We start from the raw sequence: 113,957 nt of genomic DNA on the forward strand, positions 1-113,957 counted from the left end.
CCCGGCTTCTTGATGCCGAACATGATGCGGCGCGCCTCGTCGTCCATCGGCACCTTCTCGGTCTCCTTGCCGACCGCGAGCCCCTTCTGCACCTCGGGCCGTGCGCGCACCTCCGCATACCAGCGCTTGATATTCGGATAGTCGTCGAGAGTTATTCCCTGCGCCTTGTGGGTCATGGTCCAGGGAAAGCACGCCATGTCGGCGATGGTGTAGTCATCGCCAGCAACGAAGCGGCCGGTGCGGCCGAGCTGGCCGTCGAGCACGCCATAGAGCCGCGCCGCCTCGCGCGCGTAGCGATCGATGGCATACGGGATCTTCTCCGGCGCGTAGAGCTTGAAGTGACCGTTCTGGCCGAGCATCGGCCCGAGCCCGCCCATCTGCCACATCAGCCATTGCGTCACCTTGTAGCGCTCACGCAACGCCTGCGGCATGAACTTGCCAGTCTTCTCGGCGAGATACAGCAGGATGGCGCCGGTCTCGAAGATCGCCACCGGCTCGCCGCCATCGGCCGGATCGCGATCGACGATCGCCGGAATCCGGTTGTTGGGACTGATGGCCAGGAATTCGGGTTTGAACTGCTCGCCACGCCGGAGCGACACCGGGATAACGGTGTACGGCAGGCGGCACTCCTCCAGCATGATGGAGATTTTCCAGCCGTTCGGGGTCGGCGCGTAGTGCAGATCGATCATGGAAGGCCTGACAACGGAAGGTAATGCGCGACGGCCGACCATAACGGCTGCCGCTGCCCGGTGCTACCGCACAAACTCCTGCGGCCCCGCGCATTTACGCAACCCTCGTGGCTGTGCTGTCATGGAGATTGTCGCCGTCATTCCAGAACGATGTCGTCTTGACTCTCCCCGTCTTGACGGGGAGAGGTCGGATTGCACACGGCCAAGTTTACGCTGGCTGCATAGACCTCGCTGTGTGCACTCCGGGTGAAGGGCAAAGACACCGCGTCAATTGTGAGTTGCCGATTGCCACATCCGTGGATGTGGGAGATCCGAAAAGCTACGCCCCACCCTCGCGGATCGGCGGCTGGAACGCCAATCCTGTGTCCCAGGGAAAGAAGATCCAGGTGTCCTGCGACACCTCCGTAATAAAGGTGTCCACCAGCGGCTTGCCCTGCGGCTTGGCGTAGACGGTGGCGAAGTGCGCGTCGGGCAGCAAGTCGCGGACGATGCGCGCGGTCTTGCCGGTGTCCACCAGATCATCGACGATCAGCAGGCCCTTGCCGGTGCCGCCGCCGAGCGCCAGTGTCTCCGGCGACACGGATTTCAGCACCCGAAGGTCGCCCTGGGTCTGATGCTCGTAGCTGACGACGCAGACCGTATCGATGATCCGCACGTTGAGCTCGCGCGCGACGATCGTCGCCGGCACCAGGCCGCCGCGGGTGATGCCGACGACCGCGGCGAACGGGCCGAGTCCGCTCAGCCGCCAGGTCAGCGCCCGGCAGTCGCGGTGGAACTGGTCCCACGAGACGGGGAAGATCTTGTCGGGCGACGGGATCGCACTCTCGCTCACCGCGCGACCTTCAGCGTCGCCAGCATCGCCTGCACCGCGTCCATCGCCGCGCGCAGCTTCTCCGGGTCGCGCGAACGCACCACCAGGTTGGTGTTCGGCTTCTTCTCCTCGTCGAGGAACGGATAGCTGCCGATCACCGTATCCGGATGCGCCTCTTGAATCTCCCGCAGCGGCGTGCCGATGTCGCCCTCGCGCGCATTGGCCTTGACACTTTCCGACAGCATGCGCGGGCCCGAGCGCAGCTTCGGCGCGACGATGTCCATCATCGCCTGCATGATCGAGGGCACGCCCGCCATGGTGATGACGTTGCCGATCCAGAAGCCCGGCGCCATGATGGTGGCGCTTTCCACCAGCGCCGCGCCGTCCGGTACCCGTGCCATCCGCAACCGCGCCTCGTTCAGGTCAGCGCCGAAGCGCTTCTTGAAGCGCTCCACCACATCCGGGTGATAGTTGATGCCAACGCCGAACGCCTTCGCCACGCTGTCGGCGGTGATGTCGTCGTGGGTCGGACCGATGCCGCCGGTGGTGAACACGTAATCGAAGCGCTTGCGCAGCGCATTCAGCGCATCGACGATCTCCTGCTCCTCGTCGGGGACGACGCGGACTTCCTTCAGGTCGATGCCGATATTGGTCAGATACTCGGCGATGAAGCCGATGTTCTTGTCTTTGGTCCGGCCGGACAGGATCTCGTCGCCGATCACCAGAATGCCCGCCGTGACGATCTCGCTCATCGAACCTGCTCCTTGAACGTCCATTCAACCTTTGCGCCGCAGCAAGCGCAATGCCCGGCTTGCGGCGATATGCCTGTGCAAACGGCAGCCCGCCGCCCATTCATGCGGCATTGCCGTCGGCATCATAGACCAATAGCCTTCAAACCATGCATATCGCGCTGGCCCATCCCTTGCTACCATTGCCTTGCGGCCATCCACGCTCAAGATGACTTGAGGGGCGCGATGACTGAAGGGGGACGTGTCTGACGGCTTATGGTAGTAGCGTACGATGAGATGAATAAGCCTGATGGCGCTTTGCGTCAGGCCTATGAAGAACTCTCGCTCTGGCTCAAGGAGACGCCGCCGGACGCTTTGGAATATCGCCGCAAGGAGGCGGAACTGCTGTTCCGGCGGATCGGCATCACCTTCGCGGTTTACGGAGAGGCAGAGGCACAGGAACGGCTGATCCCCTTCGACGTGATCCCGCGGATCATCTCGGCGAAGGAATGGGCGATTCTGGATCGCGGCCTGAAGCAGCGCGTCAAGGCGCTGAACATGTTCCTGAGCGACATCTACCATGGCCGCGACATCCTGCGTGCCGGGCTGATCCCCGAGGACCTGATCTACCAGAACCCGGTGTTCCGGCCCGAAATGAACGGCCAGGACGTGCCGCACGATATCTATGTCCACATTGCCGGGATCGACATCGTCCGCGTCGATCCCGAGAAGTTCTACGTGCTGGAGGACAACGCCCGCACCCCGTCCGGGGTCTCCTACATGCTGGAGAACCGCGAGATCATGATGCGGCTGTTCCCGGACCTGTTCGCCCGGCACAGGGTGGCGCCGGTGGAGAACTACACCGACGAGCTGCTGTCGGCGCTGCGCTCGGTCGCGCCTGCGACCGCCACCGCCGAGCCCACCGTCGCGCTGCTCACGCCCGGCATCTACAACTCCGCCTATTACGAACACTCGTTCCTCGCCGACAAGCTCGGCATCGAGCTGGTCGAGGGGCGCGACCTGCTCGTCAAGGACGAGGAGGTGTTCATGCGCACGACCGAAGGGCTGAAGCGCGTGGACGTGATCTACCGCCGCCTCGATGACGACTTCCTCGATCCCCTCGCCTTCCGCCCCGACTCGATGCTCGGCGTGCCCGGATTGATGACCGCCTATGCGGCCGGCAACGTCACGCTGGCCAATGCGGTCGGCACCGGCATCGCCGACGACAAGGCGGTCTACAGCTACATGCCGGAGATCGTGAAGTTCTATCTCGGCGAGCAGCCGATCCTGAACAACGTGCCGACCTGGCGCTGCCGGCATCAGGACGATTTGCAATACGTGCTCGACAACCTGCACGAGTTGGTGGTCAAGGAGGTGCACGGCTCCGGCGGCTACGGCATGCTGATCGGCCCGGCCGCCACCAAGGAGGCGATCGCCGCTTTCCGTGACAAGCTGAAGAACCAGCCGGACAACTTCATCGCCCAGCCGACGCTTGCGCTCTCCACCTGCCCGATCGCGACCGACAAGGGCCTGGCGCCGCGCCATGTCGATCTGCGGCCGTTCGTGCTGACCGGGCGCGAGCACACCGCGATCGTGCCCGGCGGGCTGACGCGGGTGGCGCTCAAGGAAGGTTCGCTCGTCGTCAATTCCAGTCAGGGCGGCGGCACCAAGGATACCTGGGTGCTGGACGAATGAGCATGATCGCGACAAGTGGATACCGGTTCTCGGACCAGACCATGCTCGAGCAAAGATAACCGCATGCTCTCACGCACCGCCGAAAACCTGTACTGGCTCGCCCGCTACGTCGAACGGGCCGAATACCTCGCCCGCACCCTCGACGCGACACTGCGCGCCACCGCGCTGCCGAGCGCCTATGGCGGCAAGAGCAACGAATGGGAATCGGCGCTGGCCACCGCCGGTGTCGACCACGAATTCCATGCGCTGTTCGAGGAGGCGAACGAAAGAACCGTGGTCGAGTATCTGGCCTTCTCGCCCGACAACCCGTCCTCGATCCGCAACTGCATCGAGATCGCGCGGCTGAACTCGCGCTCGGTCCGCACCGCGCTGACCGGCGAGATGTGGGACACCATCAATGGCGCCTGGATCGAGCTGCAGCAGGTCTGGACCAATGCGCCGCGCACGCGCGACAACCTCTCCCGCTTCCTGCGCTTCGTGCAGGAGACCTCGCTGCGGTTCGATGGCTCCGCCTATCGCACCATGCTGCGCAACGACGCCTACTGGTTCTCGCGGCTCGGCCTGCATCTGGAGCGCGCCGACAACACCGCGCGCATTCTCGATGTGAAATACCACATGCTGCTGCCGGAGAAGGAGCATGTCGGCGGCCCGCTCGACTACTATCAGTGGACCTCGATCCTGCGCTCGGTGTCGGCGCTCACCGCGTATCACTGGGTCTATCGCGAGACGCTGAAGCCGTGGCTGATCGCGGACCTGCTGATCCTCAACAACTCGCTGCCGCGCTCGCTGGCAAGCTGCTACGAGAACCTCGTCCGCAACCTCGACCAGATCGGCGTCGCCTATGGCCGTCAGGGCCCGGCGCAGCGGCATGCGCGCGGCATCCGCAACCGGCTCGAACGCAGCGACATGGACACCGTCTTCCAGCACGGGCTGCACGAATTCATCGAGGAGTTCATCGGCGACAATGCCCGGCTCGGCGATATCATCTCCAAGCAGTATCTGACCTGAAGATCGTTCATGCGCCTGCGGATCTCCCACGAAACCACCTTCGCCTACGATCCGCCCGCCCCCGGCGTCATCCAGGTGCTGCGGCTGACGCCCGGCAACCACGACGGCCAGTATGTCGCCGACTGGAACATCGATCTGTCGGTCGATACCAAGCTCGATATGCAGCACGATGCCTTCGGCAACGTTACCCATGTCTTCACCCACATGCCGGGTGGCACTCCGCTGGAAAGCCTCACCGTGCAGGTGTCGGGGCTGGTGGAGACGCAGGACACCGGCGGTGTGCTGAAGGGCACTGTCGAGCGCTTTCCGCCCGGCTTCTTCCTGCGCACCACGCCGCTCACCGAAGCCAGCGCCGAGATGCGGACGTTCACCCGCGACCTTCAGACGAAAGCCGACAGCGACACGCTGCGTTTCCTGCACACGCTGCTGACGCAACTCGGCGCACGCATGACGTTGACGACGGATCCAACGAGCCCAGGAACCACCGCCATCGACGCGTTCGAGGCGCGGCGCGGCGTCTATCAGGACTACGCGCATGTGTTTGCAGCCTGCGCGCGCGCCGTCCACATTCCGACCCGTTACGTTTCGGGACATCTGTACCGGCCGAACGGCGGCACCGGGCCAAACGCCGGCCACGGCTGGACCGAAGCTTATGTGCCGGACCTCGGCTGGGTCGGTTTCGATCCCGTAAACGGCATCTGCACGACGGATGCCCACGCGCGGATTGCGATCGGCCTCGACTATCTGGGCGCAGCCCCCGTGCGTGGCACGCGCTACGGCGGCGGCAGCGAAACGGCGTCGGTGGCGGTAACCGTCGCCCAGGCCGGGCGGCACAGCCAGTAGCCTCGCGATGCCTGGCACGCCGGTTCTGATTCCATCGGCGGCGGAAATGCTCTAGAACCCCCGGGCAACGACAGGGGTTTGGAATGACTTATTGCTGCGGCATTCTGGTGCGCGAAGGGCTGGTGATGATCGCCGACACCCGCACCAATGCCGGCCTCGACAACATCTCGACCTTCCGCAAGCTGCACATCTTCGAGAATCCCGGCGAGCGGATCATGGCGGTCGCGACCGCCGGCAACCTCGCCATCAGCCAGTCGGTGCTCTCGACCCTGAGCGAAGGCGTGGAAAATCCGGAGACCGGTGAGCTCGAAACGCTGATGAACGCGCCGACCATGTTCAAGGCGGCACAGCGGATCGGCGCAGCGATCCGCCAGATCAGCGCCACCGAAGGCAAGGCGCTGCAAAGCGAGGACATCAACTTCGACGTGTCGTTCCTGTTCGGCGGCCAGATCATGGGCGGCCGCATGCGCCTGTTCATGGTGTACCCGGCCGGCAACTTCATCGAATGCACCACCGACACGCCCTACCTGCAGATCGGCGAGCACAAGTACGGCAAGCCGGTGCTCGACCGCGCCATCTCCTACGACGTCGATGTCTACGACGCGCTGAAGATCGGCTTGATCTCGATGGACTCGACCATGCGCTCGAACCTCGGCGTCGGCATGCCGATCGACGTGCTGGTGGTGCGCCCCGATACGGGCCGCGCCGATCTCAATCATCGCATCGAAGCGGGCGAGCCGTATTTCCACGACCTGCGCTCGCGCTGGTCGGCGGCGTTGCGCGCCGCGCATCAGAACATCCCGCGCCCGCCCTACAAGGGCACGACGTCCTGACGGAAGAAACGACACCTTCGGAGGTCCTCATGGCTCAGCACGACACGGCTCTGCAGAAAGTCGCCCTCGTCACCGGCGCGGGTTCAGGCATCGGCCGCGCCTCCTCGCTCGCGCTGATGAAGGCCGGCTTCCATGTGGTGCTCGCCGGCCGCCGCAAGGACAAGCTGGACGAGACCGCAAAGGCCGGACCGGAGGGCATGAGCCTCGCGGTCACCGCCGACATGACCGAGCCGGCCTCGATCGCCGCGCTGTTCGCCAAGACCATGGAGGTCTATGGGCGGCTCGATCTTCTGTTCAACAACGCCGGTGTCGGCACGCCGCCGGTGCCGCTGGAAGACCTCACCGTCGAGCAGTGGAAGACGACGGTCGATACCAACCTCACCGCGCCGTTCCTGTGCACCCAGCACGCCTTCCGAATCATGAAGAACCAGACGCCGCGCGGCGGCCGCATTATCAACAACGGCTCGATCTCGGCTTACGCGCCGCGGCCGTTCTCGGCGCCCTACACCGCGACCAAGCACGGCGTCTCCGGCCTGACCCGCGCCACCGCCCTCGACGGCCGCGCCTATGACATCGCCTGCGGCCAGATCGACGTCGGCAACGCCGCCACCGAAATGACCGAGCGCATGGCGGGCGGCATCCTGCAGCCGCGCGGCGACAAGATGGTGGAGCCGCGCATGGACGTGCAGAATGTCGCCGACGCCATCGTCTTCATGGCGACGCGCCCGCTCGACGCCAACGCGCTGTTCTTGAACATCATGGCAACGCAGATGCCATTCGTCGGCCGGGGGTGAGGCAGCGCTCTCTCCAATCGGAAAGCGTCCTTAACCTCTCCCCGCATGCGGGGAGAGGGTGCATGGCATCTGCTGGGATGACGCAGGGCTATGATCGCGCAGACATTGCACCTCCCCACGCGTTGCTGCGATACTCTCGGCAACATCTGGGGCCTCATGCTGCACCTTCAATCCGCGTTCGGTTGTCTCGCACTGCTTGCCATTGCCTTTGCGATCAGCGAGCGCCACCGCGCCGTCTCGTGGCGGCAGATTGCGCTCGGCCTCCTCGTCACCGTCGCCACCGCCGTCGTCCTTCTGAAAATCCCGTATGCCGCCAAGGCATTCGCCGTCATCAACGATGCGGTCGGCGCGATCGCCAACGCCACCCGCGCGGGCACGGCGTTCGTGTTCGGCTATGTCGGCGGCGGACCGCTGCCCTATGAGTTGAAGACGCCCGGCGCGGAATTCGTGCTGGCGTTCCAGGCGCTGCCGCTAGTGCTGGTGATGAGCGTGCTGACCACCCTGCTGTTCTACTGGGGCATCCTGCCGCCGGTCGTGCGCGGCTTCTCCTGGATGCTGGAACGCACGCTCAAGGTCGGCGGCGCGGTTGGCCTCTCGGCCGCTGCCAACATCTTCCTCGGCATGGTGGAAGCGCCGCTGTTCATCCGGCCGTATCTGAAGACACTCACGCGCAGCGAGCTGTTCCTCGTCATGACCGGCGGCATGGCCGGCATCGCCGGCACCGTGCTCGTGCTGTACGCAGTGATGCTGGCGCCGCACATTCCCGACGCGTCGGCGCATTTCGTCATCGCCTCGGTGCTCGGCGCACCGGCGGCGATCGTGATCGCGCTTCTGATGGTGCCCGAAATGGAGACCGCGCAGACCGCCGCCGATCTCGTCACGCCGCCGCCGGAGGCCGCCTCGACCATGGACGCCATCGTCCAGGGCACGTCGTCCGGGCTGCAGTTGCTGCTGAACATCGTCGCGATGCTGCTGGTGCTGGTGGCGCTGGTGCATCTCGCCAACGCGATGCTCGGTCTGCTGCCGGAGATCGGCGGCGCGCCGGTCTCGCTGCAACGCATGCTCGGTGCGATCATGGCGCCGGTCTGCTGGCTGATGGGGATTCCCTGGGATCAGGCGCTGACCGCGGGCAGCCTGATGGGCACCAAGACCATCCTCAACGAGCTGATCGCCTACATCGACCTGTCGAAACTGCCCGCCGACGCGCTCGATCCGCGTTCGCGGCTGATCATGCTCTATGCGATGTGCGGCTTCGCCAATTTCGGCAGCCTCGGCATCATGATCGGCGGCCTGACCGTGATGGCGCCGGAGCGGCGTGCGGATATCGTGTCGCTCGGCATGAAGTCGATCATCTCCGGCACGCTCGCCACTTGTCTTATGGGTGCGATCGTCGGCATGCTGAGTTAGACTGCCGTCACTGCGAACCTTTGGCTCCCTCGCAGTGATTGAGAGAAAAAACTCAGGCGATACGCAAGAACAACAACAGGAGAAGATGCCAATGGCACGGTTCGACGGCAAAGTGATTCTGATCAGCGGCGGAGCCCGCGGACAGGGTGCGGCGGAAGCACGGCTGCTCGTTGCGGAAGGCGCGAAGGTGGTGATCGGCGACGTGTTGGAGAAGGAAGGCACTGCGCTTGCCAAGGAACTCGGAATCGCCGCGACGTTCGTGCACCACGACGTGACCAGCGAGGCCGCCTGGACCAACGCCGTCAAGGCGGCCGAGAACTTCGGCGGGCTGCATGGCCTCGTCAACAACGCCGGCGTCTATCAACCGAAGAGCCTGATGGAGACCGACACGGCGCTTTGGGATCGCCACATCCGCATCAACCAGTATGGCTGCTTCCTCGGCATGAAGGCGGTCGTGCCGGCGATGGAGCGGACAGGCGGTGGCTCGATCGTCAACATCTCGTCGGGCGCGGGACTGCGCGGCTCGCCGCAGGCTTTCGCCTACAGCGCGACGAAATGGGCGCTGCGCGGCATGACGAAGTCGGCGGCGATCGACCTTGCGCGACACAAGATTCGGGTCAACTCCGTGCATCCGGGACCGATCGACACCGAGATGTTGAACGTACGCACGCCGGAGCAGAACGCCGCGCGGGTGAAGGCGGTGCCGATGAAGCGCCAAGGCACGGCCGACGAGGTCGCGCACCTCGTGCTGTTCCTATTGTCGGACGAGAGCGGCTATATCACCGGCGCGGAGGTCGCCATCGACGGCGGCATCACCGCTTAGCTTGCTGTTGCGAACGCTGGCCGAACGGCTCGTCGCTTTCGGCCAGCACCAGCACGTTCGTCGACGTTGACGGCGCGGTCTCCTGGCCCGTCTTGGGCGAGAGCGGCTCCAGATACGGGTGCAGCGGCTCGCGCGGCGCGGCGCTGATGTCATAGTTCAGGAACGCCATCAGCATCTGGAAACCGATCAAGAGCGTCAGCGCAGCGATCATGATCGTGCCGGTCGGCACGAACTCGTGCTCGGCCGCGGCGAGCCAATGATACAGGCCGAAGACGAAGCCGAACGCGAACAAGGCGAGGCCGAACACGAGCTGCAGCGACGCCAGCGAGACGTCGCGGAAGAAGTAGCGGTAGAGGATGCGCCGCAGTGTGTTGCGCAGATGCCCACCGAGAAACGGCAGCAGCACGCGCCCGGCATTGAGGTTGGAAACCTCGTCGCCGTAATGCGCGCGCATCGGAAACTCGACCACCTTGGCGCGCAGCAGGCCAAGATGATGCAACAGATCGGTCTCGAAGAAGAAACGCTTGGCGATCCGCTCTGCCGGCAGCAGCTCGGCGACGCGGCCATGGATCGCGAAGAAGCCGTTGGTCGGGTCCATCACCGTCCAGTAGCCGCTGGAGAGCTTCGCCATGAACGACAGCGCGAGGTTGCCGATCATCCGCACCGCCGGCATCGCCGCGGCGTTGGTGAGGAAGAAGAAGCGATCACCCTTCACATAGTCCGCCGTGCCGCTGGCGATCGCCTGGATCAGCGCCGGAATCTGCGCCGGGTCCATCTGTCCGTCGGCATCGAGCTTGACGATGATGTCGGCACCGCGACCGAGCGCATAACGCATGCCGGTCAGGAACGCGCCACCGACGCCCTGGTTCTCGTCGTGCATCAGCACGACGACGCGCGGGTCGGCGCATTGCGCGGACACCGCAAGGCCGGTGCCCTGCGGACAGGCGTCGTCGACCACGACGATGAGATCGATCTCATCGCCGATCGCCGCGATCACCGGCAGCACCGAGGCGGCTGCGCGATAGGCCGGAATGACAACGCAGTTCATCACCGCACATCTTGAAATTCGAAGGCTGCGTCCGCCGCAAATCCCAGCGCGGCACAGGCCCCAACCATTTCACGGCAGCCTTAAATTAAACCTTAAGTCGAAGGTCCTAGTTTGAGGCAAGCCCTGATAAAACGGGCGTTTTTCACGCTCTATTTGACGCCCTTGGAGTCTTTCACCCCTCCCGGGCTGAACGGTCCCAGGCTGAACGATCCCATGCCGGATACCCTAGATACGACCGCACGCGGCGAAGTGTCGCCTTCGGCCTTCAGGCGGAGCCTCGATGCGTGGCTTCCCGCAACGGCCGATCCGCGCGATCGCGAATTCCTGCGCGACCTGCTCGCGATGGGCGGCATCCTGTTCGTGCTCACGGCGATCGCCTATCTCGCCACCTGCGCCTGGACGCTGCCGTTTCCGCGCGACAAGACCGGCCTCGTGGTCGGCCGCGACTTCCTGAACCTATGGATGTATGGCCGCGCGGTCGCCGATGCCGATCCCGCCCGCTTCTATGACATCGCCGTCTACAACGCCGAGCTGACGAAGCTGCTTGGCGACGGCTATCCAGGACAGAACTGGCCGAACCCGCCGACCGCGCTGCTGGTGATGGCGCCGTTCGGTTTGCTCGGTTTCTTCCCTGCGCTGTTCGCCTGGCTCGCCATTGGCATCACCGCGCTCGCCCTCACCATGCGGCGCGTCCTGGCTGACGCCCGCGTGCTGCCGGTGCTGTTGGTGTCACCAGCGGCGCTGCTTTGCCTGATGTCGGGCCAGAGTTCATTCCTGACCACGGCGGCCCTGATCGGCGCGGTGGTCTGCTGGGATCGGCGGCCGCTGCTCGCGGGCGTCTTGCTCGGCCTGCTCACCGTCAAGCCGCAGCTCGGCATTCTCATTCCGGTGGCGCTGCTCGCCTCGCAGCGCTGGACGGTGTTCGCAACCGCCGCCCTCACCGCGCTCGCGCTGGCAGGGTTCGCCGCCGCACTGTTCGGGCCGGAGATCTGGATCGCCTACATCACCAAGGCGCTGCCGCTGCAGCGCGAGGTGCTGGCCGATCCCTCCGGCATCGCCATGCCATTCCATGCGACGATCTTCATGAACCTGCGCGGGCTGCTCGGCAACGACGTTGCGATGATCGTGCAGGCTGCGAGCAGCGTGGCTGCGGTTGCGGCCGTCGCATGGGCGTTCTGGTTCAAGCGCGATGCGGATGTCGCGGTGCTGTGCGCGCTGCTGCTCGCCTGCACCCAGGCCGCCTCGCCCTACATGTCCAGCTACGACCTGTTGCCGCTGACGCTGATGGCGCTGGTGCTGCTCGCCCGCGGCGAATGCGATGCCGCCGGGCGGCGGTTGGCGCAGCTCGTGTTCTGGATGCCGGCGCTGCAACTGCTGTTCGGCAGCATCCAGATGCCCGGCCCCGGCTTCATCGCGCCGGCACTGGCGATCTATCTCGTGCTGCGGCTGCGCGATAACACGCAGCCCGTCATTGCAGGGCGCGAGCAGAGCGAGCGAGCTCGGAATCCATAACCACCAGCGGGTGTCTGGAGTCCCGGCCGCGCGACCTCAAGACCGCTGTGCCCGCTTGAGCATTCGAGAGCGCTGAACGCGTTTGAACCCGAGTTCAGTCGCATATCCCGGAGCGACAACGTCCGTTGCGCCTCAGTCCCCTTCCATCACTGCAAACGGAACACGCCGTCCACCGCCTTGAAGTCCGCCGGCTTGATCAGCCGCGAATGGGCGACCGTCACCGAGAACAGCGGCCCATCCAGCTTCGCCTGCCAGAAGGCGAGAAACTCCTGCAGTTTCGGGAATTTCGGAAACAGGTCGTAATTCTGCCAGAGGTAGCTCTGCAGCAGCCATTTGCGGTCCGGCCGCCGATACAGGATCTCGGCCGTGGTCAGCCCGTAACCCTGCATCTGCAGGGTGAACTCTTCCGACGCGACGCCACCGGAACCGCTGTCGGGACGCGCGTGATGTGAACTCAGCTTGCATGAACCAACGTCATTCTCAGACATGCCAACCTCCATCTTCGGCATGAAAATTCTGACGCAGCACCAGGGTTCATCTCAAGCCCGAAAATTGAATAAAGTGTTGAAATACAAGACGTTGGCAGCATTGATCGCTGGCTGCTAGCAGCGGGGCACGGTAAGTTTGCCCGCCCGCTCGCGCAGCGATCGGGGCACGTTAGGGGGCCGCGCATGAGCCGTTTCACCGGCGAACTGACGATTACGCAACTCGATGCGGACTACCGCACCTGGCGGCTCGAACAGGATCTCGTCTACGAGGTCGGCGCCGAAGGCTCGGGCCGCGAAATCCGCGTGCCGATGCGATTCGAGACCGACGGCGCATCGATCCCGCGCCTGCTGCAATCCTTCCTGCCGACCTGGGGCCGCTACAGCCGTGCCGCCGTCGTGCATGACTACCTCTATAACGAACTGCGGCCAGGCACCGAGCCGCACCCGCAAGCGCCGACCCGCCAGGCCGCCGACGCTGTGTTCCGCGAGGCAATGGCCGTGCTTGGCGTCGGCTTCCTCACGCGCTGGGTGATGTGGGCGGCGGTGCGCGCCTTCGGCTTCCTCGCATTGCAAAAGGCGCGCTTCGTTGCCAAGGCCCAAGGCAAGCCGATGCCGGAGGAAGTCGCGCCCCGTCCCGAACTCGACATCGTCAGGAAGCGGAAGAGCGAGGGCTGAATCCTAGCCCGACGGCATGTCTCCCCTGCGATCCATTAACCACGCCTGCCGGATTTGGCAGCCTCGGCCTTCGAGTGCCAAAAAATTCTGCTATCGCCTTGATCGTCGCGACAGATCGGCCTATGTCAGCGGGGCTACGCGTAGCACTCACTCGTAGCGACTGCTAATATCAGGTAAAAACCCAGCAATCACAGTATTTTAGGAGAACAGCGATGAAGTTTCGTCCGCTTCACGATCGCGTTGTCGTCAAGCGCATCGATGCCGAGGAGAAAACCGCTGGCGGCATCATCATCCCCGACTCGGCCAAGGAAAAGCCCTCCCAGGGCGAAGTTGTCGCCGTTGGTCCGGGCGGCCGTGATGAGGCCGGCAAGCTGATCCCGATCGACCTCAAGGTCGGTGACCGGGTGCTGTTCGGCAAGTGGTCTGGCACCGAGGTCAAGATCGACGGCCAGGAGCTCCTGATCATGAAGGAGAGCGACATCCTCGGCGTCCTCGAAGGCGAGGCCAGCAAGAAGAAGGCCGCCTAAGCCGCTTCCTCATCCGCGAGGAGCCGGCGGCGCCGGCGTCTTCGCAAGGATGAGGTACAGAACCACCCCTCATCCTCGCGAAGATGCAGCCACACGCTGCACTCCTCCGGATGAGGCCTGAGACATCCGCTTCAAACAGATCTAGAGGAACGGAAAATATGTCAGCCAAAGAAGTCAAATTCTCGGTCGACGCGCGCGACAAGATGCTGCGCGGTGTCGACATCCTTGCCAACGCAGTGCGCGTGACGCTCGGCCCGAAGGGCCGTAACGTCGTGCTCGACAAGTCGTTCGGCGCTCCGCGTATCACCAAGGACGGCGTCACCGTCGCCAAGGAGATCGAGCTCGAGGACAAGTTCGAGAACATGGGCGCGCAGATGGTGCGCGAGGTCGCCTCGAAGTCGGCCGACGCGGCCGGTGACGGCACCACCACCGCGACCGTGCTGGCGCAGGCGATCGTCCGCGAGGGCGCCAAGTCGGTTGCCGCCGGCATGAACCCGATGGACCTCAAGCGCGGCATCGACCTCGCGGTCGAAGCCGTGGTCGAGCACCTGAAGGCCAACTCCAAGAAGGTCACCTCGAACGACGAGATCGCCCAGGTCGGCACCATCTCGGCGAACGGCGACAAGGAAATCGGCGACTTCCTCGCCAAGGCGATGGCCAAGGTCGGCAACGAGGGCGTCATCACCGTCGAGGAAGCCAAGTCGCTCGACACCGAGCTCGACGTCGTCGAGGGCATGCAGTTCGACCGCGGCTACATCTCGCCCTACTTCGTCACCAACGCCGACAAGATGCGCGTTGAGTTCGAGGACGCCTACATCCTCATCAACGAGAAGAAGCTCTCGTCGCTGAACGAGCTGCTGCCGCTGCTCGAAGCGGTGGTGCAGACCGGCAAGCCGCTGGTGATCGTCGCCGAAGACGTCGAAGGCGAAGCGCTGGCGACCCTGGTCGTCAACCGCCTGCGCGGCGGCCTCAAGGTTGCTGCCGTCAAGGCGCCGGGCTTCGGCGATCGCCGCAAGGCGATGCTGCAGGACATCGCGATCCTGACCGGCGGCACCGCGATCTCCGAGGACCTCGGCATCAAGCTCGAGAACGTCACGCTGAACATGCTCGGCCGTGCGAAGAAGGTGATGATCGACAAGGAGAACACCACGATCGTCAACGGCGCCGGCAAGAAGAAGGACATCGAGGACCGCGTGGCGCAGATCAAGGCGCAGATCGAGGAGACCACCTCGGACTACGACCGTGAGAAGCTGCAGGAGCGTCTCGCCAAGCTCGCAGGCGGCGTCGCGGTGATCCGCGTCGGCGGTGCGACCGAGGTCGAGGTGAAGGAGCGCAAGGATCGCGTTGATGACGCGATGCATGCGACCCGCGCGGCGGTCGAGGAAGGCATCGTTCCGGGCGGCGGCGTCGCCCTGCTGCGTGCTTCGGAGACCCTGAAGAAGATCCGCACCCAGAACGACGACCAGAAGACCGGCGTCGAGATCGTCCGCAAGGCGCTCTCCGCTCCGGCTCGCCAGATCGCCATCAACGCCGGCGAAGACGGCTCGGTGATCGTCGGCAAGGTGCTGGAGAAGGAACAGTATTCGTACGGCTTCGACTCGCAGACCGGCGAATACGGCAACATGGTCTCCAAGGGCATCATCGACCCGACCAAGGTCGTGCGCACCGCGATCCAGAACGCCGCGTCGGTTGCCGGCCTGCTCATCACCACCGAGGCGATGATCGCCGAGCTGCCGAAGAAGAACCCGCCGCCGGCGATGCCGCCGGGCGGTGGCATGGGCGGCATGGACTTCTAACGCGCAAGCGTTAGAAATCGCCGCCCCTTTCATGGAGATGCTCGAAGCCGGACAAGCCCGGCTTCGAGTGGCGGCATGGACTTCTAACGCGCAAGCGTTAGGCTCTATCGCTCAAGCGATCCCCAGCGATGTGAAAACCCCGGCAGCGATGCCGGGGTTTTTGTTTGTCTGAAAGTTCAGCCGCCCAAGCGGATGATCCCTCCAAAGCTTTTGCGGCGCGCCGCAGGACAGGTCTGATGCGAGCCCTCCGCCGCACGCGGGGCTGGGTTCGAACGTAGCGTTTGTGCTGCGGCGATTCGCCGCTAAAGTTAGCAATGCGGTTTGGGCCACCGCACTTTCCGGAACAGGACAGTTCCTAATCCGAAACTGGGGACGAAAGGAGCGTTGCACAGGATGTTTGGTGACGATCAGGTCGGCGCGCCGTTGCGGCAGAGCCTGTTCCGCCGCGTGTGGCTCGCAAGTCTCCTGTCGAATTTCGGTTCGCTGATCCAGGGCGTCGGCGCTGCCTGGGCGATGACCCAGATGACCACCTCGGCCGACATGGTCGCGCTGGTGCAGACCGCCTCGATGCTGCCGATCATGCTGTTGTCGGTGCCCGCAGGCGCCATCGCCGACATGTACGACCGCCGCAAGGTCGGCCTCGTCTCGCTTTTGCTGACACTCGCCTTTTCGATCATGCTCTCGGTCCAGGCCTGGTTCGGCTATCTTTCGCCCTACACGCTGCTGGCGTTCTGCTTCCTGATCGGCAGCAGCATGGCGCTGTTCGGCCCGGCTTGGCAGTCGTCGGTCAACGAGCAGGTGCCGCCGCCGATGCTGCCGGCCGCGATCACCTTGAACAGCATCAGCTACAACATCGCCCGCAGCTTCGGCCCGGCGATCGGCGGCGTGATCGTCGCGGCCGCGGGCGCGGTGGCCGCCTTCGTCGCCAACGCCATCGCCTATGTGCCGCTGCTGATCGTGCTCTACCTGTGGCGGCGCAAGCAGGAGCCGTCGCGGCTGCCGCCCGAAAAGCTGACGCGGGCGATCATCTCCGGCGTGCGCTACGTCACCAACTCGCCACCGATGCGCACGCTGATGCTCCGCGCGATGCTGACCGGCGCGGTCGGCGGCTCGATCTTCGCGCTCCTGCCGCTGCTCGTGCGCGATCACCTGCACGGCGACGCGCAGACCTACGGCGTCATGCTCGGCGCCTTCGGCATCGGCGCGATCCTCGGCGCGTTCTATGTCGGCCCGGTGCGCAAGCGGTTCGGCGGCGAGCTTGCCGTCTCCACCTGCCTGGTGATGATGGGCGTCGGCACGCTGGTCGCCGCCTTGAGCCCTTGGCCGGCGCTGACGGCGGCAGCCCTGGCGCTCACCGGCGGCGGCTGGATGATGTCGATGGCGCTGTTCAACATCTCGATCCAGCTCTCCGCCCCGCGCTGGGTTTCGGGCCGGGCGCTGGCCGGCTTCCGCAGTTCGAACTCCGCCGGCCTCGCCATCGGCAGCTGGGCCTGGGGCTATGCGGCCGATCACATCGGCGTCGACAAGGCGCTGATCCTGTCGGCCGCCGCCATGTGCCTGTCGCCGCTGATCGGCCTGTGGCTGCGCATGCCCGACGTCGTGGACGGCAGCAACCAGGACGCCGAAGCCGTCGCCGACCCGGAAGTGCGGATGCTGCTGTCGCCGCGCTCGGGACCGATCGTCATCGAAATCGAGTACCGCATCGATCCGAAGAACGCGCGCACCTTCTACGGGCTGATGCTGCAGGTGCAGTTGAACCGGCAGCGCAACGGCGCCTATGGCTGGTCGATCGCCCGCGACGTCGCCGACCCGGAGCTGTGGACCGAGCGCTATCATTGCCCGACCTGGCACGACTACCTGCGCCAGCGCAGCCGCCCGACCCAGGCCGAGCGCGCGCTGCAACGAAGCGCGACGGAGTTGCACATCGGCCCCGAGCCGGTGCGGATCCGGCGCATGCTGGAGCGGCCGTTCGGCTCGGTGCGGTGGAAGGACGACACGCCGGACAACGCGGCAACGACCGAGGTGATCCCGATCCCCTCGCAATCGAGCAGCAGCGCGTGAATCCATGCATGCGCTGAAGGGCTAAGGTCACGCAATCCGTTTCAAATCGACGAACCCGTCTGGACGTCGCCGAACGCCGTTTGGACCGATGATGTGCTAAAGCATGATCCGGAAAAGCGTGAAGCGGTTTCCGAAGAGATCACGTTTAAACAATAAAGCGCGGCCATGCTTCATCCAATTTCATCGCTCTAGCCGGCGTCGATCGCCTCGCGGATGGCTCGCTTCAGCGTCTCGTTGCTGTAGGGCTTCACCAGCAGCGGCTCCCCGGTCGGCAGCCGGCCGGCCGATCCGCCGTCATGATCGCCTGAGGTGGCGATCACCTTCAGCGCCGGCCAGCGCTGTTTGATGGCGGCGGCAAGCGTCAGACCGTCCATCGATCCCGGCAACTGCAAATCCGTGAAGACCAGCGCGATGTCGTTGCCGCCCTCGATCAGGGCGATGGCCGCATCCGCATCGGCGGCCTCGACGACGGCAAAGCCTGCTTCGCGAATTGTGTCCACGGCATCCATCCGCAGCAACGCTTCATCCTCGACCACCAGAACCACGGTCTTCGGATCACTTCCATTCAACATCGCTGACGCTCCCTGATACGAGTGACAAGCAACAGCGGCACCATTTGGTTCCTTACACGATCAGCATCTGCCATGCGCGACAGCGGCACGCTCGACGTGGTCTCGATACGCAGGAAACGCGCGCTATCAGGATGCCAATGCCGAACAAATCGGCTCTTGAAGGACCTCTCCTTATACACATGCGCGCCCCAAGACTGCATTCTTCCCTGAAGACATTCACAGCGCCGCTTGACAATCTTTCTACTAAGTTTATATTCCTAGTTGTCCTGCCCCGATGAGAGGGGCGTTCGCGATCGTCACGACCGCGGGGCGGGATGCGGTGGCCCCGCGCGGTGTTCGATCCGCGGTTGTTCGGCATGGCGGGTCCATGCGCGACAACAGGCGGTGACGACCACGCCGCGTCGGAGGACGGCCCAAGTTGCATGGTCCTGGCGCGGCGGCCCGCGCCTTCGACTGACGGTGGTGCCAGCATCGGACACCGGGGGTCATGCAAAGCAAGCCGTAAAACCATCGCGTGCGGAACGCCGGACGCATCCGGCGTGACCGTGGTGGCTAACTCGTGTGCTTGTTTTCATTTGCACGCGAGGCTGCGGACGCGTCGCGCGTCCGGCGTTCCGCGCGCCCTCTTGAAAGGGAGGGCGGGAATGTTCACCGCAAAACTCGGGCGCATTGCGCCGCGAGATCGCGAAGCCGTGTGTGAAGCGAGAAGTCATATGTGAAGCGACGAAAGAGGTTTTGAAGGCGGGTTGGACCGCTTTGCAAATTGGCGACGAGGACAACGCTATTCATGGTGAGGAGCGGCGCAAGCATGATCCCCGAAAAGTTCGAAGCGGTTTTCGGACGGGATCATGCTCGAACTCGAACAAGGCGCGTCGCGTCTCGAACCATCAGGCCGCAATGGAGCCGCCTTGGCCTCACCCTTCGAGACGCGCGCCCGCGCGTCAGGATGAGAACCAAACCGACACATTCAGCCGTCATCCAAGCCACGCCCGCGCCGGCGTATGACCGCAGGATGACAGCAGTGAACAAGACCGAGCCTAAAACGGGTAGACGACAGCGCGGCGGATCGCAAAATAGCCGCAAGCCACGCCCTGAAATGAGTCAGGTCCAAAAATGCCAACGACCACGGCGGGACCCACATATTGCGCGTACATCCGGCGCAGAAGGTCTCAGCGTGGTCGTCCCGGCGACGGAGCCTGTGAAGGCATCGACATCGCCGTTGCAAGGCATATGGTGATGGGAAAACGGTTTACAAGGGGTTAATGATGGCAAAATCCACCGCCGCGAGGGCCGGAAAGATCTACACGGGGATCGGCGGCTGGACCTTCGAGCCCTGGCGCGGCGTGTTTTACCCCGAGGGCCTGCCGCATGCGAAGGAACTCGAATACGCCGCGAGCCATCTGACCTCGATCGAGATCAACGGCACCTTCTATCGCACCCAGACGCCGGCGACCTTCCGCAAATGGGCATCCGAGGTGCCGCCGGGCTTCGTCTTCTCCGTCAAGGGCGTCCGCTACGTCACCAATCGCCGCGTGCTGGCGGAGGCCGGCGACTCGCTGAAGAAGTTTCTCGACTCCGGCGTGCTCGAGCTCGGCGACAAGCTCGGCCCCCTGCTCTGGCAGTTCAACCCGACCAAGAAATTCGACGAGGCCGACTTCGGCAAGTTCCTCGAGCTGCTGCCGCAGACGCTGGCCGGCCGCAAGCTGCGCCATGTGATCGAGGTGCGGCACGACAGCTTCAAGACGCCGGCCTTCATCGCGCTGCTGCGTCAGTTCAACGCCGGCATCGTCTATTCCGAGCACGAGACCTACACCGAGATCGCGGACGTGACCTCCGACTTCGTTTATGCGCGGCTGCAGAAGGGCCAGGACACCATCAAGACCTGCTATCCGCCGAAGCAACTCGACGCCTGGGCCGCGCGGCTGAAGACGTGGGCGCAGGGCGGCCAGCCCGACGATCTGCCGCGCATCGACAAGAAGGATGCGCCGAAGCAGCCGCGCGACGTGTTCGCCTACGTCATCCACGAGGGCAAGGTGCGTGCCCCGGCCGGCGCGATGGAATTGATCAAGCGGCTGTCGTGATCCCGGAGCCGAGTTCAGATCAGAGCGCCATTGGCTGGCAAGCGAGGAGAACGACGGAGATGCCGAGGAAGCCCAAGCTGTTCACCATCGGTTACGAGCAGACGCCCCCGAAAGCCGTGCTCGACGAACTCGAACAGGCGGGCGTCAAACTGCTGGTCGATGTGCGCGCCGTCACGTCGTCGCGGCGGCCGGGTTTCTCGAAGAACCAGCTCGCGGCGGGCTTGCAGGAGCGTGGTATCGCCTATCTGCACCTGAAAGGACTCGGCACCCCGAAGGAAGGCCGCCTCGCCGCCCGCTCCGGCGACATCAAGACGCTGCAACGCATCTACGCCAAACACCTGAAGACACCACAGGCGAAGGAGGAGATGGACGAACTTGCGACGCTCGTCAGCAAGGCCGGGCCGGTCTGCCTGCTCTGCTACGAGCGCGACCACAAGAACTGCCACCGCACCTTCATCGCCGAGATCATCGAGGATAAACAGGGCGTGGCGGTCGAGAACCTGGTCGCGCCGCAGCTATGAGATGCGGCTCAATCCAGCGTCCGGCGAAACCGCGTCACCGCGATCGTCATCGCGAACAGCGTCAAAACCAGCAGTGCCACGGCGTCATATTGCAGGTTCTCCAGCGACGCCCCTTTCAGCATGATCGCACGCACGATCCGCAAGTAGTGCGTCAGCGGCAGCGCCTCGCCGATCCACTGCGCCCATTCCGGCATGCCGGCAAACGGAAACATGAAGCCCGACAGGAGGATGTTCGGCAGGAAGAACATCATCGACATCTGCATCGCCTGCAATTGGTTCTGGGCGATGGTGGAGAACGTGTAGCCGATCGACAGGTTGGCGGTGATGAACAGCGTCGAGAGCAAGGCCAGCATCGTCAGGCTGCCGAGGATTGGCACGCCGAACAGCAGCACGCCGAGCGATATGATCAGCGCCGCCTGCAGGAAGCCGACCAGCACATAAGGAATGATCTTGCCGAGCATCACCTCCACCGGCTTGATCGGCATCGACAGCAGGCTTTCCATCGTGCCGCGCTCGACCTCGCGCGTTACCGACAGCGCGGTGAAGATCAGCATCGTCATGGTCAGGATCGTACCGGTCAATCCCGGCACGATGTTCAGCCGCGAGGCGCCCGCCGGATTGTAGCGGGCATGGGCGCGCACCTCGAATGGCGGCTGTTCTGTCGTGCCGGCCACGCGGTCGTGCGCCAGCGCGGTCGATGTGATCCGGCCGAGCGTTCCGAGCGCCGCGCTCGCGGCCACCGGATCGGTGGCATCGGCCGCGACCAGCAGCGCCGGTTGATCACCGCGGCGCACGGCCCGCTCGAAGCCACGGGGAATCTCGATGCCGAACAGCACGGTTCCGGATTCGAGCAGCCGATCGAACTCCTGCTCCGTGCGCACCTGATGGGTGAAGCGGAAGTACGCGGTGTTCTCCAGCGCCTTCAGCACCGAGCGGGCGAGATCGCTGTCTTCCTGCAGCAGCACCGCGGTCGGCAGGTGGCGCGGCGTAGTGTTGATGGCGTAGCCGAACAGCAGGAGCTGCATCACCGGAATCATGATGATCATCGCGAACGACACGCGGTCGCGCTTGAGCTGGATGAACTCCTTCAGCAGCATCGCCCAGGTTCGCCGCAACGCGGCAAAGCGCGGCTCGGGGCGGTCCTCTGGACGGTACGTCATCGTCATTGGAAATTGTCCTTCGCGCGGTTCATCAGCTCGATGAACACGTCTTCGAGCGACGGCTCGCCGCGCTGCCAGGTGATCCCTTGACGCGAACGGTATGGCGCGATCGCAGTCTCCAGCGCCTCTGCATCGCGTCCCGACACATGCAGGCTGTTGCCGAACGGCGCGACCATATCGATGCCCGGCTTGCCAGTCAGCTCCCCCTGCAAGCCGTTCAGGTCCGCGCCGCTCACCGTGTATGTGATCAACGCCGAATTGGCGATCACCTCCTCCACCGTGCCGCGCACCAGCAGCTGGCCATAGGCGATGTAGGCGATCTCATGACAGCGCTCGGCCTCGTCCATGTAGTGGGTCGACACCAGCACGGTCAGCCCTTCGGCCGCGAGCGCATGGATCTCGTTCCAGAACTCGCGCCGCGCCTTCGGATCGACGCCGGCGGTCGGCTCGTCCAGCAGCAGCAGTTGCGGGCTCGGCAGCGTGCAGGCGCCGAGCGCGAGTCGTTGTTTCCAGCCGCCGGACAGTTCGCCGGCAAGCTGCTCCTCGCGGCCCTGAAGGCCGAGCCGGCCGATCATGTCACGCGCCGCCGCGCGCGGATCAGGAAGCCCATAGAGGCGGGCGACGAACTCCAGGTTCTCGCGCACCGACAGATCCTGATAGAGGCTGAAGCGCTGTGTCATATAGCCGACGTGACGGCGGATCGTGTCAGCCTCGGTGCGGATATCATAGCCGAGACAGGTGCCGTCGCCGCTGTCGGGAGTGAGCAGGCCGCAGAGCATGCGGATGGTGGTGGTCTTGCCCGACCCGTTCGGACCGAGGAAGCCGTAGATCGCCCCGCGCTTGACCTGCATCGACAGGTCGCTGACCACCTTGCGGCCGCCGAACGATTTCGACAGACCGCGCACGTCGATGGCGATATCGGCGGCGACAGCAGGCTCTGCGGGTTTGACGTCGCTCTGCATGGCAGCCTCGCATTATGGCCGTCCGGCGGTTTTCCCGGCGCCGGACGTATCACTGCCCACGTTGCTCGCGCTGGCGACTGTAGCGCGTTCGACGATCGTCACCGGTTGGCCGACACGCAGCAACTCGGGCCGGTTGGGGCGCGCCTGCACGAGATAGACCAGCTTGTTGCGCTCCTCGAGGCTGTAGATCACCGGCGGCGTGTATTCCGCCGAGGTGGCGATGTAATAGACCTTCGCCGTCAGATCGTTCGCACAGTTGTCGCAGGTGACGCGCACATCCTGTCCCACGGAGAGCTTGGGCAGTTCGGTTTCGGAGACGAAGAAGCGCACCTTCATGTTGCCGGGCGGCAGGATCGACAACACCGGCCGCTGCTGCGGCACCATCTCACCTTCGCGGAAGTAAATCTGCTGGATCCTTCCGGCCACCGGCGCGAAGGCGCTGCGTCGCGCAAGCCGGGTCTGCGAGGTGTTCACGCGCGCTTCGGCGATCCGCAACGCGGACACAGCCGAGTCGAGATTGGCTTGCGTGCCCGAACCCGTACGACTCAGACTCTGCGCTCGGTCGAACGTCTGCTTCGCATTGGCAAGTGCCGCGGTCTGCTGGTTGAGATCGGCCTTCTGCAAATCGTCATCGAGGGCGTAAAGCGGCTCGCCGACCGTGACCTGATCGCCCTCGCGCACCGACAGCTGGATCACCCGCCCGGCCTCGTCCGGGCTGACGAAGATCAGATCGGCCTCGACCCAGCCCTGGTAGCCGGGGTCGCTCTGACCGCTGCAGGCCGCGAGCAAGACCACTATGGCGATCGTTGCAATGTGTCTCGCGCGGATCATGCTGGCCTCCCGGGGCCGAAAATTAGATCGATGTGCGCCTTCAGCATCGCCTTGACGTCGAGCGCATCATATTTGCCGAACAGCCCTTCCCAGATCACCGCCACCATCGCGGGCGCGATCAGGAGCTGCGGAAATTGCACCAGCGCCGGATGCGTGATCTCGCCGCGGGCGATGCCATATTCGACAAGCGTCCTCATGCCGGCCATCCCGCGTGAGATCACCTCGCGATGGTAAAACTCCGACAGCGACGGAAAGCGTGCGCCCTCGGCGATGATCAGGCGAACGATGTCGCCGCGTTGCGTGTGCAACACTTCACGCTCGAACGTCGTGGCGAACATCTCGAAAATCGCCCGCGCCGACATCTGTCCCGTCGCGGGTGGCGTCAGCCGCCCGAGCAGCGGCACAATGGAGGTGCGGACCAACTCCTGAAACAGCGCCTCCTTATCGAAGAAGTGGAGATAGATCGTGCCCTTGCCGACCTTCGCCCGCTTGGCGATGTCTTCGAGGCGCGAGGCTGCAAACCCCTTCGCCGAAAACTCCACCAGCGCCGCATCGATGATCGCCTGCCGCCGCTCGGCGACGCCGGCCTCCCGCTTGCTCGAACGGGCGCGATTGCGCACAGCGGCTGCGCCAGCCGGCCCGGGAGGATTCGACTGGATCGCCATATGCGTCTGAGGCGGCCGCACGACGCCCCGTTGTTTTGGATCGGTTTCAGTCATGCCAATAATATGACTGACTGGTCAGTCATATTCAAGGGAAATTGGCCTATGCGTCCCCATGGTGCGTAAGGGACGCGCAAGGACGCTGAGTCGGGGGACCGTTATGCACGTGCCGCCTTGAAGCCGATGTTTGACGCGGAATAACCGCTTGTTCTGATAAGACTTCTCAGCTTTGTCGCACAGATCGCCCCCGCATTCAGCCTGGTGACGGAAGCATCGCCACCTGCTTCACGACGCAAATCTCGGTCGTGGTGCGCGCCAGCTCTGGCGGAAACGCAGAGCTATGAAGGGAACCGGCCGCCATTTTTCCCGCTTAGATTGATTGAAAGAACACGGCCATCATGGAGGCCGCCATGAAGAAGCTTGTGCTGGTCGCTGTCGCCACAACGACAATCATGATGGCCGACGGGAGAGCACTGGCGCAGGTCCCGTCACCACCCGCGCCCGCTGCACAGACAGGCTCCGTGGACCCTCCATCGTCCGCGACCAGCGGACCGCTCGGCACCAATCCGGGTGCATACCGAGGCGACGGCAGCGCACCAAGCGAGCCTGCTTTCCCGCCAGGAATGACCACCGGCTCCAGTCCATCCAGAGTGATGAGTGACTCCGATCGGCCCCTCGGCACCGGCGATCCGGACATCGATCGACAGGATCGCGAGCTGGACCGTAAGATCAGATCGATCTGCAGAAAATGCTGAATGCGACGTCATCGTCAGCTAACCGCGCGCGTCGCAGGCCCAGGTGCGGATGACGCACTCCTTGCCGCCGAACTTGTAGCAGTTGCGCATGGCGGCATTTTGCGCCGATGAAATGCGCGCGGCGACTGCGTATCCATGCGCGCCGCAGGGATTGGCCATATCAACCGAGAACGCCGCGCAGGCGCGCTTCATGGTGACAGTGGTACACTGGCCTTTGCATTGCCGCTTGGCCGCATCCATCGCCGAGCGGGCATCACCATAATCGAATGCATGTCCGTAAGCGCCGCATTGGCCGATCGCCAAGGCGCCGGCAGCTTTCGCCGACATGCTCGAGCCGACAATAAGCCATGAAACGACAAGACCGGCGATGACGCGCGCCGCAATTCCCAACACGAATGCCCCTCCCCCGAGTCGACGCAACGAGGTTAGGCGGCAGCCGTTTCAACTTGGTGAAGATAGGACCGATGCGGCAGAGCGCCGCGCGCGATTCACCCGCGCGCCTGCGCTAACGCTTCCGGCGTATCGATGTCGAGAAAGGCGCTCGGGCCCTCGGCTTCCACCTCGACCACGGCTTCGGCGTGGCGCGCGATCATGTGCCGTGCGCCGACATCGCCCTCCAGCGTCATCAACTCGTCGAAGAACCGGCGCGACCACAGCACCGGATTGCCGCGCCGCCCTGCATGCGCGGGCACCGCGATCAACGCGCCTCTGTCGGGCGCGAACGCATCGATCAAACGATCGATCAACGACGCATCGACCAGCGGCATGTCGCCGAGGCAGACGACCGCACCATCGATGTTCGCAGGCACCGCTGCGATGCCCGCCTTCACCGAACTCGCGATGCCGTCGGCATAAGTCGGATTGGCCGCGAAACTCACATCGAGGCCGCTCAGTGCCGCGCGTACGCGATCCTCCTGATGCCCGGTCACGACGATCACCGGCTTGGCGCGCGAGGCGAGCGCCTGCTCGGCAACGATGCGGACCAGCGGCTTGCCGTGCAGCAATTCCAGCAGCTTGTTCGGTCCACCCATACGGCTCGAACGCCCTGCGGCCAGCACCACGGCGGCGACACCGCGGTTGCCCTCTCCGACGGTGGACGCGCGCGGTTGCGGCCGCGTCACGATTTCCATCAGCAGACCGCCAACGCCGAGCCCGGTGATATCAGCGCGCGTCACCGGAAGGCCTGCCAGAAGGCGCATCAGCACCCAATCGAAGCCGTTTTCCTTCGGTGAGCGGGCGCAGCCTGGCGCACCCAGCACCGGCCGCCCTCTCGCCTGTCCGATCAACATCAGATTGCCCGGATCGACCGGCATGCCGAAATGCTCGACCGCGCCGCCCACCTGCTCGATCGCCGCCGGAATCACGTCGCGCCGGTCAGCGATGGCGGACGCACCGAACACGATCACCAGCTCCGCACCGCCGTCGAGCAGCGCCTCGATCGCCGCCGACAACTCCCTCTCCTCGTGGGTGACACGATGCTCGGCGATGATCTCCGCGCCTGCGGGCTTCAGCCGTTCAGCTGTCACCTGCAACGTCTTCTCGATCACCTTCTTCGCGAGTCCCGGCAGCAGCGTCGAGACGATCCCGACCTTGCGGATGCGATACGGCGCAACCCGCAACGTCCCCGGCGGCACCTGCGCGATGGCAGCATCGCGCAGTCGAGCCGGCATCCCGAACGGCACGATCTTGACGGTAGCGATCATCTCGCCCGCCACCACCGGCTTGAAGTTGGGCAGCGTCGCCAATGTGATCGCTTCATCGACGCGGTTGATGTGATCGACCGCCGCACGATCCACCACCAGCACCCCGGCCGAGCCCGCAAACAGGTTGGAACGCCCGGTGAAAGCGCGTTCGACAATCACGTTCTCGCCGCCGATCGCCTGCGCGATGCTCGCCGCCGCCTCGTCTTCGGAGATATCGTCTGGCTCCAGTTGGGCAACGACGATCTCCACAACACCGGCCGCCGTCAATGCGTCGACTTCAGCCGCTCCGATAACGGTCCCTTTCTTCAATACCAGCCCATTCTGGCGGATGCTGTGAACGGTCACCCCGCCGATCGCCTCGGACGGCTTCATCGCACCGAATTTCATGCCGCAGACTCTTTGACGTTGTCTGCGGCAGCCGCCTTGGGTTGTCGTAGGCGCGCGGTGATCTCGGCCATGATCGACACGGCGATCTCGGCCGGCGACACCGCACCGATGGCGAGGCCGATCGGCGCATGGATGCGCGCCAGCGCCTGCTCCGGAATGCCTTGCGCCTTCAGCCGCTCAAGCCGCCGCCCGTGCGTCTTCCGCGAGCCGAGCGCGCCGATGTAGAAGCAATCCCGCTCCAGCGCGTGCGTCAGCGCCGGATCGTCGATCTTCGGATCGTGCGTCAACGCCACGAATGCGGTGTAGTGATCGACGTTCAGCGGCGGCAAAGCCACGTCCGGCCACTCGGCGAGCAGCGGAATGTCCGGAAAGCGCTCGGGGCTCGCAAACGCGGTGCGCGGATCGACGATGGTGACGTCGTAGTCGAGCATGCGCGCCATCGGTGCCAGCGCCTGGCTGATGTGGACAGCGCCCGTGATGACCAGACGCGCGGCGGGCGCATGCACCGTGACGAACAGCTTGCGGCCGTCAGCCTCGATCATGCCGCTCTTGTTCATGCGCAGGCATTTGTCGAGTTCGCCGGCGAGCCTGTCGGAGGCGATGTCCTTTGCCTTCACCAGCCGCTGGCCGCCGCCGGCCATGTCGGTGACGACCAGCACCGGCCTGCGCGCGGCGCGCTCTGCGTTCAGGTCTGCAAGCGTTTCGGCTTTCACGACCCGACCTTTTCGACGAACACGCGGATGGTCCCGCCGCAGGAGAGCCCGACCTTCCAGGCGGTCTCGTCGGCCACACCGAACTCCAGCATCTTCGGCTCACCGCTCTCGATCACGTCCAGCGCCTCGGTGACCACCGCCCCCTCGACGCATCCGCCCGACACCGAACCAAGAAACGTCCCCTCGTCGTTGATGACGAGGTGCGAACCGGTCGGGCGCGGAGCCGATCCCCAGGTCTCGACCACCGTGGCGAGCGCCACGCCATGGCCCGCCTTCTTCCATTCCTCAGCGGTCTTCAGAATGTCGTCGTCACGGCTCAGCATACGCATCTCCCATCAGTAGTCCGCGTGCCCTCCGATCATGAAACCGGCGCTCACTTGCGGAGCACACGCTAGGCAGCGGGTCGTATCAAGGAACGGGCGGCAGGCGCGACCGACAAGGCATCGATCAACTCGCCTATCGACTTTAGATTGTGTACCGGGCGGAATTCGTCAACGTGCGGCAGCATCATTTTCACGCCCTGAGCCTTCGGCTCGAAGCCTGAATAGCGCAGCAGTGGATTGAGCCAGATCAGCCGCCGGCAGGAGCGATGCAGCCGGTCCATCTCGAAGCCCAGCCGGGCATCTGCCTCTCGTTCCAACCCATCGCTGATCAACAGCACGATCGCGCCTTGCCCCAGAACGCGGCGGCCCCACAACTTGTTGAAGGCATGCAGCGACGGCGCGATCCGCGTGCCGCCGGACCAGTCCTCCACCATCGCCGAGCAGCGCGCCAGCGCGTCGTCCGGATCGCGGGCGCGCAGCGCGCGGGTGATGTTGGTCAGGCGTGTCCCGAACAGGAACACCGAAACGCGTTTGCGGGCATCCGTCACCGCATGCAGGAAATGCAGGAACAGCCGCGTGTACTCGCTCATCGAACCGGAGATATCGAGCAGCGCCACGACCGGCACCGGCTTGTCGATATGACCAAGGCGATGGAAGTTGACGATCTCACCGCCGGTTCGCAGCGAGCCGCGCAACGTGCGCCGCAGATCGAGCTTGCGCCCGCGCGGCAGCGGCTGGAAGCGCCGCGTCGGTCTTTCTGCGAGCGGCAGCTTCAATCGCTCGATCGCGCGCGTCACGCTGGCGATTTCGGCCGCGCTCATCTGCGCGAAATCCTTCGTCTGCAGCACCTCTTCGTCAGAGACCGAAAGTTGCATCTCCTGCACGTAGCTTTCGCGCTCCTTCACCATGTCCCGCTGCGACAAGGCCTCCTGCACGCGGCGCGACGCCGGCGGCGGCGGCTTCTGTTCCGGCTGTCCAGGCAGCGGCACGCTATCGACGAGTTGGTCCCAGTTCTGTTCGGCGCGGAAGAAAATCTCGAATGCCTGCGCAAAGATCGTCGCGTGCTCGTGGCGCTTGACGAAGATGCATTCGAGCGCCGCGAACACATCCGCACGGTTGCTCAAGCCCACCACCTGCAACGCCTTCAGCGCATCGATGGTCGCGCCGGGGCCGACCGGCATGCCGGCGGCCCGCAGCGCGCGCGCGAAGCCGATGATGTTGTCCGCGATGACACCCGATCCCGAAAGATCCGGAGCAGAGGGTATGTCAGCAATGTCCGGCATGGGCGGACCTTATTTGGGTTTCCCCGCAAGCGCAGCGTCGAGCGTTCTGGTCAGGGTCTCGCCCTGCATGCGGCCGATATCGTCCTGGTACTTGAGCAGCGCGCCGAGCGAGTCGCCGACCACCTGCGGCGTCAGCGTCTTGGCGTCGAGTTCGCGCAGCGCCGTCGCCCAGTCGAGCGTCTCGGCGACACCGGGCGGCTTGAACAGATCCTCACCGCGCACCGCCTGCACGAACGCCACCACCTGCTCCGACAGCTTCGCCGAAATTCCGGAGACGCGTGATTTGACGATGGCGATCTCGCGCTCGGCGGACGGATAGTCCACCCAATGGTAGAGGCAGCGGCGCTTCAGCGCATCATGAATCTCGCGCGTGCGGTTCGAGGTGACGATGACGATCGGCGGCTGCGGCGCGCGCACCGTGCCGAATTCCGGGATCGTCACCTGGAAGTCGCTGAGGATTTCCAGCAGGAACGCCTCGAACGCCTCGTCGGCCCGATCGAGTTCGTCGATCAGCAGCACCGGCGCGCCGGCGGGATCAGGCTCCAGTGCCTGCAGCAACGGGCGCTTGATCAGATACTGCTCGGCAAACACATCGTGCGACAGCCGGTCGCGATCGGTGTCGCCGGATGCTTCCGCCAGACGTATGGCGATCATCTGCGCCGCGCTGTTCCACTCGTACACCGCCGAGGAAACGTCGAGTCCTTCGTAGCACTGCAAGCGGATCAGCCGCCGTCCCAGCGCGGCCGACAGCACCTTGGCGATCTCGGTCTTGCCGACGCCTGCTTCGCCCTCGAGAAACAGCGGCCGCCCCATCTTCAACGACAGGAACGTCACCGTCGCAAGCGCGCGCTCGGCGAGATAGCCGTGCTTCATCAGCAAGTCGAGCGTCGCGTCGACCGAACCGGGCAATGCGGATGCCGCGCTCATGGCTGGGCTCGCAGGCCGAACCTGCGCCTCAAGCGTTCGCCGCCTCGACGGCGCGGCGTGCAAGCACGCCGATCAAATGCGCGCGATATTCGGCGCTGCCATGCAGATCGCTGTTCAAGCCCTCGGGGGAGACGCTGAGACCATCGAGCATCTTCGGCGAGAAGCGCTTCTTCAGCGCCTCTTCGAACGCGGTGACGCGGAACACACCGTCACCGCCCGCCCCGGTCACGGCCACGCGAACCTCCGACGGGCGGCGAGCGACGAACACGCCGACCAGCGCATAGCGCGAGGCCTGGTTGCGAAACTTGATGTAGGCCGCCTTCTTTGGCAGCGGGAATTGGACGCGGACGATGATCTCGTCGGGCTCGAGCGCGGTGGTGAACAACCCCTGGAAGAACTCGTCCGCCTTCAGCTTGCGCTTGTTGGTGACGATGGTGGCATCGAGTGCCAGACAGGCGGCGGGATAATCCGCCGTCGGGTCGTTGTTGGCGAGCGAGCCGCCGATCGTGCCCATGTGCCGCACAGCCGGATCGCCGATCATCGAGGCAAGGTTCGCGAGCGCCGGAATGGCCTCGCCGACGATCGCCGAGGTTGCAACACTGTGATGCCGCGCCATTGCGCCGATCACGAGCGAACGCCCCTTCATGTCGATCGTGTCCAGGCCATCGACCTTCGACAGATCAATCAACTGGGCCGGACGCGCCAGGCGCTGCTTCATCACCGGCACCAGCGTATGGCCGCCGGCGATCAGCTTCGCATCCTCGTTCTTGGCGAGAAGATTTGCCGCTTGCCGAACGGTCGCCGGGCGGGAGAACTTGAAATCGTACATCGTCGTGTCCTTAAAACCTTGCTCAGGGCACCGGCGGATGGCCGGCGCTCACGCCGATTGAATTCAGGCCGACTTGGCCATCGCCTTGGCGCCGGCCGCAATCGATTTCACGATGTTGTGGTAGCCGGTGCAGCGGCAGAGATTGCCTTCCAGCTCCTCGCGGATCGTATGCTCGTCGAGATCGTGTCCCTTGCGATGGACCATATCGACCGCAGTCATGATCATGCCGGGAGTGCAGAAGCCGCACTGCAACCCGTGGTTCTCGCGAAACGCTTCCTGCATCGGATGCAGCGGCGCGCCATCCGCGGCAAGACCTTCGATCGTCATGACGCTGCCGCCGTCGGCCATCACCGTCAGCGTGGTGCAGGACTTAACCGCCTTGCCATTGAGATGAACCACGCAGGCGCCGCATTGCGACGTATCGCAACCGACGTGGGTGCCGGTGAGGCGCAGATTTTCGCGCAAGAACTGAACGAGAAGCGTCCGCGGATCGATATTCGCCGAATGCGTCGTGCCGTTCACCGTAATCGAGACTTTCGCCACCAGTATCTTCCTCCCTGCAACGCATCCGCCATTATCCATGCGCTGCGCAGCACTTGCATCGTCCGGCTATCCGGCTTTTGGAAAGAGTCTAATCCCATGATAGGGGGCAATTTCGCCCCCGGCAACCGCAGGTCACGGTTGCTTGCCCTGCACGGCTTCGGCGAAATTGGCGAAAAATTCGTCCGCCAGTTTCTTGGCCGAGCCGTTGATCAGGCGCTGGCCGAGCTGGGCCAGCTTGCCGCCGATCTGCGCCTCGACGTTGTAGGACAGCGCCGTACCGCCATCCTTGTCGGCGAGCGCCACCGCGGCGCCGCCCTTGGCAAACCCTGCAACACCACCCTCGCCTTCGCCGGAGATCTTGTAGCCGTTCGGCGGATCGAGATCGCTCAAGGTGACGCGCCCCTTGAAGCGGGCCGACACCGGGCCGACCTTCATCTTGGCGGTGGCGCGAAATTCCGTGTCCGAGACCTTCTCGAGCTCCTCGCAACCAGGAATGCAGGCTTTCAGCACGTCGGGGTCATTCAGCTTGGCCCAAACAACATCGCGAGGGGCGGCGAGCTGCACTTCGCCAGTCATGGTCATGGCCATGCGATCAATCTCCACATTCAAGGGCCCGTCGCCGTGCCACGAACCGCATCGTTCTCCGCCCCCGCGGGCGGGCGAAGGACTATCACCGGAAATCATAGACCTGACCATCGTCAGGACGGACAATTTTATGAGGCGGGCGAGGCGGTGCGCAAGAGCGGCCGTTCGACAGGATAGAACAAGGTAGCTAAGGATCGTGCGGACATTTCGCAATGTCCGATTCGAACTCCGGACGGAGAATGCCATGCCGATGATCGACGCCGACGGCTGCCCCATTCATGTCGCCATCGACGGGCGCGACGAGGGACCGGCCATCGTCCTTTCCAATTCGTTGGGCGCGACGATCAAGATGTGGGAGCCGCAACTGGCCGCGCTCGGCACACAGTTTCGCGTCATCCGCTATGATCGCCGCGGTCACGGCAGATCCGGAACGGCAGGCCCCTATTCGTTCGAACGATTCGGGCGCGACGTGCTCGCGATCCTCGACGCACTGAACATCCGCAAGGCGCACTGGTGCGGACTGTCGATGGGCGGCATGGTCGGACAATGGCTCGGCGCCAATGCGCCGGAGCGTTTCGACAAGATCGTGCTCGCCAACACCACCTGTTATTATCCCGATCCGACCCGATTTCAGGATCGCATCAAGGCGGTGACGAAGGATGGCCTCGCCAGCATCGCCGATCAGGTGATGGCCTCCTGGCTAACCGAGGATTTCCGAGAGCGCGCCCCTGCTATCACTGGTGAAATCCGGAACATGCTGCTGGGCACGCCAGTCGCGGGCTATGTCGGGTGCTGCCAGGCGCTGAGCACACTTGATCAGCGCGCGCTGCTGCCGACGATCACGCATCCGGTGCTGATCGTCGCCGGCCGGCATGACCAGAGCACGACCATCGCGCAGGCCGAGTTCATGCGTAAAGCCATTCCCCGCGCCAACCTGACGATCCTCGATTCGGCGCACATCTCCAACGTCGAGCAGGCCCACGCCTTTAACGACGCGCTGATCGGCTTCCTCACGCAACGCTGAGGCCGCCGTCTGTGCGGCGACGCACGGCTTCACATCAATTGCCAAGGATCGCCAAGAGCCCTACAGCAACGGCGTCGCCAACGGCGGCTGCGGCACAGCGCCCTTGACCCCGTAGCTGTGGGAATCGACGGCCAGCAGCACCAGGCCGCCGAGCAGCATCAAGGCTTCGGTCGCATGCAGATGCAGCGCGGCGATCTCGCCGACACGCGCAGCCATCGCCATGCTGGTGATGCTGATGACGGCACCCAGCAGCAGCGCCAGCGCGAGCGGCTCGTCGCCACCGGCACGGCACACCTCCTCATCCTTCGGCGCAACGCGCAGCGTCAGGATCGCAAACAACCCGAAGTAACCGACGACCACGAACTTCGCCAGGGCCAGCAACCACGCGAACCGCACCGCACCGAGCCCCGACAGCTGCAGGTGATCGTTAATGAAGAGCGCCGGGCCGATGTTCGCCCGCTCGTAGATGCCGCGAATCGGAAACGTGACGATGCGCAGGACTGCGATCGTCCATACGGGGATGAAATAGGCCGCCAGCAGGAGGCCATTGATCGTCGTGATACGAAAGCCGCGCGCCATCGCCTGCCACCTGTTCAAACAGGTAGCGAGGTAACGCCCGCAGTTCGGACGGCACAATCTAAACCTTTTGTTTACCTTAACGGCGCCGGCCGGATTGTGGATAATTGCTTACCGGCTGGGTAACCAGCGCGAAACCGCGCTTTGGCGCGGAACTCCACGTCATAGCTCCTGCCCTGGCTCCCGCCGGCTGGCGCTGACGCAACAACCGGGCACCGCGGCGCGCAATATGATTCGCCTCGGCTCACGCAGGCACGAGAGGTCACACGCGCAAGAGCGCAAAGCGACTGGCCCTGCAAAGGTCTAGGGCATGCGATGCCGGAGTTCTGTGCAGAGCAACATGCAGGCGGCACGCGTTGCGCGTGGTTCCGTCGTGGTGACGGCACATACGTTCCCGTTAGCGATGCGGCAGTGCAACGCCAGCATATGAGTCAAGGAATGAGCCACGGTTAGCATCGACGGTGGACAGCGCCCCTTGAGGCAAGGCGACACAGTTGCCGCTGTAGACCGGCGCTGTTAACAATTCCGAGGCGGCGCGTCGGGGCTGCCCGGCTCCTGGTGATCGTGATCTCATCGGATCACGTTCAATCCCTCTCGCGGCAGCGCATGGAATATTTTGCTCAGCAGCTTATCAACGGACTAGCACTCGGCTCCATCTACGGCCTGATCGCCATCGGCTATACGATGGTCTACGGCATCGTCGGCATGATCAACTTCGCCCACGGTGATGTCTTCATGATCGGCGGTTTCATCTCGCTGATCGCGTTCCTGGTGATCGTTTCGATCGGCCTCACCTCCATTCCCCTGATCCTTCTGCTGGTACTGCTGGTCGCCATGGTCACGACGGCGCTGTACGGCTGGACCGTCGAGCGCATCGCCTACCGGCCGCTGCGCCAGTCGTTCCGTCTCGCCCCGATGCTGTCGGCGATCGGCATGTCGTTCGTGCTCGGCAATTTCGCGCAGGTCTCGCAAGGGGCACAGGTCAAGCCGGTGCCACCGATCGTCACCGGCGGCTATACGCTGTTCGAGCGCAACAACTTCGTCGTCCAGCTCTCTAACGTGCAGATCATCGTCGTCGTGACGACGGTGGTGCTGCTGACGATCTTCTCCTTTATCGTCACGCGCACGCGGCTCGGGCGGGACATGCGCGCCTGCGCCCAGGACCAGACGATGGCCGCTCTGCTCGGCGTCGACACCGACCGCACGATCTCGATGACCTTCGTCATCGGCGCAGCACTCGCGGCCGTCGCCGGCCTGATGTACCTGCTCTATTACGGCGTGGTCGATTTCTACATGGGGTTCATTGCCGGCATTAAGGCGTTCACCGCTGCCGTGCTCGGCGGCATCGGCTCGTTGCCGGGCGCGATGCTCGGGGGACTTGCCATCGGTCTGATCGAAACGTTCTGGTCCGCCTATTTCTCGGTCGAATACAAGGACGTGGCCGCGTTCTCCATCCTGATCATCGTGCTGATCTTCATGCCGACCGGCATCCTCGGCCGCCCGGAAATCGAGAAGGTCTGATGGCGACGGACGCCGCAAACCACATTCCGGTACGCGCCGCGTCTGCGCTGAACGTCGGCTTCATTCTCAAGAAAGCCTTCATCAGCGCGTTCGTCGCGTTCGTGCTGTTCGCCCTGATGATCGGCATACGCACCGACACCGGTCCCTCAGCGCAATTGATCTTCCGCACTCGCTTCGGTGACCTCGCGCTGATCGTGCTTGCGGTCTTCGTCGGCAGCATCATCGTCGAATTGCTGCGGCACAATCTTCGCCATCTGGAGCCCGCCAATCTCATTCCGCCGGCACTCGAAGCACCGCTCGCCAGCGTACGGCGGCTGTTCGGTCCCGTCCTGCTCGGCATCACCCTCGTCATGCCGATCGTCTTCTACTACCTGGATCAGCGCTACATTCTCGATCTCGGCATCCTGATCTTGACCTATGTGATGCTCGGCTGGGGCCTGAACGTGGTCGTCGGCCTTGCCGGTCTGCTCGACCTCGGCTACGTCGCCTTCTATGCGGTCGGCGCCTACTCCTATGCGCTGCTGGCGACCACTTTCGATCTCTCCTTCTGGGTCTGCCTCCCGCTGGCAGGTATCCTTGCCGCGTTCTGGGGCATCCTGCTCGGTTTCCCGGTTCTGCGGCTACGCGGCGACTATCTCGCCATCGTCACGCTGGCCTTTGGCGAAATCATCCGCCTCGTCCTGATCAATTGGCAGGATCTGACCGGCGGCCCGAACGGCATCACCGGCATCCCGCGGCCGAGCTTCTTCGGCTTGCCATTCACGGCCGGCGACGATGGCTTCGCCGCATTCTTCGGCATCGAGTTCTCGCCGCTGCAGCGTATCGTCTTCATGTTCTACCTGATCCTGGCGCTTGCCCTGCTCACCAACTGGGTGACGATCCGTCTGCGCCGCCTGCCGATCGGCCGTGCTTGGGAGGCCTTGCGCGAGGACGAGATCGCCTGCCGCTCGCTCGGCATCAACACCACGACGACAAAGCTCACGGCCTTCGCAGTCGGCGCGATGTTCGGCGGCTTTGCCGGTGCCTTCTTCGCCACGCGGCAGGGCTTCATCAGCCCGGAATCGTTCTCGTTCCTGGAATCGGCCTTCATCCTCGCCATCGTCGTGCTCGGCGGCATGGGCTCGCAGCTTGGTGTCGTGTTGGCGGCGACGGCGATGATCGGCGGCTTCGAGCTGTTCCGCGGACTGGAGCAGTACCGCATGCTGGTGTTCGGCATGGCGATGGTGCTGCTGATGGTGTGGCGCCCGCGCGGCCTCATCGGCCATCGCGCGCCGACGGTGTTCCTCGAGCATAAGCGGGCGATCTCCTCCTCCCTCGTCAAGGAGGGGCATGGATGACCGTCCCTGACCCGATCATCCTCGATGTGACGCACCTGTCGATGCGCTTTGGCGGCATCGTCGCCATCGGCGACCTGAGTTTCAGTGCCGAACGCGGCAAGATCACTGCGCTGATCGGACCGAACGGCGCCGGCAAGACCACTGTGTTCAACTGCATCACCGGCTTCTATAAGCCGACGACAGGAATGATGCGGCTGATCCACGACGACGGCGCGACGTTCCTGCTCGAACGGCTGTTCGATTATCGCATCTCCAAACAGGCGAAGGTCGCGCGCACGTTCCAGAACATCCGCCTGTTCGCCGGCATGACGCTGCTTGAAAACCTGTTGGTCGCCCAGCACAACACATTGATGCGCGCCTCGGGCTATACCTTCCTCGGGCTGCTTGGCGTACCGGCCTTTGCGGCCGCCGAACAACGCTCGATCGATCTCGCACGCTACTGGCTCGACCGCACCGGGCTGCTTGAGCGCGCTGACGATGCTGCGGGCAATCTCGCCTATGGCGATCAGCGGCGGCTGGAAATAGCGCGCGCCATGTGCTCCGAGCCGGCCCTGCTCTGCCTCGATGAGCCTGCGGCCGGACTGAACGGACGCGAAAGCGCCGCTCTGAACGAGTTGCTGCTCGCCATTCGCGCCGATCACGGCACATCGATCCTGCTGATCGAACATGACATGACGGTGGTCATGGAGATTTCCGACCACGTCATCGTCCTCGACCACGGCGTCAAGATCGCCGACGGGCCGCCACGCGCGGTGCGCGACGACCCGAAGGTGATCGCGGCCTATCTCGGCGTCGCCGATGAGGCCGCTGCCGTCGCTGTCATGGAGGGCCGCCGGTGAGCGACGCCTTGCTGCGCATCTCCGCATTGCGCGCGGCCTACGGCAAGATCGTCGCGCTGAAGGGCGTCGACCTGGAGGTCAAGGCCGGCGAAATCGTCGCGCTGATCGGCGCCAACGGAGCCGGCAAGTCGACTTTGATGATGTCGGTGTTCGGCAAGCCGCGGGCCAAGGCCGGACATATCCTGTTCGACGGACGGGATATCACCCATGTCCCGACGCACGCCATCGCCCGGCTGCGCATCGCACAGGCGCCGGAAGGCCGCCGCATCTTCGCACGCATGAGCGTGATGGAGAACCTGCAGATGGGCGCCGATGCGGCCGGCGAGCGTGTTTCCAACGAAGCCAATCTCGACCGCGTGCTCTCGCTGTTTCCAATCCTCAAGGAGCGTTTGAGCCAGCGCGGCGGCACGCTGTCCGGCGGCGAACAGCAGATGCTGGCGATCGGTCGCGCCCTGATGAGCAATCCACGTCTGCTCATGCTGGATGAACCTTCGCTTGGCCTTGCGCCGCTGATCACGCGGCAGATCTTCGACGCCATCCGCGAGCTCAACCGGCGTGACGGATTGACGGTGCTGCTCGTTGAACAGAACGCCAACCACGCGTTACGCCTCGCCCACCGCGGCTATGTGATGGTCAACGGCGTCATCACGCTCTCAGGTTCCGGACAGGAACTGCTGTTGCGGCCGGAAATCCGCTCAGCCTATCTCGAGGGAGGCAGGCACTGATCCCGCAACTCTACAGCAGCGACTCGCTGCTCCATGTCCTGTTCCTCACCTTTGTCCTCGGCTGCGGCTGCGCTTGGATGGCCGGACGAGCGATCGCGCAGACCTGGCGACCGGCCTGGATTGCGGTCGCGGCCATGGTGTTGCTTGGACTCGCGGTCCGTTTCCTGCACTTCGCGCTGTTTCAGGAACCGCTGCTCGAACCCATCACCTATCTGTTCGAGACCGCCTGCCTGATTGCGGTCGCGCTGATCTCCTGGCGACACGCCCGCGCCCAGCAAATGACCCGACAGTATTACTGGCTGTACGAGCCAGCTGGCCCCTTGAACTGGCGGCTGCGCCAAGATGTATCGGCAAAAAGCGCCAAGGGGCTTTAAGATTGTCGATGACTTGGGCCGAAAACCGTTCGACAATAGACCATCGTGCGCCGGAGCCCGATCCGGCGCCTGCTGCATGGAGAGGCGAATGAAACATCTCAAGCTGGCCGGTATGGCGTTTGGCGTGTCGATGGCGATGGCCGCCGTGACCCCAACCTGGGCGCAAGACATCACCATCGCGGTGGCTGGTCCGATGACGGGCGGCGAAGCCGCTTTCGGCCGCCAGATGCGAAACGGTGCCGAACAGTTCGTCGCCGATTTCAATGCCGGCCCCGGCGTGCTCGGCAAGAAGCTGAAGCTTGAAGTGGGCGACGATGCCTGCGACCCGAAACAGGCCCGCTCCGTCGCCGAGAAGCTCGGCAGCATGAAGATTCCGTTCGTTGCCGGTCACTTCTGCTCTGCGTCGTCGATCCCCGCCTCGGAAGCCTACGCTGAGAACAACGTCCTGCAGATCACCCCCGCCTCGACCAACCCGACCTTCACCGAACGCAAGCTCTGGAACGTGCTGCGCGTGTGCGGCCGCGACGATCAGCAGGGCCTGGTCGCCGCCGACTACATCGTCAAGAACTTCAAGGGTAAGAACATCGCGATCCTGAACGACAAGTCGACCTACGGCAAAGGTCTCGCCGACGAGACCAAGAAGGCGCTGAACAAGGCCGGCATTCAGGAGAAGATGTTCGAGTCCTACAATAAGGGCGACAAGGACTTCACCGCGATCGTCTCCCGCCTGAAGCGCGACAACATCGATCTCGTCTATCTCGGTGGCTATCACCAGGAAGGCGGGCTGCTGCTTCGGCAGATGCGCGACCAAGGCCTGAAGACGGTGCTGATGGCGGGCGACGCGCTCAACGACAAGGAGTTCGCTTCGATCACAGGTCCAGCAGCGGAGGGCACGCTCTTCACCTTCGGCCCCGACCCGCGCAACAAGCCGACCGCCAAGGCGATCGTCGACAAGTTCAAGGCCAAGAACATCGATCCTGAAGGCTATACGCTCTACACCTACGCGGCGATGCAGGTCTGGACGCAGGCTGTCGCCAAGGCCGGCACCACCGACGCCAAGAAGGTGGCGGATACGATCAAGGCCGGAAGCTGGGACACCGTGCTGGGCCAGATGTCGTTCGACACCAAGGGCGACATCAAGCTGCTCGACTACGTCGTGTACAAGTGGGACGCCAAGGGCAACTACACCGAGATCAATCCCGGTAAGGGCTCCTGATCGGCGGCATCATCGCCACGCAAATATCGAAGCCGCCCTCGCATGAGGGCGGCTTTTCTCTTTCGCAGCATCCTCGCGATGTGAACCCGTGTTGCTAAAGCATGATCCGGAAAAGTGTGAAGCGGTTTTCCGACAAGACCATGCTTGAACAATAAGCTAAAGCGCGAGGATGATTCATTCCGATCTCATCGCGCTTTAGCCGAACTGGCCAAGCACCGGAAACATCTCCAGCATCCAGATGCTGACATGGGTAATCGCTCCGGTGAGGAAGCCGATGCCGGTCAGGATCATCAGCGCTCCCATTGCTCGCTCGACATTGAGAAGCTGACCGCGAAACCGCTGGAACAACGCTGAGAACCGCTCCACCGCGAAGGCCGCGATCAGGAACGGGATGCCGAGCCCGGCGGAATAGACCGCCAGCAGGCTCGCTCCCTTCGCCACGGTTGCTTCCGATGCAGCCACCGCGAGAATCGCTGCCAGGATCGGTCCGATGCAAGGCGTCCAACCGAACGCGAAGGCCAGCCCCATGACATAAGCGCCCCAGAGACCGACCGGCTTTGCCATCCCAAGCCGCCCCTCGCGCATCAAGAAGCCAATCCGCGTCACCCCGAGGAAATGCAGCCCCATGACAATGATGATAATGCCGGCAACGATCGACAACTCCGCCGTCCAGGAGCGCACCAGCGCGCCGACGATGCTGGCACTCGCCCCGAGCGCCACGAAAACGGTCGAAAAGCCGAGAACGAACATCAGCGCTGCGACCATGACGGCACGGCGCGAAACGGAGCGCGATTCACCGCTGGCGACGTGTTCGATGGTCGCGCCGGTCAGATAGACCACATATGGCGGCACCAGCGGCAGCACGCAGGGCGAAAGGAAGCTGATGATGCCCGCAACCAGCGCGGCAAGGATGGAAACATCGGAAGCCATGGCGCTTAATGCGATGCAATCCCCGTTGGCGCAAGAGCAGGAGGCATCAGTTCCTTGCGATGTGAAGATGCGTGATCGTCGGCAGTTGACCGGCGCCCTCTCCTGCGCTCATCTGCGATCCGCAAAGGCAGGCTGCGCATGAACAATCTCCTCACCGACATCAAAGGCGTCCAGGTCGGCCATGCCGACGACGGCAAGCTCGCCTCCGGCGTCACCGCGATCCTGTTCGACCGGCCGACGGTCGCGGCGATGGATGTCCGCGGCGGCGGCCCTGGCACCCGCGAGGGCGCGCTGCTCGACCTCGCCAACACTGTGGAAGCGATCGACGGGCTTGCGCTGTCCGGTGGCTCCGCCTTCGGCCTCGATGCGGCCGGCGGGGTGATGGGATTCATGGCCGAACGCGGCCGCGGCTTCCATGTCGGCAATGCCATTGTGCCGATCGTTCCCGGCGCGATCTGCTTCGATTTGCTGAACGGCGGCGACAAGGCATGGGGGCGCTTCTCGCCCTATCGCGAACTGGGCTATGCCGCGGCGGCCGCGGCGAGCGCCTCCGGCTTTTCGCTTGGCAGCGTCGGCGCCGGGCTCGGCGCGACCACCGCGGGCTGGAAGGGCGGCATCGGCTCGGCGTCGGCGACGACCAGTAATGGCATCAAGGTCGCGGCCCTTGCCGTGGTGAATGCGGCCGGCAGCGTCGTGATCGGTGACGGTCCCTGGTTCTGGGCCGCGCCGTTCGAGGTCGGAGGCGAATTCGGTGGATGCGGACAGCCGCCAGCCTTCACGCCGGACATGCATGCCCTGAAGCTCAAGGGCGGCGCCCGCGCGACGCCGATCGAAAATACCACGCTCGCCGTCGTCGTCACCAACGCGAAGCTGACGAAGGCCCAGGCCAAACGTTTGGCGATCATCGCCCAGACCGGATTTGCGCGATCGATCAACCCGGTTCATGCGCCGCTCGATGGCGACGTGCTGTTCGCAGCCGCGACCGGGGAGAAGCCGATCGACGGCCCGATTGCGATCAGCGAGCTCGGCATGCAGGCGGCCAACACTGTCGCGCGGGCCATCGCGCGCGGCGTGTACGAGGCGACCGCATTGCCGTTCGCAGGCAGCCTGCCCGCCTGGAAAGACCGGTTCGCCCGCTGATGCGACCTTGAACCCGGTTGCGATCGGGAGCGCCCGAGTGAGTGCAGTCGAGTGGATCTGAACATCGCACTCGAACACTTAAGGACGCCCGGAACTGCATGACGAACCTTCCACCGCGAGAAGCGCCGGGCTGGCGCATCCTCGGATCACAGTGAACTGGCGAACCTGCCGGAAGAAAACTCGGCGGCGCACTGGCGATCATCGCGGCATGCGCGGCGATCTTGACGGCGCTGCTCGTTCTGATCGTCACCTGGCTGATCGCCCTTCGGCGACTTCTACGCAATCACCATGATGTCGCAGTCGATCTTCGGCCGCTCGACGAGCGCAAGCCTCGCCCGCCTTTCGCTTCGACTGCAACTTTTGATGGTGTTGTGGGCCGTCGTGTTCACGGCAATGACCGTTGCACGCAACTCCGCGGCGATCGGGTCGCAAAATCGCCGTGCGGGTAATTATCGCGCAAGGTGCTTTCGATCCTGGCAGCCAGATGATGCTGCTGCCCAACAGTCTGTTCGATATTGTGCTGGCCGCCGCCTTCTGGGGCTACATGCACGAGGGCTGCAGGCCCGATCTCTTTTTCCGCAAACGCGTGCGGCGCTGAATTTCAAAGTACCCATCAATACGTATCAATACGGAGAAGTGCGCACCTACGGACCTCGCGCGGTATGATCATGGCGAAATATACTTTGAATCGCACATGATACCGCTGCCACTTAAGGTTAGCATTTGCTTGACGTTGAGCTCTCAAACCAATCGCGCATGGTCATTCCTGCGCGCAGTGAGCGCGCGAATGAAGGGAGAAAATGTCATGATGAAGTTGGTTGGTCTTGCAGTCGCCGCGACGATCGCAATGAGTGCCCCGGCTTTCGCCCGTGGCGGAGGCCAGGGTCTCAACGTGAACGCGGCAGTCCTGACGGGTAAGGGAGGCGTACTTGGCCTGCTGTCCGGTCGGGGCGGTCTCGTGGTCGATACCCAAGTGACGACCGGCAAGGGCGGCGTTCTCGGCGCCGTGCTCGGCCGTGGCGGTCTGCTGGGTGGTCTGCTCGGCGGCGGCGGCTGCGGCTGCCACTGAATCGCAACTTAGCGGACGGGAGCATTCTCCCGTCCGCGCTTTACTTCTTGTTACCTCTTGGCGATTTGAAGCGGGAGCTTGGCAGACGTTTCCTTGGCCGGCTCCTTCTCGAAAGGCGCGAAGCGCTTACTGATCGACGTGCCGAAGATCAGGGCATCGGCGTGAATGCCCGAGAGCAGCTTACCCGTTGCATACGTCACGTCTGCTCCCAGCGTCAGATCATTACCAAGGTCGTACTGAACGCCACCTGAGAACGTTGCGGTCTCCGAACTGTAGATCGAATCCAGATACTCCGACGTGACGTAACCAGCCGAGGCGAGAAGCTTGAGCTTGTCATAGGCCTGCCAGGTACCGCGCAGCGAGTAGATCGAATCGATCGTGATCGGCGAGATCGGAAATGTCGTTTCCCCCGCGCGGCGCACGGCAGAGGCTTCAAGCGTGAACGGCGCCGGCCGCCAAGTGACATTGGCCTCGAACATGTTGCGCTTGACGTTGGTGAAGTCCGGGTCGTGCCAGGTTCCGTATAGACGGGAGATCGCAGCGAACGCCGTCAGGTCCTTGCTGGTGTAGCGGGCGAAGAGGAACGGCTGGAGACGCTCATTGTTGCGCCGATAGCCGAAGTCGTCGAATTCCTCGAGATAGCGACGCACCGAATAGTTCGCCGACACGCCCACTTCCATCTTGTCGCCAACCACGCTGACGCCGGGAATAACGGTCGCGCGCCAGTATTGCTGCGGGCTGGGCAGGAAGTCCTGAAAGATCACGTTGGTCTGGTTCAGGCTGGAGCGGCCGACCTCGCCGGTCGCGAACAGCTTGAGCGCCCCCACGCGGACCTCGCCCTTCAACGACTGGATCATGTCGGACGAGCGCAGATTGTAGGTGCGAACATCGGAGAGCGTCGTCGTCGATGTCAGGTTCGCCTGGTCGTCGCCGATCGATCCGCGCAGAATCGCCTTGCCGGAAAGTGCTGGTGTCGCTAGCGGATTCGAGTACAGCGTGCTGGACGCCTCGCCGACAAAACCCAATGTGTACTTGTCGCCGGTCTGGCCGGCGATCATCGCTGTTTCACTGGAGATGAACGCGCTGCCGCCGATGCCATGCACCGAGAACTCGGGGTTGGTGTCGTAACCGCCGCGCAGCTTCAGCGAAGCAACGAAGTTTTCTTCCGCCGATCCGATTGCCGGCGTCGCGACGCACAAGCCAAGACCGAGCACCACTCCCGCGAAACGCATCGACATCACTCCGGACAACACGGCGTGACATCATTCCTAACGAACGTGGTTACCGACGAATGAATTTCATCGTGAGATACGTAGTGATCCGGAGATCGCCCAGCGGTCGCGGGCGCAAGCGGGTTAAGCGCCGTTAAGCATCGATCGTGAGCACGCGCGTTCGCGATGCCCCGCCGTCCGGACCGTTAATCTGCGTCCGGCGGTAACTGTCGAGGAAGCTGGACAGCTCGTTCCGGTTGATCGCGCCATCATGGTCGCTGTCGATCTTGTCGAAGATCGCAGCCGCGTCGGCCTTGCTACCATTGCTACCCGCGGCAGCATCGAATTCGGTCTTGCTGACACTGCCGTTCTGGCTCGTCTGCATGAGATCGAGCAGCACCGAGAGCGACCGCTTCTTGCGCTCCACGCCTTGAGCCTGGCCTTGCGCCGACAGAAGCGTGTCCAGCATCTCACGTGACAGGTTTTCGGTGGGAGCCGATGCGACAGGCGAAGATATCGACGACTCGACCGGCTGCGCGGGCGCTGCGATCTCGAAACCGGTCTGCCGTGCGCCGCCACCGCCGTTTTTCGCGGATGCCTTCTCCACAAGCTGCGACAGGATATCGACGGCGGCGGAAGCGGCTGCAATGGTGAACAGCATAGCGGACCCTTGAAAACCGACGTGGCGGCGCGCCACGGCACGTCTCCCAGTCAAGCAAGCGCTGTGCCGCCTTTGCTGCTTTGAAAGACAAAGGTTTTTCCGGTTCCCGAGGCGCCAGGCCATCGGCAAACTCCGCCACTACAGGCAAAACTTGCCCGCCATCCACCGCCGCGCGCGATCGTGCCGGCAGTCTGCATTGCCCCTGATGCTCCGCCCGTGTTAGGCCGGGCGCAATCCGCAGAGGTTATCCGCGTCATGCTGCGCCCGTTGGTCATTGCCCCGTCCATCCTCGCCTCCGATTTCGCCAAACTCGGAGAGGAAGTCCGCGCGATCGATCGCGCCGGAGCTGACTGGGTGCATCTCGACGTGATGGACGGCCACTTCGTGCCAAACATCTCGTTCGGTCCCGACGTCATCAAGGCGATGCGGCCGCACTCGCAGAAGGTGTTCGATACCCATCTGATGATCGCGCCGTGCGATCCCTACCTCGAGGCCTTCGCCAAGGCCGGCTCCGACATCATCACCGTGCATGCCGAGGCGGGTCCGCACCTGCACCGCTCGTTGCAGGCGATCCGCGCACTCGGCAAGAAAGCTGGCGTCTCGCTCAATCCGGCCACGCCGGCCTCGGCCATCGAGCATGTGATCGACCTGCTCGATCTGGTGCTGGTGATGTCGGTCAATCCGGGCTTCGGCGGCCAGAAATTCATCGCCTCGGCACTCGACAAGATCCGCAACGTGCGTGCGCTGGCTGCGGGGCGCCCGATCGACATCGAGGTGGATGGCGGCGTGACGGCGGAGAATGCGGCCGATATCGTCGCCGCGGGCGCCAACGCGCTGGTTGCGGGCTCCGCCGTGTTCAAGGGCGGCACCGAGGCCGCCTATCAGGCGAATATTTCGGCGATCCGTCAGGCCGGCGCCGGAGCGCGCGGCGAAGCCGCTTAAGCGCGAACGGCCCCACGTCGCAAATTTGATACAGCGGCTCGCGGGCGAGCCGTGGCCTGGAAATCCGCCGTGGACGCCCTTTTCGAAGCAATTGCAGGACGTTGCCGGCTCTGTTAAACGCTCCTGTCAGCGAGAGAGCGCGCCCATGATCCCCCGTTATTCCCGACCTGAAATGGCTTCCATCTGGGAGCCGCAAACCCGCTTCCGGATCTGGTTCGAGATCGAGGCCCATGCCACCGACGCGCTGGCCGACCTCGGCGTGGTTCCCAAGGAAGCCGCCAAGGCTGTCTGGGACAAGGCGAAGAACGCCACCTTCGACGTTGCCCGCATCGACGAGATCGAACGCGAGACCAAACACGACGTCATCGCCTTCCTGACCCATCTGGCCGAGATCGTCGGCCCGGAGGCGCGTTTCGTTCACCAGGGCATGACCTCCTCCGACGTGCTCGACACCTGCTTCAACGTGCAGCTGGTGCGCGCCACCGATATTCTGCTGGCCGACATCGACGCCCTGCTCGCCGCCATCAAGCGCCGCGCCTTCGAGCACAAGATGACGCCGACCATAGGCCGCTCGCACGGCATTCATGCCGAGCCGGTCACCTTCGGCCTGAAGCTCGCGCAGGCCTATGCCGAATTCGACCGCTGCAAACAGCGCCTGATCGCAGCACGCAAGGAAGTGGCGACCTGCGCCATCTCCGGCGCCGTCGGCACCTTCGCCAACATCGACCCACGGGTCGAGGCGCACGTTGCCAAGCAGATGGGCCTCGCCGTCGAGCCGGTCTCGACGCAGGTGATCCCGCGCGATCGTCACGCGATGTATTTCGCCACGCTCGCGGTGGTCGCCTCGTCCATTGAACGATTGGCCACCGAGATCCGCCACCTGCAGCGTTCGGAAGTCTACGAAGCCGAGGAGTTCTTCTCCGAAGGCCAGAAAGGCTCCTCGGCGATGCCGCACAAGCGCAACCCGGTGCTAACGGAAAACCTCACCGGGCTTGCCCGCATGGTCCGCTCCTACGCCGCGCCGGCGATGGAGAACGTGGCGCTGTGGCACGAACGCGATATCTCTCACTCCTCGGTGGAGCGGATGATCGGCCCCGACGCCACTGTGACGCTCGATTTCGCGCTCATGCGGCTCGCAGGAGTTATCGACAAGCTGTTGGTCTATCCGCAGAACATGCAGAAGAATCTGGATCGGCTCGGCGGCCTGGTCCATTCGCAGCGCGTGCTGCTGGCGTTGACGCAAAAGGGCGTCAGCCGCGAGGATGCCTACCGCCTGGTGCAACGCAACGCGATGCCGGTCTGGCGCGGCGAAGGCGACTTCCTCGCCCTGCTGAAAAAAGACGCCGACGTGAAGGCCCGCCTGTCGGATGCCGAACTCGAAGAGCTGTTCGACCTCGGCTATCACCTCAAGCACGTCGATACGATCTTCAAGCGAGTGTTCGGGTCAGCCTGAGGCCGACCTCGCAGCCGGAACCAACTCGGCTCCGACTGCCCAACTTTAGCCCCGACAATCCGCAATTTGCTTACTGTACGGTAACCGCGGATCGGCTAATTTTCCCGTTGTGACAGCGTCGCCCACCATCCTTGTGTTCGATTCCGGTCTCGGCGGACTGACCGTCTTCCGCGAGATCGTGGCGGCACGGCCGGATGCCAACTACGTCTACGTCGCCGACGACGCATTCTTTCCTTATGGCCATCACACCGAGGAGGAGATCGTCGGGCGCGTGGTGCCGCTGATCGGCGCGCTGATCGCCGAACATGAACCTGATGTCACGGTGATCGCCTGCAACACCGCCTCGACGCTGGTGATGCCGCATCTGCGCGCCAACTACACCGTCCCTTTCGTGGGCACTGTCCCTGCGATCAAGCCGGCTTGCGCGAGCTCGCGCAGCAAGCGCGTCTCCGTGCTGGGCACAAAGGGCACCGTCAAGCGCGAATACACCCGTGCGCTGATTCGTGACTTCGGCCAGGGCTGCGAGGTGACTCTGGTCGGCGCGGCCAACCTCGCTGCGATCGGCGAAGCGGCCTTGCGCGGTGAGTCTGTCAGCGACGACGCCATCGTCGCCGAGATTGCCCCCTGCTTTCTGAACGGCGAAGCCCGCACCGATACCGTGGTGCTCGCCTGCACCCATTATCCGCTGCTGCTGGACCGCCTCATACGGCTCGCTCCCTGGCCGGTGGACTGGATCGACCCGGCCCCGGCGATCGCCAGGCGGACTGCGGACCTGCTTGGCGCGCACCATGGGTCCGGGCCTGCGGCAGCGCCACGGATGCTGTTCACCTCGGGCCGTCCGGCCATGCCGGAACAGATTCTGGCGCCCTTTCTTGCCCGCCGGGCCGCGGCTTGAGGGGCAAGGAACCAGCAAGAACCGGCTCATCGCCTGGAAACAATATTCGCACTGCGGTATGGGTCATCCGCAGCATAGTCATGCTGCTATCTGCGGATTNAAAGAACCGCCGAGTCTCGCGCGGGCACGTTCCAGCACGTAAACAGACGCCTCCTACAACTGAAACGCGTTTCCCGGAGAATTGGTATGAGGCTGTCCGCACGTTTGGCTGGACTGGTTTTGATGGTGTTTGCGACGGCAGCCCAGGCGCAATCGTGGCCCAGCCGGCCCATCACCCTCGTCGTACCCTATCCGCCAGGCGCCTCGTCTGACCTTGCGGGGCGGATCATGGCCGACCGGATCGCCGCCGCGACAGGCCAGACAGTGGTGGTCGAGAACAAGGCCGGCGCCGGCGGCTCAATCGGCAGTGCTGCGGTCTCGGCAGCCGCCCCCGATGGCTACACGCTGCTCCTCGGCAACAATGCCTCCACGGTGATCTACACGGTGATGAGCAAGACGCCGCGCTACAACGCCTTGCGCGACTTCACCCCGATTGCCCAGCTCGCCCGCTCCGACCAGTACATCGGCGTCAACGCCGATCTGCCGGTCAAGACGCTGCAAGACCTGATCGCGCTGGCGAAATCCCAACCGGGCAAGCTGAATTTCGGCTCCGCAGGGCTCGGCTCGGCAGGTCACTTTTCCGGCGAGCAGTTCAAGTTGCAGACCGGCACCGACCTTTTCCACGTCCCCTACCGGGGTAGCGCCGCCGCCCTCACCGACCTGATCGCGGGCCGGGTGCAGGTCATGTTCGATCCCGTGGTGGTGACGCAAAAGGACGCCGGCGTGCGCGTGCTGGCATCGAGCGGCACCGAACGCTCCAAGACCACCCCGGACGTGCCAACCACTGCGGAAAGCGGCCTGCCTGACTACACCAGCAGTGGCTTCTTCGGCCTGTTCGGCCCGCCCGGCCTGCCGAAGGAGATCACGGACCGCCTCGCGGCGATCATTGTGGAAGCGGCAGCCGACCCGAAGATCCAAGACATCCTGGTCAAGGCCGGGCTCGCCGCCGAGGGCCTTGGAACCGAGGCCTTCATCGCCAGGATCAAGGCCGCCGACGCCCAGTACCGCGACATCAAGGAGCGCAGCAAAATCCCCGATGCGGATTGAGCACTGCATTGACCCTGCACGGCTTTTGACCTAAAAGCCCCCTGCTCGCGGGCCGTTTTCGGCCCGCGTTGCGTTTCGCGACCCGTGGTCCGACCCTCTGCTTGGGGGCTGGGACCTGTCGGCTCCGGGCTCAAATCCGGCGCAGCAGGAGGGCGCGTTTCCTCAAATCTATCAATCCTTTAAGAGGACGCGATGACAAAGCGCAGTGAATCGAAGTACAAACTCGACCGTCGTATGGGCCAGAACATCTGGGGCCGCCCGAAGAGCCCCGTGAACAAGCGCGAGTACGGCCCGGGCCAGCACGGCCAGCGCCGCAAGGGCAAGCTCTCCGACTTCGGCGTGCAGCTGCGTGCCAAGCAGAAGCTCAAGGGCTACTACGCCAACATTTCCGAGCGCCAGTTCCACGCCATCTACGTGGAAGCGACCCGCCTGAAGGGCGATTCGGGTGAGAACCTGATCGGCCTGCTCGAGCGCCGCCTCGACACGGTGGTCTATCGCGCCAAGTTCGTCTCGACCATGTTCGCCGCCCGCCAGTTCATCAACCACGGCCACGTCAAGGTGAACGGCAAGCGCGTCAACATCGCCAGCTACAAGCTCAAGGTCGGCGATGTCGTCGAGGTCAAGGAAGCCTCCAAGCAGCTCGCGCTGGTGCTGGAAGCGAACGCGCTCGCCGAGCGCGACGTGCCGGACTTCATCGAAGTCGATCACAGCAAGCAGACGGCAAAGTTCAACCGCGTGCCCAATCTCTCGGAAGTCCCCTTCCCAGTGATGATGGAGCCGCACCTGATCGTCGAATACTATTCGCGCTAACCGGGCATGATCCCGAAAAGTGGGCACCGGTTTCCGGACCAGATCATGCCCTCAAAAGCGAATTGCGTTGTTTGATCTCGAAAGGCCCCGGCGCAAACCGGGGCCTTTTTGTTTGCCGTGCTGATCATTAGCGCAGACACTTCGGACATCACTTCACGAGGTTCGTCATGGCCTACACCCCTGTTCCAGCTGACAAGAGCCTGCCGCCGGTCCGCATCAACATGCTGTCCGACACCCAGACGCGGCCGACGCCAGCGATGCGCGAGGCGATCGCCCGCGCCGAGGTCGGCGACGAGCAGATCGGTGACGATCCGACGGTCAACCTGCTGTGCGAACGGGTGGCTGCGCTTCTCGGCAAGGAAGCGGCGGTGTTCCTGCCCTCCGGCACCATGTGCAACGTCGCGGGCATTCTCAGCCATTGCAGGCCGGGCGACGAAATTCTGGCGCACGAGACGGCGCACATCCTCACCAGCGAGGGCGGCGTGCATGCGGCACTCGGCGGCTTTCAGATCACGCCGCTGCTCGGCGCCCATGGTCAGTTCTCGCCTGATGCGCTGCGCGCGGCCTTCCGCGTACCGAGCCGATACGCCCCACCGCAGACCCTGCTCTGCGCCGAGCAGACCGCCAATATCGGCGGAGGAACGATCTGGCCGAAGGCCGTGCTGGACGCGGTCGCGGCCATCGCCAAGGAGCGTGGCCTTGCCACCCACATGGATGGCGCCCGACTACTGAACGCCTGCGTTGCCACCGGCATCCCGGCTCACGCGATGGCTGCCGGGTGGGATTCGGTCTGGATCGACTTCACCAAAGGTCTCGGCGCTCCGATCGGCGCTGCGCTTGCCGGCTCACAGGCGTTCATCGATCAGGTCTGGCGCTGGAAGCAGCGGTTAGGCGGCGCACTGCGCCAGGGCGGCATCGCCGCTGCCGGCTGCTTGCATGCGCTCGACCATCATGTTGACCGGCTTGCAGACGACCACGCCAACGCCCGCACGCTGGCACGTGGCCTTTCACAGATCGACGGTCTCGATGTCCAGCAGCCGGAGACCAACCTCGTCTATGTCGGCATCACAGGTAGCGGGCTCACGCCGGCGAAGCTGCAGGCGGAGCTTCGATCGCGCGGCATCCTGGTCTCGCTGCTGGGCGGGCGCGTGCGCGCCTGCATGCACCTCGACGTGACGGCAGCGATGGTCGATGAGGCCGTTGCGGCCGTGCGTGAGATCGTTCGCGCAAACAGCTAGCCGTTCATCGCAAGCCGCGGATAGGCAGGGATCAATTGCTCCGGTCCATCGATCCATAGACCATGTTCTTGATCATGTTACGGTAGCGTTCGCGCTGCGCGTAGCTCTGCATCATCAGGACGGCGAACATGTCTTCGCGCGGATCGATCCAGAAATAGGTACCACCCGCGCCGCCCCAGTTCAGTTCACCGACAGACCCCGGCCAAGCGCTGGCACCGCGCTCGATCCGCACCGCAAACCCGAGACCAAAGCCGAAGCCTGGACCCGGCAGAAAGTTCGGGCCGGGTGGGATACCGGTCGAGCGGCCGATGTGGTTCGCTCCCATCCAGGCGACGGTTTTGGGGCTGAGATAGCGCTCGCCTTCCAGCGTTCCCCCATTGGTGATCATCTGGGCGAAGCGGGCATAGTCACCGATCGTCGAGATGAGCCCGCCGCCGCCGCTCTGCCACTTGCGAGGGAGGCGCGGATCGAACATCGCCGCCGGCCCCGAGCCACCATCCGCCGCCAACGGCTCGGCAATCAGCGACTGCTTGGCCGGATCCGTCACGTAAAATGAGGTGTTGTGCATACCGAGCGGATCGAACAGCCGCGCCTTCATCACCTCGAACAGCGGTTTTCCTTCCACCACCTCGATCACGCGGCCGAGGATGTCCGTGGAATGGCTATACTCCCAGACTGTGCCCGGCTGGTGCGCCAGCGGCAGGGAAGCGACACGCTCGGCGAATTCGGCATTGTCCATCTGATTGGCGAAGGCCCGCATCTCGCCATAAGCCTTGTGCACCAGCCCATGACCGGAAAAGCCGTAGGTGATGCCGGAGGTATGACGCAGCAGGTCGTGGATCGTGATCGGCCGCTCGGCCGGCACAAGGTCCAGCTTCGGCTTGCCGTCTTCGCCCTTGGTCTCGACGCCGACCTGGGTTTTGGCGAAGGCGGGAATGTATTTTGAAAGAGGCTCGTCGAGCGACAGCTTGCCCTGCTCGACCAGCATCAAGGCGAGGACGGATGTGATCGGCTTCGTCATCGAATAGATGCGAAACAGTGTATCGGGCGTCATCGGCGCCTTGGTCGTCATGTCGCGAACGCCGAAGCTTTCGAAATAGATGGGTCGGCCGCGCCGCTGCACCAGCATAACGACGCCGGGTACGTTGCCGGCTGCGACCTCCGCCTTGAAGAACTCGGTGATGTTAGCAAGCTTGGCTCGCGAGAAGCCCATCGGCTCGGCGGGATGCCCCGCTCCGAAGACCTGGGCCGATGCCGGCGCGGTGGCGATCAGCAACAGCGCTGGGATGAGGGCTTGGCGAAGCAGCTTCATCATATTTTCTCCGCAGAGATCAGCCCCGCACAACGGGAGGCCTTCGCCAGTGCGCCAATCGCAGAAGAACGAATACCCTATGGCGTGGCTTTGACATGCTTGGAAATGTCGGTCGGACAAGGCGAGTTGTCCAAACGGATCGCTAGAGTCGCATCAGGACATCGCTGTGATGTCGCGCAGCATCGTTGGAAAAGCAACAGAAGATCAGCCGCCGGATCGACGACGTGTGTTTGAGGGATTCGATCGAGGTCGTAACGGCGATCCGGGCTGCACGCTCAGCCGGAAAGCGATAGACGCCGGTTGAGATCGACGGGAAAGCGATCGAGGCAAGCCCTTCCGTCTGGGCGATCTCGATGGCGCGGCGATAGCACCCAGCGAGCAGATCGTCCTCATGCTGTCCACCGCCTTGCCAGACCGGACCAACGGCATGGATCACATACCGCGCAGACAGACGGTAGCCCTTCGTGATCTTGGCGTCGCCGGTGGCGCAACCGCGCAACGATCTGCACTCAGCAAGAAGCTCGGGACCGGCCTTGCGGTGGATGGCGCCGTCGACACCGCCGCCGCCAAGTAGCGACGTGTTCGCCGCATTAACGATCGCATCCACCGTAAGCGTGGTGAGATCGGCAACGGTCACCTCGACCGAGGTCTCGCCGATGGTTCGGACGCCAGTCATTCCGTCGCCGTTGGTTGAGGCGTGGGGTAAGGCCGCGGCAAACGTTCCGTCTGACGGCCTCCGGAGGGCGCCATAGCACCCCGACCATTCATCAGCTGCCGACGGCTTGGCGCATCGCCTCGATCACCGGCGATGCTCCGCGGGCCGCCTTAAGGCGGCGGCCCCGCGTTTCAGATCGCGCCGGTCATCACTCCGCGGCCTGACGAACCGCGATGCCCTTGTCGGCGAACAGCTGCTGCAATTCGCTGGCCTGGAACATCTCACGGACGATGTCGCAGCCGCCGACGAACTCGCCCTTCACATAGAGTTGAGGAATGGTCGGCCAGTTCGAATAGGCCTTGATACCGTTCCGCAGCTCGTCGGAATCCAGCACGTTGAGGCCCTTATAGGGTACCCCGATGTGGTCGAGAATCTGCACGACCTGACCGGAGAATCCGCACATCGGAAACTGCGGGGTGCCCTTCATGAACAGCACCACGTCGTTGGACTTCACTTCATTGTCGATGAATTGCTCGATGCTCATGGTCTCGTCCTTTGGCGCCCGCAGGGGCCTGGGCGGCATTTAAGCCTTCAGGCTCGGTTCGGGCGCGTGGTCATGCGTCGCATATATGTATCCCGAAACGGCTGCGCATCCCAATGGAATTTGGCAACGGTGAGATGCAGATCCCGAAGTCGGCCAAAGCCTTGCGGCTTGCATGGGCCCGGCTTTCCGCTGTTGCCATTATAGGGACTCCGAGGCCGGATTTGGCCTGTTCAGGCCCCTCACGGCCAGCCTATCCTTCGAAACCAGATCGTTCCCCGGAACGCATCTTTCACGATGACGTTCTTCTGCCAAAGAGGGATTCCGCGTGACGAACAGCAGTGCGATCAAAGACCAGCCCGAGCAGCGTGCAACCAGGGGGGAACGGCTGGCGGCAGCCTACCGGCAAGTACGGCAGGAGACCGAGCGGCGCGCCGCCCCTCTCTCTCCCGAAGATCAGCTGGTCCAATCGATGCCAGATGCGAGCCCGATCAAGTGGCATCGCGCGCATACGACCTGGTTTTTCGAGCAGTTTCTGCTCGTCCCGCATGTGAAGGGATATCGGCCGTTTCATCCCGATTTCGCCTTCCTGTTCAACTCCTACTATGTGACCGCCGGACCGCGACATGCCCGCACCCATCGCGGCGTCGTCACCCGTCCCTCGGTGGACGAGGTCGACGCTTACCGCGCGCATGTGGACGCCGCCATGGAGAAGGCGCTCGCCACCGCGGATACAACGCTGCTCGAGACCCTCGCGCCGCTGATCGAGATCGGGACCAACCACGAGCAGCAGCATCAGGAGTTGATGCTGACGGACATCCTGCACGCGTTCTCGCTCAACCCGCTCTGTCCGGCCTATGATCCTGCGTGGCAGAGGCCCCGCTCCACGCGCGGCGGCGGCGATTTCATGCTGGCCGAAGGCATCCATACCGTCGGTCATAACGGAAACGGCTATGCGTTCGACAACGAAGGACCCGCTCACCGCACCCTGGTCGGCCCTGTCAGGATCGCCCGCGATCTCGTCACCAACCGCGAATGGCTCGCCTTCATGCAGGACGGCGGCTACACCACCGCGACGCTATGGCTGATGGACGGCTTCGCCGTCGCCACCAACGAAGAGTGGCAGGCGCCCGGCCATTGGCGTGAGATCGATGGTGAGTGGCACACAATGACGCTTGGCGGTCTGCGTTCGCTCGACCTCGACGCGCCGGTCTGCCACATCAGCTACTATGAAGCGGACGCGTTTGCGCGCTGGAGCGGCAAGCATCTGCCGACCGAAACGGAATGGGAAGTCGCCGCCCGCTCCGGTCAGCTCAACGATGCTTTCGGGATCGTCTGGCAGTGGACCCGCAGCGCCTATTCGCCCTACCCCGGCTATCGGGCGGTCGAGGGCGCGCTCGGCGAGTATAACGGCAAGTTCATGGTCAATCAGCTCGTGTTGCGCGGCTCGTCGCTGGCGACGCCGGAGGGCCACAGCCGCGTCACCTACCGCAACTTCTTCTATCCGCATCATCGCTGGCAGTTCATGGGACTGCGCCTCGCAGACTACCGTTCGTGATGCATCAAGCCTGCAGCAGCAAAGCCTGAGGAATTCCGATGAACGCTCATGTCGACGCCCGAGGCTGGCCACAGCCGAATTCGCGCCCCTCGCCATTCGCCCTCGATGCGCTGGAAGGACTGACGCAGACGCCGAAGCGGCTGTCGCCGAAATATTTCTATGACGCGACCGGCTCCGATCTGTTCGAGCAGATCACACGCCTGCCCGAATACTATCCGACGCGGACCGAGCTCGGTATTCTTCGCGAACGCGGGCGTGAGATCACAGCATTCATTCCCAAGGGCGCCGCGCTGGTGGAGTTCGGCGCCGGCGCCACCACCAAGATGCGGCTGCTGCTCGAACACTCGGCGTTCGCAGCCTATGTGCCGGTCGATATCTCCGGCGAATTCCTTCACAGCCAGGCCGCGCGGTTGCGCGCCGACTATCCGACGCTCGCCGTATATCCGGTGGCGGCCGATTTCACGCGAGCCTTCGCGCTGCCGGCCGAAGTCGCAAGCATGCCGAAGGTCGGCTTTTTCCCAGGATCGACGCTCGGCAACTTCGAACCGGACGATGCTGCGCAATTTTTGCGCAAGGCAGCCGCGATCCTCGGCCAGGGCGCGCGTCTCATCCTTGGAGTCGATCTGGAGAAGGATGAACGCATCCTCCACGACGCATACAATGATGCGGCCGGGGTGACCGCGAAATTCAACCTCAACCTGCTCGCGCGCATGAACCGGGAGCTCGGCACGGATTTCGATGCATCGGCGTTCGATCATCGCGCGATCTACAATCGCACGGAGCATCGCATCGAGATGCATCTGCGCAGCCGCAAGGCGCAGAAGATCAGCCTCTGCGGCCGGACCATCATGTTCGCCAGCGGCGAAAGCATCCACACGGAGAATAGCTACAAATACAGCATTCCCCGTTTGCACAAACTCGCGCGCAGTGCAGGCTGGACGCTCAGCCAGTCATGGACCGATGCACAGGCGATGTTCTCGGTGCATGCGCTCGTGGCTGACAGGCCGCCTCCATTAGCGGCCGACTGAGGAGCGCGAGGGCAGCGTCGCCTTGTTGCCGATCGAGATCGCCTCCCAGATCGCGACGATGACCAGAACCGCCGTCGTCGTCAGCGACAGCATCAAAGGCGACAGCAGATAGGCGAACGGCACCAGCAGCAGAAGGGCTGCGATCCCGACCAGGTGCGAGAGTTGCAACAGCCCGTGGATGGTCCGCTTGAAGAAGATCACGCCGATCAGAAACAGCAACGGCCCGCCGACGATCCCAATCACCGCTTTCAGATCGGAATGACCGTCCGGATGAGCAAGCACGAGCTCATCACCTACCGCCACGACGATGATGCCCGCAACGATTGGCATGTGCAGGTAGGTGTAAGCCAACCGCGCCAGCCGGCCGGGGTCCTCGGAATGCGAAATGTTATGGGCGCCGGCTTCCGCTCCCTTGTGAAAGTAGATCCACCACATCGCCAGGCTGCCGACGAACGACGCCAGGAAGGCGCTGATGACGTGCGGCGTCCACGCCAGCTCGGCAAAGGTCGCGCCCGTCACCAGGATCGATTCACCAAGCGCTATGATGATGAACAGCGCGCAGCGCTCCGCCATATGTCCGCCCTCGACGGACCAGTCCTGCAACGAGGACGCCCCCAGTGCCGGCACCCAAAACCGCGCCACGGGTGATGCGTATTCGATCGCCAATGCTGCGATCCAAAACAACAGCCGCGCATGGCTGTCGGCAAGGCCGCCCGCGACCCAGAGCACCCCGCTCAGCAGCAGCCAGACCGTGATGCGCAGGAAATTCCGCCGCAACGGCCCGTTCGACGACGGGATCGACCACAACGTAAACAGCGAACGGCCCACCTGGAACGCAGCAAAGGCCACGCCGAATGCGAGACCGCGATCTTCGAACGCTTTCGGTATCGATGTCGAGAGCACGAGGCCGGCGAGCATCAGCAAGAACAGGCAGATGCGCACAGGCGTCTGTTCGGGATCGAGCCAGTTGGTGATCCAGGAGGTGAAGACCCAAGCCCACCACATCGCCAGAAACAGCACGGCCACTTCGACAACGCCGAGCGGCGTGAAGTGTCTCAGCAAGGTGTGCGATATCTGGGTGACCGCGAAGACGAAGACCAGGTCGAAGAACAATTCGACATAGGTGACGCGATGATGCCCGCCCTCTGGCCGCTCACGCATCAGCGAGACGCGACGGCCTTCGATTGTGACGGTCATGGCACCGCTCGCGCTTTGGGTCTACTTTTCCGGCGCGCTGGTCTGCAGCGCGAGCGCGTGCAAAGCGCCACCCATCTGCCCCCGCAACGCCTGATAGACGATCTGATGTTGCTGAACGCGCGATTTGCCACGGAAGCTTTCGGAAATCACGGTCGCCGCATAGTGGTCGCCGTCTCCGGCGAGATCGCGAATCGTGACGACCGCGTCCGGGATCGCGGCCTTGATCATGCTTTCGATATCCCGGGCATCCATTGGCATATTAGTTCGGGCTCCCTGTCATTGCCATATCGGGGCACTATATTCCGTCCAGCACAGGAGGCACCATGAAAATTCCTGGTCCGGATCATCCCATCACGATCACGCCCAATCCGCGGCGGGTTCGCGTCATTGTCGCAGGCAAGGTCGTCGTCGATACGACCTCGGCGCTTGAGCTGAGAGAGGCGTCCTACCCGGTCGTGAATTATGTTCCACGCAAGGACACCGACATGTCCTTGCTCACGCCGACCGATCACACGACCCATTGCCCCTACAAGGGCGACGCGAGCTATTTCACGATCGCGATCGATGGCAAACCGCAGGACAACGCGGTCTGGAGCTACGAGAAACCGTTTCCCGCCATGGCCGCGATCGCAGGATATCTCGCCTTTTATCCGAACAAGGTCGACAGGATCGAAGAACTTCCTGCCTGACCAGCGTCGTTTGGACCAGCATCAATTGGCCGTTCCCGAAGTGTTCGAGCGAAGCAGGCCGCGCGTCGCCCGAAGCTGAAAAGCGCGCCGAACTGGCGGAGCTTCGGGCTCCGGTTCTGAGCCGGCAGTGCGCTAGCGGTCCACATCCCCCCGCATATAGGCGGGGAACCAGTGTTCGAAGGCTTGCCTGAGCGCAGCGACCTCGACCGGCTGCTCGCCGGCGGCGGCCAAAGTCGTACCACCAGTCGTACCGATGCGCTGGCCTCGCACGCCGGCCGCCTTCGCGGCCGCAAGCACGGCATCGGCCTGGTCGGCTGCAACGGTCACCAGATAACGCGCCTGGTCCTCGCCGAACCACCACGCATGCGGCGGAAGGGAAGCCGCTCCTGCCTCGAGCACGGCGCCGATGTCCCCTGCCAGGGCCATCTCCGCTAGCCCGATCAGCAAGCCGCCATCGGAAAGGTCATGAGCGGCGGTCGCCGAGCCAGCCGTGATCAGTCCGCGCACGAAATCACCATTGCGCTTTTCGGCTGCGAGATCGACCGGCGGCGGAGCCCCCTCTTCCCGGCCGCAGACGTCGCGCAGGTAGATCGACTGGCCGAGCCAGCCCTGGGTATCGCCCACCAGAAGGATCACGTCCCCGGGCCGCTTGAACGCCAGCGTCGCGGACTTGGTAAAGTCGTCGAGCAGACCGACACCGCCGATGGTCGGCGTCGGCAGAATGCCACGGCCGTTGGTTTCGTTGTAGAGCGAGACGTTGCCGGACACGACGGGGAAGTCCAGCGCAGAGCACGCAGCCGAGATACCACGCAGGCAGCCGACGAACTGGCCCATGATCTCGGGCCGTTCGGGGTTACCGAAGTTCAGATTGTCGGTCAGCGCCAGCGGCTTGCCGCCGACGGCGGTGATATTGCGCCAGGCTTCCGCGACCGCCTGCATGCCGCCTTGATAAGGATCGGCCTCGCAGTAGCGCGGGGTCACGTCGGCAGTCAGCGCCAGCCCCTTCGGTCCGTCCAGCACGCGCACCACCGCGGCATCGCCGCCCGGCCGTTGCACCGTGTTGCCCAAGATGACGTGATCGTATTGCTCCCACACCCAGCGGCGCGAGCACATATCCGGCGAGCCGATCAGCTTCAGCAGCGCTTCCGCATTGGACAGCGGCGGCTTTACATCCTGCGGCTTGATTTCCGGCAGCTTCGGCGAATCCACAAACGGCCGATCGTAGACCGGCGCCTCGTCGCCGAGTTCCTTGATCGGCAGGTCGGCCATCACGTCGCCGCCATGCTTGACGACGAAGCGCTTGCTCGGCGTCGTGTAGCCGACGATGGCAAAGTCGAGGCCCCACTTGCGGAAGATCGCTTCGGCCTCGGCCTCCTTCTCGGGCTTCAGCACCATGAGCATGCGCTCCTGGCTCTCCGACAGCATCATCTCGTAGGCACTCATGCCGGTTTCGCGCGTCGGCACCTTGTCGAGGTCGAGATCGACGCCGAGGTCGCCCTTTGCGCCCATCTCCACCGCCGAACAGGTGAGACCCGCAGCGCCCATGTCCTGGATCGCGATCACGCAATCCTTGGCCATGATTTCCAGACACGCCTCAAGCAGCAGCTTTTCGGCGAACGGGTCGCCGACCTGCACGGTCGGGCGCTTCTCCTCCGACGCGTCGTCGAATTCCGCCGACGCCATGGTGGCGCCATGGATGCCGTCACGACCGGTCTTCGAGCCGAGATAGACGATCGGCATGTTCACGCCGGATGCAGCCGCATAGAAAATCTTATCGCTTTCGGCGAGCCCCACGGCCATCGCGTTGACCAGGATGTTGCCGTCATAGCGGGTGTGGAAACGCACCTGGCCGCCGACCGTCGGCACGCCGAACGAATTGCCGTAGCCGCCGACACCCGCGACCACGCCCGACACCAGATGCCGGGTCTTGGGATGCGAGGGCGCACCGAAGCTCAGCGCGTTCAGGCAGGCGATCGGCCGTGCACCCATGGTGAACACGTCGCGCAGGATGCCGCCGACGCCGGTAGTCGCGCCCTGGTATGGCTCGATGAAGCTCGGGTGGTTGTGGCTCTCCATCTTGAAGACGACCGCAAGGCCATCGCCGATGTCGATCACGCCGGCGTTCTCGCCCGGCCCTTGGATCACCCAGGGCGCTTTCGTCGGCAGCCCGCGCAGATGGATGCGCGAAGACTTGTAGGAACAGTGCTCGTTCCACATGGCCGAGAAGATGCCGAGTTCGGTGAAACTGGGCACACGGCCGATCAGCTTCAGGATGCGCTCGTACTCGTCCGGCTTCAGGCCGTGGCTGGCGATCAGGTCGGGGGTGATGGCGGGTTCATTGCGGCTCATGGCCTGCTGTTTATGCGAGAGAGCCTGCGAGCGAAAGGCTCAAATTGGCGGATTTCACGGCGGAATCCCGAGAATCAGGCCCGTGTCGCCGAAGCCCCGCTGCGAACGGCCAGCGAGGCTTCTGGCAGCCACTGGCGCCCGATCCCCTTCCTCCCCAAAGGAGGGCCATGGGAGCCCGTTAAGGGTGTTTTAGCCTCCCGGGAACGGGGCCGCGGCGGACCTGCGTGGCAAATCCCCGTCGGCTGCGCCAATCCGCGCCAGCCCCGTGTTGCACCCAGGGCCCAACACCTCTTAAGACAAGGCCCTCTTAAGACAAGAACTTCCAAGACACTCCAGCAAAAGCCGAACAACAGGAGAGATGTGTGAGCGTGGTTCCGAAAGATGCAGTCGCCCGCCACGACGGGGCGGTCCAGGCGACCTCAGGCGAATTCGCCGGCTGGTGGACCTGGACTCGCGACCGTTTCGAGACGGCGAACGGACCCTTCTGGCACCACGACGAAGGCGACCGGATCAAATGCGCCTTTCGGGTCGAGAAGAAGCACATGAACGGCAGCGGTGCAGTGCATGGCGGCTGCCTGATGACCTTTGCCGACTATTGCCTGTTCGCGCTGAGCAACAAGGTACTGCTGGACGCGCGCGGGGTCACCCTGTCGTTCTCCTCCGAGTTCATCGATGCGGTCTATGAGGGCGAACTGGTGGAAGGCACGGGCGAGGTGGTCCGTGCCGGCCGCTCGATCGTGTTCATGCGCGGCATGCTGTCGTCAGCCGGCCGGCCGGTCCTCAGCTTCTCCGGCACTGTCAAGCGCATCAATGCCCCTCGCAAGCCGGTTTGAACCGGCATCGATGCCATGAGAGATCTCCGCACCACCGATCAGCAAAACCCCTTTTCACCCTATCTGAAGCGGTGGGCACTGACGCCAGATGGCGATCCCATCACCACCCCGCGCGCCGGCCTTCTGCCGGTGCTGCGCGACGGCGAACCGGCAATGCTGAAGGTCTCGACCGAACCCGAAGAAGGCTTCGGTGCGCGCCTGCTGGCCTGGTGGGGTGGCGATGGCGCCGCGCGCGTGCTGGCGCTCGAAGACAACGCATTGCTGTTGGAACGCGCAACCAACGGACGGGCGTTGTCCCATCTGGTGCGCGAGGGCCGGGACGACGAAGCGACCCGCATCACCTGCCGTGTCATCGAACGGCTTCATGCACCAAGGCCGGGCCCGCTGCCAGACCTCATTCCCCTCACCCAGTGGTTCCGTGATCTCACCGATGCCTCACCGGATGGCCTGCTCGGACGGGCCAAGCAACTGGCCATCGGCATGCTCGGCCAGCAAACCGACATCCGGCCGCTGCATGGCGACATCCACCACGACAACATCCTCGATTTCGGCGAACGCGGCTGGCTGGTCATCGATCCGAAGCGACTGATCGGCGACCGTGTGTTCGATTACCTCAACGTGTTCGGCAACCCGGACTTGAAAAGCGCGGCCGATCCGACGTTGTTCGAACGCCGCCTTGCCACCATCGCCGAAGTCGCCCGCCTGGACCGCAAACGGCTGCTGCAATGGCTCCTCGCCTGGAGCGGCCTTTCGGCGATATGGTGCATCAACGACAAGGTGGATGGCGACGTCACCGACCCGGATCGGCTCGCAATCGACCTGAAGGTCGCAGAGCTTGCAGCCGCCGAACTTGATCGCTGACGAAGCTGCTCGCGATTAAGGCTTCTCGAGCAGCTTGCGGAACTTCTCGATCTCGTCCGGCACCAGCTTGGCGATAAACGCCTGCGTCTGCTCCTCGGCAGACGGCACCACCGATGACAGGTCGGCGAAGCGCTTCGTCACCGCCTCGGTTGCAAGCGCCTTGCGCGCGGTGTCGTTCAGCTTGGCGATGACCGCCTTCGACGTGCCTTTCGGTACGAACAGCGCGTTCCAGCCCTGCGACTCGAACTCCGGCAATCCGGCTTCCACCGCCGTCGGCACGTCGGGGAGCGACGGCAGCCGCACCGTCGAGCCGGACACGATCCCGTTCACCTGCTTGCTGAGGATCGCCCCCGAGAGCGACGTCGCGGTGTCGCAAACGCCGTCGATCTGCCCGCCTATCAGGTCGTTCAGCGCCGGCCCCGCGCCACGATAGCCGACCAGCGTCGCCTCGATACCGGCGGCCTTCACGAAGGTCTGGCAGATCAGGTAGTTCGACGAGCCGATCCCCGCATGGCCGAGCGTCACCTTGCCCGGATTGGCCTTAGCGTAGGCGATGAAGTCCTTCAACGTCTTCGCCGGAAAATCCTTCCTTAGCGCGATCAGGCCGAACGTCTTCGCAACCATCCCCACCGGGATGAAGGAGTCCGGCGTGAAGCTCAGGTCGTTATAGATCGTATAGGTTGCGGCATTGGTGCCCGCATTGCCGATAGCGATGGTGTAGCCGTCCGGCTCGGCCCGTGCAGCGCGTGCAAGCGCAGTCGAGCCGCCAGCGCCGGCGACGTTCTCGTTGACGATCCGCTGGCCGATGATGGTCCCCATCTGATCGGCGACCACGCGCGCGATCACATCCGAGGTGCCGCCGGCCGCGAACGGCACGATCATGGTGATTGGACGGGTCGGATATGAACCTTGCGCGAAAGCAGCCGCCGGAAGCAGACACAGCAAGAGCGCAGCGCGAAAGAACAGCATGATCTCCCCCGTTTCTGAACCGCGCGTTTCGCCGCGCATGGTCCGAAACCGCACTATGCAGCGCGACCGCGAGGGAGAGCAAGCCGGCAAGCGCGTGATGACGCACGCCCCCAACCCGAGGAAAGGCACATACTTCGTCAGCGCGGCGAAATATCTCTCCAATTGGAAAATTTGAAAGGCTGTTCGATATGAGCGATCAAGCCGCGCGCTTGAGGTGCTCCGCAAGACCAGCGAACAGCCCGCGTCCGTCGGTGCAGCCCATGATGTCTTCGACGTGATTCTCGGGATGCGGCATCATGCCGAGCACATTGCCCTTTTCGTTGACAATGCCGGCGATGGAGTTGGTCGCACCGTTGATGTTCGAGGTCTCGCCGAGTTCACCTTCGGGCGAGCAGTAGCGATAGAGCACCCGCCCCTCGCCTTCGAGCCGCTTCACAGTCTCTTCGTCGGCCTCGTAATTCCCTTCGCCATGGGCCACGGGCACGCGGATTACCTGTCCCGCATTGTAGCCGCGCGTGAACGGCGAATCCGAACGCTCCACCCGCAGATGCACATCCTTGCAGATGAACTTCAACTTCTCATTGCGCATCAGCACGCCTGGCAGCAGACCAGATTCACACAGAATCTGGAAACCATTGCAGACGCCGAGCACGAGGCCACCCTTGGCGGCATAGGCTCGCACCGCATCCATCACCGGCGAGCGCGCTGCGATCGCGCCGCAGCGCAGGTAGTCGCCATAGGAAAACCCGCCGGGCACCACCACCAGGTCGGTCCCCGCCGGCAATGCCGTCTCGGCGTGCCAAACCATCGCCGCGTCGCGCCCCGAGACGAGCTTGAGCGCACGCGCCATATCGCGTTCACGATTGATGCCAGGGAAAACCAGAACGGCGGATTTCATATGTAACGGATCTTTCCACTGAGCGTGGTGGGGTGCTGAAGCCGGCCCCCACCTTCGGGATCATGCCCTCAGCCCACCACCTCGACGCGATAGTTCTCGATCACCGTGTTGGCGAGCAGCTTGTCGGCGGCCTGCTTCAGCACGGCCTCAGCTTTGGCCTTGTCGATCGCCGCCAATTCGATGTCGAACACCTTGCCCTGCCGGACACTCGCGACGCCATCGACGCCGAGCGACTTCAGTGCCCCCTCAATGGCCTTGCCCTGCGGGTCCAGGATGCCCGACTTCAAGGTGACGGTCACACGCGCTTTCATCGTCAGCCCTTCACCAGCACCGGGCCCGCACCCGCGGGGCGATCGTTGTCGGGATAGATGCCAAGCCGCTTGGCAACTTCCGTGTACGCCTCCAATAGCCCGCCGAGATCGCGACGGAAGCGATCCTTGTCGAGCTTCTCGTTCGACTTGATGTCCCACAACCGGCAGGAGTCCGGCGAGATCTCGTCGGCAACGACGATGCGCATCATCTCGTTCTCGAACAAGCGGCCGCATTCCATCTTGAAGTCGACGAGACGGATGCCGATGCCGAGGAAAAGGCCGGAGAGGAAGTCATTGACGCGGATCGCCAGCGCCATGATGTCGTCGATCTCCTGCGGCGTCGCCCAGCCGAACGCGGTGATGTGCTCTTCGGACACCATCGGGTCGTTGAGCTGGTCGTTCTTGTAGTAAAATTCGATGATCGAACGCGGAAGCTGGGTGCCCTCCTCGATGCCGAGGCGCTGCGACAGCGAGCCTGCCGCCACATTGCGCACCACAACCTCGAGCGGAACGATCTCCACCTCGCGAATCAGCTGCTCACGCATATTGAGGCGGCGGATGAAGTGGGTCGGCACGCCAATGTCGTTCAGATGCTGGAAGACGTATTCCGAAATCCGGTTGTTGAGGACACCTTTGCCCTCGATCACCTGGTGTTTCTTGGCATTGAACGCGGTGGCGTCGTCCTTGAAATGCTGGATCAGGGTGCCGGGCTCCGGGCCCTCATACAGAACCTTTGCCTTGCCTTCGTAAATGCGACGCCGACGGCTCATTGGGATGTACCGTGTGTTGTTGAAGTCCATGGAATGGGCTTGCTCCGCTTTGTGGACACAACTCGCGGCGGAGCTGCCGCGAAAGGCCCGTATCAGGGAAACGAAACGCGAACTGGCCTTGGCGGCAACCTAGCCGATTGGCCCCGTCAGTACAATCGATTGGCGGCATTTTCCCGCGACTTACGTGGCCCTGCTTGGGCCTCCTGATGGCAACCGCCAATCAACCTGGATGGTGCCCAAATGGGCGGATGGAGGTCGCCCGCTGCTGCGACCTTTGCAACGGTTGCCGAAGTCACCGGAAACCTTATATGGAGAGCGCCTATTCTGCCCCTCCATCCATGGACTGAGATATATGACGACTTTCGACAAGCGCGAGGAAGCCTTCGAGAAAAAGTTCGCCCTCGACGAGGAGCTGAAGTTCAAGGCGGAAGCGCGGCGGAACCGGCTGCTCGGGCTATGGGTCGCAGAAAAGCTCGGATTGAGCGGTGATGCGGCGACGGCCTACGCCAAGGAAGTGGTCGCGGCTGATTTCGAGGAATCCGGCGACAATGACGTGCTGCGGAAGGTCGCGAAGGATCTGGCGGCCAAGGGTATCGAGCTCACGGACGTCGAAATCCGCACCAAGATGAATGAATTCCTGGCCGAGGCTGTCGCCCAGGTGAAGGCGGGCCAGTAAACCCACGCGTATTTGGCCGCGGCGAGGCCATTCGGTCGTTCACGTCGCAGTTCCTCCTGCGGATTGTCATCGCCCGTCGGCCAGCTCCGGCCGTTGGCGATGGCAACAAGCGGCGACGTCAACGCGGCTTAGTCTCAGACACCGGAAGCGTTATTTCAGGGTGATGACAAAGCTCGTCTGCCCGTTGATGGTGTAACCTTCGACCTGCTGGCCGTAGGGCTGACGACCGATATTGACGGTGCTGCTGATCGATTCGATCCGGCAGTCTTTTGCAACCACCTCGCGCAGCAGATCGCACTCCCGGGCCGCGGCCTCATAGACCAACCGCTTGCCGCGATCGCGCAGCTTCTGAGCATCCTCGCTCTCGTTGGTCGGCCCCGGCAGAAAGACGTTGATCGAGGACTGCACCCGCACGCTCCCCTCCTGCCGCGGTCCGGCCGGGTCGCCGAACACCCGCGGCACTAGCGGCTGAGCTGAGGCAACCGTCGCCATCGCGACAGATGCCGTAGCCATCAGAATCATCGTCTTGATCACGGTCGTCCTCCAGGAAGCACCCGCAAGGGGCCCGGCGGCAATCCTAACCACGACAGCTTGCAGAGCGACGAAGGCCACGGCCAAAACCTGGGCATGGCGCTTTAGGGAGCATTAACCCCAAGCGCCATGCAGGCTGAGGGTTCAGCCTTCCTTGAAGCCATACTCCGGCACGTTACCGGTGGCGCCATAGTACTTGTAGGGAAGGAACTTGCCCGACATGGTGATCTTGACGCGATCGCCCTTCGGGTTCGCCAGCCGCTCCATCGCGAAATCGAAGTCGATGGCCGACATGATGCCGTCGCCGAACTCCTCTTCAATCAACGCCTTCCAGGCTGGTCCGTTCACCATCACCATCTCGTAGAAGCGATAGATCAACGGATCGGTCGGCGGCATCGGCGTGCCCTCTCCGCGCATCGGCACCTCGTTGAGCATGGCAATCTCGGCCTTCGAGAGACCGAACAGTTCGCCGGCATTCGCCGCCTGCGGCTTCGTCAATTTCATCTGGCCGAGGATAGCCCCGACGATCAGCACCTCGGAATAGCCGCCGATGCTGGTGCAGATGTGCTTCCACGACCAGCCCTTCTCGCGCTTGATGTCGAGAAGCTTTTCGGTGAGGTCGCTGCGTTTCATGAGAGTTCTCCTTGATGAATGATGCGGATGGCAAGCCGGTCAGGCGGCGGGCTCGCTGATGACGGAGGGTTCGGGTAAGGCGGGACGCACCACCGGCACATTGCGCGGGTCGTGGTTCTTCGCCGTCTGGGTGAAGGACTTGCTGCGGCTTACCAGGAAGTCGATGATGTGATTGCGCAGGCCGTAGTAGTGCGGGTGGCGATGGATATCGATGCGCGCGCGATCCTTGGGCAGCGGATTTTCGAGGATCTCGGCGAGCACGGCACCGGGGCCGTTGGTCATCAGGATGATCTTGTCGGCCAGATAGATCGCCTCATCGACATCATGGGTGATCATGAAGGTGGTCTGCCCCGTCTCCAGGCAGATGCGGCGCACCTCGTCCTGCAGCGTGCCGCGCGTCAGCGCATCGAGCGCCGAGAACGGCTCGTCCATCAGCATCATCTTCGGCGTGATCGACAGCGCACGCGCGATGCCGACCCGCTGCTTCATGCCGCCGGAAAGCTCCGACGGTCGCTTGTGCTCGGAACCAGTCAAGCCGACGAGATCGATGAACTTCTGCGCGTGCGCCCTGACCTTCGCTGCGCTCCAGTCCCGCCATTTCGACGACACCGCGAAGGCGACATTGCCGAGAACCGAGCGCCAGGGCAGCAGCGCGTGGCTCTGGAAGATCACCGCGCGATCAAGGCTTGGACCTTCGATCGCCTGTCCATCGACGATCACCGTCCCCTCGCTCGGCTGATCGAGGCCCGCGAGGATGTTCAGCACGGTGGTCTTGCCGCAACCGGAATGACCGATCACGCAGCAGAACTCGCCGCGCTTGATCGGCAGCCACAGGTTCTCGAAGATCGTAGTCGAGCCGCCGGAGGGGCCGGGATAGCGCTTGGCAATCCCTTCGATCGAGACAAATCGTTCGTCGGACACGTCGCTTACTCCGGGAAGGTGACCATACGCGCGAACCGCGCCAGGATCTGGTCGAGGATCATGCCGATCAGCCCGATGAAGAGGATGGCGATGATGACGTTGGTGATCGAAAGGTTGTTCCACTCGTTCCAGACGAAGTAGCCAATGCCGGTGCCGCCCACGAGCATTTCGGCCGCGACGATCACCAGCCAGGCGATGCCGATGGAGATCCGCATGCCGGTGAGGATGGTCGGTGCGGCGGCCGGCAGGATCACCGTGAAGGCGCGGCGCACATTGCCCACCTCCAGCGTGCGGGCGACGTTGATCCACTCTTTGCGGACGGCGGCAACGCCGAATGCGGTATTGATCAGCATCGGCCACAGCGCACAGATGAAGATCACGAAGATCGCCGAAACGCTGGAATCCTTGATCGTGTAGAGCGCGAGCGGCATCCACGCCAACGGCGAGATCGGCTTGAGGATCTGAATGAACGGATCAAGCGCCTTGCTCATCAAGGGCGACATGCCGATCAGGAAGCCGAGCGGCGCGGCGAACACCACCGCCAGCAGATAGCCGAGCAGGACGCGCGCGATCGAGTAGCCGAGCTGGATGCCCAGCCCCTTGTCGTTCGGACCCTTGTCGTAGAACGGGCTCTTGATGTGCTCCCAGAGCTTGGCACCGACGTCGAGCGGGCCCGGCATCGCCGACTTGCCCTGCGTCGCCGTCGCGCCCATCAGCCGTGCATATTCCGGACTCATCGTCGCGGTGGCGCCGGTCCCGCGAGTGGCGATATGCCAACCGATGAGAAAGACAAGCAGCAGCGCGACCGAAACGATCGCAGCGCGCAGAGATAGTGAGCTCGGCATCGTCAGCTCGCCTTTTTGATGGCGAAGCTGTCGAGATAGGCGGCGGGCTTCGCGGGATCGAAGGTCTTGCCCATCACCGAGAACGACTTGCTGGTGGTTACCGGCGGCGTCAGACCGGCTTCTGTCATCAGCTTGGTCGTATCGGTTGCCAGATAGACCTGCTTGGCGATGCCGGCATAGTCGACCTCGCCCTTGATCTGCCCCCAGCGCTTCATCTGGGTCATGATCCAGATCGCGAACGACTCCCACGGGAACGGATCGAAATCGAGCCGCTTGGCGTCGGTCTTCACGTTGCCGAGGCCGTCGGCGAAGGTGCCGGTGAGAATCTGCTCCAGCACGATCTCCGGCTGGTTGATGTAGTTCGCAGGCGCAATCGCTGCGGCGATCTGCTTGCGATTCTCGGCCTTCGCGGCGAACGCGGTCGCCTCGATGATGGCCCGCAACAGCGCCGCGTAGCTGTTCGGCGCAGCGCTGATGAACTCCCGCGACGCCGCAAACGCGCAGCACGGGTGGCCGTCCCACATCTCCTTCGACAGCATGTGAATGAAGCCGACGCCGTCATAGACCGCACGCTGGTTCATCGGATCGGGGCCGAGGAAGCCGTCGATGTTGTCGGCGCGCAGGTTGGCGACCATTTCCGGTGGCGGCACCGCGCGGATCTGCACGTCGGTATCTGGATCGATGCCGTGCTCCGCGAGATAGTAGCGCAGCAGGTAGTTGTGCATCGAGTAGTCGAACGGCACCGCGAACTTGAAACCCTTCCAGCTCTTCGGGTCGCGCTTGTCCTTGTGCTTGACCGACAGCGTGATCGCCTGGCCGTTGATGTTCTCGATCGCAGGTACCGCAAACGGCACCGGCGTCGAGCCGACACCCATGGTGATGGCGATCGGCATCGGCGACAGCATGTGCGCCGCGTCGTATTCCTTGTTCAACGTCTTGTCACGGATCACCGCCCAGCCGGCGGTCTTGATCACCTCAACATTGAGGCCCTGCTTGGAATAGAACCCCATCGGCGCCGCCATGATGATCGGCGTGGCGCAGGTGATCGGGATGAAGCCGACCTTGAGATCCTTCTTCTCGAGTGCACCGCCCTGCGCGAATACCTCCGTCGCGGTCTTGAGCGGGAAGACCTGCGACAGCGCGGCGACGGCGGTCGAGGCACCGACCGATTTCAGGAAGGCTCGCCGGCTGGCGTCCTTGGGAAACACCGCGCGCATCACCGCGGAAGCGACGACCCCTTCGAACCGCTTCTCCTCACTCTCGACCGCCGCGCACTGGAGCTGCAGCCTCAGATCGTCGTCATGGGCGCTCGCGCTGGCGTGACGGCCGCAGCTGCAGCCGGAGGTCAACGCGCGGTCTGGATCGAACGGATTATCGAAGGTCGGCATGGCACTCTCCCTGCTGGGCCGGCGGCTGCCTGGAGAATGAGCAAGGAGCATGCCATCGCCGAAGGTGAGGATTTATCAAGCAACATCAATGATATTGCGACACTTTGACTTCAACGAATTTTCGTAATAAACGAATTATCGTAATCCATAATACGAATTATCGTGACACTGATGAACGTCAGCCTGCCCGTGGGCGACACCCCGCCGATGAGCGCCGAAGAGGCGGCGGCACGCGCCACCGCCTTCGACTTCTCGGTCGACGCGATGCTGCTGATCGACCCGCATGCGGATGCGATCCTGGAAGCCAATGCTGCCGCCTGCGCGTTGCTCGGCTATGACCGCGCCACGCTGCGGCAGATGAAGCTGACGCTGCTGCACGAAGGTCAGGTGCCCTCCCTGATCGTCTTCACCCAGGCCGTGTTCGCGAAGAACACTTACTGGACGACGTCGCTGACGCCGCGCCATGCCACCGGCAAGAAGCTGCAGCTCGAATACGCCGGCTCGCTGATCCCGCAAGGTGACCGACCACTGGTGCTACTGGTGCTGAGCGACCTGCAGCAACGGCGCAGGCGGAGCCTCGATGCCGCCGCCGAGGACCACATGCGCAGCGGCATTGCCGCCTGGCAGCATATGGAGCGCGTGTTCCGCGACATCGAACGCGAGAACCAGCTGATCCTGCGCGCGGCCGGCGAAGGCATCTACGGCGTCAATTCCGAGGGCAAGACCACCTTCGTCAATCCGGCAGCCGAACGCATGCTGGGCTGGTCGGCGGAGGAATTGGTCGGCCGCGACATCCACCCGATCGTCCATCACACCCACCATGATGGCCGGCACTATCCGCACGAGGATTGCCCGATCTACGCGGCGTTTCGCGACGGAGCGGTGCACAAGGTCGATGGCGAAGTGTTCTGGCGCAAGGACGGAACGCCAGTCTGGGTCGAATACACATCGACGCCGATCCGCGATCGCGGGATCGTCGTCGGCGCCGTGATCGTCTTCCACGACGTCACCGAGCGGCGCGAGTCGGAAGAAAAACTGCGCGCAGCGCTGGCCGAAGTCGACCGCCTGCGCGAACGGCTCGAGCAGGAAAATGCTTATCTACAGGAAGAGATCCGCATCGAGATCAATCCGCATGGCATCATCGGCCACAGTGCGGCGATCCAGAAGACGTTGCGGCAGGTACAGCTCGTGGCGCCCACCGATGCGTCGGTGATGATCCACGGCGAGTCCGGCACCGGCAAAGAGCTCGTGGCGCGCGCCATCCACGAAGCCAGCGAACGCCGCGATCGGCCGTTGATCCGGGTCAACTGCGCCGCCATTCCGCGCGAACTGTTCGAGAGCGAATTCTTCGGCCACGTCAAAGGCGCTTTCACTGGAGCGCTGCGCGATCGCATCGGCCGCTTCGAACTGGCCGACGGCGGCACACTGTTTCTCGACGAGGTCGGCGAAATCCCGCTCGAACTGCAAGGCAAGCTGCTGCGCGTCTTGCAGGAGGGCCATTTTGAGCGCGTCGGCGAGGAGAAGACCCGCAGCGTCGATGTGCGCGTGATCGCGGCCACCAACCGTGATCTGAAGCAGGAGGTGCAGCGCGGACGGTTCCGCGAGGACCTCTATTTCCGCCTCAACGTGTTTCCGATCGAAACGCTGCCGCTGCGTGAGCGACGCGAGGACATCCCGCTGCTCGCCCAGCATTTCCTTTCCAACGAGACCAGTGAGCGTAAGGGCGGCCTGCGGCTGTCCGAAGCCGATGCGCGCCGGTTATCGCGCTACGACTGGCCGGGCAATGTACGCGAACTGCAAAACGTCATCGAACGTGCGGTGATTCTGTCACAGAATGGCCGATTGCGTATCGATCTGCCCGACCAGACGCCGCATGCGCCGATTGCCGATGGCGGCAAGGAAGCAAAGCCCGCGGTCATGACCGAGGGCGAAGTCCGCGGTCTCGAGCGCGCCAATATCGTTGCCGCGCTGAGAGCCACCGGCGGCAAGATCTTCGGTCCGGGCGGCGCCGCCGAGCTGATGGACATGAAGCCGACGACGCTCGCCTCACGCATCAAGGCCCTGAAGATCGAGGCACGCGGGTAGGAGCGGAACCGCGCTCGCGTACGACCATCACGAGGCAGCGTGCGCCATCCGCTGTTCGATCGCTGCAAGCGCGCGCTCGAGATCGGTTTGCACGTCCGCCTCGGCGATATCGGCTACCCGGTAGCCCCGCGCCTCAAGCCACTGGCGCCGCTCGCTGCGATCCTTCGCGACCTCATCCGTCTCGTTCACGCCGACCAACTCGATGGCCAGGCGCAGCGGGAAGGAGACGAAGTCGGGAATTTGCCGACCCACCGGGGTCTGCCGCTTGAACTGCCCGGCAAACCGGCGATCTTTCGTCAGCGCCTTCCACAAGACTCGCTCGGCATCCGAGGTGTTCCGCCGCAGCAGCCGCGCGAGCCCGCGCACCGGCCCCTGCTCCGCCGGCATGCGTCCGGAGCCATCCTTCGCCAGCAGAGCCCGCAGCCGCATCGCCTCGTCGCTGTCGAGCACGCCACCGCGTGCCGGCCCCTTCCTTCCTTCGGCAATCGCCTTGATCGCGCCGTGCAACGTCTGCATGTCCTGCTGTGTCGGCTCCATCCGCGTGAAGATGTTGCGCAGATTGACGATCATGGTGTCGCGCTTTTCAGGCGGCCGCAAGAATTCGACGCGATCGAGCTCCGCAACGAGCGTCTCGAAGAAGGCCTGCATCTGCGCCTTGGCCGCGCGCTGCGACCGTTCGTTGGTCGCGAACGGCAACACGCCATCCCTGGCGTGCTTGAACCACTCATACCCCATCAGCAGCACGGCCTGCGCGAGGTTCAGCGAGGCGAACTCCGGCACCACCGGAAACGTGATGATACGGTCGGCAAGAGCCACCTCCTCGTTGGTCAGCCCCCACCGCTCGCGCCCGAACAGGATCGCGACCTTGCCCTCTGCGGCGATCTCGCCCGCCATCGCCTGCGCGGCCTGCTCCGGCGCCTGCACTGGCTTCGCCTGATCGTGGGCGCGGGCAGTGGTGGCGAACACGAGCGAGCAGTCCGCGATCGCCGACTGCGGCGTCTCGAACAGTTGCGCGCCGTTGATGATCGCATCGGCGCCCGATGCAGCCCGCAAGGCGTGGATGTTCGGCCAACCATCGCGTGGGTTGACGATGCGCAATTGCGACAGGCCAAAGTTGCCCATCGCCCGCGCAGCCATGCCGATGTTCTGGCCAAGTTGCGGCTCGACCAGCACCACAATGGGCGCCGGCCCGCTCACGACCGCCTTGCCGGGTTTGGTTCCAGACTCCGTCATCCGTGTGTCATTTCCGTTTTCACGGCTCCCCGTTTGCGCGTCTTGAGGATTTTCTCAAGCAAATAATGCAGCACGAAGCCCGAAGCATCGGAGAGACCGGTACTGCTCAACAGACGACGATATCGACGATCCCATCGATCGCGCGCAGCGCGTCGATCGACTCGACAGGCGTCAGCGTCTCACCGAGGCGGCGTACCGTCCGGTAATTCGCGATCAGCAATTCGTCCAGCGCCCGCCGACGCTGCTCCGAGTAACGATAGGGCGCGTATTCGATCGCAAGCGGCACTTGGCCGAGATAATCGCCGAGTCCCTCGATCACCTCGGGTTCGAGCCCTTCCACATCGATCCAGACCAGACCGATGTCCTGCGGCCCGATCAGCGGCCGCAACTCGTCGTCGAGCCTCGCCATCGCCACCGGCACGCTGATTGTCCCGTCATATGAGGGACGGCGGCCGATCGCATGAGCCGCCTGATTTCTCGGATGCAGATGCAGAATGGCCTCCCCGGCTGCCTTGCCGAGCGCCTTGCCGATGGCTGTCACTCGCCCCGAAAGTTCGTTGATTGCGGCATTCATGCACAGCAGGCGAAGATTGCGCGGTTCCGGTTCAAAGGCGACGACGCGGGCGAAGGCGCCGCTCGTCAGGGCGTAGACCGTATGCGTCCCGATATTGGCGCCGACGTCGATGAACGCCTTGCCCTTGGGAGCCAGCCCTGCCTCCTCCAACGCCCGCACGGCTTGCAGAAATTCTTCCCGCTGCCACTCACCGCGCCACATCAGATTGGATCCGACCACCCGGTCGGACGGATCGACGAAGAACTTGCCTCCAGGCAGTTCGCAATAAACGAGATGCCCCCGCGCCGAGACCGCGTTCAGAACCGTCTCCCGGAACGAGCGTGTTCCGAGCAACACAGGCTCGAGAAGCCGCCGCCGCAGCCGGCGCCGGAAGCGCCCGCCGAGCCCGCGCAGATTCTGCCATACGGTGAGTTCGTCCGTATCTCCGATGCCCTGGCTCATGGCACGATCATGCCAAAGCAGGAAAACCCATACAACCGCTGCGGCTCAGGGCGTCCTTTTGACCACCTTCCGTGGAGCAAGGGGCGATGCTATAGCGGCCTGCGGAAGACGAATCCGCCCCCCGGCCCACCGTCCTAAATTCAAGGTAAGGCTCTGTCCAACATGGCAAAAATCAAGGTGACCAACCCGGTCGTCGAACTCGACGGCGACGAGATGACCCGGATCATCTGGCAGTACATCAAGGACAAGCTGATCCATCCCTACCTGGATGTCGAACTGCTGTATTTCGACCTCGGCATGGAATACCGCGACAAGACCAACGATCAGGTCACGATCGACGCGGCCAACGCCATCAAGCAGCACGGTGTCGGCGTCAAATGCGCCACCATCACCCCGGACGAAGCGCGGGTGAAGGAATTCAATCTTAAGGAGATGTGGAAGTCGCCGAACGGCACGATCCGCAACATCCTCGGCGGCGTGATCTTCCGCGAGCCGATCATCTGCAAGAACGTGCCGCGTCTGGTGCCCGGCTGGACCAAGCCGATCATCATCGGCCGCCATGCTTTCGGCGATCAATACCGCGCCACCGACATCAAGTTCCCGAGCAAGGGCACGCTGTCGATGAAGTTCGTCGGCGAGGACGGCACGGTGATCGAGCGCGAGGTGTTCAAGGCGCCGGGCGGCGGCGTCGCCATGAGCATGTACAACCTCGACGCCTCGATCATGGATTTCGCCCGCGCCTCCTTCAACTACGGTCTGCAGCGCAAGTATCCTGTCTACCTGTCGACCAAGAACACGATCCTGAAGGTCTATGACGGCCGCTTCAAGGACATCTTCCAGGACATCTACGATCGCGAGTTCAAGAAGCAGTTCGAAGAGAACGGCCTCACCTACGAGCATCGTCTGATCGACGACATGGTCGCCTCGGCACTGAAGTGGTCCGGCGGTTATGTCTGGGCCTGTAAGAACTACGACGGCGACGTGCAGTCCGACACGGTTGCGCAGGGTTACGGCTCGCTCGGCCTGATGACCTCGGTGCTGCTGACGCCGGACGGCCAGACGATGGAAGCGGAAGCGGCGCACGGCACCGTGACCCGTCACTATCGCGAGCACCAGAAGGGCAAGGAGACCTCGACCAACTCCATCGCCTCGATCTTCGCCTGGACCCAGGGCCTGTCGCACCGCGCCAAGCTCGACGACAACAAGGATCTCGCCAACTTCGCCACCACGCTGGAGAAAGTTTGCGTGGACACCGTCGAGTCCGGCTTCATGACCAAGGATCTCGCGCTGCTGGTCGGCGCCGAGCAGCGCTGGCTCTCGACCACCGGCTTCCTCGACAAGGTATCGGATAATCTGACCAAGGCGCTCGGCAAGTAAGCCCCGGTCTTGCATGCATCCATCAGGGGCGCCGGCGACGGCGCCCTTTTTGTTTTACTGCGCCATCCCCGCTTCGGAACCAAACGCGTTCGAGCACAGGGAGGGTTCGTCCAAATCCGTCACATCAGGCGACCACACACGGAATGCCGGACTCGACAAAGCCCTCTTTGCGTTTCACAACTCGACCATGAACACATCCGTCAAACCATCCGATGGGGTCGGCGACACCTATCTCTGGCTCGAGGAGATCGAAGGCCATCGCGCTGTCGCCTGGGTCGCGACCGAGAACGAACGCACCGAAACCTTCCTGCAGGACGCCACCTACCGCGCGGACTACAAAGCCGCGCTCGCGATCCTGGACTCCGACGAGAAAATCCCGTTCGTCGCCAAGGTCGGGGAGCATCTCTACAATTTTTGGAAGGACGCGAAGAACCCTCGCGGGATCTGGCGGCGGACGACGCTGGCAAGTTATCGCCAGGCGTCTCCCGACTGGGAGCTTCTGCTCGACATCGACGCCTTGTGCGCCTCGGAAGGCACGGCCTGGGCTTTCGGCGGCGCCATCATGTCGCCGGATCGCAGCCGCGCGCTGGTCAGTCTGTCGTTCAACGGCACCGATGCCGTGGAGATTCGCGAATTCGACCTCGCGGCCAAGCGTTTCGTCCCCGACGGCTTCGTCATACCGAAGGCGAAAGGCCATGCGGTCTGGCTCGATGCCGATACGCTGTTGCTGAACAGCGCCCTCACCGACGAACACACCACCGATTCCGGTTACGGACGCACGGTGCGGAAGTGGCACCGCGGCACGCCGGTCGAAAGCGCCGACGTGATCTTCGCGATCGACAAGAGCAACATGGGTGTCTGGTTCGAGGTCAACCATCGTCCGGGCAGCGAGCGGATCGTCTATTCGCAGGCGCTCGACTTCACGCGCATGCTGTTTTTCGTCGAGCCACCAGGCGGCCCTCGCATTAAACTCGACTTGCCCGAAGAGATCTCCCTCTCGCTCGCGGCACAAACGCTGACGGTCAGCCCGAAGCAGGACTGGACCATTGGCGGACAAACGGTTCCTGCCGGTGGCCTTGCCGCGCTAGATCTCGGCCGCTTCCTGCAAGGCGCTCGCGACTTCAAGACCATCTTCACGCCCTCGCCGACGCGAGCGCTGGAAAGCTGGATCGAGACCCGACACGGTCTGATCCTGCAGGTGCTGGATAACGTGCGAACCCGGCTGCTGTTGGCGAAGCCTGCCGGTGATGGCTGGACGACGACGGAGATGACAGACCTTCCCGCCAATGCATCGATCTACGCCGGCAACTTCGGCGGAGAACGCGATCCGGACCTCGGTAAGGATGTGCTGCTCACCATCACATCGTTCGAGCAGCCGACCACCCTGTCGCTCTGGAGCGGCGAGGCTGCTCCCCAGATTCTGAAGTCGGCTCCGGCCAGCTTCGATGCGCACGGCATCGAGGTAAAGCAACTGCACGCTATCGCCGATGACGGCACGCGAATTCCCTACTTTCTGATCGGCAGGGAGCTTTCCAAGCACAGCTCACCGTGTCCCACCATCCTCTATGGCTACGGCGGCTTCGAGGTTTCGCTGACGCCGAGCTACATGAGTCTCACCGGCAAACTTTGGCTTGAGCGCGGCTATCTCTACGCCATGGCCAACATCCGCGGCGGCGGCGAGTTTGGCCCGCGCTGGCATGAAGCAGCACGGCGTAAGACCAAGCATGTCGCGCATGACGATTTCGCCGCGATCGCGCGCCATCTCACCGCAAGCGGCGTGACGACGGCGCGACAACTCGCCTGCCACGGCGCCAGCAACGGCGGGCTGCTGGTCGGCAATATGCTGACACGCTACGGCGATCTGTTCGGCGCGATCTGGTGCGGCGTGCCGCTGCTCGACATGGCACGTTACACCAAGCTGCTCGCCGGCCATAGCTGGATTGCAGAGTATGGCGATCCTGACGATCCCGCCGAATGGGACTTCATCCGCCGCTTCTCGCCCTATCACCTGATCGGCGAAGGTAAGAACTATCCACCGATCCTGATCACCACCAACCGCACCGATGACCGGGTCCATCCCGGCCACGCACGCAAGATGACGGCACGGCTGAAGGACATCGATAGCCGGGTGTGGTTTCACGAGAATGTCGCTGGCGGACACTCCGGCGCGGTGGACAATACCAAGCAGGCCGCAAGCCAGGCGCTCGGCTTCGCCTTCCTGCGGCGGACGATTGCCGGAGAGAAAACCGCATAGAAGAGTGCCGGGGGCCGGGCGCGACCAGGCGCGCCTCAGGCCGATAGCGGCGTCGATTGAATGACGTTCGTCGGCAGAACTTGGCTCGCGTCACCGATCTGCGCGATCATCGCCTTGGCGATCTCCTCCTCGCCCATGATCACCACGTCGGCGCCATGCAGCTTGAGGTGTGCCACCTCCTCGTCCGAATGGGCGCGCGCGATGATCGCGATGTCGGACCGTGCTGCGCGGGCCTTGGCAACCACCTGCCCTCCTTCGAAGGCGTCCGGGATCGCCACCAGCACCGCCTGAGCCTGCTTGACATTGGCCGCCTCGATCATCTCGGGCGCATTGGCATTGCCGGTCATTGCCTCGACACCTTCTTTCTGAAGCGCCTCGACGATATGCGGGCTGTCCTCGATGACCAGGAATGGCCTTTCGGCCGCCCGCAGCGCTCGCCCGACGACGCTGCCGACACGGCCATAGCCGACCAACACGACATGATCGGACAGCGATGTCACGGGGAGCGGCTCGCGTGCTTTTTCGATCGGCTTGCCATCGATTGCCGCCGCGGGCTCCTCCTTCTCGAGCAATCGGTCGACAAGCGCAAACACGAGCGGATTCAGCAGGATCGAAATGATCGCACCGGCCAGGATCAGGTCGCGCCCCTGCGCCGGCAGCAAGGCCAGCGAAACTCCGAGCCCCGCCAGGATGAAGGAAAACTCCCCGATCTGTGCAAGGCTTGCAGAGATCGTCCAAGCGGTAGACACGGGATGACCGAACATGCGGACGATCAGGAAAGCTGCCGCCGACTTGCCGATCACGATGATGAAGACTGTCGCCAGCAACGGCCACGGCTCGCGCAGCGCGATCATCGGGTCGACCAGCATGCCGACCGAAACGAAGAACAGCACCGCAAAGGCGTCACGCAGCGGCAGCGTTTCCTGCGCCGCGCGATGGCTCAGTTCGGATTCGCTGAGGATCATGCCGGCGAAGAACGCGCCGAGCGCAAACGAGACATCGAACAGGATGGCCGAGCCGAAGGCGATCCCGAGCGCAATGGCAAGCACGGCCAGCCGAAACAGCTCACGCGAGCCGGTGTGCGCCACATAATGCAGCAGCGATGGGACCACTCGACGGCCAATCACCAGCATGAAGAAGACGAATCCGCCGACCTTGCCGAGCGTCAGCGCGAGCGGCCAGGCGATGCCGGATAGACCCGCATACGCGGCCTCCCCCTTGAGCAATCCCGCGAGCGCAGGCAGCAGAACCAGCGCCAGCACCATCGCCAGATCTTCGACGATCAGCCAGCCGACGGCGATGCGGCCGCGTTCGGTGTCGACCAGCCGCCGCTCCTGCAACGCCCGCAGCAGCACGACGGTTGACGCCACCGACAGTGCGAGCCCAAACACCAGGCCGCCTCCGATCGGCCAGCCGAGCAGTGCGGCGAGCCCCATGCCCAGCAAGGTGGCCACCATCATCTGCACGATGGCCCCGGGCACGGCAATCGCCCGCACCGACAGCAGATCCTTCAACGAAAAATGCAGGCCCACGCCGAACATCAGCAGGATGACGCCGATTTCGGCGAGCTCGTTGGCAAGATGCTGATCAGCGACATAGCCGGGCGTAAACGGACCCATCACCACGCCGGCCAGCAGATATCCCACCAGCGGCGAGACGCGGAACCGCTGCGCCACCGCTCCAAGCGCGAACGCCAGCACGAGGCCGACCACGATCGTCGAGATCAGCGGCGTGTTGTGGGCCATGGCGCGCTTTCCGGTTGCAGCGCGGGATCACGCCTCTCCGGTCAACACTTAGGGCCTGGTGCCGGCATTGACAATTGTACGGTGTGCCGCACTCCCCCTTGAAGGACAGTCCAATCAGATGCCCATGGATTGGGCATCCGAACACTCGTCTCGGCCATGACTATGGTCGGAGAGCACCGCGATGCCTCGCGGGACCAGCGTCAGTCTCATCGCGGCCCGAGCGATGCGCGACCCGCGATCATGTCATGCCGATGACGCCAGCGCCGCGGAAATGGCCTCGAGCGCGGCATCGGCCCTGCTACCATCGGGGCCCCCCGCCTGCGCCATGTCCGGGCGGCCGCCGCCACCCTTGCCGCCGAGGGCTTCCGAGCCTTTGCGAACCAGTTCCACTGCATTGAAGCGGCCGGTGAGATCACTGGTGACGCCGACCACGAGCCCGGCCTTGCCATCCTCGGTCACGCCGACGATAGCCACCACGCCATGGCCGAGCTGCTTCTTGCCGTCATCGGCGAGGCTCTTGAGGTCCTTCATCTCGATGCCTTGCACCGCGCGGCCTAGGAACTTGACGTCACCGATGGTGCGGATGTCGGATGCAGCACCGGCTCCGGCCGCAGCGCCGCCGCCCATCGCTAGCTTCTTGCGGGCATCGGCGAGGTCACGCTCCAGCTTGCGGCGCTCCTCCACGAGAGCGGCGATGCGGGCCGGCAGGTCGTCGAGGCTGGTGCGCAACTCGCCAGCCGCAGCCTTCGCCGTCTGAATGCTGCTGTTGATCGCATGACGCGCCGTCGTGCCGGTCAAAGCCTCGATCCGGCGCACGCCGGAGGCGACCGCGCTTTCACCGCTGATCGAGATCAGGCCGATATCGCCGGTCCGCTTGGCGTGGGTGCCGCCGCAAAGCTCGACCGACCAGCCGAGCGTATTGCCGCTGCCCTCACCCATCGACACCACGCGGACCTCGTCGCCATACTTCTCGCCGAACAGCGCGCGCGCGCCGGAGGCGCGGGCGTCGTCCACCGCCATCAGCCACGTGGTGATCTCACTGTTCTGCAGCACGACATCGTTGGCGATATCCTCGATCCGGCGCAATTCGTCGGCGCTGATCGGCTTCGGGTGAGCGAAGTCGAAACGCAGGCGCTCCGGCGCAACCAGCGAGCCACGCTGGGCGATGTGATCGCCGAGCACTTGCCGCAGCGCCTCATGCAGGAGATGTGTCGCCGAATGGTTGGCGCGGATTGCCGTGCGGCGGCCGTGATCGACTTCCAGCGACAGCGCCGTCCCGACCTTCAGCGCGCCCTGCTCCACCGTGCCGATATGCGCAAACAGATCGCCGGCCTTCTTCTGGGTGTCGGTGACGCGGAAGCGCACACCATCGCCAATCAGCAAACCGGTATCGCCGACTTGACCGCCGGATTCGCCATAGAACGGCGTCTGGTTCAGCACGACCACGCCGTTGTCACCGGCTTTCAGGCCGTCGACCTCCTTGCCGTCCTTCACCAAGGCGGTGACAGCGCCTTCGGCGGTTTCGGTCTCATAGCCGAGGAACTCGGTCGCGCCGAGCTTCTCACGCAGCGGGAACCAAACAGTCTCGGTCGCCGCCTCTCCGGAACCGGCCCAGGAGGCCCGGGCCTTTTCGCGCTGTTTTTCCATCGCGGTGTCGAACGCATCGGTATCGACGTCGATGCCGCGCAGCCGCAGCGCATCCTGCGTCAGATCCAGCGGAAAGCCGTAGGTGTCATACAACGTGAACGCGGTCTCACCCTTCAGCCGGTCGCCCGCCTTCAGATTGCGGCTCTCCTCATCGAGGATCGACAGACCGCGCTCCAGCGTACGGCGGAAACGGGTTTCCTCCAGCTTCAGCGTCTCGGTGATCAGCGCTTCGGCACGCACCAGCTCCGGATAGGCCTGGCCCATCTCGCGCACCAGCACACGGACCAGCCGCCACATCAGCGGCTCGCGGGCGCCCAGCAGGTGCGCGTGGCGCATCGCGCGGCGCATGATCCGCCGCAACACATAGCCGCGCCCCTCGTTCGACGGCAGCACGCCGTCGGCAATCAGAAACGATGAGGCGCGCAGATGGTCGGCGATCACGCGATGCGATGCCTTCTGCGGCCCGTGCGGATCGACGCCCGTCAGCTCCGCGATCGCTCCGATCAAGGCGGCGAACAGATCGATGTCGTAGTTATCGTGCTTGCCCTGCAGCACCGCAGCGATCCGCTCCAGCCCCATGCCGGTGTCGATCGACGGCTTCGGCAGCGGATTGCGCACCCCGCCGGCCAACTGCTCGAATTGCATGAACACGAGATTCCAGATCTCGATGAAGCGGTCCCCATCCTGCTCCGGCGACCCCGGAGGACCGCCTGGAATCTTGTCGCCATGGTCGAAGAAGATTTCCGAGCATGGACCGCACGGACCCGTATCACCCATCTGCCAGAAATTGTCGGAGGTCGGGATGCGGATGATCCGGGACTCCGGCAGACCCGCAACCTTCTTCCAGAGATTGAACGCGTCGTCGTCCTCCGAATACACCGTCGCCAGCAGGCGTTCCTTCGGCAGGCCGAAATCCTTGGTGATCAGCGTCCAGGCGAGCTCGATCGCCCGCTCTTTGAAATAATCGCCGAACGAGAAATTGCCGAGCATCTCGAAGAAGGTGTGATGACGCGCGGTGTAGCCGACGTTGTCGAGGTCGTTGTGCTTGCCGCCGGCGCGCACGCACTTTTGCGACGAGGCCGCCCGCACATAGGGACGCTTCTCAAGCCCGGTGAAAACGTTCTTGAACTGCACCATGCCGGCATTGGTGAACATCAAGGTCGGGTCGTTGCGCGGGACCAGCGGCGACGACGGCACCACCTCGTGACCGTTCTTGGCGAAGAAGTCGAGATACGCCGACCTGATTTCGTTCACACCACTCATAGCTGTCCAATCGCGCCCTGCTCGATCCCGGCGGGGCTGGATGGAGGTCCATCCTGCCCAAACCTGATCCTCAATTGCCCGTTATTTCCCGGGACACGCTTTTAGCGAGGGGGGCGCACCCTGTCCAGAAAACGCTAGCCGCCCAACGGTTTGCGAGAACCGTTGATAAGCCGTCCGCGACACCGAGAAGGATGGCAACGGCCCTTGTGCCCTGTTATATAGGGGCCGTGATCGCAGCCGGCGAGACGGGCCGCGATCATAGCCATGATCGGGAGAGACCGGCCCCAGACGGGATGCCGGCGCCGAAGGAGCAACCGCCCCGGAAACTCTCAGGCAAACGGACCGGCTGGCTGACTGCATCTGGAAAGAGACACGGCTGGACCTTGTCAGAGGTTCCGGCGTTCGTGTCCGCCGACGGGATAATACTCTCAGGCAAAGCGACAGATGGGGCTTCGGTGGAGACGGGAGGAACGGGTCCTCGCGCACCATCAGGAGCCGCTTATGCTTGCGTCACATCAGGATTCCGACCTCAACCACACGCCGCTGTTCGCGCTCAACAGCGCGCGGGGCGGCAAAATGGTCCCGTTCGCCGGCTATGCCATGCCGGTGCAGTTTCCACCTGGGGTGCTGAAAGAGCACCTGCACACGCGGATGGCCGCAGGGCTATTCGACGTGTCGCACATGGGCCAGATCGCGCTGCGTGCGAAATCCGGCAAAGTCGAGGATGCGGCCCGTGCCCTGGAGCGCCTGGTGCCGCAGGACATCCTCGCGATCGCGCCGAACCGCCAGCGTTACGCCCAGTTCACCAACGCGACCGGCGGGATTCTCGACGACCTGATGGTCGCGAATTTCGGCGACCACCTGTTTCTGGTGGTCAATGCCGCATGCAAGGCCGAGGACGAAGCGCATCTGCGCAAGCATCTCGCAGAGAACTGCATTGTCGAGCCGCTCGCCGATCGCGCGCTGATTGCATTGCAGGGGCCAAAGGCGGAGGCCGTGTTGGCGAAGCATGCGTCAGACATCGCGACAATGGCCTTTATGGATGCCGGCCCACGCCAGGTCATGGGCTTCGACTGCTTCGTCTCGCGCTCGGGCTACACCGGCGAGGATGGCTTCGAGATTTCGGTCCCCGCAAAGGACGCCGAAGCCCTGGCTGCGACCCTGCTGGACGATCCCGCCGTTCTGCCGATCGGCCTTGGCGCCCGCGACAGCCTGCGCCTCGAGGCCGGGCTCTGCCTCTACGGTCACGATATCGATACGACGACGACACCGGTCGAGGCTGGCCTCAACTGGTCCATTCAAAAGAGCCGCCGCAACGGCGGTGCGCGCGCCGGTGGCTTTCCGGGCGCCGACACCATCCTCAAGCAGTTCGAGAGTGGCGCCCCGCGCCGCCGCGTCGGCCTCAAACCGGAAGGCCGCGCGCCGGTGCGAGAGAATGCGCCGCTGTTTGTCGATGCGACTTCGACCGAGCAGATCGGCTCCGTCACGTCCGGCGGCTTCGGTCCCAGCATCAACGGCCCCATCGCGATGGGCTATGTGCCTGCGGCCCAGGCCGCCGATGGCGCGCAACTGTTCGCAGAGGTGCGTGGCCAGCGCCTGCCGGTCCGCGTCGCTCCCCTTCCCTTCTCACCCCACTCTTACAAGCGCTGAGGAATTCCATGACCATCCTGTACACTGCAGATCACGAATGGCTGCGCATCGAGGGCGACGTCGCAACCGTCGGCGTGACTGATTATGCGCAGACCCAGCTCGGCGACGTCGTGTTCGTCGATTTGCCGAAGGTCGGGCGCGTGGTGAAGAAGGCGGAAGCCGCGGCCGTGGTGGAGAGCGTCAAGGCCGCCTCCGACGTCTACGCGCCGATCAGCGGTGAAATCCTCGAAGTGAACGAAGCGCTGGGCTCCGATCCCTCGCTCGTGAACTCCGATCCTGCTGGCGGCGCCTGGTTCTTCAAGATCCGCATTGCCGACAAGGCTGAGCTCGACGGATTGATGGACGAGGCCGCCTACAAGGCGCACACCGCGTAGCGATCGCCGCTTTCCGACAAGATCGAGCCAGTCATAAAGAATTACAAAGTCGTACGAAGGAGATCGGCATGACCGCACTTCGCAAGAATTCAGCAGATGTCGCCACCGACTTCGTGCGGCGCCATATCGGTCCCGCGCCGCGCGATATCGAGACGATGCTGGAGACAGTTCGTGCAAAGAGCCTTGCCGCACTGATGGACGAGACCTTGCCGGCCTCGATCCGCCAGAAGGCGCCGCTCAATCTCGGCCCCGCCCTGTCGGAAACTCAGGCGCTGGAGCACATGACCGGCCTTGCGGCTCAGAACAAGCTCTTCACCTCGCTGATCGGCCAGGGCTATTCCGGCACGATCCTGCCCACCGTGATCCAGCGCAACATCCTGGAGAATCCCGCCTGGTACACGGCCTACACACCTTACCAGCCGGAAATCAGCCAGGGCCGCCTCGAGGCGCTGCTCAACTTCCAGACCATGGTCTGCGACCTGACGGGCCTTGATGTCGCGAATGCGTCCCTGCTCGACGAAGGCACTGCCGCCGCGGAAGCGATGGCGCTGTGTGAACGCGCAGCGACCGACGTCAAGACCAAGGCGTTTTTCGTCGATCGCGACACCCATCCGCAGACCATCGCGGTATTGCGCACCCGCGCCGAGCCGCTCGGCTGGTCGCTCGTGATCGGTGACCCGGAGAAGGATCTCGCCGCAGCCGACGTGTTCGGTGCGCTGCTGCAATATCCCGGCAGTCGCGGCGCCGTGCGCGACCTGCGCGGCGCGATCAGCACCGTGAAGGCGAAGGGCGGGTTAGCCGTCATTGCCGCGGACCCACTGGCGCTGACACTGCTGATTCCCCCTGGCGAGCTCGGCGCCGACATCGCCGTCGGCTCGACGCAACGGTTTGGCGTGCCGATGGGCTATGGCGGTCCGCACGCGGCCTATATGGCGGTGCGTGATACGCTGAAGCGTTCGCTTCCGGGCCGCATCGTCGGTCTTTCGGTAGATGCGCGCGGCGCTCCCGCCTATCGTCTCGCGCTGCAGACCCGCGAGCAGCATATTCGCCGCGAAAAGGCGACCTCGAACATCTGCACCGCGCAGGTACTGCTCGCCGTCATCGCCTCGATGTATGCGGTCTATCATGGGCCCGAAGGTCTCAGCGCCATCGCCCGCAGCATTCATCGCCGCGCTGCCGTGCTCGCCGAGGGCCTGAAGCGGATCGGCCGGACACCGCTGCATGCCGCCTTCTTCGATACCGTGACGGTCGCGCTGAACGGCGAACGCGTCACGCTCGCCAAGCGCGCGGAAGCCGAAGCGATCAACCTGCGCTTCGACGAAAGCACGGTCAGCATCGCCCTCGATGAAACCACGACGCCTGCGATCGTCGAAGCCGTTTGGCGCATCTTCGGCGGCCACCTCACCTATGCCGCCATTGAGCGCGAGACGCGCGACGCGCTGCCCGCCGAGCTTGGCCGCACGACCGACTTCCTGACGCATCCGGTGTTTCACAAGCATCGCTCGGAGACCGAACTGCTGCGCTATATGCGCAAGCTCGCCGACCGCGATCTCGCGCTCGACCGCGCCATGATCCCGCTCGGCTCCTGCACGATGAAGCTCAACGCCACTACCGAGATGATCCCGGTGACGTGGCCGGCCTTCGGCAACCTGCATCCGTTCGCGCCGCGCGCACAGGCCGCGGGCTTCCATACGATGTTCGACCAGCTCAAGCAGTGGCTGATCGACATTACCGGTTACGACGCCATCTCGCTGCAGCCGAACTCGGGCGCACAGGGCGAATACGCCGGGCTGCTGGCGATCCGTGCCTATCACCTGTCGCGCGGCGAGAGACAGCGCAACATCTGCCTGATCCCCTCCTCCGCCCATGGCACCAACCCGGCGACCGCCAGCATGGTCGGCATGAACGTCGTCGTCGTCGCCTGCGATGCGGGCGGCAATGTCGACGTGGAGGATCTGCGTGCGAAGGCGAGGGCCAACGCCGACCGCCTCGCCGCGATCATGATCACCTATCCCTCGACCCACGGCGTGTTTGAAGAGCACATCCGCGAGATCTGCGACATCGTGCATCAGTATGGCGGCCAGGTTTATCTCGACGGCGCCAACCTCAATGCACAGGTCGGCTTGTCCCGGCCCGGCGATTACGGCGCCGACGTCAGCCATCTCAACTTGCACAAAACGTTCTGCATTCCGCATGGCGGTGGCGGCCCTGGTATGGGACCGATCGGCGTGAAGAAGCATCTCGCGCCGTTCCTGCCGGGTCATATCGCGGTCGACGGCGGCGCGGCGCCCGCAGGTGCTGTCTCGGCGGCGCCCTTTGGCTCAGCCTCGATCCTCGTCATCTCCTATATCTACATTCTGATGATGGGTGGCGAGGGATTGCAGCGCGCAACCGAGGTGGCAATCCTGAACGCCAACTACATCGCCGAGCGGCTGCATCCACACTTCCCGGTGCTTTACCGCAACCACAATGACCGCGTCGCACACGAATGCATCGTCGACCCGCGCGGGCTGAAAGCCACCGGCGTCACCGTCGACGACATCGCCAAGCGGCTGATCGACTATGGCTTCCATGCGCCGACCATGAGCTTCCCGGTTCCCGGCACGCTGATGATCGAGCCTACGGAATCCGAGTCGAAGGCCGAACTTGACCGATTCTGCGATGCGATGATCGCGATCCGCAAGGAAATCGCCGACGTCGAAAGCGGCAAGTGGCCGATCGCACAATCGCCGTTGCGCAACGCGCCGCACACCGTGCACGACCTCGCCGACGACACCTGGAACAAGCCCTATTCGCGCAGTGAAGCCTGCTTCCCCGATGGCGTGTCGCGGACGGATAAATACTGGTGCCCGGTCGGGCGGGTCGACAACGTCTATGGCGATCGCAATCTGGTCTGCTCCTGCCCGCCGATCGAGGCTTACGCGGAAGCGGCGGAATAAGGCGGCTGACACAGCACAAACGAAAAGCCCGGACGCTATAGCGCGATGAGATTTAGATGAATCATCCTCGCGCTTTAGCTTATTGTTTAAGCATGATCTTTTCGGAGAACGCCTCGCACTCTTCCAGATCATGCTTTAACGATTCGATTCCAACATTTGCATCCCGCTGCCGCAAGGATGTCTTGCAAATGTTGGAATCAAGAACCGCAAGCAAACGTCATGATTTAGTGGAGCTTTGGATTGCATTCGCACGGCGCGCCAGCGGCTAAGCGGGATGCGGATGTCGAATCCGCTCCACTAGTCCGGGCTTTCTTCATGCATCCAATCGCAGTGTCGAGCACAGTCTTGTCGAAAGCAGCGCGGCCGGCGAGCCGTAGCACGCATACATCGAAGCACGCGACCTGGCGAGAGCCAAGCGACGGCTGTAGCGATGCAATGCGGTTGCCGCATTTCAGCGCTGGGCCGCTCGCACGAATGCGGCGAGTTCGCTGTTGAAGCGCGCCGCGTCTTCGTGAAACGGCGCGTGGCCGATACCTTCGTACAGCGATAGCTTCGCTCCGGGAATGTGCTTCGCGCCGTGTTCGCCCATCGCAGGAAGGATGAGCTGATCCTTCGCACCGTAACTCAACAGCACCGGCACATTGATCTTTGCCAGCAGGTCGTCGGTATTCAAGGAGCGCCCGAGAACGAGCTTACGCACCTGCGGCGGGACCACCATGTTGTAGGCGAGAATCGTTTCGAATTCGTCCACCGTCGGCTGCCGCTCGAAACAGGTGCGGACAAAGCGCGCGGTGGACGCGATGTTCGTCGCCAGATCTTCGTTCAACATGCCGCCGAAATGCGATCGCCCTGGCCCCATGAACGCGCTGTCGCCGGACAGAACCGCGCCGACGAAGTTCACGCCGGCAATGCCATCCGTCCCCGACGCACGCAGATAGTCGGTGATGACACGGCCGGCATAGGACCAGCCAACGACCACGGGACGTTTCAGGCCCGCAGTCGCAATGACCGCCGCGACATCCGCAGCCCAACGTGCGTTGTCGGCGTAACAGGCCGGGTCCAGCGGCTTGTCCGACGCGCCGTGGCCGCGCAGGTCGAACGCGACCATGCGAAATTCGGAAGACAGATTCGGATCGCTGAACTGCTTCGTCCAGGAGAGATGCGATTGATTGAAGCCGTGGATCAGCAGGATTTCGAGACCTGCCGGATTTCCCGTCTCATGCACAGCCAGACGAACACCGTCTGCCGATGTCACACTCAGCGCTTTCACCGCATATCCTCCCTGCCGTTTTCAGGCAGACTAGGACATCTTCGGTTCAGAGGGAATCAGAACTGAAGCGCTCGGTTTTCGAATTCCTATCGAGTTTAAGTCTCTCATCGAACCAGCGCGTTGTCCTCACGCGAACGCCTGATCGCCCGCCGGCGCTTGCCCGATGATGCCTGCGCAAAGCCGATCGCTTAGGGCTAGCTGTCGGGCGTCCCTCAGATCGGCCGGCTCGCCAAAAAAGCAGCGGGCACTGCGTGACATCGGCAACTCAATGCCCCGCAGCCCCCGCTGTTTCTGCGAACTCAAGTCCAAGAATCCAACAAGAACTCAAGCTGTCAGTAAGCCGATTGTCCGGATTGGAGAGGACGGCTTCAGGTCCGCCCTCGCCTGGCATCAAACGGCTTATTCTTCGCCATCATCATCATCGTCCTCGCCCTTCTCGGCGGCGAGGATCTGATCGGCAATGAGACCTGAGTTCTGACGGATCGCGGCCTCGATCTTAGCCGTCATATCCGGGTTGGCCTTCAGGAAGGCCTTTGCGTTCTCGCGCCCCTGGCCGATGCGCTGACTATCATGGGAGAACCAGGCTCCCGATTTTTCCACCACGCCCGCCTTGACGCCGAGATCGAGGATTTCGCCCATCTTGGAGACGCCCTCGCCATACATGATGTCGAACTCGACCTGCTTGAATGGCGGTGCCAGCTTGTTCTTAACCACCTTGACGCGAGTCTGGTTGCCGACCACCTCGTCACGCTCCTTGATCGCACCGATCCGGCGAATGTCGAGGCGCACGGACGCATAGAACTTCAAGGCGTTGCCGCCGGTGGTGGTTTCCGGCGATCCGTACATCACACCGATCTTCATGCGGATCTGGTTGATGAAGATCACCATCGTATTGGATTTGTTGATCGACGCGGTGAGCTTGCGCAGCGCCTGGCTCATCAGCCGCGCCTGCAGACCCGGCAGCGCATCGCCCATTTCGCCTTCGAGCTCGGCACGCGGCACGAGCGCAGCGACCGAATCGATGATCAGCACATCGACCGCCCCGGAGCGTACCAGCGTATCGGCGATCTCAAGCGCCTGCTCGCCATGGTCGGGCTGCGAAATCAGAAGGTCGTCGATGTTCACGCCAAGCTTGCGGGCATAGACCGGATCGAGCGCGTGCTCGGCATCGACGAAGGCGCAGATGCCGCCGCGCTTTTGAGCTTCAGCCACACAATGCAGCGCCAGCGTGGTCTTGCCGGAAGATTCGGGTCCGAAGATTTCGACAATACGGCCCCTCGGCAGACCGCCGATGCCAAGCGCGATATCGAGCCCCAGTGAACCGGACGAAATCGCCTCAATCTCGATCTTGTCGCTCTTGCCGAGCTTCATGACCGAGCCTTTGCCGAACTGACGCTCAATCTGAGAGATCGCGGCCGACAACGCCTTCGACTTATCCATGGACGAACCTTCGACGATACGCAGAGCTGGCTGGGACATGAAAGAGCGCTCCTTATGAACGGGATTCGCCGCCCCGACAATGAAACGGCCGATCGAGCTGACAGAAGCTTTGTACACCATCTGTTCTATGTTCGCAATATGTTCTTTTCGCTTTCTCAGCAGATATATACCCTTAGGACATGTAACATGAATCGGTGTATATGTCGTCTGCCACAACTAGCCCTAGAGGGCTGTGGGAGACGTTGAAATGGGAATTGGACGCTTGCTACCCGCCGCTTTGGGCATCGGGATTCCGACCATGATGCAAGTGGGCCCCGACGATGCGATCCTAAATCTTTGCAAATGGCCGCGAAAGCTATGGCCCGATCTTCCGCAAAATTGCCTACCGGGGATTTCTTCTGTTTGGCTTTACGTTGCCGCTGGGCTTTTAATTATAGGTAGTATCTTGTGGTTTGCTTGGCCTCATCTCCCAGCAGTCAGACGACGTAATGGTTCAACGCGAATAAAACCTGAGCAAGACGGTCCTATTCAATGGACATGGGATTTTATTTTAGCGGCGCGCTGGGTTGATCCAGGAATCCAAATATACGGGTTTCAGGCGATAGGACAAAATACATCAAATGAATTTATCTCAGGCATCGGCGGCTTTGTGAGATCGGATATTACCGGACGCCAATTTCCAATTCTCGTTCGCGACCGTAACGAATTAGTCCCCACAGCGGACTATGGCATTCCTGCCAAACATCAATTCCATTTGGGCGCGAACTTTGTCGACACTGGCGGCTTCACCCCTACGCGATTTTTACAAGATTTTGGACGGCTGACGTTCTCATTCGAATACAATGGCAAAACTTATAAGCGCCATTTTACTCATGATGAGATCGCATCGGAGATCAGGCGGGCGGAGGATTTTTTGCGTCCTAAGGTTTCTCCGTCTCAGGCTGGTGTTCGTCGAATTTCACACGAGCCATCCGTTAACGCGGCTATTCCGTTCGTAAAATTGGAGCGAACATGGCGCCCAGCAACAGCAGCAGAGGACATTGTTTCTTGTTTTAAAATCACGGCAACTAGTCACGCATCAGACGTAGCTTTCATAGCTCGCTATGCTGAGGCAATACATTATATCAGTTCCGTCGAGTGGAAGTGGTCTGGTTCACTTCGCATCAACCAAATTGCGCAGATATTTCCTTCCGAAAATTGGGAAATAGAAGCCATCAGAAGGCCGCGATCTGGGAAAAATATTGTCATTCTGTTCGACAAAATAACGCACAAGATAAGGGATGATGCCCTCATACTGATGCGGTTGGATGTCGTGAGTAGTGGTCGCACCGAACGTATCCAGTTCGCCTATCACTTAAGATCCATTAACGGCGCGAACCTTTTAGACCCGGTACATCTTGATGATATTGCCTACATCAAGGGCATCGATCCCGACAATGCGGAGGCGAGATGAAACCGACGGGCCACAACAATAATCGTTTCGATCAGCTTCTACACGCGATGGTCACTCGACCCGTACCTTCGGAAGCGCCTGCAAAAGAAGCTCGAACATCAGGCCGGGCTGCTTCCGCAAGTTATGGCGATACTCGAACTCGCGCAGGTAAAGCTGCAAGTGCTTCTTCGAAACCCAAACGTAAGTCCCGTTAATCCCGCGCTTTACCTGAGACCAGAACGACTCGATTGAGTTGGTGTGAACGTCGCCGCGAACGTATTCCTTCGCAGAGTGATCGACGGCTTCGTGATCGTAGCCGTATTTTTCTTTCAGCAGTTTGAAGTTTGACGCTTCATCCGTGTGAATGCGCGAACCTTCTTTCACAAACCGGACGATGTGCGGCAGAATGTGAGCCTTGGTGCGGGCTTGCACGACGCGGGTAACAACGTCACCGCCGCGCTCGATCATGCCCATGACAATCGCCTTGTCGTCTTTGCCCTGCTTGTCCTGCCGCCAACGAAGGTTTCATCGGCTTCGACTGTCTTGCCGGGACCGCCCATCGGGGCGTCGCCGTCCACGTAACCCATATAGAGCCGGATCAGATGGCACATACGCCACGCGGTCTTGTAGGTCACACCTAGCTGGCGCTGCACTTCCTTCGCAGCTACGCCGTTTCGCGTCTCGCAGAACAGGAACATGACATAGAACCAATCCCGCAGGCTGGTGCGGGTCTTTTCGAACGGCGTCCCAGCGGTCGGGTACACCTGATAGCCGCAATGCTCGCACTCAAACGAGCGGCGGTTTTTGACGCGGTAATAGGTCGCCTGCTTCTGACACTTAAAGCAGGTCAGGCGCTCGCCAAACCGGGTGCGCATCAAGTGCGTCAGGCAAGCATCTTCGTCGGGGAAACGCTTCTGAAACTCTCGGATTTTTGAGAGCTTTTGGGCCATTTCTTTCGAACCTCCCCAGAGAATATATGCACTGTACTCCGGTTTGTTCTACATGTCCAGAGGGTATATATCCGGTTTCAACGCAACTTGCGGCTTCGGCAGCATGCTCGATAATCCACCACAGTCCCTCACAACCCCGATGGCGCGGCGGAAGCCTGCCGCAATGCGAGCGCCTCCTCGATCGCCCTGCACCACACGCAGGCCATGCGCGACGAGCGCGAGTCGGCGCGGCCCTTGATCAGCACCTTGTCCCAGCGGCTCATGCTTTCCGGATCGGGATAGAGGCCGAACACCACCTCATGCTCGGCGATGATCCGCCGCAGCTCCTCGGCGCGGTTACCGGCCCTTCTCAGCCGCTCGGCCGTCGCATCCGCCAGTCGAGCGAAATCCTCATCATCCATGTCGTCGTCACAGGTCCTCGTTGATAGGCAGGACCATAGGTCGTACCAGCGCGAAAACAAGCCACGGAGTGAGTTCCCGCTCGCCGGATCTCGGGCTTTGCTGTATAAGTCGGCAGCTTCTTCTCGATGCAAGAAGGAGCTATTCCATGAACGATCTGTATGTTTGGCTCGCAAGCCAACACGCCGGCCTGCAGACCTTCAAAACCTTCCAACAAAAGCTCGCCCACCTCGCCGCTCGCAATCCGCAGCAGCGTGCTGCCTGCCGGTTGCTGCATGGAACGATCGATCGCTACATCGAGGCGTTCGACGAAGCGCCGTTGCCCTTTACGGTGGCCGCCCGAGCCCACAGCCGACTGCTCCATGCAATCGCCGAACTCAATCCATCGGCAGATGCGACCGAGCAACTTGCCGAGCTCAATCGGCTCGCCGAGCTGACGCTGACGCGCTGAAATCGACGGATGGAGGAACGCCCTGCGACTGCGCTCGTGTAGCCAAGTCCACGGCAGTCACCGGCCACGATGACTGCCGTCTTGCTATGCGCTAGCAGATTTTGCCGTTGCTGCAGTTCCCGCGCGCGATATCCCGCAGGCTCCAGTCGATACTGCTCAGCAAGCACCCGAGGTGAACGCCGGTAGCGGCTTCAGCACGGGCCCGGTGCATTGGCCCAGAGACCGAGCGATCAAGCGAAGCAACATTTTCGTCGTCCGATCGTTCATCGGTCCCCCTCCTCGCTTTCGGCCTCATCGCCGATCCAAGAACGATAAGATAGCATCGGACGACGTCTGCGCCGAAAGCCGCATTGGCCGCGCTAACGCACCGTGACAAAAGACCCCCCATGATCGGAATCCACGACCTTCCCCTGTTCATCGGCGCGGGCCTGCTCCTGAACGTGACGCCCGGCCCCGATACGGCGCTCGTCATCGGACAAAGCTTGCTGCATGGCCGTCGCGGCGGCATGTTGGCGGCCCTCGGCGTCGGCGCAGGATGTTTCGTCCATATCGGCGCAGCAGCAATCGGCCTGTCCGCCGTGATCATGACCTCCGCCGTCGCGTTCTTGGTCATCAAATGGATCGGTGTCTGTTACCTCTGCTACGTAGGCGCGCGGATGCTGTTCAGCCGCGAGCACGCCGCGATACAAGACGTTGCGCGGCAATCGCGCTCTTCGCTTGCGATCTTCTGGCTAGGCTTCTTTACCAACGTCCTCAATCCGAAGGTCGCGCTGTTCTTTCTCGCCTTCCTGCCGCAGTTCATCGACGTCGAGGCACCAAACAAAGCAGCGGCCTTCGCGCTGCTTGGCGTGATCGTCAGCGCGACCGGAACGCTCTGGCTGCTCGTAGTCGCTTTCATCACCTCGATGACCAGCGCGCGCCTTCGCGCGGACGCTCGCATCAAGCGCTGGCTGGAGCGAACGCTCGGCGCGATGTTCCTTGCGCTCGGCGCGAAGCTTGCGCTGAGCAGTCGCAACTAGCGTTACCGGAGAATGCAGAGCGTGCGGCCGGCAAGATGAAAGGCCGGCCTCAGGTCGATTGCAGGTGCCGCCGCACCGCAGCGACCGAGTTCCCGACTTCGGCGATCGCCTTGAGCAGATCGTCGCGCGAGATGTTGAGACGCTGCGCCCATGCGTCCGTGGCCGACACATCCTTGGTGTCGATCACCGGAGCGGGCCTGACGTTGCTCAGGACAGATGCCACCGTGACAAGCCGGATCATGATCGCCGAATTTACCACGTCGAGTGCGGATCGCGGCCGCAGCGCGTCGTCAGCGTTAACAAGTCGTTTGTTGGCTGACCTTTGGTCATCGTTGCTGACCTATTTTGCGCAAATGGCGGCACAAAGTGAGACCTACGTAATTCGCCGGATGGACAGCCACACTTACGTTACTATGTGCAACGACTCGCGATGCGTTATAACTTTAAGACGAATCGCTTCGCGGTTCGGATCCGGTTCTCCAGGATGAGGAGATCGACCATGAACGGCCCTAACGATGTGGCCGCGTATATTGGCCCCATTTGTGCAGAAATGCGTAAGCTTGCGGTGAATGCCGACCTGGCGTTTCTCGCCTATCTTCTCGAAATGTCGGCGCTTGAGGCGGCTAAGATCGAAAGCCAAACCAGATTGGAGATATCACAAAGGCCACACGTAGGAGGCAAACCAGCGTTGGTTTGATAACTCGCTTACACGGGCCGGTCTTCGGCGGTGCCGTGCCGCCGATCGAATCCGACATGTCAGCCCCTCATGTGAGCTCGGAGCTGAACCGCATCGGCTCCGAAACTTCGATCGGGCTTTGTCTATTGCGCCGCGATGGATCCCCATGGGATGGCGCACTTTTTCTTTGATCCTGCACTTCCTATTCTAGACCGATCCTGTCCTATCTTTGCTGACCGCCCTGCGCGGATCGGTACTCCTTTCCTGTTCCGCGAACTCATATTGTTCCCGCACGGAGCATGTCGATGCAGAACGACTACGACGATCTGGAAATCCTCAATCGGGACTATATCGCCTCCGTCCAGAACTCGGATGTCCGGCGCTTCAATGAAATTCTCGCCGATGACTTCTGCTGTTCCAACCCCGACAAGTCGCTGGTCGACCGCGCCGCATTCCTGAAGCAGACCGCGCAACCCGTGACGATCACCAATCTGCAGGCCCACGACGTGACCATCCGATTGATGGGCGATTTCGCGATCATTCACGCGCGAACGAGCTTCACCGCACCTGACGGCAAGGCCGGCTGCGGCCGCTACACCGATGTCTGGGCAAAACGGAACGGCCGCTGGCTCGCCGTCTCGGCGCACGTTTCTCGCTAAAGCGCCTGTCCGATCGGAGCTATTGGAGCGCCGTCTGGGCTCTCTCGAAATAAGGGGCGAGTGCCGTGCCGAGGCCGTTGATCGCTGCGAAAATGACCAGTCCAATGCCGGATGCAATCAGGGCATACTCTACGGCCGTGGCGCCCGTTTCGTCGGATAGAAAATCCTTCAGGCTGCGCATCGTCGATCCCTCATCCCGCGGGCTTCTGCCCGCCGGGACCGTAGAGGCGGAAAGGCTAAGATGGCCCCAACAAACACGATGAACGATCCGTGAAACCGATCGCCGAATCTCGTTCAATGTCCTGTGAAATGCCATAACGAGCGGGCCGCTCACGACACATCGAGCTGACACGTCCTTACAAAACAGGGAGAAAGCAATGACCTCCAAACCACCCGCGCCGGGCGATCATATCCGCGATATCGCCCCTGCTTTCGCCGACCTCACCCGCGATGTTCTGTTCGGCGACGTTTGGGAGCGGCCTGCGCTCAAAAAGCGCGACCGCAGCCTCGCGACGGTGACCGCGCTGATTGCGATGAACCGGACGGAGCAACTGCCGGGCCATCTCGCCCGCGCCCTCGACAATGGCGTGACGAAGAACGAAATCATCGAGTTGATTACCCATCTGGCGTTCTATTCGGGGTGGCCGAACTCGATGTCCGCACTCTCCGTGGCGCGACAGGTTTTCGAGCAGCATCCGGGAAAGCCGTAGTCCCGACACACAAAGCTGGTCACTGCCCGAACCCGAGCGCTGCGTCACGTTGAAAGGCCAAGTCGGACACCGTATGACTCACCGCTCCGTCCGGCACCGTCAGGAGACTTCGATGAAAATTCTGCCCGCAATCGCAGTATCGCTGTTCACAGCCATGGTGCCTGCGCAGGCGCAGACACTCTCCGAACTGATCAAGAAATGGACGGTCAACTGGAACACACCTACCGAGCCCTTCAAGATCATCGACAACGTCTATTACGTGGGAACGGCAGGCTTGTCGTCCTTCCTCGTCACGTCGCCAAACGGTCACGTCCTGATCGATACAGCCACAGCCCAGGCGACACCGCTGATCAAGGCCAATATCGAAAAGCTGGGTTTCAAGGTTTCCGATATCAAATATCTGCTCAACACCCACGCTCATCTCGATCACACCGGCGGCTTTGCCGAGTTCAAGAAAGAGACCGGCGCCCAGATGGTGGCGAGCGCCGCCGACAAGCCCTTGCTGGAGGGTGGTTATTACCCGGGAGCGGAAAACGAAAATGCTCTCAAGTTTCCACCGGTCAAGGTCGACCGGGTGATCGGCCAGGGTGACAAGATCACGATCGGCAAGGTGACACTGACAGCCCACATGACGCCTGGTCATTCGCCCGGCTGCACCACCTGGACCACCGTTGCCCGCGAGAAGCGCTGGAATCACACAGTCGTTTTCTTCTGCAGCGCGACGATCGCGCTCAATCGTCTGGTCGGCAATCCAACCTATCCGAACATCGTCGACGATTACCGGAAAACGTTCACCAACGCCCGCGCCATCATCGCCGACGTATTCCTCGCTCCGCATCCGGAAATGTTCAACATGGAGGAGAAACGGGCCTTGATCGGCAAATACGGGGTCAATCCTTTCGTCAAGGCGAGCGAGTTTCACACCTTCCTTCGAAATGCGGAGAAGGCGTTCGAGGAAGGCCTCGCAAAGCAGCGGGCGGCGACCGAAGCGAAGCAGTGAGGTGCACGCTCACGCACGAGACTTGAGCTTGCTCGATGGAGCCGGCTTCACCTCCGCTCCCCACTCCATGGTCGGCGCGTAACGACACAGCGCACTGCCGGCCGCAAGCGGCGGCGCGCCCGGCTTGATCTCGACCCCCATCACCACCCGCGTCGCACCGAGGCCGATGACGATTACGTCGCGCGTTCGCTGCCCCGGACGCGGCTGCGCATCTTCGATCACCAACAGGCCGGGTTCATTGACCTTGACCGCTCCGGCACGAAACCATCGTTTCAGCCGCGCCTCACGGAAATCCTCCACCGGCTCACTGGTGAAGGCGATCTGCGCCACCGATACCCGGTAGCCGAAACGCGCGATGCGATCGACAATCTCGCCATCGCTCATCTGCAATCGTTCGCGCGCCTCGTTCATGGGTTCAGACCGCCTGAGACAATAACATTCGGTTTTAGGCAAACTTGAGTACGCAGGATGGCAGCGATTTCCCAGTAAATGATTACCAGCCGTCGGCGCTCATACGGCACCGCAGCCAGTGCTGCGGATGGTGAACGGAGGCTTAAGATCGCAGCTCGCCTTTGATGATGATCTCGAACGTTATTTTTCATCATCGTCTCTAGTGTTCGATCATGAGGGTGGAGGCGATCCGACCGGCGACAAGCCGGCCAGACCTCATAGCAGGCGGGAACGGGGACCGTGGTCGAGCTTAGCAATGCCGCGCATGCGCGAGAAACGGAGGGCAAGGCCGTGCCTTTCCCGTCCGAACGCGCACTACCCTCGCTGCGGAACGTTCCTCAGGGCGAATGGCAGGCCCTCGCCGACCGCGTGCTCGAACCGAACGGCTATTACCTGCCGGATTGGGAGCTGGCAGTCGATGCCTCCGCTCGCGGCCGCTCCAATGCTTCAGCCTTGGTCGCGCGCGGCCCACAACAGCGGCTCGTCGCCATGCTCCCCGTGGTCTCCGCATGGCGAGCCTGGAAGCTGCCGTTGCCGACCCTGGTGTCGGCCGACCCTTACGGCGATCTCGGCACGCCGCTGATCGATGCCCAGGCGCCGGTCGAGGCCGCAAAGCTTTTGCTGCAGCGTGCCCGCAGCGCGGGCGGCCGCGCAATCTTCTTGCGTCACGTGGTGCCCGATGGCGCTGCAGTCGGCGCCCTTACCGCCGCGCTCGCCACTGAGGGGTTGGCACCGACGGTCCTCCGCTTCGAACAGCGCGCCTGCCTCGACGCAACGCGCGACGCCGACGAACTGCTGCGCGACGCGTTGGGCAGCAAGAAACTGAAGGACATCCGCCGCCAGCGAAACCGTCTCGCCGAGCAGGGCCCGGTCGGTTTCTCGCTCGCGCAAACGCCGGCCGACGTGAAACGCATGGTCGAGATCTTCCTCACGCTGGAAGCGAGCGGCTGGAAAGCCGCCCGCGGCACCGCCTTGGCGATGGACACTGGCGATGCCGCCTTTATCCGCCGCGCCACCGTGGCGCTCGCGGCGCAACGCCGGTGCGAACTGATCGCGCTGCATGTGGGCGAGACGCCTATCGCGGCGGGCGTGGTTCTGCGTCACCGGGACCGCGCATTCTGGTTCAAGCTCGGCGTCGATGAAGCCTTCGCCAAATACTCCCCCGGGGTCCAGCTCGCCCTCGAACTGACCCGGCATCTCTGCGCGGACCCGGAGATCGCGCTGGCCGATTCCACCGCCCTTCCCGGGCACCCGATGATCGGTCCGATCTGGCGCGGCCGTCTCGCCATCGGCGACGTGCTGATCCCGCTCTATCGCAACGATCCCGTTGTCGCGCTCACCGTCGCCGCGCTGACCGCGCGCAAGCGCATCCGCGATCCCGCCCGTCGGCTTGTCCGATACCTGCGAGCCCTGAAGGAGAAACGTCCATGAACGCCGGCACCTCGGTCGCGCCAGTCATCATGGCCGACAATGACGCACTGAAGCGCGACTTTCCCTCGAAGCCGTTCGCCATTCGCCACATGCTGACCAACCATCCGCTGTTGACGCTGCAGCGGATTGCCCAGCTCGCCGCCACGCTGCCCCGCGACCGGATCGAATACAATGCGGGCGACGCCGCGATCAGCCAGGACCCGGACAAGGTTCGCTCCGTCGATCTCGATCCGGTGGAGATCGTTCAGCAGATCCGGACCGCTGGTGCCTGGATGGTGCTGAAGCGGATCGAAAGCGTGCCGGACTACCGACGCCTGCTGGAGGATTGCTTGCTTTCGGTCGCCCGCGCGCGCGGGTTCAAGACGCTGGCGGAGGCAGACTTCCGGCAGATCGAAGGCTTCCTGTTCGTATCGTCGCCGAATTCGACGACGCCGTTCCATCTCGATTCGGAAGACAACTTCTTCGTCCAAATCCATGGCGAGAAGTTCTTCCATATCTACGACAACGAGGATCGCGCGATCGCCGACGACGATGCGATCGAACATTCTTTGACCAAGCATCGCAACTTGAAGTACGATCAATCGTTCCGCCCGCGCGGTACCGAGTTTCATATGTTTGGCGGTGACGGCTGCTACGTACCCTACAAGTGGCCGCACTGGGTACGCACCGCCGGCGAGTACTCGATTTCGATGGCGATCACCTGGCGCTCGAAGGCAGTTCATCGCGACATCGATCTGCAGTTCTGCAATTCGATGCTGCGCGGCATCGGTTTCCCGCAGGCAGCTCCTGGCAAGAACCCTGCCTGGGATACGGCGAAACTCGCCCTCTACCGCACAGCACTGGTGCTGATCCGGCCGTTGCGCGCGTCCGAAAAGCTGCGTCGCGTGCTGCGTCGCCTCGCGCTCGGCAAGAAGGCGAACTACTACCTCAAGGATGCCTGAGGCGAGCGGACGCACCTCCAAAGCGCCGTGAGGCTTGGACGCGCGTCATCGCGCCTGGCCTTTGTTGAGGAATGACGTTTTCGGAAGGCGCGACACGTCTTCCGAAGTCACCTGTCAGCCTTGCGCCGCCTGCTTGCCCAACGCGGCGACCTGTCGGATTGCACTTGCCAGTTGTTCGGCAGGCTGCGCGCCCGAGAGCGCATACTTGCCGCCGAGAATGAACGTCGGCACGCCGTTGACCCCGGCGTTGGCTGCGGCCTGCGCCGCTTCGGAGATCATTTCGACGTCTTCGTCGCTCGCAAGCCGGTCCCGCACCGAATCCGGATCAAAACCGCAATCGACCGCAGCCTGCACCAGCGTCTCGGTGTCGGTCAAATCCGCACCTTCCTTGAAATACAGGTCCATCAGCCGCTGTTTCATGGCCGCAGAGGTGCCAAGCCGCTCCGCCCAGTAGATCAGACGATGACAGTCGATGGTGTTCGGCTGCCGGCCGATGCGGTCGGAATTGTATTGCAACCCTTCGGAAGCGGCAGCATCCCTGACCTGAGAAGCGATCCCCTTATAGGCCGACACCGAGCCGAACTTCGTCTCAAGGTACTTGTCGCGATCGATGCCGTCGCGCGGAATCCATGGATTGAGGAAAAACGGCCGCCACCGGACGCTGACATCCACGTCATCCAGCTGAGCAAGCGCATCTTCAAGCCTGTGCTTGCCAATATAACACCATGGGCAAACGACGTCCGAGACGACATCGACATGCAGCCGCAGTTTTTCGCTCATCGTCCGCTCCCGTCTTGGTGACTGTCTCCACAGGTAAGCCTGTGGTGCGAGCGGCACAAGTGGTTACGTGTGGGAGCGGGCGATCTCACGCAGCTTCGCCGCCGTCGTCTCGTCCGCCGGATAGAACGCCTCGAGCGCCAGTTCCGACAAGGTGATGTCGAGCGGCGTTCCAAACACCATCGTCGTCGACATGAAGCTCAGCACGTCGTTGCCGACACGCAGCCGGAAGGGGACGACGATCGCATCCCCAACCTTCGCCGTCGGGCCCGAACGCGGCGGAACGGGATAGGATTTGAGCTCCTCGTACAGCGCAAGCAGCTCGGCATCGGCTGTCGCCTCGCACTGCCGATGCAGCCGCTCCAGCAGATGCGCCCGCCACTCGTGCAAATTCTCGGTGCGTGCGGCGATCCCATCCGGATGCAAACCGAGTCGCAGCACGTTGACCGTACCCTGCAACAGCTTGGGCGCAGAGCCACCGAGCAGCGGCGCCACCATGCGGTTGGCCGAGACCAGATTCCAATGTCTGTCCACCGCCAGCGCCGGATGAGGTTCGTGCGCCTTCAGAACCTGCTCAATGGCGTCGCGTGCGACCTTCATCGCCGGATCATCCAGCGTCCGCTGTGGAAAGGCCGGTGCGAAACCTCCGGCAACCAGCATCACGTTGCGCTCGCGCAAGGGAATATCGAGTTGCTCTGCAAGCCGCAGCAGCATCTCGCGAGAGGGTTGAGCCCGCCCGGTTTCCATGAAGCTCAAGTGACGTGCGGATATCTCGGCTTCGGTGGCGAGATCGAGCTGGCTGAGGTGGCGGCGCTGGCGCCACTGGCGCAGGTGCTCGCCGACATGTCCGGTCTGGATCGTCATCATGGACGATTCCTACCATGGAGGCTGCACAGCTTCCATTACCTGCGAGGTAATCGCTTTCGGCAGTCGCCTGCCCCAGTCTCCCGCTGCGACGTCCATCGTTCGAACCAAGGAGACAATCTATGATCAACCCGACCCTTTTCCTCCGCCGCGCCATCGTGGGCGACGCCGTCATCACCGGCGCAATGGCGCTGCTGCTCATTGCGAGTGCCGGCATGCTCGGCCCCTTGCTCAATCTGCCCGAAAGTTTTCTGCGTCAGGTTGGTATTTTCCTGATTGTCTACGCAGCGCTGGTTGGCTTCCTCGGCACCCGCGAGATGATGTTCAAGTTCGCGGTCTGGGCTGTGATCCTCTGCAACGCGCTCTGGAGCATCGACAGCATCGCACTGCTGTTCACCGGCTGGGTGTCGCCCAATCTGCTGGGGACGGCGTTCATTATCGCGCAGGCCGTCACGGTCGCCGTAATCGCCGAGTTGCAGTACATCGGCCTGAAGCGCAGCGAGACCCGCTTGGCGATCCGTTGATCGGCACGTCATCGATCGCAACGGATCGATTGACACAACGCCGAAACGATGCCCGGTCTCCACCGGGCATCGTCACGTTTCCAGATAGAGAAACTTTTCCAGATCGAGAAGCGCTAGTTCTTCTTGGGCAACCGCTTGCGTCCCGCAGCCGCCTTGCCGCGGCTGACGGCATGCCCGTTCAGCGCTTTGCCATTCGTCTTATGCCCGTTCAGCTTCAACGCCCGCTTCGCGGCACGCACCTTCTGCTTCTTCAAGGCCTCGCGCGCTTCCGCCCGCGCGAGCTTGCGCTTCTTCTCACAATGGGTGCACTTGCAGCCGATCGGCTTCAGGTAGCTGTCGAAATAGTCCTTGCCGTAGTCGTAGGTGATCTCCTCGCCCGGCTGGATGGTCTTGATCGCCTGAATGTAGACTTTGCGGTTGCGCGGCTGGACGTCGGATTCCGCATTCGGCCGGCATGAATGATTGGCATAGCGAGCGATATTGCGGCGAACCGAGCCGTCGATGGTCCAACGTCCATTCAGCTCGAACAGATATTTGTTCTCGATCGCATCCTGTTCCTTGATCCGGCAATCGAGCATGCGCCCGAAATACTCGATAATACGGGTCCCCTTTTTGATCTCCTTCGTGGCGAAGAGACCAAGACCAGTGCGGGAACGACCAACGCGATACGGTTTACGAGACGAAATTGCTGGCATGAGACACTTGATGTGGCGCTGGATGCGCAAAAGGCAGGAATTCAACGCTGTTCTAATGCGATTCCGCCGGATTGACAGCCCTTTCTCATGGAGAACGGTGAACCATCCCCATTTTGCACGCGTCAAACACCCGAAAAGGCAGCCGGAGAGCACGCGTGCGCCACCCCTCGACCCTCGCCTTATTGATCGGTGCCTATCTTGTCACAATAGCCGGCGCTTCCGCAGAACCGGCGGGCACGCCTCTCGTCCAACGCACTGACATGATCAGCAGCTATACCTCGAGCGCACCGAAGGCCTGCACGAGCATCAACGCAGTGAGCGATCCTAACGGAGGTTTCGTCCGCGTCTGTCCCGGAATCGGCAACCTGCTGCTCCTCAACAGCGAAGATGACCTGCGCGAGACAGTGTCCGTCGGCCGCACACAAACCGCCGCCGCCAGTGAGCCCGCCGCAAAGCACTGGTTCGCGCCGTTCAGTTCCACGACGCCGACGATCGAATGGCGCCATCCAAAGGGCGGAGCGCCGGTCGCGATCATTCAACGCTGGCACCTTGCGGATAACAACGATCTTGATCGGGACGGCCGCCGCGCACCCGGGCGCTGCTGGTCGTCACCCGGCTGCCACCCGGGCCGGTCTGCCACGTCGCCTATATCGACGCGAGCGCCAATGCCGATGCCAATCTTCTCGCGCGGCACGCCGCCGATACCGCACGCGGATTCGATTGCAGCAAGGATGCGGTCAGGATCGAGGGCACGCGCGGCCGTGCGATCGATCTTGCTCTGCCACGCTAACCATTTTCAAGCGAGTGCGCTTAGGTTTTGTTTGGCGAAGGCAGCTTCGCGTCGAGCATGGCGTGTAGCAGTTCGTTTGCATCCACCCCGGGGAGTGCCTTGAGGATATCATCGAGGCGATGATCCAGCAGCAGCATCGCGAAACCATGCACCATCGACCAGGAGCGAACGATATTGGCGATCGAGGCGAGTGGCGCGGTGGCGCGACTGGGATCTTCCGCCAAGCGTTGGGCAACACCGCCAGAGAGCACTTGAAACGCTTCCATCAAGGCATCGCGTAACGCCGGGCGGGCCGTATCCAGCCGCTCGCTCCGGAACATCAACAGAAACAGACCCGGATGCCGGCGGGCAAACCTGACATAGGCGATCCCCATAGCCTCCAGCCGGCCGGCCGGGCTCGGTGCTGCTGCGGCGGCCTCCGCAAGCGAAGCGCCGAAGCGGCGAAAGCCAACCGCCGCCAGTTCGCTGAGCAGCCCGCTCATGTCGCCGAAATGATGGGTCGGCGCCGCATGAGAGACGCCAGCCTCACGCGCCGCCGCGCGCAGCGTCAAACCGGTTGGCCCATCCCGCTCGAGAATGGATTCGGCAGCTTTCAGAAGCGCTTCCCGCAAGTCGCCATGATGATACGACGAGGTTCCGCTTCCCGTTCTCGCCGATTTCCGGGCCGTCTTTACCCGCTCGGACCGCTGTGCCGGTTTCTTTGCCACACGCCGATATGACCACGAATTTTTACAGCGTCAAGATTTTTGCTTGACGCGCGCATCGACCCCAGGTTACTTATATCTTTACGATGTAAAGATACGGAGCCAACGATGGCCTTCTTCATCATCTTCTCTCCGTTCATCATCTGCGCTGGATTGTTGATGGTCGCAGGCGCTGCAACCAGTCTATTCGCCGGCGCTGCGGCGGCTATCGCCCTCGTCGCCTACGACTTCTGGCTCGGTCGGACCATCAAATTGCTGGCGGCCGGCACCGCAATGACGTTCTCGGCGCTCGGCTGCTATCTGATGGCCATCGACGGCGAATGGAGCCATATCTCGGTGCGCGTTGCGATCAACATCAGCGTGCTCGCCATCGCCTTGTTCTCGGTTGCGATCAAGGAACCCTTCACCATTCAGTATGCCCGCGAACAGGTCGAACCGGCTGTCACCCGCGACCCCGGTTTCATTCGCGTCAATTATATCCTGACCTGGACGTGGATCGGCGCCATCGTGCTGATGCTGATGTCCAACCTTTTGATGCTGACGATACCGGCCGCGCCGTTATGGATTGGGCTTGCCGCTACGTTTGCCCTCCGTAATGCTGCCGTCACCTTCACCAAGCTCTATACCGAATACTGGATCGCCAAGGCTGGGCCGGAGCATACCGGCGCATGAACCTATGGTTCCTTGCGCCGGAACCCGAGCGCAAGGTGCACAAGCTCATCCTCGAATTCTCGTGTTTCCAGATAAGGCGAACTCTCCATCACGGCCGAGCGGATCACGCCGAGCATGGCTCGCGTGAGCACGAAGGCCGCAACCGGCGTCATCTCACGGTTGTCAGGAAACTTACCCGCGGCGGCCACGAGAAGCTGCGCCACCTCGTCCGCACCCTTCTCCCGCGGCGCAAGCTGCCACCGCCGCAACATCATGCCGACGATGATCCGCCGCGCGCGCAGACGCCGCGCAAACGCGCCGATCAGCGTCCGCACCACCTCGCGTACCGCACTTTCAGGATCAGGCGGATTGGTCACGCTGAGCGATTTGATAATCGAGGCAACGATCTTGTTGCGCTCGCGCGTGGCAAGCGCCTCGATGATCGCTTCCTTGTCCGCAAAATATTGATACAGGCTGCCGATGCTGACGCCCGCGCGCTCCGCGATCCTGTTGGTGTTCAGCCGCTCTTCGCCCTCGTTCTGGAGAATCTGAGTGGCGGCCTCGATGATCGCATCGACGGTCTGCGTGGCGCGGGCCTGGGTCGGCGATTTTCTCATGATTTCAGAACCTTGAAACACGTCCCGGAAACGTCGCCATGCGCCGGGAATGCGAGTTTGAAAACTGAGTATAGCTCATATACTGAGCAAAATAGGACCTTTTCAAGAGCGTCTGGTGCCGCAGGGTCGCTGCGATCACGCGATCGGGGTCGCCACCGGACGCTGTTGACGCAAGGCGTGTTCTCGGCCACGAGGGCAGCGGTTTTCCAATCGAACCTGTGAGGATCAGATGTCTGTCGACGGAAACTGGAACATCACCATGAACACGCCGATGGGCGAGCGGCAGGCGACGCTCACGCTGAAGAGCTCGGGCAGCACCCTCACCGGAACGCAGGCCGCGGAGGCCGGATCCGCGGAGATCACCGACGGCAAGGTCGACGGCAACAAGGTCTCATGGAAGGTGTCCATCACCAACCCGATGCCGCTGACGCTCGATTTCTCGGGCGTCGTCAACGGCGATGCAATCGAAGGCAAGATGGGGGTCGGCTTCATGGGAAGCTTCCCCTTCTCCGGCTCGCGAGCCTGAGCCGCACGCTTAAGCCAACTCAACGAGCACGCCGGCACCGATCCCTCCGGCCTGCTCGAGATCAGTACCAGATCTGCATCGCCAACCCTTTGGCGTCGGTGGCCATCTCAGCCGCCGGCAGGCAAAATCCCTGATCGAAATCGCGTGCGGCCAATGCCACAGCGCAGGCATCGAGGACATCGTCCGGCCGCGCGCCCTTGCCGATGCGCGCCACAGTGAGCCAGTCGGCGATCGCCGAAAAGCCCTGGTGGCGCAACAGCGCGCAACGAATCGCAACGCCCTCGGCACTCCTCTTCGACGGCAAGGGCACACCGCCGTTCAGGCGCGCGAAAACCAATTCCGGATGCGCCTCGCGAATGCTCGCCTGCCGGCGCGGTGTCATGATGGCATCGACTTCGCGGATTTTCGGCAGCAGGTTCCAGAGCTGAATGGAAATGCCCATTTCATTCCGCAGTCTTAGGGCGCGGACGGCATCCGCATGAGACGGGTAATTCCAGAGATTGCGCTGGACGCCCGTGAACACCCGCGACGCATGGGGTCGCAACATCGCCCGCGCAGCGAGATCGCATGCCCGCAGCCCACGATCTGGCAAGCCGATCGGCATATCGATCGCCGCACGATCGAAAGCCATGGTCAACAAGTCGGCAGCAGCCTTCAGGAACAGCAACTCGTGGGCCGCACCCTCGATGCGGACAGCCACCCAGCCCTGCCGATATCCATCGAGCCCCACGGCGATCATCGTCGAGAGATTAGGGCATGATCCAGCAAACGTGTGTAGCGATTTTCGAGAAAGATCACACCCAAAGAGCGAATCGCAACGACGATTGGTCCAGATTGGATCGCACCGCCCGTGAGCTCGCGATCCAAGCGAACGCAACAGGCTCTCAACATCAGGCTCTCAACGACCGTCCTTGTCGCCGATCACAAAGGGCGCTGCGACCGCACCGAGACTGACAACCCTATCGGTGATGGCGGTCGCCGGGGCAAACGTCGCATCGCCCGAATACTCGGCGACGAAGCGGCGCGCTTCGACACTCGACGCCGACGTGATGAAGCTCGCCCGCCCCGAGCCGTCCAGCGGCACGTCCCGCGCCAGGATCGTTGCTCCTTCACGAAACGCAACGTGACCGCTTGCTTTCAGGCCGTTGGCGCCGACATCGACCGTCAGCAACACGGTGCCTCCGGCGCTGTGAACCGCCGCCAGCGTCAGTTCCGGCCTGACCAGCACCCGATGAATGATGGTGCGGGAGACGCTCGGCTGCACGATGGTTGGCATGAAAGCCTGGGTGCCGCGATACTCGGCGCGGATACGGCGAACGCCTGCCGGCAGGTTCGATACCGTGATCGACGGAGACGTGGCGCTGGCGCGGCCGAGCCAGCGCGCGGTTGTCTCATCGAAGAAATCGATCTCACCGCCAGGCACGGCACCGTGTGCTGCATCGATCTTGGCCGTGAATGTCACCGGCTCGCCGAGCGGGCTGCGCTCGCGCGACGCATGCAACGTGGTGCTCGTCTCGATGCTGACGATCTCGGCCTGCGTGCGCGCCGGACGCACCGCAGCAGCGATACACAGAGCGGCGATGGCACCGCCAAGCAGCACCGCCATCATACATTTGCGGACGCCGTGCGTCCGCCGGACCAACCATCGCCACGTGCGGTTCGCTCGCATCGTTCGCCCCGTCGTACCGGCATCGCCACAGCAGGCACGCCGTGCGGTGCCGACCCCGCCGCGATCAGCCGAGATTCAACTCCTTGAAGAAGTCATTGCCCTTGTCATCGACGACGATGAACGCCGGGAAATCTTCGACCTCGATCCGCCAGATCGCCTCCATGCCGAGTTCGGGATACTCCACGACTTCGACCTTCTTGATGCAGTGCTCGGCAAGGTTCGCCGCCGCGCCACCGATCGAACCGAGATAGAAACCGCCATACTTCTTGCAAGCTTCCCGCACCGCCGGTGCGCGATTGCCCTTCGCCACCATCACCATCGAGCCGCCTGCAGCCTGGAATTGGTCGACGAACGAATCCATTCGACCTGCTGTGGTCGGGCCGAACGCCCCGGAGGCGTAACCTTCCGGAGTCTTGGCAGGGCCGGCGTAATAGACTGGATGGTTCTTGAAGTAGTCCGGCAAGCCCTCGCCGCGGTCCAGCCGCTCACGCAATTTGGCATGCGCCGCATCGCGGGCGACGATCATGGTGCCGGTAAGCGAGACGCGGGTCTTGATCGGGTATTGCGTCAACGTTGCGAGGATTTGCTTCATCGGCTGGTTGAGATCGATCTTTACGACCTCGCCACCGAGCGATGTTTCCCTCACCTCCGGCAGATATTGCGACGGATTGTGCTCCAGCTCTTCGAGATAGATGCCGTCCTTGGTGATCTTGCCGAGCACCTGGCGATCGGCCGAGCACGACACGCCAAGCCCGATCGGCAGCGACGCACCGTGACGCGGCAGGCGGATCACACGCACGTCATGGCAGAAGTACTTTCCGCCGAACTGGGCGCCGACGCCGAGCGATTGCGTCATCTTCAGGATTTCCTGCTCCATCTCCAGGTCGCGGAAGGCGTGACCATCGGCAGACCCTTGCGTCGGCAGCGCATCGAGATAGCGCGCCGAGGCGAGCTTCACGGTCTTCATGGTCAGTTCAGCGCTGGTGCCGCCGATGACGATGGCGAGGTGATACGGCGGACATGCGGCGGTACCGAGCGTCAGCACCTTTTCCTTCAGGAAGGCCAACATGCGGTCGCGGGTAAGGATCGACGGCGTCGCCTGGAACAGGAAGCTTTTGTTGGCCGAACCGCCACCCTTGGCCATGAACATGAACTTGTAGGCGTCGTCGCCTTCCGCGTAGATCTCGCACTGCGCGGGCATGTTGTTCTGGGTGTTCTTCTCCTCAAACATCGACAATGGCGCGACCTGCGAGTAGCGCAAGTTGCGCTTCAGATACGCATCGCGGGCGCCCTCGGCGAGCGCCGCCTCGTCGTCGCCCTCGGTGATGACGCGCGAGCCCTTCTTGCCCATGATGATTGCGGTGCCGGTGTCCTGGCACATCGGCAGCACGCCGCCGGCGGCGATGTTCGCATTCTTCAGAAAGTCGAACGCAACGAACTTGTCGTTATCGCTCGCTTCCTTGTCCTCGAGAATCGAGCGCAGCTGCTTCAGGTGCCCCGGCCGCAGATAGTGGTTGATATCGATGAAGGCCGCCTCGCTGAGCAGGCGCAATGCATCGCGCGAGATGACCAGCATCTCCTTGCCCATCACCGTCTCGACCCGCACACCCTCCGATGAGATTTTCTTGTAAGGGGTCTCGTCCTTGCCAAGCGGAAACAATGGGGTGTGCTTGTAAGGCGGGATGGCGGGCGCAGTGAAGGGTGCATTCATGACAGGGCTCGCAAAACAGGCTGACGTCGAACGGCCGTGCGGAACAAGGTCCTCGGCTCAATGGAATGGTTCTAAGCATTTTTGGACCGAAAAGAACAGCCAGCCGTGCTCCGCCCCCTGAGCGCTCCGCATGCTTGGGCGACGAGCTGCCACCCCGGCGCATGGCGACAGCTCTGCATTTTCGCTAAGTTACCGCTTCTTCGTCATTTTTACGCTCCGCATGTCCCGCCTCTCCACTGCCCTTTCGCTCGCGCTGATCGCCTGTGCCCTCATTGTGCGGGCGGACGCGCAGGAAATCCCGCCGCTCGCAGAGATGCGTGCCAAGGTGGAGGCTTATGTGAAGCGGACCTTTCCGGTATTCGACCCCGCCAAAGCGCGGGTCGAATACGCCGACCTCAACGGCGACGGCTTGCCGGAAGCGTTCGTGGCCGTCCGCGAGCCGTCCTGCGGTGAAGACGGATGCGCTTTCGTGCTGGATATTGCCGACGATACCGCCCGCGAAATCGCGGCCTTTGCCGGCGGCGAACTGCGGGCGCTGCAGACCAAAAGCGGCGGCTGGCGCGATATCGCTCTCGATGGACGGCGGCTGCGCTGGCGGAACGGTACCTACGAACAGCCCTGATTTTCTCCCGTCTGCGGCCTGGAACCCCGTCGGATATCCGTCGTTCTTTCCATTCACAGGAGACGGCAGCCATGCAGTGCAAGCTTCTGCACGACAACGACGGCCAGCGCACCTTCGCTGTGGTGCTGGATACCGGCGACGAGGTGATGACGACCCTGTCGGCCTTCATCGCACGCGAGAGGCTCGGCGCCGCGCACGTCAGCGCGATCGGCGCCCTGAGCGATGCGGTCCTGCAGTATTTCGACTGGGCCGAGAAGCAATATGTCGCGATCCCGGTCCGCGAGCAGGTGGAAGTCGCCTCTCTGCTTGGGGACGTGGCCGAGGGCCCGGACGGTAAACCCGCGCTGCACCTGCACATCGTCGTGGGCAAGCGGGACGGCAGTGCGATCGCCGGCCATCTGCGGAAAGCTCACGTACGCCCGACGCTCGAGGTGATCGTCACCGAAAGCCCGGAGCACTTGCGCAAGCGTTACGATCCGGAGAGCGGCCTCGCGCTGATCCGCGCCGACGCCTGAATCCGGATGCTCTGCGTAGCCGCAACAGACGGCTACGCAGCAATCGGACGATCGGCGGCGGCAGCTTTGCGCGGGAGGACCGCGATCGCGGCAAACTCGTAGTTGCAGGCGGTGCATGCCCATACATACGTGACGCACGCGTCACCAGGCTCCGACCAGATCGGTGCAGCGATCGGCTTGCCGCACTGGGCACAGGGATTGTTATGGGGATGAAAGTCGAAACCGGCCGCTGGCATGACATGCCTCTCTCTTGCATCCAGGCAACCGTCGTTGCCGCAACGGGATGCAAATGTTGGAAACGAACCGCGCGCCCCTGCACCCGATCATTGCCGAAGCGCGCCACCGGTCAAGACAAATCGCTGCTGCGCCGCGTCGAATGGGTCAGTGGCTCGAACCATTCCGGCGGTGGATAAAGACCAAACCGCCACGACGCCGTCACAATCGAGCCCCGCCGGACAACCGCATCACGTCGCGCGGACGACGGTTGACTTCAACCGCATGCCGCCCGCAAGAAGACACAGCGATCCGATACATCTGGAGCGATGCCGATGTCCGATACAAAAACATTCACCGGCGGCTGCCACTGCGGCCTCGTGCGCTACGAGTGCACGACCGACCTCGCGATGGTGACCGCATGCAACTGTTCGATCTGCACCAAGAAGGGCCTGCACATTGCCTTCCTCGATCCCGTGAGCTTCAGCCTGCGCGCCGGCGAGGACGCGCTGAAGGAGTATAAATTCAACCGCCACCTGATCGCCCATCAGATGTGCAGCGAGTGCGGCGTCGAGGTGTTCGCGCGGGGCCAGAAGCCTGACGGGGCGAAGGTGATCGCCGTCAACGTTTCAACCTTCGACGGCGTCGACCTCGCCAGCATCAAGATGACGCCGTTCGACGGCAAGAACCTTTAATCCAGGTCTTAGCGATCCAGGGCCTTGTATCGCCGGAAGATGCCGTACTCGTTGAAAGCGATGCGTTTGTCGGACGCGAGATAGGCCTTGATGCGCGGCCGCTCGGCGACACGATCCCTGACATCCAGCACGCGGGGAATGGCCTTCTCGAAACGCTTCATCCGTTTGGGAAATGCGTAGCGCAAGCCTTCCACGAGCTGGAACAGGGACAAATCCACGTAGCTGAGCCTTCGTCCCAGGGCGTAGGGCCCGTCGCTGCGCTTCAGAATGTCTTCGAAGTAGCCGAGATACTTCGGCACCCGCTGCTTCCAGAATTCGTCGGTCCGGCGCTTCGCCGCCGCACGCTGTTCTTCGTAATAGAGCGTCGGTCCGAGCGGGTGATGGGTATCGTGGATCTCGGACACGAAGTCGGTGATGGTGAGTTGCAATCCATGCAGTTGCAGCCGTGCAGCTTCGGCTTTCGGCGCAAGGCCATGACGCGTCCCGAGGAACAACAAGATGTTGGCGGTGTGGCCGATAATCTGGTTGCCGAATTTAAGGAACGGCGGCGCAAAGGGTGGAACCGCGAGCCGCTTGGTCTCCATCAGCTTGGACATCGCCTGCATGCCGTTCTTGGAACGGCGCGCCACATCGACATAGTCCGCACCCGCTTCGGCCAGCGCCAGGCGCACGAACTCGCCGCGCCCCTGGATCATCGGCCAATAGTAGAGCTCGTACGCCATCACCATAGCCTCCCTGTTGTTTCCGGGAAGGAGACACGGCGCGCGTACGGCGAGTCAACCGAGCACGGCTGCACGGCACGCAAGGCTGCGTTGGCCTACGGCCGTGGGCTCACCTTCGTACGAACGACGTGTCGCACCGCGCTCAAACAAGGCTCAAACAAAAACGGCGACCCGAGCGGACCGCCGTTTTCTTTTCGTTTCGATAACAGTCTTGCCGATTAGGCGGCCTGCTGGATCGCCGAGAGCATCCAGTCGCCATTGTTCGGACGCACGAACGTCCACAGTTCGGTCGCTTCGATCGGCTGCTCGCCACCTTCGACGACGCGCCCGGTCGCGCGGTCGATCGTCTTGTCGACCAGGCCGAAACGCATCGCGACCGTCGCATAGTCGTCAGCACCTTCGCGCCAGGCCTCGGCGAGATCGCCCTGCAGCAGCTTGACGTCGGTGACCTTGTTGACCACGCCCTTGGCGGCAGTGTCCGCGAGGTCGGCCGTGAAATACGACTCCATCTCCGGCGTGGTCAGGCGGGCCAGCGCGGCCTTGTCCTCGTTCGACCAGGCCGTCTGAATCTCGCCAAGCAGCCGCTCGAATGCATCGTAGTCATC

Annotated in this window: 114 protein-coding genes, 2 pseudogenes and 1 riboswitch (2 of these 117 running past the window's edge); of the genes and pseudogenes, 57 read left to right on the forward strand and 59 right to left on the reverse strand. The window is 63.1% G+C overall.

Features of this window, described 5'->3' with window-relative positions:
• The 3 genes from X566_RS22985 to X566_RS22995 all read right to left on the reverse strand — a co-directional run.
• Positions 1–689, reverse strand: partial view of a glutathione binding-like protein gene (locus X566_RS22985; RefSeq protein ID WP_034471931.1) — the 5' portion only. It extends 7 nt beyond the left edge of the window; only the first 689 of its 696 coding nucleotides appear in the window; it begins with the start codon at positions 687–689; the stop codon falls past the left edge of the window.
• A gap of 319 nt (positions 690–1,008) precedes the next feature.
• Positions 1,009–1,521, reverse strand: a complete 513-nt coding sequence (gene gpt / locus X566_RS22990; RefSeq protein WP_034471934.1) for a xanthine phosphoribosyltransferase — start codon at positions 1,519–1,521, stop codon at positions 1,009–1,011.
• Positions 1,518–2,252: a molybdopterin-binding protein gene (locus tag X566_RS22995; RefSeq protein ID WP_034471937.1), complete on the reverse strand. Its 735-nt coding sequence runs from the start codon at positions 2,250–2,252 to the stop codon at positions 1,518–1,520. Before X566_RS22995 ends, gpt begins: the two co-directional genes overlap by 4 nt.
• Before the next feature lie 252 nt (positions 2,253–2,504).
• Between X566_RS22995 and X566_RS23000 the strand changes: the two genes are divergently transcribed.
• The 7 genes from X566_RS23000 (at position 2,505) to X566_RS23030 (ending at position 9,631) form a co-directional block, all read left to right on the forward strand.
• A complete protein-coding gene (locus X566_RS23000) occupies positions 2,505–3,923 on the forward strand; it encodes a circularly permuted type 2 ATP-grasp protein (protein WP_034471941.1) in 1,419 nt (472 codons plus the stop codon).
• 63 nt (positions 3,924–3,986) lie between these two features.
• Positions 3,987–4,931 carry an alpha-E domain-containing protein gene (locus X566_RS23005; protein WP_034471944.1) on the forward strand — a complete coding sequence of 315 codons (945 nt, stop codon included), beginning with the start codon at positions 3,987–3,989 and terminating at the stop codon, positions 4,929–4,931.
• 9 nt (positions 4,932–4,940) lie between these two features.
• On the forward strand, positions 4,941–5,774 hold the full coding sequence (locus tag X566_RS23010) for a transglutaminase family protein (protein WP_034471946.1): 834 nt from the start codon (positions 4,941–4,943) through the stop codon (positions 5,772–5,774).
• Positions 5,775–5,857: 83 nt separating this feature from the next.
• On the forward strand, positions 5,858–6,607 hold the full coding sequence (locus X566_RS23015) for a peptidase (protein WP_034471949.1): 750 nt from the start codon (positions 5,858–5,860) through the stop codon (positions 6,605–6,607).
• 29 nt (positions 6,608–6,636) lie between these two features.
• The gene (locus tag X566_RS23020; RefSeq protein ID WP_034471952.1) at positions 6,637–7,401 is read left to right on the forward strand and encodes an SDR family oxidoreductase; all 765 of its coding nucleotides are present in this window, start codon (positions 6,637–6,639) and stop codon (positions 7,399–7,401) included.
• 156 nt (positions 7,402–7,557) lie between these two features.
• Complete coding sequence (locus X566_RS23025) at positions 7,558–8,808, forward strand: NupC/NupG family nucleoside CNT transporter (protein WP_034472870.1); 1,251 nt, start codon at positions 7,558–7,560, stop codon at positions 8,806–8,808.
• A gap of 91 nt (positions 8,809–8,899) precedes the next feature.
• Positions 8,900–9,631 (forward strand): glucose 1-dehydrogenase, encoded by a 732-nt coding sequence (locus X566_RS23030; RefSeq protein ID WP_034471955.1) that lies wholly within the window; start codon positions 8,900–8,902, stop codon positions 9,629–9,631.
• On the opposite strand, the gene X566_RS23035 is transcribed toward X566_RS23030, so the two are convergent.
• Positions 9,621–10,679, reverse strand: a complete 1,059-nt coding sequence (locus X566_RS23035) for a glycosyltransferase family 2 protein (protein ID WP_081740428.1) — start codon at positions 10,677–10,679, stop codon at positions 9,621–9,623. The genes X566_RS23030 and X566_RS23035 overlap by 11 nt on opposite strands.
• Positions 10,680–10,892: 213 nt before the next feature.
• Between X566_RS23035 and X566_RS23040 the strand changes: the two genes are divergently transcribed.
• Positions 10,893–12,191, forward strand: a complete 1,299-nt coding sequence (locus tag X566_RS23040) for a glycosyltransferase family 87 protein (protein WP_081740431.1) — start codon at positions 10,893–10,895, stop codon at positions 12,189–12,191.
• A gap of 146 nt (positions 12,192–12,337) precedes the next feature.
• On the opposite strand, the gene X566_RS23045 is transcribed toward X566_RS23040, so the two are convergent.
• On the reverse strand, positions 12,338–12,580 hold the full coding sequence (locus tag X566_RS23045; RefSeq protein ID WP_051444497.1) for an usg protein: 243 nt from the start codon (positions 12,578–12,580) through the stop codon (positions 12,338–12,340).
• Between the two features lie 282 nt (positions 12,581–12,862).
• On the opposite strand from X566_RS23045, the gene X566_RS23050 reads away from it, so the two are divergent.
• From X566_RS23050 to X566_RS23065, 4 genes are all read left to right on the forward strand, one after another.
• Positions 12,863–13,354: a DUF1353 domain-containing protein gene (locus tag X566_RS23050; RefSeq protein ID WP_051444451.1), complete on the forward strand. Its 492-nt coding sequence runs from the start codon at positions 12,863–12,865 to the stop codon at positions 13,352–13,354.
• A gap of 212 nt (positions 13,355–13,566) precedes the next feature.
• Complete coding sequence (gene groES / locus X566_RS23055) at positions 13,567–13,881, forward strand: co-chaperone GroES (RefSeq protein ID WP_034471957.1); 315 nt, start codon at positions 13,567–13,569, stop codon at positions 13,879–13,881.
• 158 nt (positions 13,882–14,039) lie between these two features.
• Positions 14,040–15,677 (forward strand): chaperonin GroEL, encoded by a 1,638-nt coding sequence (gene groL / locus X566_RS23060; RefSeq protein ID WP_034471959.1) that lies wholly within the window; start codon positions 14,040–14,042, stop codon positions 15,675–15,677.
• Between the two features lie 393 nt (positions 15,678–16,070).
• Positions 16,071–17,738, forward strand: coding sequence for an MFS transporter (locus tag X566_RS23065; RefSeq protein WP_034471960.1), 1,668 nt, complete (start codon positions 16,071–16,073; stop codon positions 17,736–17,738).
• A gap of 188 nt (positions 17,739–17,926) precedes the next feature.
• Here X566_RS23065 and X566_RS23070 read toward each other — a convergent pair whose 3' ends face one another.
• Entirely contained in the window at positions 17,927–18,310 is a 384-nt protein-coding gene (locus X566_RS23070; RefSeq protein ID WP_034471961.1) for a response regulator, read from the reverse strand.
• A gap of 1,262 nt (positions 18,311–19,572) precedes the next feature.
• Between X566_RS23070 and X566_RS23075 the strand changes: the two genes are divergently transcribed.
• Together X566_RS23075 and X566_RS23080 are read left to right on the forward strand one after the other, a co-directional pair.
• Positions 19,573–20,391, forward strand: a complete 819-nt coding sequence (locus X566_RS23075; protein WP_409337842.1) for a DUF72 domain-containing protein — start codon at positions 19,573–19,575, stop codon at positions 20,389–20,391.
• 59 nt (positions 20,392–20,450) lie between these two features.
• Positions 20,451–20,912 carry a DUF488 family protein gene (locus X566_RS23080; RefSeq protein WP_034471962.1) on the forward strand — a complete coding sequence of 154 codons (462 nt, stop codon included), beginning with the start codon at positions 20,451–20,453 and terminating at the stop codon, positions 20,910–20,912.
• Positions 20,913–20,920: 8 nt separating this feature from the next.
• On the opposite strand, the gene X566_RS23085 is transcribed toward X566_RS23080, so the two are convergent.
• The 13 genes from X566_RS23085 to X566_RS23150 form a co-directional block, all read right to left on the reverse strand.
• A complete protein-coding gene (locus X566_RS23085) occupies positions 20,921–22,078 on the reverse strand; it encodes an ABC transporter permease (protein ID WP_051444452.1) in 1,158 nt (385 codons plus the stop codon).
• Positions 22,075–23,034 carry an ABC transporter ATP-binding protein gene (locus X566_RS23090; protein ID WP_051444453.1) on the reverse strand — a complete coding sequence of 320 codons (960 nt, stop codon included), beginning with the start codon at positions 23,032–23,034 and terminating at the stop codon, positions 22,075–22,077. The genes X566_RS23085 and X566_RS23090 overlap by 4 nt, the downstream gene beginning before the upstream one ends.
• Before the next feature lie 12 nt (positions 23,035–23,046).
• The gene (locus X566_RS23095) at positions 23,047–23,865 is read right to left on the reverse strand and encodes an HlyD family secretion protein (RefSeq protein ID WP_051444454.1); all 819 of its coding nucleotides are present in this window, start codon (positions 23,863–23,865) and stop codon (positions 23,047–23,049) included.
• The gene (locus X566_RS23100; RefSeq protein WP_034472890.1) at positions 23,862–24,485 is read right to left on the reverse strand and encodes a TetR/AcrR family transcriptional regulator; all 624 of its coding nucleotides are present in this window, start codon (positions 24,483–24,485) and stop codon (positions 23,862–23,864) included. Before X566_RS23100 ends, X566_RS23095 begins: the two co-directional genes overlap by 4 nt.
• Positions 24,486–25,300: 815 nt before the next feature.
• Positions 25,301–25,651 carry a DUF4189 domain-containing protein gene (locus tag X566_RS23110; protein WP_051444498.1) on the reverse strand — a complete coding sequence of 117 codons (351 nt, stop codon included), beginning with the start codon at positions 25,649–25,651 and terminating at the stop codon, positions 25,301–25,303.
• Between the two features lie 119 nt (positions 25,652–25,770).
• Positions 25,771–27,372 (reverse strand): NTP transferase domain-containing protein, encoded by a 1,602-nt coding sequence (locus tag X566_RS23115; protein WP_034471968.1) that lies wholly within the window; start codon positions 27,370–27,372, stop codon positions 25,771–25,773.
• A complete protein-coding gene (locus tag X566_RS23120; RefSeq protein WP_034471970.1) occupies positions 27,369–28,085 on the reverse strand; it encodes an XdhC family protein in 717 nt (238 codons plus the stop codon). The genes X566_RS23115 and X566_RS23120 overlap by 4 nt, the downstream gene beginning before the upstream one ends.
• Entirely contained in the window at positions 28,082–28,408 is a 327-nt protein-coding gene (locus tag X566_RS23125) for an XdhC family protein (protein WP_034471971.1), read from the reverse strand. Before X566_RS23125 ends, X566_RS23120 begins: the two co-directional genes overlap by 4 nt.
• Before the next feature lie 68 nt (positions 28,409–28,476).
• Complete coding sequence (locus tag X566_RS23130; RefSeq protein WP_034471972.1) at positions 28,477–29,691, reverse strand: VWA domain-containing protein; 1,215 nt, start codon at positions 29,689–29,691, stop codon at positions 28,477–28,479.
• 9 nt (positions 29,692–29,700) lie between these two features.
• On the reverse strand, positions 29,701–30,618 hold the full coding sequence (locus X566_RS23135) for a MoxR family ATPase (RefSeq protein WP_034471974.1): 918 nt from the start codon (positions 30,616–30,618) through the stop codon (positions 29,701–29,703).
• A 28-nt stretch (positions 30,619–30,646) separates the two neighbouring features.
• Entirely contained in the window at positions 30,647–31,447 is an 801-nt protein-coding gene (locus tag X566_RS23140; RefSeq protein ID WP_034471976.1) for a xanthine dehydrogenase family protein subunit M, read from the reverse strand.
• A gap of 63 nt (positions 31,448–31,510) precedes the next feature.
• Positions 31,511–31,990, reverse strand: coding sequence for a (2Fe-2S)-binding protein (locus X566_RS23145; RefSeq protein WP_034471978.1), 480 nt, complete (start codon positions 31,988–31,990; stop codon positions 31,511–31,513).
• A 132-nt stretch (positions 31,991–32,122) separates the two neighbouring features.
• On the reverse strand, positions 32,123–32,578 hold the full coding sequence (locus X566_RS23150; protein WP_034471981.1) for a carbon monoxide dehydrogenase subunit G: 456 nt from the start codon (positions 32,576–32,578) through the stop codon (positions 32,123–32,125).
• Positions 32,579–32,819: 241 nt separating this feature from the next.
• On the opposite strand from X566_RS23150, the gene pcaD reads away from it, so the two are divergent.
• Entirely contained in the window at positions 32,820–33,599 is a 780-nt protein-coding gene (pcaD, locus tag X566_RS23155) for a 3-oxoadipate enol-lactonase (protein ID WP_034471984.1), read from the forward strand.
• A gap of 60 nt (positions 33,600–33,659) precedes the next feature.
• On the opposite strand, the gene X566_RS23160 is transcribed toward pcaD, so the two are convergent.
• A complete protein-coding gene (locus X566_RS23160) occupies positions 33,660–34,178 on the reverse strand; it encodes a hypothetical protein (protein ID WP_051444456.1) in 519 nt (172 codons plus the stop codon).
• Between the two features lie 603 nt (positions 34,179–34,781).
• Here X566_RS23160 and X566_RS23165 point away from each other — a divergent pair.
• The 6 genes from X566_RS23165 to X566_RS23190 all read left to right on the forward strand — a co-directional run bounded on the left by X566_RS23165 (position 34,782) and on the right by X566_RS23190 (position 40,187).
• Complete coding sequence (locus tag X566_RS23165) at positions 34,782–35,696, forward strand: ABC transporter permease subunit (protein ID WP_034472893.1); 915 nt, start codon at positions 34,782–34,784, stop codon at positions 35,694–35,696.
• On the forward strand, positions 35,696–37,033 hold the full coding sequence (livM, locus tag X566_RS23170; RefSeq protein ID WP_034471986.1) for a high-affinity branched-chain amino acid ABC transporter permease LivM: 1,338 nt from the start codon (positions 35,696–35,698) through the stop codon (positions 37,031–37,033). The genes X566_RS23165 and livM overlap by 1 nt, the downstream gene beginning before the upstream one ends.
• Complete coding sequence (locus tag X566_RS23175) at positions 37,030–37,872, forward strand: ABC transporter ATP-binding protein (protein ID WP_034471990.1); 843 nt, start codon at positions 37,030–37,032, stop codon at positions 37,870–37,872. The genes livM and X566_RS23175 overlap by 4 nt, the downstream gene beginning before the upstream one ends.
• A complete protein-coding gene (locus tag X566_RS23180) occupies positions 37,869–38,597 on the forward strand; it encodes an ABC transporter ATP-binding protein (protein ID WP_034471992.1) in 729 nt (242 codons plus the stop codon). Before X566_RS23175 ends, X566_RS23180 begins: the two co-directional genes overlap by 4 nt.
• Positions 38,598–38,635: 38 nt before the next feature.
• Positions 38,636–38,971: a DUF6867 family protein gene (locus X566_RS23185; RefSeq protein ID WP_343213153.1), complete on the forward strand. Its 336-nt coding sequence runs from the start codon at positions 38,636–38,638 to the stop codon at positions 38,969–38,971.
• Positions 38,972–39,059: 88 nt separating this feature from the next.
• Positions 39,060–40,187: a branched-chain amino acid ABC transporter substrate-binding protein gene (locus X566_RS23190; protein ID WP_034471997.1), complete on the forward strand. Its 1,128-nt coding sequence runs from the start codon at positions 39,060–39,062 to the stop codon at positions 40,185–40,187.
• Positions 40,188–40,382: 195 nt separating this feature from the next.
• Here the strand turns inward: X566_RS23190 and X566_RS23195 are convergent, their stop codons facing one another.
• Entirely contained in the window at positions 40,383–41,117 is a 735-nt protein-coding gene (locus X566_RS23195) for a cytochrome c biogenesis CcdA family protein (protein WP_034472000.1), read from the reverse strand.
• A gap of 138 nt (positions 41,118–41,255) precedes the next feature.
• Here X566_RS23195 and X566_RS23200 point away from each other — a divergent pair, with 138 nt between their 5' ends.
• On the forward strand, positions 41,256–42,257 hold the full coding sequence (locus X566_RS23200) for a P1 family peptidase (RefSeq protein WP_034472002.1): 1,002 nt from the start codon (positions 41,256–41,258) through the stop codon (positions 42,255–42,257).
• Between the two features lie 805 nt (positions 42,258–43,062).
• Positions 43,063–43,326 carry a hypothetical protein gene (locus X566_RS23205; RefSeq protein WP_034472895.1) on the forward strand — a complete coding sequence of 88 codons (264 nt, stop codon included), beginning with the start codon at positions 43,063–43,065 and terminating at the stop codon, positions 43,324–43,326.
• A 50-nt stretch (positions 43,327–43,376) separates the two neighbouring features.
• Here the strand turns inward: X566_RS23205 and X566_RS23210 are convergent, their stop codons facing one another.
• Together X566_RS23210 and X566_RS23215 are read right to left on the reverse strand one after the other, a co-directional pair.
• A complete protein-coding gene (locus X566_RS23210; RefSeq protein ID WP_034472896.1) occupies positions 43,377–44,558 on the reverse strand; it encodes an outer membrane beta-barrel protein in 1,182 nt (393 codons plus the stop codon).
• Between the two features lie 133 nt (positions 44,559–44,691).
• Positions 44,692–45,321 (reverse strand): EF-hand domain-containing protein, encoded by a 630-nt coding sequence (locus X566_RS23215; RefSeq protein WP_152540033.1) that lies wholly within the window; start codon positions 45,319–45,321, stop codon positions 44,692–44,694.
• Between the two features lie 132 nt (positions 45,322–45,453).
• Here X566_RS23215 and rpe point away from each other — a divergent pair, with 132 nt between their 5' ends.
• From rpe to X566_RS23245, 6 genes are all read left to right on the forward strand, one after another.
• Entirely contained in the window at positions 45,454–46,140 is a 687-nt protein-coding gene (gene rpe / locus X566_RS23220) for a ribulose-phosphate 3-epimerase (RefSeq protein ID WP_034472007.1), read from the forward strand.
• 145 nt (positions 46,141–46,285) lie between these two features.
• A complete protein-coding gene (gene purB / locus X566_RS23225) occupies positions 46,286–47,593 on the forward strand; it encodes an adenylosuccinate lyase (RefSeq protein ID WP_034472010.1) in 1,308 nt (435 codons plus the stop codon).
• A gap of 109 nt (positions 47,594–47,702) precedes the next feature.
• Positions 47,703–48,488 carry a glutamate racemase gene (murI, locus tag X566_RS23230; protein WP_034472012.1) on the forward strand — a complete coding sequence of 262 codons (786 nt, stop codon included), beginning with the start codon at positions 47,703–47,705 and terminating at the stop codon, positions 48,486–48,488.
• 327 nt (positions 48,489–48,815) lie between these two features.
• Positions 48,816–49,634, forward strand: coding sequence for a tripartite tricarboxylate transporter substrate binding protein (locus X566_RS23235; protein ID WP_160170517.1), 819 nt, complete (start codon positions 48,816–48,818; stop codon positions 49,632–49,634).
• Between the two features lie 192 nt (positions 49,635–49,826).
• Complete coding sequence (gene rpsD, locus X566_RS23240) at positions 49,827–50,444, forward strand: 30S ribosomal protein S4 (protein ID WP_034472016.1); 618 nt, start codon at positions 49,827–49,829, stop codon at positions 50,442–50,444.
• 167 nt (positions 50,445–50,611) lie between these two features.
• Positions 50,612–51,682: a low specificity L-threonine aldolase gene (locus X566_RS23245; protein ID WP_034472019.1), complete on the forward strand. Its 1,071-nt coding sequence runs from the start codon at positions 50,612–50,614 to the stop codon at positions 51,680–51,682.
• A 31-nt stretch (positions 51,683–51,713) separates the two neighbouring features.
• Here X566_RS23245 and X566_RS23250 read toward each other — a convergent pair whose 3' ends face one another.
• The 3 genes from X566_RS23250 to grxD all read right to left on the reverse strand — a co-directional run bounded on the left by X566_RS23250 (position 51,714) and on the right by grxD (position 54,193).
• Positions 51,714–52,997, reverse strand: a complete 1,284-nt coding sequence (locus X566_RS23250) for a serine hydrolase (RefSeq protein WP_206538721.1) — start codon at positions 52,995–52,997, stop codon at positions 51,714–51,716.
• Between the two features lie 139 nt (positions 52,998–53,136).
• Complete coding sequence (locus tag X566_RS23255) at positions 53,137–53,670, reverse strand: O-acetyl-ADP-ribose deacetylase (RefSeq protein WP_034472022.1); 534 nt, start codon at positions 53,668–53,670, stop codon at positions 53,137–53,139.
• A gap of 187 nt (positions 53,671–53,857) precedes the next feature.
• A complete protein-coding gene (grxD, locus tag X566_RS23260) occupies positions 53,858–54,193 on the reverse strand; it encodes a Grx4 family monothiol glutaredoxin (RefSeq protein ID WP_034472899.1) in 336 nt (111 codons plus the stop codon).
• A 343-nt stretch (positions 54,194–54,536) separates the two neighbouring features.
• On the opposite strand from grxD, the gene egtB reads away from it, so the two are divergent.
• Positions 54,537–55,748: an ergothioneine biosynthesis protein EgtB gene (gene egtB, locus X566_RS23265; protein WP_051444499.1), complete on the forward strand. Its 1,212-nt coding sequence runs from the start codon at positions 54,537–54,539 to the stop codon at positions 55,746–55,748.
• Positions 55,749–55,786: 38 nt separating this feature from the next.
• Positions 55,787–56,776 (forward strand): L-histidine N(alpha)-methyltransferase, encoded by a 990-nt coding sequence (egtD, locus tag X566_RS23270; protein ID WP_034472025.1) that lies wholly within the window; start codon positions 55,787–55,789, stop codon positions 56,774–56,776.
• On the opposite strand, the gene X566_RS23275 is transcribed toward egtD, so the two are convergent.
• Both X566_RS23275 and X566_RS23280 read right to left on the reverse strand, forming a co-directional pair.
• Positions 56,762–57,973, reverse strand: a complete 1,212-nt coding sequence (locus X566_RS23275; protein ID WP_051444458.1) for a low temperature requirement protein A — start codon at positions 57,971–57,973, stop codon at positions 56,762–56,764. The genes egtD and X566_RS23275 overlap by 15 nt on opposite strands.
• 21 nt (positions 57,974–57,994) lie before the next feature.
• The gene (locus X566_RS23280) at positions 57,995–58,231 is read right to left on the reverse strand and encodes a BolA family protein (protein ID WP_034472028.1); all 237 of its coding nucleotides are present in this window, start codon (positions 58,229–58,231) and stop codon (positions 57,995–57,997) included.
• Between the two features lie 65 nt (positions 58,232–58,296).
• Between X566_RS23280 and X566_RS23285 the strand changes: the two genes are divergently transcribed.
• The gene (locus X566_RS23285; RefSeq protein ID WP_034472030.1) at positions 58,297–58,662 is read left to right on the forward strand and encodes a DUF427 domain-containing protein; all 366 of its coding nucleotides are present in this window, start codon (positions 58,297–58,299) and stop codon (positions 58,660–58,662) included.
• Between the two features lie 132 nt (positions 58,663–58,794).
• On the opposite strand, the gene purL is transcribed toward X566_RS23285, so the two are convergent.
• The gene (gene purL / locus X566_RS23290) at positions 58,795–61,011 is read right to left on the reverse strand and encodes a phosphoribosylformylglycinamidine synthase subunit PurL (protein WP_034472034.1); all 2,217 of its coding nucleotides are present in this window, start codon (positions 61,009–61,011) and stop codon (positions 58,795–58,797) included.
• A gap of 362 nt (positions 61,012–61,373) precedes the next feature.
• On the opposite strand from purL, the gene X566_RS23295 reads away from it, so the two are divergent.
• Entirely contained in the window at positions 61,374–61,844 is a 471-nt protein-coding gene (locus tag X566_RS23295) for a PaaI family thioesterase (protein WP_034472037.1), read from the forward strand.
• Between the two features lie 15 nt (positions 61,845–61,859).
• Positions 61,860–62,705, forward strand: coding sequence for an aminoglycoside phosphotransferase family protein (locus X566_RS23300; protein ID WP_051444459.1), 846 nt, complete (start codon positions 61,860–61,862; stop codon positions 62,703–62,705).
• 15 nt (positions 62,706–62,720) lie between these two features.
• On the opposite strand, the gene X566_RS23305 is transcribed toward X566_RS23300, so the two are convergent.
• The 4 genes from X566_RS23305 to purC all read right to left on the reverse strand — a co-directional run bounded on the left by X566_RS23305 (position 62,721) and on the right by purC (position 65,653).
• A complete protein-coding gene (locus tag X566_RS23305) occupies positions 62,721–63,674 on the reverse strand; it encodes a tripartite tricarboxylate transporter substrate-binding protein (protein ID WP_034472907.1) in 954 nt (317 codons plus the stop codon).
• Between the two features lie 196 nt (positions 63,675–63,870).
• A complete protein-coding gene (gene purQ, locus X566_RS23310) occupies positions 63,871–64,572 on the reverse strand; it encodes a phosphoribosylformylglycinamidine synthase subunit PurQ (RefSeq protein ID WP_034472039.1) in 702 nt (233 codons plus the stop codon).
• A 68-nt stretch (positions 64,573–64,640) separates the two neighbouring features.
• Positions 64,641–64,883: a phosphoribosylformylglycinamidine synthase subunit PurS gene (gene purS / locus X566_RS23315; RefSeq protein ID WP_034472041.1), complete on the reverse strand. Its 243-nt coding sequence runs from the start codon at positions 64,881–64,883 to the stop codon at positions 64,641–64,643.
• 2 nt (positions 64,884–64,885) lie between these two features.
• Entirely contained in the window at positions 64,886–65,653 is a 768-nt protein-coding gene (purC, locus tag X566_RS23320; protein ID WP_173402603.1) for a phosphoribosylaminoimidazolesuccinocarboxamide synthase, read from the reverse strand.
• A 352-nt stretch (positions 65,654–66,005) separates the two neighbouring features.
• Between purC and X566_RS23325 the strand changes: the two genes are divergently transcribed.
• Complete coding sequence (locus X566_RS23325) at positions 66,006–66,329, forward strand: DUF1476 domain-containing protein (RefSeq protein WP_034472045.1); 324 nt, start codon at positions 66,006–66,008, stop codon at positions 66,327–66,329.
• A gap of 150 nt (positions 66,330–66,479) precedes the next feature.
• Here X566_RS23325 and X566_RS25390 read toward each other — a convergent pair whose 3' ends face one another.
• The 5 genes from X566_RS25390 to X566_RS23350 all read right to left on the reverse strand — a co-directional run bounded on the left by X566_RS25390 (position 66,480) and on the right by X566_RS23350 (position 70,647).
• Entirely contained in the window at positions 66,480–66,941 is a 462-nt protein-coding gene (locus X566_RS25390; RefSeq protein WP_244434859.1) for a hypothetical protein, read from the reverse strand.
• Positions 66,942–67,004: 63 nt separating this feature from the next.
• On the reverse strand, positions 67,005–67,493 hold the full coding sequence (gene cynS / locus X566_RS23335) for a cyanase (RefSeq protein WP_051444460.1): 489 nt from the start codon (positions 67,491–67,493) through the stop codon (positions 67,005–67,007).
• Between the two features lie 39 nt (positions 67,494–67,532).
• Positions 67,533–68,414, reverse strand: coding sequence for an ABC transporter ATP-binding protein (locus tag X566_RS23340; protein WP_034472051.1), 882 nt, complete (start codon positions 68,412–68,414; stop codon positions 67,533–67,535).
• Positions 68,415–68,419: 5 nt separating this feature from the next.
• Positions 68,420–69,259 (reverse strand): nitrate ABC transporter permease, encoded by an 840-nt coding sequence (gene ntrB / locus X566_RS23345; RefSeq protein WP_034472054.1) that lies wholly within the window; start codon positions 69,257–69,259, stop codon positions 68,420–68,422.
• A 2-nt stretch (positions 69,260–69,261) separates the two neighbouring features.
• A complete protein-coding gene (locus tag X566_RS23350; RefSeq protein ID WP_034472055.1) occupies positions 69,262–70,647 on the reverse strand; it encodes a CmpA/NrtA family ABC transporter substrate-binding protein in 1,386 nt (461 codons plus the stop codon).
• Positions 70,648–70,818: 171 nt separating this feature from the next.
• Here X566_RS23350 and X566_RS23355 point away from each other — a divergent pair, with 171 nt between their 5' ends.
• Positions 70,819–72,732: a sigma 54-interacting transcriptional regulator gene (locus X566_RS23355; RefSeq protein ID WP_051444461.1), complete on the forward strand. Its 1,914-nt coding sequence runs from the start codon at positions 70,819–70,821 to the stop codon at positions 72,730–72,732.
• 27 nt (positions 72,733–72,759) lie between these two features.
• Here X566_RS23355 and X566_RS23360 read toward each other — a convergent pair whose 3' ends face one another.
• The gene (locus tag X566_RS23360) at positions 72,760–73,965 is read right to left on the reverse strand and encodes a TrmJ/YjtD family RNA methyltransferase (protein WP_034472057.1); all 1,206 of its coding nucleotides are present in this window, start codon (positions 73,963–73,965) and stop codon (positions 72,760–72,762) included.
• Positions 73,966–74,071: 106 nt separating this feature from the next.
• Positions 74,072–74,980, reverse strand: coding sequence for an FkbM family methyltransferase (locus X566_RS23365; RefSeq protein ID WP_034472060.1), 909 nt, complete (start codon positions 74,978–74,980; stop codon positions 74,072–74,074).
• Positions 74,981–75,142: 162 nt separating this feature from the next.
• On the opposite strand from X566_RS23365, the gene X566_RS23370 reads away from it, so the two are divergent.
• Both X566_RS23370 and X566_RS23375 read left to right on the forward strand, forming a co-directional pair.
• Positions 75,143–76,357, forward strand: coding sequence for an NADP-dependent isocitrate dehydrogenase (locus tag X566_RS23370; protein ID WP_034472063.1), 1,215 nt, complete (start codon positions 75,143–75,145; stop codon positions 76,355–76,357).
• Between the two features lie 187 nt (positions 76,358–76,544).
• Positions 76,545–78,611: a prolyl oligopeptidase family protein gene (locus X566_RS23375; protein WP_034472066.1), complete on the forward strand. Its 2,067-nt coding sequence runs from the start codon at positions 76,545–76,547 to the stop codon at positions 78,609–78,611.
• 35 nt (positions 78,612–78,646) lie between these two features.
• Here the strand turns inward: X566_RS23375 and ybaL are convergent, their stop codons facing one another.
• Together ybaL and alaS are read right to left on the reverse strand one after the other, a co-directional pair.
• Entirely contained in the window at positions 78,647–80,356 is a 1,710-nt protein-coding gene (gene ybaL, locus X566_RS23380) for a YbaL family putative K(+) efflux transporter (RefSeq protein ID WP_034472068.1), read from the reverse strand.
• A gap of 243 nt (positions 80,357–80,599) precedes the next feature.
• Entirely contained in the window at positions 80,600–83,266 is a 2,667-nt protein-coding gene (alaS, locus tag X566_RS23385; protein WP_034472070.1) for an alanine--tRNA ligase, read from the reverse strand.
• Between the two features lie 259 nt (positions 83,267–83,525).
• Positions 83,526–83,621, forward strand: a riboswitch (glycine riboswitch).
• A 146-nt stretch (positions 83,622–83,767) separates the two neighbouring features.
• Here alaS and gcvT point away from each other — a divergent pair.
• From gcvT to gcvP, 3 genes are all read left to right on the forward strand, one after another.
• A complete protein-coding gene (gene gcvT, locus X566_RS23390) occupies positions 83,768–84,916 on the forward strand; it encodes a glycine cleavage system aminomethyltransferase GcvT (protein ID WP_034472072.1) in 1,149 nt (382 codons plus the stop codon).
• Positions 84,917–84,924: 8 nt separating this feature from the next.
• Complete coding sequence (gene gcvH / locus X566_RS23395) at positions 84,925–85,290, forward strand: glycine cleavage system protein GcvH (RefSeq protein ID WP_034472074.1); 366 nt, start codon at positions 84,925–84,927, stop codon at positions 85,288–85,290.
• 68 nt (positions 85,291–85,358) lie between these two features.
• Complete coding sequence (gcvP, locus tag X566_RS23400; RefSeq protein ID WP_034472076.1) at positions 85,359–88,229, forward strand: aminomethyl-transferring glycine dehydrogenase; 2,871 nt, start codon at positions 85,359–85,361, stop codon at positions 88,227–88,229.
• 451 nt (positions 88,230–88,680) lie between these two features.
• On the opposite strand, the gene X566_RS23405 is transcribed toward gcvP, so the two are convergent.
• Together X566_RS23405 and recA are read right to left on the reverse strand one after the other, a co-directional pair.
• Complete coding sequence (locus X566_RS23405; RefSeq protein ID WP_034472079.1) at positions 88,681–89,499, reverse strand: alpha/beta fold hydrolase; 819 nt, start codon at positions 89,497–89,499, stop codon at positions 88,681–88,683.
• A gap of 399 nt (positions 89,500–89,898) precedes the next feature.
• Positions 89,899–90,978, reverse strand: coding sequence for a recombinase RecA (recA, locus tag X566_RS23415; RefSeq protein WP_034472915.1), 1,080 nt, complete (start codon positions 90,976–90,978; stop codon positions 89,899–89,901).
• Positions 90,979–91,186: 208 nt separating this feature from the next.
• On the opposite strand from recA, the gene X566_RS24895 reads away from it, so the two are divergent.
• A complete protein-coding gene (locus X566_RS24895) occupies positions 91,187–92,392 on the forward strand; it encodes a hypothetical protein (RefSeq protein ID WP_152540034.1) in 1,206 nt (401 codons plus the stop codon).
• Positions 92,393–92,443: 51 nt separating this feature from the next.
• On the opposite strand, the pseudogene X566_RS24520 reads toward X566_RS24895, so the two are convergent.
• Both X566_RS24520 and X566_RS23425 read right to left on the reverse strand, forming a co-directional pair.
• A pseudogene (locus X566_RS24520) lies at positions 92,444–93,321 on the reverse strand (IS1595 family transposase).
• 128 nt (positions 93,322–93,449) lie between these two features.
• Positions 93,450–93,722: a hypothetical protein gene (locus X566_RS23425; RefSeq protein ID WP_034472084.1), complete on the reverse strand. Its 273-nt coding sequence runs from the start codon at positions 93,720–93,722 to the stop codon at positions 93,450–93,452.
• A 146-nt stretch (positions 93,723–93,868) separates the two neighbouring features.
• On the opposite strand from X566_RS23425, the gene X566_RS23430 reads away from it, so the two are divergent.
• Entirely contained in the window at positions 93,869–94,171 is a 303-nt protein-coding gene (locus X566_RS23430; RefSeq protein ID WP_034472086.1) for a hypothetical protein, read from the forward strand.
• A gap of 386 nt (positions 94,172–94,557) precedes the next feature.
• Positions 94,558–95,190 (forward strand): LysE family translocator, encoded by a 633-nt coding sequence (locus X566_RS23435; RefSeq protein WP_034472089.1) that lies wholly within the window; start codon positions 94,558–94,560, stop codon positions 95,188–95,190.
• Between the two features lie 49 nt (positions 95,191–95,239).
• On the opposite strand, the gene X566_RS23440 is transcribed toward X566_RS23435, so the two are convergent.
• The gene (locus X566_RS23440) at positions 95,240–95,377 is read right to left on the reverse strand and encodes a DUF3606 domain-containing protein (protein WP_343213148.1); all 138 of its coding nucleotides are present in this window, start codon (positions 95,375–95,377) and stop codon (positions 95,240–95,242) included.
• A 312-nt stretch (positions 95,378–95,689) separates the two neighbouring features.
• Between X566_RS23440 and X566_RS24900 the strand changes: the two genes are divergently transcribed.
• Together X566_RS24900 and X566_RS23445 are read left to right on the forward strand one after the other, a co-directional pair.
• Positions 95,690–95,887 carry a hypothetical protein gene (locus tag X566_RS24900; protein ID WP_152540035.1) on the forward strand — a complete coding sequence of 66 codons (198 nt, stop codon included), beginning with the start codon at positions 95,690–95,692 and terminating at the stop codon, positions 95,885–95,887.
• A gap of 284 nt (positions 95,888–96,171) precedes the next feature.
• Positions 96,172–96,525 (forward strand): nuclear transport factor 2 family protein, encoded by a 354-nt coding sequence (locus tag X566_RS23445; RefSeq protein WP_152540036.1) that lies wholly within the window; start codon positions 96,172–96,174, stop codon positions 96,523–96,525.
• Positions 96,526–96,544: 19 nt separating this feature from the next.
• On the opposite strand, the gene X566_RS24525 is transcribed toward X566_RS23445, so the two are convergent.
• Positions 96,545–96,706: a Flp family type IVb pilin gene (locus tag X566_RS24525; protein ID WP_081740439.1), complete on the reverse strand. Its 162-nt coding sequence runs from the start codon at positions 96,704–96,706 to the stop codon at positions 96,545–96,547.
• Between the two features lie 196 nt (positions 96,707–96,902).
• On the opposite strand from X566_RS24525, the gene X566_RS23450 reads away from it, so the two are divergent.
• Positions 96,903–97,235, forward strand: a complete 333-nt coding sequence (locus tag X566_RS23450) for a carboxymuconolactone decarboxylase family protein (RefSeq protein WP_034472098.1) — start codon at positions 96,903–96,905, stop codon at positions 97,233–97,235.
• A 112-nt stretch (positions 97,236–97,347) separates the two neighbouring features.
• Entirely contained in the window at positions 97,348–98,235 is an 888-nt protein-coding gene (gene bla, locus X566_RS23455; protein ID WP_034472101.1) for a subclass B3 metallo-beta-lactamase, read from the forward strand.
• A 9-nt stretch (positions 98,236–98,244) separates the two neighbouring features.
• On the opposite strand, the gene X566_RS23460 is transcribed toward bla, so the two are convergent.
• Positions 98,245–98,619 carry a hypothetical protein gene (locus X566_RS23460; RefSeq protein WP_206538722.1) on the reverse strand — a complete coding sequence of 125 codons (375 nt, stop codon included), beginning with the start codon at positions 98,617–98,619 and terminating at the stop codon, positions 98,245–98,247.
• 306 nt (positions 98,620–98,925) lie between these two features.
• Here X566_RS23460 and X566_RS23465 point away from each other — a divergent pair, with 306 nt between their 5' ends.
• Positions 98,926–100,116: a GNAT family N-acetyltransferase gene (locus X566_RS23465; RefSeq protein ID WP_034472104.1), complete on the forward strand. Its 1,191-nt coding sequence runs from the start codon at positions 98,926–98,928 to the stop codon at positions 100,114–100,116.
• Positions 100,113–101,057: a JmjC domain-containing protein gene (locus X566_RS23470; protein WP_034472107.1), complete on the forward strand. Its 945-nt coding sequence runs from the start codon at positions 100,113–100,115 to the stop codon at positions 101,055–101,057. Before X566_RS23465 ends, X566_RS23470 begins: the two co-directional genes overlap by 4 nt.
• Before the next feature lie 114 nt (positions 101,058–101,171).
• Here X566_RS23470 and X566_RS23475 read toward each other — a convergent pair whose 3' ends face one another.
• On the reverse strand, positions 101,172–101,837 hold the full coding sequence (locus X566_RS23475) for a DsbA family oxidoreductase (protein ID WP_034472110.1): 666 nt from the start codon (positions 101,835–101,837) through the stop codon (positions 101,172–101,174).
• A gap of 63 nt (positions 101,838–101,900) precedes the next feature.
• A complete protein-coding gene (locus X566_RS23480) occupies positions 101,901–102,701 on the reverse strand; it encodes a helix-turn-helix domain-containing protein (protein ID WP_034472112.1) in 801 nt (266 codons plus the stop codon).
• A gap of 119 nt (positions 102,702–102,820) precedes the next feature.
• Between X566_RS23480 and X566_RS23485 the strand changes: the two genes are divergently transcribed.
• Positions 102,821–103,222 carry a hypothetical protein gene (locus tag X566_RS23485; RefSeq protein WP_034472114.1) on the forward strand — a complete coding sequence of 134 codons (402 nt, stop codon included), beginning with the start codon at positions 102,821–102,823 and terminating at the stop codon, positions 103,220–103,222.
• A 113-nt stretch (positions 103,223–103,335) separates the two neighbouring features.
• Here the strand turns inward: X566_RS23485 and X566_RS23490 are convergent, their stop codons facing one another.
• A complete protein-coding gene (locus X566_RS23490) occupies positions 103,336–103,917 on the reverse strand; it encodes an SET domain-containing protein (protein ID WP_034472116.1) in 582 nt (193 codons plus the stop codon).
• A 260-nt stretch (positions 103,918–104,177) separates the two neighbouring features.
• On the opposite strand from X566_RS23490, the pseudogene X566_RS25625 reads away from it, so the two are divergent.
• Positions 104,178–104,707: pseudogene (locus X566_RS25625) on the forward strand (hypothetical protein).
• A 20-nt stretch (positions 104,708–104,727) separates the two neighbouring features.
• Here the strand turns inward: X566_RS25625 and X566_RS23500 are convergent.
• Complete coding sequence (locus X566_RS23500; RefSeq protein ID WP_244434860.1) at positions 104,728–105,318, reverse strand: TetR/AcrR family transcriptional regulator; 591 nt, start codon at positions 105,316–105,318, stop codon at positions 104,728–104,730.
• Between the two features lie 201 nt (positions 105,319–105,519).
• On the opposite strand from X566_RS23500, the gene X566_RS23505 reads away from it, so the two are divergent.
• A complete protein-coding gene (locus X566_RS23505; RefSeq protein ID WP_034472122.1) occupies positions 105,520–106,083 on the forward strand; it encodes a hypothetical protein in 564 nt (187 codons plus the stop codon).
• Positions 106,084–106,085: 2 nt separating this feature from the next.
• On the opposite strand, the gene X566_RS23510 is transcribed toward X566_RS23505, so the two are convergent.
• Entirely contained in the window at positions 106,086–106,679 is a 594-nt protein-coding gene (locus tag X566_RS23510; RefSeq protein ID WP_034472125.1) for a TetR/AcrR family transcriptional regulator, read from the reverse strand.
• Between the two features lie 229 nt (positions 106,680–106,908).
• Here X566_RS23510 and X566_RS23515 point away from each other — a divergent pair, with 229 nt between their 5' ends.
• Entirely contained in the window at positions 106,909–107,205 is a 297-nt protein-coding gene (locus X566_RS23515; protein WP_034472127.1) for a hypothetical protein, read from the forward strand.
• A gap of 61 nt (positions 107,206–107,266) precedes the next feature.
• On the opposite strand, the gene X566_RS23520 is transcribed toward X566_RS23515, so the two are convergent.
• The 3 genes from X566_RS23520 to X566_RS23530 form a co-directional block, all read right to left on the reverse strand.
• Entirely contained in the window at positions 107,267–107,944 is a 678-nt protein-coding gene (locus tag X566_RS23520) for a DUF429 domain-containing protein (RefSeq protein WP_034472129.1), read from the reverse strand.
• A gap of 159 nt (positions 107,945–108,103) precedes the next feature.
• The gene (locus X566_RS23525) at positions 108,104–108,814 is read right to left on the reverse strand and encodes an Ig-like domain-containing protein (RefSeq protein ID WP_051444464.1); all 711 of its coding nucleotides are present in this window, start codon (positions 108,812–108,814) and stop codon (positions 108,104–108,106) included.
• A gap of 124 nt (positions 108,815–108,938) precedes the next feature.
• Positions 108,939–110,585 (reverse strand): fumarate hydratase, encoded by a 1,647-nt coding sequence (locus X566_RS23530; RefSeq protein WP_034472133.1) that lies wholly within the window; start codon positions 110,583–110,585, stop codon positions 108,939–108,941.
• Positions 110,586–110,715: 130 nt separating this feature from the next.
• On the opposite strand from X566_RS23530, the gene X566_RS23535 reads away from it, so the two are divergent.
• The 3 genes from X566_RS23535 to X566_RS23550 all read left to right on the forward strand — a co-directional run bounded on the left by X566_RS23535 (position 110,716) and on the right by X566_RS23550 (position 112,630).
• The gene (locus X566_RS23535) at positions 110,716–111,207 is read left to right on the forward strand and encodes a hypothetical protein (protein ID WP_152540037.1); all 492 of its coding nucleotides are present in this window, start codon (positions 110,716–110,718) and stop codon (positions 111,205–111,207) included.
• A gap of 71 nt (positions 111,208–111,278) precedes the next feature.
• Positions 111,279–111,722, forward strand: coding sequence for a PPC domain-containing DNA-binding protein (locus tag X566_RS23540; protein ID WP_034472138.1), 444 nt, complete (start codon positions 111,279–111,281; stop codon positions 111,720–111,722).
• Positions 111,723–112,270: 548 nt separating this feature from the next.
• Positions 112,271–112,630 carry a GFA family protein gene (locus X566_RS23550; RefSeq protein ID WP_034472922.1) on the forward strand — a complete coding sequence of 120 codons (360 nt, stop codon included), beginning with the start codon at positions 112,271–112,273 and terminating at the stop codon, positions 112,628–112,630.
• A gap of 8 nt (positions 112,631–112,638) precedes the next feature.
• Here the strand turns inward: X566_RS23550 and X566_RS23555 are convergent, their stop codons facing one another.
• Complete coding sequence (locus X566_RS23555) at positions 112,639–113,352, reverse strand: glutathione S-transferase (RefSeq protein ID WP_034472925.1); 714 nt, start codon at positions 113,350–113,352, stop codon at positions 112,639–112,641.
• A 218-nt stretch (positions 113,353–113,570) separates the two neighbouring features.
• Positions 113,571–113,957 carry the 3' portion of a TIM44-like domain-containing protein gene (locus X566_RS23560; protein ID WP_244434861.1) on the reverse strand. 633 nt of this gene lie beyond the right edge of the window, so the window shows 387 of its 1,020 coding nt (coding positions 634–1,020); the start codon falls outside the window, past its right edge — the gene reads right to left on this strand; it ends in the stop codon at positions 113,571–113,573.

It is taken from the genome of Afipia sp. P52-10, from assembly GCF_000516555.1.
Taxonomy (GTDB): domain Bacteria; phylum Pseudomonadota; class Alphaproteobacteria; order Rhizobiales; family Xanthobacteraceae; genus P52-10.

Coding starts and splice junctions, on each gene's coding strand:
- X566_RS22995 (WP_034471937.1), bottom strand. CDS start 2,252: ATGAGCGAGATCGTCACGGCGGGCATTCTGGTGATCGGCGACGAGATC.
- X566_RS23000 (WP_034471941.1), top strand. CDS start 2,505: ATGGTAGTAGCGTACGATGAGATGAATAAGCCTGATGGCGCTTTGCGT.
- X566_RS23005 (WP_034471944.1), top strand. CDS start 3,987: ATGCTCTCACGCACCGCCGAAAACCTGTACTGGCTCGCCCGCTACGTC.
- X566_RS23010 (WP_034471946.1), top strand. CDS start 4,941: ATGCGCCTGCGGATCTCCCACGAAACCACCTTCGCCTACGATCCGCCC.
- X566_RS23015 (WP_034471949.1), top strand. CDS start 5,858: ATGACTTATTGCTGCGGCATTCTGGTGCGCGAAGGGCTGGTGATGATC.
- X566_RS23020 (WP_034471952.1), top strand. CDS start 6,637: ATGGCTCAGCACGACACGGCTCTGCAGAAAGTCGCCCTCGTCACCGGC.
- X566_RS23025 (WP_034472870.1), top strand. CDS start 7,558: ATGCTGCACCTTCAATCCGCGTTCGGTTGTCTCGCACTGCTTGCCATT.
- X566_RS23030 (WP_034471955.1), top strand. CDS start 8,900: ATGGCACGGTTCGACGGCAAAGTGATTCTGATCAGCGGCGGAGCCCGC.
- X566_RS23035 (WP_081740428.1), bottom strand. CDS start 10,679: ATGAACTGCGTTGTCATTCCGGCCTATCGCGCAGCCGCCTCGGTGCTG.
- X566_RS23040 (WP_081740431.1), top strand. CDS start 10,893: ATGCCGGATACCCTAGATACGACCGCACGCGGCGAAGTGTCGCCTTCG.
- X566_RS23045 (WP_051444497.1), bottom strand. CDS start 12,580: ATGCAGGGTTACGGGCTGACCACGGCCGAGATCCTGTATCGGCGGCCG.
- X566_RS23050 (WP_051444451.1), top strand. CDS start 12,863: ATGAGCCGTTTCACCGGCGAACTGACGATTACGCAACTCGATGCGGAC.
- groES (WP_034471957.1), top strand. CDS start 13,567: ATGAAGTTTCGTCCGCTTCACGATCGCGTTGTCGTCAAGCGCATCGAT.
- groL (WP_034471959.1), top strand. CDS start 14,040: ATGTCAGCCAAAGAAGTCAAATTCTCGGTCGACGCGCGCGACAAGATG.
- X566_RS23065 (WP_034471960.1), top strand. CDS start 16,071: ATGTTTGGTGACGATCAGGTCGGCGCGCCGTTGCGGCAGAGCCTGTTC.
- X566_RS23070 (WP_034471961.1), bottom strand. CDS start 18,310: ATGTTGAATGGAAGTGATCCGAAGACCGTGGTTCTGGTGGTCGAGGAT.
- X566_RS23075 (WP_409337842.1), top strand. CDS start 19,573: ATGATGGCAAAATCCACCGCCGCGAGGGCCGGAAAGATCTACACGGGG.
- X566_RS23080 (WP_034471962.1), top strand. CDS start 20,451: ATGCCGAGGAAGCCCAAGCTGTTCACCATCGGTTACGAGCAGACGCCC.
- X566_RS23085 (WP_051444452.1), bottom strand. CDS start 22,078: ATGACGATGACGTACCGTCCAGAGGACCGCCCCGAGCCGCGCTTTGCC.
- X566_RS23090 (WP_051444453.1), bottom strand. CDS start 23,034: ATGCAGAGCGACGTCAAACCCGCAGAGCCTGCTGTCGCCGCCGATATC.
- X566_RS23095 (WP_051444454.1), bottom strand. CDS start 23,865: ATGATCCGCGCGAGACACATTGCAACGATCGCCATAGTGGTCTTGCTC.
- X566_RS23115 (WP_034471968.1), bottom strand. CDS start 27,372: ATGAAATTCGGTGCGATGAAGCCGTCCGAGGCGATCGGCGGGGTGACC.
- X566_RS23125 (WP_034471971.1), bottom strand. CDS start 28,408: ATGCTGAGCCGTGACGACGACATTCTGAAGACCGCTGAGGAATGGAAG.
- X566_RS23130 (WP_034471972.1), bottom strand. CDS start 29,691: ATGCCGGACATTGCTGACATACCCTCTGCTCCGGATCTTTCGGGATCG.
- X566_RS23135 (WP_034471974.1), bottom strand. CDS start 30,618: ATGAGCGCGGCATCCGCATTGCCCGGTTCGGTCGACGCGACGCTCGAC.
- X566_RS23140 (WP_034471976.1), bottom strand. CDS start 31,447: ATGTACGATTTCAAGTTCTCCCGCCCGGCGACCGTTCGGCAAGCGGCA.
- X566_RS23150 (WP_034471981.1), bottom strand. CDS start 32,578: ATGGCCATGACCATGACTGGCGAAGTGCAGCTCGCCGCCCCTCGCGAT.
- pcaD (WP_034471984.1), top strand. CDS start 32,820: ATGCCGATGATCGACGCCGACGGCTGCCCCATTCATGTCGCCATCGAC.
- X566_RS23160 (WP_051444456.1), bottom strand. CDS start 34,178: ATGGCGCGCGGCTTTCGTATCACGACGATCAATGGCCTCCTGCTGGCG.
- X566_RS23165 (WP_034472893.1), top strand. CDS start 34,782: ATGGAATATTTTGCTCAGCAGCTTATCAACGGACTAGCACTCGGCTCC.
- livM (WP_034471986.1), top strand. CDS start 35,696: ATGGCGACGGACGCCGCAAACCACATTCCGGTACGCGCCGCGTCTGCG.
- X566_RS23175 (WP_034471990.1), top strand. CDS start 37,030: ATGACCGTCCCTGACCCGATCATCCTCGATGTGACGCACCTGTCGATG.
- X566_RS23190 (WP_034471997.1), top strand. CDS start 39,060: ATGAAACATCTCAAGCTGGCCGGTATGGCGTTTGGCGTGTCGATGGCG.
- X566_RS23195 (WP_034472000.1), bottom strand. CDS start 41,117: ATGGCTTCCGATGTTTCCATCCTTGCCGCGCTGGTTGCGGGCATCATC.
- X566_RS23200 (WP_034472002.1), top strand. CDS start 41,256: ATGAACAATCTCCTCACCGACATCAAAGGCGTCCAGGTCGGCCATGCC.
- X566_RS23205 (WP_034472895.1), top strand. CDS start 43,063: ATGATGAAGTTGGTTGGTCTTGCAGTCGCCGCGACGATCGCAATGAGT.
- X566_RS23210 (WP_034472896.1), bottom strand. CDS start 44,558: ATGCGTTTCGCGGGAGTGGTGCTCGGTCTTGGCTTGTGCGTCGCGACG.
- X566_RS23215 (WP_152540033.1), bottom strand. CDS start 45,321: ATGGCCTGGCGCCTCGGGAACCGGAAAAACCTTTGTCTTTCAAAGCAG.
- rpe (WP_034472007.1), top strand. CDS start 45,454: ATGCTGCGCCCGTTGGTCATTGCCCCGTCCATCCTCGCCTCCGATTTC.
- purB (WP_034472010.1), top strand. CDS start 46,286: ATGATCCCCCGTTATTCCCGACCTGAAATGGCTTCCATCTGGGAGCCG.
- X566_RS23235 (WP_160170517.1), top strand. CDS start 48,816: ATGGCCGACCGGATCGCCGCCGCGACAGGCCAGACAGTGGTGGTCGAG.
- rpsD (WP_034472016.1), top strand. CDS start 49,827: ATGACAAAGCGCAGTGAATCGAAGTACAAACTCGACCGTCGTATGGGC.
- X566_RS23245 (WP_034472019.1), top strand. CDS start 50,612: ATGGCCTACACCCCTGTTCCAGCTGACAAGAGCCTGCCGCCGGTCCGC.
- X566_RS23250 (WP_206538721.1), bottom strand. CDS start 52,997: ATGATGAAGCTGCTTCGCCAAGCCCTCATCCCAGCGCTGTTGCTGATC.
- X566_RS23255 (WP_034472022.1), bottom strand. CDS start 53,670: ATGACTGGCGTCCGAACCATCGGCGAGACCTCGGTCGAGGTGACCGTT.
- grxD (WP_034472899.1), bottom strand. CDS start 54,193: ATGAGCATCGAGCAATTCATCGACAATGAAGTGAAGTCCAACGACGTG.
- egtD (WP_034472025.1), top strand. CDS start 55,787: ATGAACGCTCATGTCGACGCCCGAGGCTGGCCACAGCCGAATTCGCGC.
- X566_RS23275 (WP_051444458.1), bottom strand. CDS start 57,973: ATGACCGTCACAATCGAAGGCCGTCGCGTCTCGCTGATGCGTGAGCGG.
- X566_RS23280 (WP_034472028.1), bottom strand. CDS start 58,231: ATGCCAATGGATGCCCGGGATATCGAAAGCATGATCAAGGCCGCGATC.
- X566_RS23285 (WP_034472030.1), top strand. CDS start 58,297: ATGAAAATTCCTGGTCCGGATCATCCCATCACGATCACGCCCAATCCG.
- purL (WP_034472034.1), bottom strand. CDS start 61,011: ATGAGCCGCAATGAACCCGCCATCACCCCCGACCTGATCGCCAGCCAC.
- X566_RS23300 (WP_051444459.1), top strand. CDS start 61,860: ATGAGAGATCTCCGCACCACCGATCAGCAAAACCCCTTTTCACCCTAT.
- X566_RS23305 (WP_034472907.1), bottom strand. CDS start 63,674: ATGCTGTTCTTTCGCGCTGCGCTCTTGCTGTGTCTGCTTCCGGCGGCT.
- purQ (WP_034472039.1), bottom strand. CDS start 64,572: ATGAAATCCGCCGTTCTGGTTTTCCCTGGCATCAATCGTGAACGCGAT.
- purS (WP_034472041.1), bottom strand. CDS start 64,883: ATGAAAGCGCGTGTGACCGTCACCTTGAAGTCGGGCATCCTGGACCCG.
- purC (WP_173402603.1), bottom strand. CDS start 65,653: ATGAGCCGTCGGCGTCGCATTTACGAAGGCAAGGCAAAGGTTCTGTAT.
- X566_RS23325 (WP_034472045.1), top strand. CDS start 66,006: ATGACGACTTTCGACAAGCGCGAGGAAGCCTTCGAGAAAAAGTTCGCC.
- cynS (WP_051444460.1), bottom strand. CDS start 67,493: ATGAAACGCAGCGACCTCACCGAAAAGCTTCTCGACATCAAGCGCGAG.
- ntrB (WP_034472054.1), bottom strand. CDS start 69,259: ATGCCGAGCTCACTATCTCTGCGCGCTGCGATCGTTTCGGTCGCGCTG.
- X566_RS23350 (WP_034472055.1), bottom strand. CDS start 70,647: ATGCCGACCTTCGATAATCCGTTCGATCCAGACCGCGCGTTGACCTCC.
- X566_RS23355 (WP_051444461.1), top strand. CDS start 70,819: ATGAACGTCAGCCTGCCCGTGGGCGACACCCCGCCGATGAGCGCCGAA.
- X566_RS23360 (WP_034472057.1), bottom strand. CDS start 73,965: ATGACGGAGTCTGGAACCAAACCCGGCAAGGCGGTCGTGAGCGGGCCG.
- X566_RS23365 (WP_034472060.1), bottom strand. CDS start 74,980: ATGAGCCAGGGCATCGGAGATACGGACGAACTCACCGTATGGCAGAAT.
- X566_RS23370 (WP_034472063.1), top strand. CDS start 75,143: ATGGCAAAAATCAAGGTGACCAACCCGGTCGTCGAACTCGACGGCGAC.
- X566_RS23375 (WP_034472066.1), top strand. CDS start 76,545: ATGAACACATCCGTCAAACCATCCGATGGGGTCGGCGACACCTATCTC.
- ybaL (WP_034472068.1), bottom strand. CDS start 80,356: ATGGCCCACAACACGCCGCTGATCTCGACGATCGTGGTCGGCCTCGTG.
- alaS (WP_034472070.1), bottom strand. CDS start 83,266: ATGAGTGGTGTGAACGAAATCAGGTCGGCGTATCTCGACTTCTTCGCC.
- gcvT (WP_034472072.1), top strand. CDS start 83,768: ATGCTTGCGTCACATCAGGATTCCGACCTCAACCACACGCCGCTGTTC.
- gcvH (WP_034472074.1), top strand. CDS start 84,925: ATGACCATCCTGTACACTGCAGATCACGAATGGCTGCGCATCGAGGGC.
- gcvP (WP_034472076.1), top strand. CDS start 85,359: ATGACCGCACTTCGCAAGAATTCAGCAGATGTCGCCACCGACTTCGTG.
- recA (WP_034472915.1), bottom strand. CDS start 90,978: ATGTCCCAGCCAGCTCTGCGTATCGTCGAAGGTTCGTCCATGGATAAG.
- X566_RS24895 (WP_152540034.1), top strand. CDS start 91,187: ATGGGAATTGGACGCTTGCTACCCGCCGCTTTGGGCATCGGGATTCCG.
- X566_RS23425 (WP_034472084.1), bottom strand. CDS start 93,722: ATGGATGATGAGGATTTCGCTCGACTGGCGGATGCGACGGCCGAGCGG.
- X566_RS23430 (WP_034472086.1), top strand. CDS start 93,869: ATGAACGATCTGTATGTTTGGCTCGCAAGCCAACACGCCGGCCTGCAG.
- X566_RS23435 (WP_034472089.1), top strand. CDS start 94,558: ATGATCGGAATCCACGACCTTCCCCTGTTCATCGGCGCGGGCCTGCTC.
- X566_RS24900 (WP_152540035.1), top strand. CDS start 95,690: ATGAACGGCCCTAACGATGTGGCCGCGTATATTGGCCCCATTTGTGCA.
- X566_RS23445 (WP_152540036.1), top strand. CDS start 96,172: ATGCAGAACGACTACGACGATCTGGAAATCCTCAATCGGGACTATATC.
- X566_RS24525 (WP_081740439.1), bottom strand. CDS start 96,706: ATGCGCAGCCTGAAGGATTTTCTATCCGACGAAACGGGCGCCACGGCC.
- X566_RS23450 (WP_034472098.1), top strand. CDS start 96,903: ATGACCTCCAAACCACCCGCGCCGGGCGATCATATCCGCGATATCGCC.
- bla (WP_034472101.1), top strand. CDS start 97,348: ATGAAAATTCTGCCCGCAATCGCAGTATCGCTGTTCACAGCCATGGTG.
- X566_RS23460 (WP_206538722.1), bottom strand. CDS start 98,619: ATGAGCGATGGCGAGATTGTCGATCGCATCGCGCGTTTCGGCTACCGG.
- X566_RS23470 (WP_034472107.1), top strand. CDS start 100,113: ATGAACGCCGGCACCTCGGTCGCGCCAGTCATCATGGCCGACAATGAC.
- X566_RS23475 (WP_034472110.1), bottom strand. CDS start 101,837: ATGAGCGAAAAACTGCGGCTGCATGTCGATGTCGTCTCGGACGTCGTT.
- X566_RS23480 (WP_034472112.1), bottom strand. CDS start 102,701: ATGATGACGATCCAGACCGGACATGTCGGCGAGCACCTGCGCCAGTGG.
- X566_RS23485 (WP_034472114.1), top strand. CDS start 102,821: ATGATCAACCCGACCCTTTTCCTCCGCCGCGCCATCGTGGGCGACGCC.
- X566_RS23490 (WP_034472116.1), bottom strand. CDS start 103,917: ATGCCAGCAATTTCGTCTCGTAAACCGTATCGCGTTGGTCGTTCCCGC.
- X566_RS23505 (WP_034472122.1), top strand. CDS start 105,520: ATGGCCTTCTTCATCATCTTCTCTCCGTTCATCATCTGCGCTGGATTG.
- X566_RS23510 (WP_034472125.1), bottom strand. CDS start 106,679: ATGAGAAAATCGCCGACCCAGGCCCGCGCCACGCAGACCGTCGATGCG.
- X566_RS23515 (WP_034472127.1), top strand. CDS start 106,909: ATGTCTGTCGACGGAAACTGGAACATCACCATGAACACGCCGATGGGC.
- X566_RS23520 (WP_034472129.1), bottom strand. CDS start 107,944: ATGATCGCCGTGGGGCTCGATGGATATCGGCAGGGCTGGGTGGCTGTC.
- X566_RS23525 (WP_051444464.1), bottom strand. CDS start 108,814: ATGATGGCGGTGCTGCTTGGCGGTGCCATCGCCGCTCTGTGTATCGCT.
- X566_RS23530 (WP_034472133.1), bottom strand. CDS start 110,585: ATGAATGCACCCTTCACTGCGCCCGCCATCCCGCCTTACAAGCACACC.
- X566_RS23535 (WP_152540037.1), top strand. CDS start 110,716: ATGCTTGGGCGACGAGCTGCCACCCCGGCGCATGGCGACAGCTCTGCA.
- X566_RS23540 (WP_034472138.1), top strand. CDS start 111,279: ATGCAGTGCAAGCTTCTGCACGACAACGACGGCCAGCGCACCTTCGCT.
- X566_RS23550 (WP_034472922.1), top strand. CDS start 112,271: ATGTCCGATACAAAAACATTCACCGGCGGCTGCCACTGCGGCCTCGTG.
- X566_RS23555 (WP_034472925.1), bottom strand. CDS start 113,352: ATGGCGTACGAGCTCTACTATTGGCCGATGATCCAGGGGCGCGGCGAG.